The sequence below is a fragment of the Microbacterium sp. NPDC076895 genome, from assembly GCF_040687115.1.
Lineage (GTDB): Bacteria > Actinomycetota > Actinomycetes > Actinomycetales > Microbacteriaceae > Microbacterium.
Genome location: NZ_JBFBMQ010000002.1, coordinates 170,294 through 284,039, shown reverse-complemented (window position 1 = coordinate 284,039; position 113,746 = coordinate 170,294). Strand labels below are relative to the sequence as shown.

Sequence of the window (113,746 nt, the reverse complement as noted above, 5' to 3'; positions counted from 1 at the left end):
ATCGGGTGCCGCGATGAGTCCAGCCAGTCCCACCAGTGCGATCACCGGGAGCGCGGCAGGCACCCAGCGCGCAGCGCCGCCCCGGAGGATAACCGGCACCGCAATGGCGCCCACCAGCGCGCCGACCTGGTAGATCATGACGTCGATTCCCGCCGTGACCGCGCTGCGGCCGGTTGAAACGGCGATCGTTGCCAACCATGTCACCAGGATGTAGAACGTGGCCGACTGGAAGCCCATGTAGGCGGCCACGACCCAGGCGGTGCTGTCCTTCCAGATACCCCGTGCCTGTCCAGCGGCGCCCCCGCGTGTAGCTCGTTCTCGGCGGCCGCGCATCGCCACCAACCACGCAACGATGGCCACGGGGAGCAGGATGCCGCCGGTGATGACGAGCGACAGGCGCCACCCATCGGCGCCGGTCACCCCGGCGCCCCACTCCGCGACCGGAACCGCCACGCCGGATGCGACAGCGCCGGCGCCGCCGAGCAGCGCGGTATAAACAGCCATCATCGTGGGCACCCGCGAGGGAAACTCCCGCTTGATGACGGCGGGCATGAGCACATTCGCAATAGCGAGTGCGACGCCGATCACGGCGGTGCCGATCCAGAGGCTTACTGCCGGGCCCGGTACCGATCGCACCACGGTGCCCATCGTCAGCAGCGCCAGTGACCACAGCACGACTCGGCTCATCCCGAAGCGCTGACTCAGGCCGGAGGCGAACGGGGAGACCAGCGCCCACGTCGCCAGCGGGATGGATGCGAGAAGACCCAGCGCGCTCGGACCGAGCCCGGTGTCGGCACCGATCTGTTCGAGCAGCGGCCCCACCGATGTGATGGTGGGCCGCATGTTGATGGCGACCAGACACACCGCGACGACAAGGGCGACGCGGGCGTGTGGCATCGTTGCGCGCTCATCGCCCATAGAGTTCGGACTATACCTCAGGGCATAGGTATTCGCCCTGCAGTGCGGTAGTCAGCCGTTGCCGAAGCGGGCGCGCAGGTCGGCCTTGCGGACCTTCCCTGACGCCGTACGGGGCAGCTCATCGACGATGACGACGTTCTTGGGCAGCTTGTAGCGCGCAAGCTTGCCCTCGAGGTGAGTACGCACGGTCTCGGTGTCGAGGTCGACGCCGTCCTTCACCGTGATGACAGCCCAGGGAACCTCGCCCCACTGCTCGTCGGGGATGCCGATCACACCGACGCCGGTCACGCCCTCGATGCTGGAAATGTGGTTCTCGACTTCGGCCGGGTAGATGTTCTCGCCGCCCGAGATGATCATGTCTTTCAGGCGATCGGAGATGTAGAGGTAGCCGTCGCGGTCGAGGTAACCCAGGTCGCCCGAGCGAAACCACCCGTCAGACGTGAACGCCTTCGAGGTCGCCTCGGGCAGATTGAGGTAGCCGGCGAAGACGTTCGGACCTGACACTTCGATCTCCCCGACCGTGCCGCGCGGCACCATCACTCCGTTCTCGTCGGCGATGCGGATCTCTGTAAAGAAGTGGGGAAGCCCCACGCTGCCCTGTTTGGCGCGGGTCATCGTGGGGGCGAGGGATGTCGCGCCCGGCGAGGTCTCGGTCATGCCGTAGCCCTGCGAGAACGACAGCCCCCGGGTTTCGTAGGCATCGAGGATGCGGGTGGGAACCGCGGAGCCGCCGCAGGTTAGTTTGGCCAGCGACGACAGGTCCGTGCTGTCCCAGCCGGGGTGATCGGCCATCATCTGGTAGGTCGTGGGAACACCGCTGAGCATCGTCACGCGGTACTCCTGGATGAGGGCGAGGGCGCGTCCGGGGTCGAAGCCCTTCTCGAGCACCATCGTGCCGCCCTTGAGCATGATCGGCAGCGCCCCCATGCCCAGTGCTGCGACGTGGAAGAGCGGAGAGATCATCAGCGCGACATCCGTGGACACGACGTCGTAGTCCACCACGCAGTTGATCGCCGTCCAGATGAGATTGCCGTGCGTAAGAACCGCGCCCTTGGGCTTGCCCGTCGTGCCCGAGGTGTAGATGATCGCCGCAGGGTCATCATGACCGACCGCGGCATCCGTGTGGCCGAATGGAGTACCGCGGAGCAGCGGCGACAGTCCCAGGTGATCAGCTGTGCCCTCACCCGTGGGGATCACGTGGCTGATGTGCGCGGCGGCGATGCCCTCGAGTGCCTTCTCATGCAGCGCCGGGTCGACAATGAGCGCACGCGCCCGGGAATCGGTGAGCACGTGGGTAACCTCGGGTGGTGCCAATCGCGTGTTGACGGGCACGAAGATAGCGCCCAGCTGGGCGCAGGCGAACATGACCGACAGGAACTCGGGACGGTTCTCACCGAGAAACGCGACGGCGTCACCAATCCCGATACCGCGGCGCCCGAGCACAGCGGAGATCCGGTCGGTGTCGTCGGCCAACGCCCGGTATGTCGTGCTCTGGCCGTCGAAGATCAGGGCGGTCTTGTCGGGTGTCTTCTGGCGCCGGGTGGTCATCCACGCGCCAAGTCCGTGATTGTGCATCGGAGGTCTCTTCTTCGAGGGAGCGGATTCGTCGGTGAATCAATCGATGCGGAAGTGGGGCGCCGAGCCCCGCCTCCGGTTAGGCGTACAGGCGCTGCAGACTCCGCAGCACGACCGCGGGCTTGGTTCCACCCTCGATCTCGATCGTGCCGTCGACGACGAGCTGGATCCCGCCGCCGACCTCGGTGACTTCGGCAATCGTGGCGGTCAGGCGCACCCGTGAGCCGGCGGCAACGGGCGAGACGAAGCGCACTTTGTCGAGGCCGTAGTTGACCTTCGTTCCAGCGCCCTGCACGTCCAGGAGATCCACCCACATCGGGATGAACAGCGACAGCGTGAGGAAGCCGTGCGCGATCGGCGCACCGAAGGGTCCCTCCTTTGCGCGCTCGGGGTCGACGTGGATCCACTGGTGGTCGTCAGTGGCATCAGCGAACGTGTTGATGCGGTCCTGGGTGACCTCGAACCAGTCGGAGTAGCCCAGGTCGGTACCCACGAGGGTGTTCAGATCGGCGAAGGCAACGGTGGTCGTCATGGTGTCTCCTTGAGGTGGTACGGGTGGATCAGGCGGCTGCCGTCAAGCCCAGCAGCCGGGCGGCGTTGTTCTTGAGGATGCCGGGCATGACCTCCGGCTTCAGGGCGGTCTTCTCGGCATCCGCGAACCAGCGTTCGGGAGTCAGAAGCGGGAAGTCAGTGCCGAACAGGACCCGATCCTTCAGGTAGGAGTTCGCGGCACGCACGAGGCTTTCGGGGAAGTACTTCGGGCTCCAGCCCGAGAGGTCGATCCACGTGTTGTGCTTGTGGGTCGCTACCGAGAGTGCTTCGTCCTGCCACGGCACGGACGGGTGAGCCATGATGATCTGGAGCTCGGGGAAGTCGGCGGCCACGCCATCGAGCAGCATCGGGTTGGACAGGCCGAGGCGGAAGCCGCGGCCGCCCGGCATCCCCGCTCCGATCCCGGTCTGGCCGGTGTGGAAGAGGGCGACAACGCCGGCATCCTCGAGCACGGCATACAGCGGCGCGTAGACCGGGTCGCTCGGATCGAAGCCCTGCACGGTCGGGTGGAACTTGAACCCGCGCACGCCGTGGTCTTCGATGAGGCGCCGTGCCGTCTCGATCGCTGCGGGTCCCTTGCGCGGGTCGACCGAGCCGAACGGGATCAGGACGTCGTTGTTGCGCGCCGCTCCCTCGGCGATTTCAATGCTCGAGATGGGCTGATGCCCGAGGGCCGACTCCGAGTCCACGGTGAACACGACAGCTGCCATCGAGCGTTCACGGTAGTACTGCGCGATCGAGTCGAGGTCGGGTCGTGGGCCGTCGGTGCGGAAGTACTTCGAGGCCGCCTCGGCAAGGTCATCCGGAAGGGAGGAGTGCCCGTGCTCGTCGATCTCGATGTGCACATGCACATCGATGGCCCTCAGGGCCTCGACATCGATTGCCGGCTCGTAGCGGGTCGTCACCGCTGCAGCTCCTCCGGAAGCGGCGGGAAGGTCTCGCCGACGGATTGCAGCTGCCCGTCGAACAGTTCGTGAGCTTCAGCCTGAAGGGCATCGGTGCTCCATCCGCCCTCGTGGTAGGCGGTGACGACCGGCTCGGGGTGCGACCACAGCTGGATGCGGTCTCCTCCCACGCCGATCGCCTGACCGGTGATGTGGGCGGCGTCGTCGGATGCGAGGTAAGCGATGACTCCTGCGACATCCTCGGAGGTGCCGAACCCCAGGTCGTGGCGGAAGAACGCGGGCATGGTCTCACCGCGCTCGGATGCCTCGACGGCGGCGGCGAAGTAGGGGACCGTGGCAGTCATGGCCGTGGCTGCGACGGGGATGACGGCGTTGGCGGTGATCCCTGCCTTCTTGAGCTCGAGCGCCCAGGTGCGCACCATGCCGACGATGCCGGCCTTGGCAGCGGCGTAGTTGGTCTGCCCGAAGTTTCCGCGCTGGCCTGTCGGTGAGCCGATGCAGATGATGCGGCCTGGCTTGCCGGCCTCGCGCAGGTGCGTGGCGACCTCACGGACACATGTGAAGGTGCCCCGCAGGTGGACACCGATGACGGTGTCGAAGTCGTCGTCGGTCATCTTCCAGAGCGTCTTGTCGCGCAGCACTCCAGCGTTGGTGACGAGGATGTCGACACCGCCGAAGGTCTCGAGCGCGGCGGCCAGCAGCTTCTGTGCAGTCTCGGTCGGTCCAACGGGAGCGACCACCGCGGTGGCACGGCCGCCCTCGGCTTCGATCGTGGCTACGGCGTCGGCGGCAGTCTGGTCGTCGACGTCATTGACGACCACTGCCGCACCCTGTCGAGCGAGTTCCTGAGCGTAGGCGAGGCCCAGACCTCGACCCGATCCGGTGACGATGGCGACTTTGCCCTGCAGCGACATGGCGCTCCCTTGCTTCTCGAGGCACTCTCGGCCCTGGCCGACAGCGCCTAGTCAATCCGATTTCATTGCAATAGTCAACGATTGATCTTTGCCAGCGTGCGGTGCTGTCTCACTCGCGTGTCAGGCGGCGGCCGATGATCTCTTTCATGATCTCGGTCGTGCCGCCATAGATGGTGGCGACGCGAGAGTCGAGGTAGTCGTGGGCGACCGGGTACTCCCTCGTGTACCCGTACCCGCCGTGCAACTGCAGAGCTCGGTCGATGACCTTCTGGTGCAGCTCGGTCACCCACCACTTCGCCATCGCCGCGGTCACTTCGTCGAGCTGGCCGTGCGCGGCATCCAGGATGCAGCGGTCGACGAACACTTGCGCTACTTCGATCTGGGTCGCAAGCTCCGCCAGGTAGAAGCGGTTCGCCTGAAAGTCCGCGATCCGCTGACCGAACGCGGTGCGCTGTTTCGCGTAGGCGAGGGCCTGGTCGAAGGTCGCGCGCATCCTCGCCATCGAGGTCACGGCGATGTGCAAGCGCTCGATCGGCAGATTGTGGCGCAGCTGCATCCACCCGTCGCCGGGCGCTCCGAGAATGTTCGCGGCGGGTACTCGAACCTCAGCGAACGACAGCTCGGCAGTGTCTTGTGCGCTCAGCCCGATCTTCTTCAGGGGGCCGCTGCGAGTGAAGCCGGGCATGCCGTCCTCCACAATGAGAAGGCTGAAGCCCGCGCGGCCGGCGTCGGGGTCCGTGCGTGCAACCACGATCACGAAATCTGCCAGCAGTCCGTTGGAGATGAAGGTCTTGGACCCGGTCAGGACGAAATCGTCTCCGTCGCGCCGCGCGGTCGTCGAGATGGATGCGAGATCCGACCCCGTCCCCGGCTCGGTCATCGCGATAGCACCGATCTTCTCACCCGCGACCAGAGGGCTCAGCCAGCGGTCCTGCTGCTGCTCTGAGCCGAACGCAATGAGGTAGGGCGCGATGAGGTCGTTGATTCCGCACAACGACATCGAGACCGCTGTCGCGCCGGCAGCGGCGAGCTCCTCGATCATGATCGCGTTGTAGCGGAAATCGTCGACGTCCCCGCCTCCGTTGCTAGCCGGGGCCGAGATTCCGAGCAGTCCGGTCTCGCCAGCCTTCGCGAAGAGGGTCCGATCGACGCGTCCGGCTTCTGTCCAGGCATCCAGGTGGGGCGACACCTCGCGCTGGACGAACCGGCGAACGGTGTCTCGGAAGTCGGCGTGGGACTCGTCGAAGATCGTGCGGGGTACGGCGACGCTGCTCATGGTGAGGATTGTGTACACCCGGACGAATCGTTGTCAAGTTCAACGATTGTTTTCGGCAGCGAATTGCTACAATCGCCGGGTGTCCACAGCAAACGAACAGGCACGGGCGACAGAGTCGCCCGTCCGCTCGGAGCGTCTGTGGCGCACCCCAGTCGGAGACGACCTCGCGTTCCTGCTCGCGCGCGCGAACGCGGTCTCGGTCTCGCGAGTCAACGCGGCGCTGCAGTCGCTCGATCTGCGTGTTCGCGCGTATTCGGTGTTGGCCATCGCGGCGGACGACGCCCGTCCGTCCCAGCGCGAACTGTCGGAGTTTCTGCGGCTTGACCCGAGCCAGATCGTCGCGCTGATCGATGAGCTCCAGTCCCGAGGGCTCGTCGAGCGGGAGCCCGACCCCAACGACCGGCGAGCCAACGTGGTAGTCGCGACCCCGGCTGGCCGTGACCTGCTCGCTCAGGCGCAGGAGATCGCCCGCGATGTCGAGAGCGAGATGTTCGGAGCCCTGGACGGCTCCGAACGCGAAGCCCTCGCACACGCGCTTCGCGTGATGGCCGGAGCGGTCGAAGTCGCCCCCGACCGCTGAGAATCGCTCGCTAGGCGAACGCCCAGCCGGTGTAGGCCTCCGCGAGGTAGGTCTGTCCCGCTTCGGACTCGACGACCGAACGCAGTTCGCCGATCTGGCGCCGGCGATCGAAGTCGGATGCCTCGGGAGTCAGGTGCAGCATGCTCGTCATCCACCATGAGAAGTGCTGCGCCTTCCAGATGCGCTGCAGGGCCGTCTCGGCGTAGGAATCCAGCAGTCGCTCGTCCCCCTCGTTCAGCAGCGCGCCGAGCGCGCGGTCGAGCAATACGACGTCGGCCACGGCGAGGTTCATACCCTTGGCGCCCGTCGGGGGAACCGTGTGGGCGGCATCCCCGACGAGGGCGGCGCGTCCGCGGCGCAATTCATACGCAACAAAACTGCGGAACCTCAGCACGTCGCGCTGGAAGATCGGCCCCTCTTGCAGTGTCGTGCCGGGAACGCACGACTGCAGAGTCTCCCAGATCTCGGCCTCGCTCATGACGGTGGGGTCGGTTTCGGGATCACACTGGAAGTACATCCGCTGCACGGTGGCGCTGCGCTGGCTGATGAGAGCGAAGCCGTTGGGGGAGTTGCTGTAGATCAGCTCCTCGGAGCTGGGCGGCGCTTCGCACAGGATGCCGAACCAGGCGAAGGGGTACTCGCGGAAGTACCCACCTGTCGACGATCCCGTGACGGCGGCGCGGACCAGGCTGCGGGAACCATCGCCGCCCACGATGAAGTCGGCCTCGATTTCGAGCGGCGAGCCGTCGGAGTTCGTCGCAAACACTCGGGGCCGATCGGTCTCAATGTCTTCGACGCGGTCGACAGTGACACCGAACCGCAGGTCCTGCCCCGCTGCCAGGCGCACAGCGATCATGTCGATGAGGGCCTCATGCTGCGGGAAGAGCCAGACGCTGCGGCCCGTGAGTGCGGGGAAGTCGATGCGGTGACCCTCGCCCTGGAAGCGCAGCTCGATGCCGTCGTGGCGCTGACCTTCCGTCTTCACGCGCGGTGAAGCGCCGGTCTCGTCGAGCAGCTGCACGGTGGGGTACTCAAGGATGCCAGCGCGGATCGTCTTCTCGATCTCTTCGCGCGAGCGCTGATCGAGCACGATCGACTCGATGCCTCGCGCGGCGAGGAGGTGCGACAGCAGCAGGCCAGCGGGGCCGGCGCCGACAATGGCTACCTGAGTGCGGACGGTTGACATGGCGTCTCCTTCGACGGATGCGGGTCTTCGCCGAGTCTGCATCAGACCGCCGGGTGCGGCCCCGAGATTCCCATTGAACGGGATTTCCTGGGGTCAGAGCCGCTGCCGCCGAAGATCGCTCTCAATACCCGCGACGGCGCTGCGCAGCGCGGCAACCGCGGGCGCCGGATCAGCATCCCGCGGAAGCACGACAGACAACGCGGCCACGACCTCACCTTCGTGACGAAGCGGCACCGCCACACCCGTGGAGACAGACTGAATCGAGCCGGGAGCGATAGCGACGCCGTCGCGCCGGATCCCCGCGATGACGCGCTCCAGTGTCCGCGGGTCGGTGATGGTTTCGCGCGAGACGGCGCGCAACGGACTGCCCAGGACGCTCGCGCGAACCGCTGCCGGCGCGTAGGCGAGCAGCACAAGGCCCGACGATGAGGCGTGCAGCGGAAGCCTGCCGGCGATGCGGGTGATATTGGCTCCGGCATCCGGATGCGAAAGGCGTTCGATGAAGAGCGCCTCATCCTTCTCGCGCACGGCTAACTGCGTGTGCTCGCGGATGGTGGCCTGCACCGTCTCCATGTGAGGAAGAGCCGCTGTGCGCAGGCGCAGCGCCGAGGATCCGCGCAGGGCGAGTTCCCACAGGCGCATGCCGAGGCGCACCTGGGCGTCTTCGTCGCGATCGAGCAGACCTGCCGAGACCAGATCATCGACGATGCGGTGGGCGCTGGAGGACGGCAGCCCGGATCGCCGCCCGATCTCGGATGCCGACTGCACAGCGCGTTCGGAGGTGAACGTCTCCAGAACACGCACGATGCGCTCGGTCATCGAGTCACCGGTGGGCGAATTCGCCATGTCGACAGCTTGGCACGCGCCGCTCAGCCGTGCAGCGGCCGAGGCATCCCTGCGAATCTGCATAGCCCTCTCTCGGCCCACAGACGGAGTGGCGTGACTACGCTCAAGGTATGAGCCGCGCAGCGATGTACAACGAAGTCGGGGGGCCTGAGGTCCTGTTCGTCACGGAGACAGAGGAGCCCTCCCCGGGCGCACGGAAGGTGCTGGTCGCCGTCGAAGCTGCCGGGCTGAACCCCTACGATGCCAAGGCTCGCGGCGGGTTCATTCCGTCGGATGCTCCGTTCCCGCGACGCATCGGTGGAGACTTCGCCGGCACTGTCATCGCGGTCGGTGAGGGGGCTGCCTACCCGGATGGCACGCCGGTCGCTGTCGGGGATGCCGTCATGGGTCGCGCTGCGGGTGCGATCGCCGAGCAGGTGATCGCGAATGCCGCAGAGATCGCACGGCGGCCCGAGGGGCTCGCGGTCGAGGTGGCGGGTGGCCTGCATGTTGCCGGTCTCACGGCGGTTTCGTGTCTGGCTACGGTGCCGGTCGGCGAGGACGATGTCGTGCTGGTGGGCGGCGCGAGCGGCGCTGTCGGGCTCGTGGCGTCGCAGCTTGCGATCGCCCGCGGCGCGCGGGTGATCGGTTCGGCATCCGTGGCCAACCACGACTTCTTGCGGTCGCTCGGTGTCGAGCCGGTTGAGTACGGCACGGGTCTCGCCGACCGAGTGCGTGACCTCGGCGAGATCACCGCGGTCATGGACTGCCACGGCCGCGATGCGCTCGATGCCGGTGTTGCCCTCGGCGTTGCCGCTGACCGGATGGTCGCGATCGCCGCCTATGCGGCCCTCGACGAGCTCGGCGCGCATAACGTCGAGCGGGCAGCCCGCACCCCCGAGAACCTCCGCGCTCTCGGCGAGGACATCGCGGCCGGCAAGATCGTCTTCCCGGTTGTGGCCACGTACCCGCTGGACGACGTGGTGGAGGCGTTCCAGGCGCTCGAGTCCTCACACGAGCCGGGCAAGATCGTCATCCTTCCCTGACGACGAACGGGGTGGCTACGCGCGCCAGACCGTCTTCAGGTTCATGAACTCACGGATGCCGGCAGCGGCAAGCTCTCGCCCGACGCCAGAGTTCTTGATGCCCCCGAACGGCAGCTCCGTGTGCGAAACGGTCATGCCGTTAATGAACACGGCACCGGCTTCGATGCGGTCGACGAACCACTCGATCTCGTCGTCGTCGGTGCTCCACAGCGAGGAGGACAGCCCGAACGTCGTCGCGTTGGCGATCTCGACGGCCTCCTCACGGGAGTCGACGCGAAACACCGTGGCTACAGGGCCGAAGGCCTCCTCCTGGAACAGGCGCATATCCCGCGTGATACCGGCGAGGACCGTCGGCGGGTAGAACCAGCCCGGTCGGTCGGGGACCGAGCCGCCGGTCAACGCCTCGGCGCCGTGCGAGAGGGCATCATCGACGAGCTCGGCGAGTTCGTCCCGGCCGCTCTCGGTCGCAACGGGGCCCACGTCGGTGCCCTCGTCGAGGGGGTCGCCGACGCGCAGCGCTGCGGTCTTCTCCACGAACCGTGCCACGAAATCGTCGTAGACGTCGGTGTGGACGATGAACCGCTTGGCAGCGATGCAGGACTGCCCGTTGTTCTGGTTTCGGGCGGTGACAGCGACGGATGCCGCAGCATCGAGGTCCGCCGTCGGCATCACGACGAACGGATCCGAGCCACCGAGCTCGAGCACGACGTGCTTGACCTCGCTGCCCGCGATGGAAGCGAGCGAGCGACCGGCGGGCTCCGAACCGGTCAGGGTCGCGGCCACGACCCGCGAGTCGCGGAGGACCCGCTCGACTCCGGATGCCGGGATGAGCAGCGTGTGGAAGGAGCCGACCGGGAATCCGGCGCGCTCGAAGAGAGTGTCAAGGTAGAGCGCGGAACGCGGAACGTTAGAGGCGTGCTTCAGTAGCCCCGTGTTGCCGGCCATGAGCGCCGGGGCGGCAAAGCGCATGACCTGCCACAGCGGGTAATTCCAGGGCATGACCGCAAGCACGACGCCCAGCGGTGCCCAGCGGGTCCCGGCGGCCGAGGCCTTCACCGACGAGGGGTCGGCAAGCTCCTCTGTGGCCAGGAAGTCCTCGGCGTTGTCGGCGTAGAACCGGCATCCGCGAGCGCACTTGAGCACCTCGGCTCGCGACTGGGCGAGGGGACGCCCCATCTCGATCGTGATGGTGCGCGCCATCTCGTCGACGTCGGCTTCCAGCAGCTCGGCAGCCTTGCGCATCCATCCGGCGCGCTCGGCGAACGTCGTATCGCGCAGCGCGACGAACGCCGACTGTGCGGCGGCAATGCGGCGCTCGACCTCGGCCTCATCGTGAGGCTCGAAGGTTTCGATGACTTCGCCGGTCGCAGGATTTGTCACTGCAATGGCCATGAGCTGCCTCTTCCTCGAGATAGGGGACTCCGCGAGCCTATCCGGCGCTTCGGTGTCGCGACAATGTGCCCCGTGGGGCCGAGCGGTCAGAAGACGATGGTGTGGTTTCCGTGACGGATGACGCGATCTTGCGCGTGCCAGAGCACGGCGCGCGAAAGCACTGCACGTTCCACGTCAGCGCCACGTCGTTCGAGGTCTGCAGCAGTGTCGGCGTGCGTGACCCGCACGATGTCTTGCTCGATGATCGGCCCCTCGTCGAGGTCGGTGGTGACGTAGTGCGAGGTCGCTCCGATGAGCTTCACGCCGCGGGTCTTCGCCTGGCGGTAGGGCTGGGCGCCGACGAACGCTGGAAGGAACGAGTGGTGAATGTTGATCACGGGCACCCGCACGCTCTCGAGGAACTCGCCGCTCAGGATCTGCATGTAGCGGGCGAGAACCACGAAGTCGGCATCCGCGTCAGCCAGCACCTCGAGGATGCGGGCTTCACTGGCGCTCTTGTCGGACCCGGCGACCGAAGGCACGTGCACGAAGGGGATGCCGAAACCGGTGACATCAGCCTCGGCATCCGTGTGGTTCGAGATGACGACCGGGATCTCCACCGGCAGTTCGCCGCGACGATGACGCCACAGGAGGTCGAGCAGACAGTGGTCCTGCTTCGAGGCGAGGATCGCCATCCGCTTCGGAACCGACTGGTCGGTGATCGCCCACTGCAGATCGAACCCGTCGCCCAGGGTCGTGGCAAGGTCGTTTTCGATCGCGGGCAGTGCCTCGCGCAGGCCTGGCCGGTGAAAGACGACGCGCTGGAAGTAGGCGCCGCCGGCAGGGTTGTCGGAGTACTGATCGAACTGCACGATGTTCGCGCCCTGCCGCGTGATCAGAGCCGAGACCGCCGCGACGATGCCGGGGGAGTCCGTGCCGTGGACGATGAGGCACGCGTGATCGAGGGGAAGCTGGGCTGTGGGCATGGACCGATTCTCTCGTGTGCTGCGCTCGTCCTCACTCCCTGCAGCGCCGATCTGTGCCATCTGCCTGCGTGTGTTGGCCGATCGTGCGTGATTCAGCGCACGCCCTTCATCAGCTTCAGGACCGGCTTCACGGCCAGCAGCAGCGCGACGCCCAGGACTATCGCGGCGATACCGAGGCTCGAGAAGTACGGCACCTCGTTGCGTGGGTCGTAGAACTGCGCGAGCCAGCCCGCTATCGCGGTTCCCAGAGCGACCGACAGGAAGAACAGGGCCACCATCTGCGTGCGGAAGGCACTGGGAGCGAGTTTGGTCGTGATCGACAATCCGATCGGCGAGAGCAGGAGTTCGGCGACGGTGAACACGAACAGGATGCCGATGATCGCGAGGAGCGGTGTCGTGTTCTCGCCGCCTCCCGCCCAGGGCAGGAACAGCAGGAACGCGGCGCCCATGATGATGGCCGCGAGCCCGAACTTCACGGGCGTCGACGGCTGGCGTGTGCCGAGCTTGGTCCACAGAGCTGCGAAAACTCCCGAGAGGATGATGATGAAGATCGGGTTGATCGACTGCACCCACGGCACCGGCATCTCCCAGCCGAACAGGTCGCGGTTCAAGCGCTTGTCGGAGTAGACCGTCATGACCGTGAACTGCTGTTGGTACAGCGACCAGAAACCGACGCTCACGATGAACAACGGGATGAACGCGACCACCCGTGAACGTTCGACCGCTGTCACCTTGCGGGAGCTCAAGATCACGACGAAGTAGGCGATCGCCGCCGCGAGGGAGACGAGGATGACGACATCGGCAAGGTTGTCTGCCCGGATCACGCGCGCGAACGTCAGGATCGCGATGACGATGACTGCGCCCACGGCAACGCCGATCATGAGGGCGTAGCGATTGCGAGGCAGCGGGTTGTGCACGACGGATGCCTCGGCCGGGATCCGCTTGCGACCGAGGGTGTACTGGATCAGACCGATCGCCATCCCCACAGCCGCCAGGCCGAAGCCCCAGTGGAAACCGGCAGTCGACTGGAGCAGGCCCGTCAGGATCGGGCCGAGGAAGGCGCCGAGGTTGATGCCCAGGTAGAAGAGCGAGAAGCCGGCATCCCGGCGCGGGTCGTCCGTCGTGTAGAGCGTGCCTACGACCGAGGTCGCGTTGGCCTTGAGGCCTCCCGATCCGACGGCGACCAGCACCAGGCCGACGCCAACGCCGAGCAGTCCCGGCAGCAGCGCGAGGGCGATGTGGCCGAGCATAATGACCACGGCGCTGTAGAACAGCACGCGCTCCGAGCCGAGTATCCGGTCGGCGATCCACGCGCCGAGGATCGTCGAGAGGTAGACGGCGCCGCCGTACGCGCCGACGATCCCGGTCGCGACCCCCTCGTCGATCCCGAGTCCACCCTGCGCGGCCGAGTAGTAGAGGTAGATCAGCAGGATCCCCTGCATGCCGTAGAAGCTGAAGCGCTCCCACATCTCGACACCGAAGATCGTGGCGAGGGCCCGGGGCTGGCCGAAGAAGCGGGTGTCGGTGGGCGTCGTGGCCTCGGGCGTCGGTGCCGTCATGGGCCTCAGGCTAGCGCCTGCTCCGGGCACAGGTCAGCCTCGGTTGCGCCGCGCCGCGGGTGCGTTATGGTTTCGCCCTCATGACGGCGCGACCGAACCGATCACGCGCCGATCGTGTCGCGAAGCCCCGAGTGGACGGCATCCAGCCACGCCCCGACGTTGCGCCGTGCCTCTGGCGTATCGGGGTAGCGGCACCGCAGGTGCAGACCGGTGTCGTTAGCGATGAACCAGATCATGACACCGTCGGTGCGCACGACCGCAGAGACGTACTGGATGTCGCGGAGCCTGCCCGGCGCGATCGGGAGTCGCCCGGTGTCTAGCCACGAGACCGCGAACATCCCGGGGGTTGCCGGCATGCCGCCGTACGGACCGAGAATCGGGCCGAGTGGATGCGAGCCGAGGCCGATCGCTTCCTTCACGGCGTGGGCGCACGCCTGCGGCGAAGGATCGGATGACTCGATCACCGCGTTCGTGATGAACCAGCCGACCGAATCGTGCCACTGCGGGTCGTGCCGGCTATGGACCGGGAACACAGCTCGCAGCGGTTGGTCGCCCATCGCCAGGCTCACGCGTGTCATGACGGACACCGCGATGGCGATCGCTCTGACCCCCGCGGCTGCAGCGCGTTCACAGAAGGCCTCGAACTCGGCGCCGTCGAACACGTCGCGCACATCGACGATCTCGGATCGCGCAGCGGCGACATCGCCCAGGGTCAGGGGGAACAGCGGCATCTGACCGCCCTCGGCGTCGAGGATCTCGGCCCAGCGCGTTGTGATGCCTCCCGGTGCCGGCGGTCGAGCTGCAAGCTCCGCGGAGTGGTCGGCGAATGCTCGCGCTGCCGGCAACGCAGCACCCGGTGCCCGGTCCTCCCGCTCGTCGTCGACGACCTCGGCGAGGTCCCGGGCGAGCACGAGCAGAGACCACATGTCGACGTGAGCGTGGTCGGAGGCGATCACGATCGTCGGATCGGCTCCGCCACCGGGTTCGATCAGGCACAGCCGATGGGAGGGGGTGGCAAAGGGGCGGCATCCGTCGTCGAGCACCTCGCGCAGCACCTCGCGCGTCAGCCGCTCGGGAGGCGCCGGATGCGTCACCCATCGCCCGACGCCCAGTCGTGCCGGTCGCACCTGCACGGCTCCGTCCTCGTCGCGGTCGAACACGGTGCTCAGGGTGCCGTGCCGGTCGACGACAGCGGCCCACGCGTCAGCGATCTCGTCGGGCGCCGCCGGTGTGCGCAGGCGAAACGAGATTGCCATCCACGATCCGGGTCGATCACCCTCGCCGACGTGCCGACCCTGGTCGAACGACAGGGTCAACGGCTCCGCGTCCGGCAGGGCCTCGGCGGGAAACATGAGGCTGCGGACTCGGCCTGGGGGCAGCGTCATTCGGGCGACATTCGTCAAGCGCATCGCGCGTAGTCTAGGCGGCAACCGTTTCGCACAGAGGACGCCCGGGAGGGCACGTGAGCACGCTGCGGATTCGAGGCGCCACACTCGACTTCGATGTGACCGGTGATGACGGTCCCCTGGTCGTCCAGCTGCACGGGCTGATGTCCAGCCGCAGCCGCGACAGCCACCTCGGACTCGACCTCGGCCGGGCGCTTCGGGGTCACCGCATCCTGCGGCTCGACGCGCGCGGTCACGGCGGTTCGACGGGCACAGCAGACCCAGCCGACTACCGGTGGGACAACCTTGCCGACGACCTTCTGGCGGTGCTGGATGCCGTCGCTCCCGGTGAAGCGGTCCATGGCGTGGGCCCGTCGATGGGGACCGGCACGATGCTCCACGCTGCCCTGAAGGATCCGGTGCGCTTCGCGAGCCTGACCCTCATGGTTCCCCCCACCGCGTGGGGCACACGCCGGGCTCAGGCCGAGGTGTACCGCACGAACGCTGATCTCATCGAGCGGCATGGTGTCGAGGCCTTCGTGAAGCTCGGCTCCACCACGCCCGTTCCGCCGGCCCTCGCGGATGCCCCCGAGTCGCTCCCCGCAGTCGATGAGTCGCTCCTGCCGACGGTGCTCCGGGGAGCCGCGACAGCTGACCTGCCGCCGAAAGACGAGCTCACCCGCATCGACGTGCCGACGCTGATCCTGGCGTGGACCGGAGACCCGACCCATCCGCTTCGCACGGCGAGCCGCCTCAACGAGCTCATGCCGAACAGCCGCCTCATCGTGGCCCGCACGCCCTACGGGGTCATGGCCTGGCCGGGACTGTTCGCAGAACACGTCATCACGGCGGGTGTCGAACTCACCCCGACCGGCTCGATCCCCGTTGTGCCCACATCGAGGGCCTCGTGAGCGACGCCGCATCGCCCCAGCTCAGCATCCGCGAGCTCGACACGGTCGCCCAGGTGTTCGAGGCGTCGGCCGTGCTCTCGGAAGTGTGGGGCGGCGATCGCACCGGAATGCCGCCGAACCTGTTGCGTGCCCTCGCTCACTCGGGCAACTACGCGGTGGGGCTCTTCGAGGGTGAGCGCATGGTGGGGGCATCCGTCGCCTTCTTCGCCGAACCCGCTGCCCGGTCGATGCACTCGCACATCACCGGCATCCTGCCGAGCGCCCAGGATCGGGGTTTCGGGCGGATGCTGAAGCAGCATCAGCGGGAGTGGGGGCTGCGCCGGGGTATCGGGCACGTGACGTGGACCTTCGATCCGCTCGTGTCGCGAAACGCCCACTTCAATCTCACCGTGCTCGGTGCGCGCGTGACCGAGTACCTCGTGGACCACTACGGCGCGATGGATGACGGGGTGAACCGCGGCGACGAGTCGGACCGTCTGATGGTGTCGTGGGCTCTGGCGGCTCCGCCGGTTCCCACGCCGGCGGATGCCGAGGTTCGGGCATCCGTGGCCATTCCCCGCGACATCGAGGCGCTGCGGCGCCGCGAACCCGAAGCTGCAGCCGTCGAGCGGCGACGTGTGCGCGATGCCCTGATGACGCATCTGGCCGCGGGACGACGCATCGGCGGCTTCGACGAGCGCCGCGGGTACCTCATCGTTGGCGGTGACTGACCTGTACTCGCCAGGGAAGTGCGGGCGGAGGATCTGATCATGTCTGCTGGCCCGCACCGCGCCGTCACACGGCTCTTGCGCGAACTCGAGGTGGCGAGCGTCGACCTCGAGGCTCGAACCGCCGCGGCGACCGACCGGTCTGGACTCATTCGGCGGACAGTTCCGGATGCCGTGGTCCACGCTCGCTCGACGCGGGATGTCAGCCTAGCCCTGCGCATCGCTTCTGAGGAGGGCTGCGCAGTCGTGCCGCGCGGCGCAGGCACGGGACTTGCCGGCGGCTCGGTGGCCTCAGCCGGCGAGATCGTCATCGACGTCTCGGGTATGCGAGCGATTCTCGAGCTCGACCCGAGAGAGCACCTCGCTGTCGTGCAGCCGGGAGTTCTCAACCACGAGATCGACGAAGCGGCTGCGTCCCACGGTCTGTTCTACGCTCCCGACCCGGGGAGCACCATGATCTGCTCGATTGGTGGCAACATCGCCACCAATGCGGGTGGCATGCGGTGCGCAAAGTACGGCGTCACCCGCGAGTCTGTGCTGGCGCTGGAGGTCGTGCTCGCCGACGGCTCGGTCGTGCGCACCGGGCATCGCACTCTCAAGGGAGTGGCCGGATATGACCTCACAGCACTGATCATCGGCAGTGAGGGAACGCTCGGCATCGTCACCGAAGCGACAGTGCGTCTGCGCCCCCGTCCACCGAAAGTGGCAACCATCGCCGCATGGTGCGCCGGGGCGGCGGAGGCAGCGACCGCGGTGGGTGCCATTGTCGCCGCCGGCGTGCAGCCGTCGATGCTCGAGCTCATGGACGCGTCCACGGTGCGCGCTGTCGATGCACTTCTCGGGACCGACTACGCGGCACATCCGGGTGCGTTGTTGCTCATTCAAACCGACGGATTCGGGGCGGATGCCGAAGCCGATGAGATCCAGCGCGTCATCGCCGACATCGCCACGTCTGTGCTGCGGGCGAGCGACCCCGATGAGGCGGCACTTCTCGTGCGGGCACGTCGCGAGGCGATACCTGCCGTCGAGCGTCGTGGCCGGGTTGCGATCTGCGACATCGGCGTACCGCGGACTCGGCTTGCCGAAGCTGTCGCAGGAGTCGAGCAGATCGCGGCTGCACGCGGCGTAGAGATCTTCACCATCGCTCACGCCGGAGATGGCAACATGCACCCCATGGTTCTGCTTCCTGATGGCGCAACCCTTCTCGAGGGTGCACCGCATGCTGCACTCGATGACATGTTCCGCCTCGCGCACCGCCTTGGTGGCACGCTCACGGGTGAGCACGGTGTTGGGCTGGTCAAGCGTGAGTGGCTCACCGACGAAGTCGGCGAGCCCGTGCGCGAGGTATTCGCTGCGATCAAGTCGGCCCTCGACCCGCGAGGCATCCTGAACCCGGGCAAGGCGATCTGACGCAGCCCCGAGAAACCACAGCAGCCCGAGACGTGACAGCAGCCCGAGACGTGACAGCAGCCCGAGACCTGACAGAGGAGAAACGCATGCCGATCGCACAGCCAGCCCCGAAGGTCGCGCTCGAGGGGATCGAGCTGCGCGTGCTCCACCTGCCGCTCGTGTCGCCGTTCACGACATCCTTCGGCACCGAGACGGTGCGCGAGGTCATTGTCGTCCGGGCGCTGACATCCGACGGAGACGGCTGGGGTGAGATCGTCACGCAGGAGTCGCCGCTGTACTCCAGTGAGTACACGCAGGGGGCGTGGGACGTCGCGCTGCGCTTTCTGATTCCCGCGCTGTTGGACCGGCACACGCTCGGCCCCGAAGACGTCGCCCCCGTCCTCGAGCCGTTCGTCGGGCACCGGATGTCGAAAGCGGGGCTCGAACTCGCGATCCTCGACGCGTCGTTGCGATCGGCGGGTATCTCACTCGGCGCCCACCTGGGGGCCATACGGGACAGGGTGCCTTCGGGCGTGAGCGTCGGCATCCAGCGAGATCCTTCCGCTCTGGTCGACTCCGTTCGGGGATACCTCGACGAGGGCTACGTGCGCATCAAGATCAAGATCAAGCCTGGTCGCGACATCGCCGACACAGCGGCAGTCCGGGACGCCTTCGGTAACATCCCGCTGCAGGTCGACGCGAACTCCGCCTACACGCTCGCCGATGCCGACACCCTCGCCGAACTCGACAGGTTCGACCTGCTCCTGATCGAGCAGCCCCTGCAGGAGGACGACCTCGTCGACCATGCGAGCCTTGCCCAGCGCCTGCGAACCCCCGTGTGCCTGGACGAATCGATCGTGTCGTCGAAGGCCGCCGCCGATGCGCTCGCCCTCGGCTCGGCATCCGTCATCAACATCAAGGCGGGACGCGTAGGCGGCTACCTCGAGGCCGTCAGTATCCACGACCTGTGCCGGACGGCCGCCGTTCCGGTCTGGTGCGGTGGGATGCTCGAGACGGGCATAGGTCGCGCCGCGAACGCTGCGCTTGCCGCCCTCCCCGGATTCACGCTGCCGGGCGATGTCTCGGCATCCTCCCGGTTCTACGACCGCGACATCGTCACCGAGCCCGCCGTCCTTGAGGACGGCCATGTGCGAGTGCCCACCGGCCCCGGGCTCGGCGTCGAGATCGACCCTGTCGCGCTGGAGGACATGACAGTGGCCCGCGAGGTGCTCCGCCGGTGACCGGCCAGGCCGCCACCACGCAGCGCCGGCGCCTTATCGGTGCCGGGATGCTGGGTGCTGCGCTGGTCCTGGGGCTGGCCGCGTGTGCGTCGGCAGCCCCCAGCGAGGACCTTCCTGACGGGGTGAGCGTGCGGCTCGTGCAGCAGCGGTCGGATGTCGCGCTGCATCAGGCCCAGGTCGAGATCACCAACGGCACCGACTCGACACTGAGCGTCGAGGCCCTCTCTGTAAGTGACCCGCGTTTTGAGTCGGATGCCGACCGCGTGCTGCAACGCACGAGCGTCATCGCCCCCGGCAGTACCGTCGGCATTCGTATCCAGCTTCCCGGTCCGGCCTGCGATGTTCCCGACGAGGCGGCGTCAACGGTGGAGTTCTCGTGGCACGCAGGAGACCGAAGCGGGGTCGCGCGGGCAGACCTTCCCGACGCGCTCGATTTCCTGCCGGCAATGCACGAACGCGAGTGTGTCGCCGACGCGCTCGGCGACGCAGCCGCTGTCTCGTTCACGAGCTTCGAGGCGGGTGCGGGCGGAGGTGTCGGCATCCTCACCCTCGGGGCCCTGCCGACCGGCGCGGGCGGTGCCACCATCGACGCGATACGACCGACAAACCTCCTCGGCTTCGGCGCTGCGGGCACAGGAGCGGATGCTGCGCTGCCGCTCCGGGTTGAGCTCGCTGCTGGCGACACCGTCCCACGCGACGTGGAGATCGCGCTCGAACCGTTCCGCTGCGACGCCCACGCCGTGCAGGAGGACAAGCGCGGCACGATCTTCACGGTGGATGTCACAGTCGGGGGCGAGGCCGGCCAGATCGAGCTGGCGGCGTCGCCCGACATGCGCGCCGAGATCCTGAACGCCGTGGCGGCATACTGCGGGTTCGGGTCCTAGGTTTCGCACGGTGTCGCCGCGTGGCTCTAGCGTTGGGCTCATGCGCTCTCTCGGTGTCGTGTTCGAACCCGCCTTTCCGCCTGAACGCCTTCGGGAGGTAGCCCAGTCGGTGGAGGACGCGGGAGTAGCCGAACTCTGGCTGTGGGAGGACTGCTTCCGAGAGTCCGGTATAGCTTCGGCCGCCGTGGCGCTCGCGGCAACGACCGAGCTCACCGTCGGCATCGGGGTGCTGCCCATGCCGCTTCGCAACGTCGCCCTCACGGCCATGGAGCTCGCCACCCTCTCGCGGCTGTTTCCCGGGCGCATTATCGGCGGCGTCGGACACGGGGTGCAGAGCTGGATGGCGCAGGTCGGCGCGCGGCGCGCATCGCCTCTCACCCTGATGGCGGAGTATCTCCCGACGCTGCGGGCCCTGCTTGCCGGGGAGCGCGTCACGATCGACGGGCGCTATGTGCGGCTCGACGATGTGGCCCTGGACTGGCCGCCGGCGATCGCCGTTCCGGTTCTTGCTGCAGCCGAAGGGCCCAAGACCCTCGACAGTTCCGGCGCTCTCGCGGATGGCACCGTCATCCCCTCGGGCTGGAGTCCGAGTCGGGTGCGCGAGGCGGTCATCCGGGTGCGGACGGCGGCGGCCGAGCACGCCGACGAACATTGCGTCGTGGTGTACCTCCTCACCCGCTTCACCGAGGATTCTGTGGCGTCCGATGAGCCGGCAGAGCGCAATCGTGTCGTCGGCGACGTTTCGGTCGTAGCCGACACGGTCGAGGCGTTCTTCGCCGCGGGTGCCACCACCGTGGTGCTCCAGCCTTCTGCCGATGACGACGATCTCATCGGGTTCTCGCAGCGCTCCGGTGACGTCGCCCGGATGCTGGGCATCGCGCGGTCTAGCACTGGCTTCGGATCCCCGTGATCACGACACTTGCGGGGCGCTGACCGGGTCGGCACACTCAGAGGTGGGAGTCGATGAACGCCGCTCTCGGCGTTGGCGCGCTCCCGGGGAGGAAAATCAATGAAGACCCGAATCGTCGCTGCCGCGCTCATGCTGAGCGTCGGAGCCATCGCCCTCACCGGGTGCGTGAACCCGGTCGAGCAGCTCATCAACAGCACTGTCGAGGACGCCATCGAAGGCGCCACCGGCGTCGATGTGGATGCCGGCAACGGTGCGAGCGTGCCGGAGGGGTTCCCCTCCGACATCCCGCTTCCCTCCGGATCGCCGCTTGTTGCGCTCGCGGTCGACGGTGGTTACACGGTCACCTACACCCTGCCGAGCGTCGCCGACGGGGAGGGCGTCATTGAGCAACTGAAGTCTCAGTACACGACAGACTCAGAGTCCGACTTCGGCGGGATGAAGATCTGGTCGTTCACCGGCTCGGACTACACCGTGGGTGTCACTCTGCTCGAGCAGGAAGACGGCACGGCGCAGCTGCTCTACGTCGTCGCGCCGATCACGCAGTAGCAGCGGGGTCGCGTACCGCACGCGGCCTGTGAGTCGCGGCGGATAGAATCGTCGGATGTCGCGGCATCCGCGATACCCTCGCGCGCAGCGCATCCCCGACCCAGGAGTTCCTCCGTGGCCGAGCAGTCCCGCCTCGACAAAGTGATCGCCCTCGCCCGCCACCGCGGGTTCGTCTTCCAAGCCGGCGAGATCTACGGGGGCTCCCGCTCCGCATGGGACTACGGCCCCCTCGGCACCGAGCTCAAAGAGAACATCCGTCGCCAGTGGTGGCAGACCTTCGTCCGCGGTCGCGGCGACATGGTGGGCCTGGATTCCTCGATCATCCTGCCCAAGCGTGTGTGGGAGGCATCCGGTCACGTCGCGACCTTCACCGACCCGCTCGTTGAGTGCCTGCAGTGCCACAAACGCTTCCGGGCCGACAACCTCATCGAGGACTTCGAGGCGCGCAAGGGTCGCGCCGCCGAGAACGGTCTCGCCGACGTGCCGTGCCCTAACTGCGGCACGAAGGGCCAGTACACCGAACCCCGCGCGTTCTCGGGTCTCGTCAAGACCTACCTCGGGGTCGTCGACGACGAGTCGGGTCTGTATTACCTCCGCCCCGAAACGGCGCAGGGCATCTTCGTGAACTTCACGAACGTGCTCACCGCGAGCCGCAAGAAGCCGCCGTTCGGGATCGGCCAGGTCGGCAAGGCGTTCCGCAACGAGATCACGCCCGGAAACTTCATCTTCCGTACCCGCGAGTTCGAGCAGATGGAGATCGAGTACTTCACGCCCCCGGCCGAGGCACCCGAGTGGTTCGATCACTGGGTCGAGGCGTGCTGGAACTGGTTCACCGACCTCGGTATCGACCCTGACAACATGCGGCGCTTCGATGTTCCCGAAGAAGACCGTGCGCACTATTCGGCCGGCACGATCGATGTCGAGTACCGCTTCGGCTTCCCCGGCAAGGAGTGGGGTGAGCTCATGGGGGTCGCCAACCGCACCGACTACGACCTGAAGAGCCATGCCGAGGCATCCGGGCAGAGCCTGACGTACTTCGACCAGGCCTCGGGCGAGAAGTACACCCCCTATGTCATTGAGCCCTCGTTCGGGCTGACGCGCGCCATGATGGCGTTCCTCGTCGACGCGTACCGCGAAGAAGAAGTGCCCAACGCCAAGGGGGGCACCGATACACGCACCGTCCTGAAGCTCGACCCGCGCCTCGCACCGGTCAAGGTCGCCGTGCTGCCGCTGTCGCGCAACGAGGCACTTTCGCCGCTCGCGCGCGGGCTCGCTGATCGCCTGCGCGGGCACTGGGCAGTCGACTTCGACGACGCCGGTGCGATCGGCCGCCGCTATCGTCGTCAGGACGAGATCGGCACGCCGCTGTGCGTCACCGTCGACTTCGATTCCCTCGACGACAACGCCGTGACTGTGCGTGACCGCGACACGATGGCGCAAGAGCGTGTGGCGCTCGAGAACGTCGAGGCTTACCTCGGCGAGCGTCTCGTCGGCGCCTGAGCCGAAACGTTGACAGCGAGTCCGAAGCGATGACAGCGCTTCGGACGTGTGCGACAGCGCCGTTCCTGCCGTGACAGCGGTATGACAGGGGTCTGAACGCACAGTGGATGCAGCCACAGAAAGGCATCCACAATGACAGACACCAGAATCGCCGTCGAAGCGCACGGCCTCGTCAAGTCGTTCGGCACGAACCGCGCTGTCGACGGCGTTGACCTCACCGTCGAAGCCGGCACCGTGTATGGCGTCCTCGGACCCAATGGTGCGGGAAAGACGACAACCATCAGCATGCTCGCAACCCTGTTGCGCCCGGATGCGGGAACTGCCCGCGTGTTCGGTCACGACGTGGTCCGCGAGTCCCAGATCGTCCGTCAGCTCATCGGGCTCACGGGCCAGTTCGCGTCGGTCGACGAGAAGCTCTCGGCTACCGAGAACCTCATGATCTTCTCCCGGCTGCTCGGCCTTTCGCGAGCCGACGCTCGGCGCCGCACGGGTGAAACTCCTCGAGGAGTTTCACCTGACGGATGCCGCCACCCGGCCCCTCGCGAAGTTCTCAGGCGGCATGCGACGCCGCCTTGATCTCGCCGCGTCCCTCATTGCGCAACCGCCGCTCATCTTCCTCGACGAACCGACGACGGGCCTCGACCCCCGCACGCGCGGGCAAATGTGGGACACGATCCGCCGACTCGTCGCTACGGGATCCACGGTGCTGCTGACGACGCAGTACCTGGACGAGGCCGACCAGCTGGCCGATCGCATCGCGGTCATCGACCGCGGGACCGTGGTGGCCGAAGGTACGGCGCTCGAGCTGAAGGCATCGGTCGGTCAGGCCTCGCTGCTGTTGCGGCTGCGCAGCGGCTCCTCCGTCGAGACGGCGCGCGGCATCATCGGCCGAGTTCTGGGTATCGAGGCGATCGTCTCGCCCGAAGCCGGCCGGCTCACCGTGCCGATGAGCGACCCCGACCGCGTCACCGACCTCCTTGTCGCGTTCCGCGACGAGGGAGTCCACCTTGCGGAGATGAGCGTGCAGCAACCCACCCTCGACGAGGTCTTCCTCACCCTCACCGGCAAGGGCATCCCGGACGACGACCTTGCCGCACACGAACACGCCGATACCGACAGTGCACCGGAAGGAGTCCGCGCATGAGCACCGCCACTTCACTCGTCGGAACAGGTGGGAGGCCGCTGATCAACCACGCGAGCCTCCGGCAGACGCTTGCCAACACGCTCACGATGGCCGGCCGCGGCTTGCTCAAGATCCGCCGGACGCCCGAGCAGCTCATCGATGTCACGGTGCAGCCGATCCTCTTCACCCTGATGTTCACGTACATCTTCGGCGGCGCGATCGCCGGCGACGTGCAAAGCTACCTGCCGATCATCATCCCCGGCATCCTCGTGCAGACGGTCATCACGACCTCGGTCGTGACCGGCGTGCAGCTGCGCGAAGACATGGACAAGGGAGTGTTCGACAGGTTCCGATCCCTCCCGATCGCGCGCATCGCGCCGCTGTCGGGCGCGCTCTTGGCCGATACCGTCCGCTACGCGATCGCGACGACGCTCACTTTTGCGATGGGGTACCTCATGGGGTTCCGTCCGGTGAGTCTTGGCGCCGTGATCGGCGCCGGTCTTCTCGTGATCATCTGCTCGTGGGCGCTGAGCTGGATCTTCGCGTTCTTCGGCGTCATCGCCCGGTCGGCGGGGTCGGTGCAGGGGATCTCGTTCCTGATCCTGTTCCCGCTGACCTTCCTCTCCAACGCCTTCGTCCCCGCCGACACGATGCCGGACTGGCTGCAGTGGTTCGTCAACATCAACCCGGTGTCGCACCTGGTTACAGCGGTCCGCGAGATGGTCAATGAGGGGGTCGTCAGCACCGAGGTCTGGGTCGCGCTCCTCGGAGCTGCCGTCGTCGTCGCCGTCTTCGCGCCCCTGACGGTCAGGGCGTACATGCGGAAGGCCTGAGCCGGCTCAGCCCAGAAGGGCGCGCAACGCCTCGGCGTCGAGCGGAGCATCGGTCTCCGTTTCGGCGCCGAGGCGTTCGTGCAGCCCGCGGACAGCGGGCTCGCTGAGGTCGAGCCGCCCCCGAAGACGGATGCTGAGCGCGAGTGCGCGGCGCGCGTCGGTCTCGCGGCCCGCAGCCTCCAGCCAGAGGGCTGCGGTGCGCGCCCCCCACGCCATGACCGGCTGATCGGCGGTCTCGATCGCCTGCGCGAAGCCTTCGGCAATCGCGACCCGTGCGTCGTCGAGGCGACCGTCCTGCACGAGCGCCTCGGTGCGCAGGTAGTGAGCGAGCGCCTGGAACTGGGTCGGGACGGAGTCGAGCCCGCTCGGAATACGAGCGAGGCTCTCGAGTGCCGCCTCCGGGTGCACCGAGGCGACCTCGATCGCCGCGGTAGCGAGCTCGACGTGGAGCATCGCGGGGGCTGAGGACTTTACCGTCGCGGCCGCTCGCATCGCCGTCACGCGTGCGCGGGCCTCGTCGAGGCGTCCCATACGAACGAGGACGAAGACCGCCTGCCCTCCCTGCTGCGCGAGATCGGCGACGGAAACGAGTCCCTCCAGGGTACGGCGGCAGTCATCGAGCATGACGAGCGCCTCCTCGAGCTCCCCGTGAGCCGTGAGCCAGTCGGCGCGAACGAGGCTGGCGAACGCCACGCCCCACTGATCTCCGAGCTTCTGGAAGGTCTCCAACGACTGAAGGCTCGCCGCCCCCTGTGCATCCAGATCCGCATCGTTCTGGGCGGCGACAGAGACCAGCAGGCAGATCATCGCCTGAGACCACAGCGGTAGCTGAGCCAGTTCCGACGCCTCGGGAAGACGGATGCTCCGCGACCACGGCTGGTTCGTCATCCGTCTCTGCCAGATCTCCCCAGCGCGCGAGAGGAGCGGCGGAAGCACCGCTGCGAGCTCGGACTCGGGGTAGCGCGTAGCTGCTGCGGCGATGCTTTGCGCCTCATCCTCATCGAATTGCGGTACTGCGTCGCCGACGGTGCCGACCATCATGCCGGCGATGACGGCAAGCCCGCGAACGACGACCGCCGCTTCGCTCCCCAGCGGCACAGCTCGATGTCGCAGCGCTGCGGGTGCGAGATCGTCGAGGCGCTCGCGGAGCATCCATACCCACAAGCACCCGCGGGTGAGAGCTAGCCCGGTCGTCAGATCCTCGGTGGCTGCGCACGCGCGCAGCGCCACGGCGAGATTCTCTTCGTTCGCATCGAACCATGCCAAGCCCTCGCGCACGCGGGGACCGCGGAGCAGTGCGTCTTGGGAGTTCGCGCGATCGGCCATGACGCGGGCCTGAATCTCGCGGATCCGCGGCTCATCCCCAGACTCCCGCAACCGCTCGGCTCCGTACTCGCGAACCGTTTCGAGCATCTGAAACCGCCCCGCCGAGCGGTGCGCGAGCGAGCGCTCGACGAGGTTTTCGAAGACCGCGCGATCAAGTCCGAGAGCGTCGGCGACGTGTCCGGCATCAGCTGCCCCGATCCCGTCGGGGAAGACAGCCATCGCCTGCAGTGCGGAGCGTTCCTCGACAGTAAGGGTCTCCCAACTCCAATCGATCAGCGCGCGCAGGGTACGGTGCCGCGAGTCTGCCGTTCGCGGGCCGCCGGTCAGCAGCGCAAAACGGTCGGCAAGGCCCGCGTCAATCTCAGCCAGCGTGAGCGTGCGTGCCTTGGCCGCGGCCAGTTCCAGTGCGAGCGGAAGTCCGTCCAGGCGCTCGGCGATGCGGACAGCGACGGCTCGCTCCTCGTCGGTCACCGGTGTTGCGCGCGCTGCCCGCACGCGGCGGGCGAACAGTTCGTCGGCATCCTCGCGGGGGAGGGGGCCGATCGGAACGAAGGCTTCGCCGCTGACCCCCAGCGGTTCGCGGCTCGTCGCCAGCAGTCGAAGTTTCGGCAGGGCCAGCAGCAGATCAAGTGCGACGGATGCCGCCTCGTCGACAACATGCTCACAGTTGTCGAGCAGCACGAGCACGGCTCGTCCCGCGAGAGCCTCGAAGACGCGCGCTCGTGCCGAGACTGCTCCCGAGGAAGCTGTCGCCTCGGCCACGCGCACGGTGCGGCCCACGGCGCCCGACACCGCGCTCCACAGGTCACCGGATGCGACGGGGGCGAGCGCGACGACGATCGCATCGGGCGCTCGGCGTGCCGTCTCCAGTGCGAGGGTCGTCTTGCCGGCTCCGCCGGGTCCAATGAGAGTCACGAGACGCTCGGTCTGGAGCTGCTCGTGGATCAGCGCGAGTTCGTCGGTGCGGCCGACGAGCGCCGTTGGGGCAGCGGGCACTCCTGCCGGGTCTGGCGCGCTGGTGCTCTCCGCGGCCGATCCGGCCGAGGGTTCGGCCGCCAGTCGGCGGGCGTGGATGGCGTCGGCGTGCAGGTCGGCGCTGACCCACTCGAATCCTTCTCCGGGCGTCCAGGGTTCCCCGACCCACAGGCCCAGCGCTTCGCGGGCCAGTGCAGCGGCTTCCGTTTCGGGGGCCTGTCGGGCGCGCAGCACGAGGTCCTGGAATCGGGTGATGTCCACGTCCTCGCGATCAACCTGCAGGCGGTATCCGCCCGGCGCGGCAACGAGGGCGCCAGCGGGAAGCTCGCGACGCAACCGCGAAGCCAGCGACTGGAGGGCTGCCCGCGGGTCCTCCGGCGGGTCGTGCGGCCACAGATCATCGGCGAGCGTGCGGTAGCTGACGACAGTGCCGGCGTCCAGGGCAAGGCGGAACAGCAGGGCCTCTTGGCCGCGCCCGCGCACGGCAGCAGGCCCGTCATCCGTGTCGACGACAAATCCGCCGAAGAACCGCAGCTGCACCCTCACACCCTATGGCGCAGGCGTTCTCTCGCGGGGTCAGCCCTTGGCCGCGGCCTTCATCGCCTTCTTGTGCTCGCGCACCTTTGCAAGGGACTCGGGGCTCGTGATGTCGGCCACGCTGCGGAACGAACCCGCCTCGCCGTAGGGGGCTGACGCCTCGCGCCAGCCGTCACCAACAAACCCGTACTGCTTTCCCAGAAGAGCGAGGAAGATCTTCGCCTTCTGCTCGCCGAACCCCGGCAGCTTCTTTAGGCGTCCCAGGACCTCCGCGCCGTCCGGGTCGCCCTTCGTCCAGATCGCCGCGGCGTCGTCATCCCACTCGGTCGCGACCGCCTCGCACAGCGCCTGGACCCGGCCCGCCATGGATCCCGGGAATCGGTGCACGGCCGGGGTTTCGCGGAACACCTCGACAAGGGCCTCCGGGTCGTAAGCAGCCAGCGCGGATGCCGACAACTCCCCGATTCGCTCCGTGATCTTTTTCGGACCGGTGAAGGCGGTCTCCATCGCGATCTGCTGATCCAGCAGCATCCCGATCAGCAGTGCGAGCGGGTCGTCCGACAGCAGGCGGTCGGCAGCGTCATCGCCGGTGATGTGCAACTCCATGGCACCAGTGTTCCACGGGTGCTCGCGGTTGACGCGGGCGAATACGGGAGGATGGAGGAATGGCCGAGTCCGCGTTCGAGAAGCTGGTCGAGCACGCCAGGTCCGAGCATGTCGTCGTTGTCGGAGCAGGGATCGCCGGACTGGTCGCCGCGCTCGAGTGCGCGAAGGTCGGGCTCCGCGTGACCGTGGTGGAGGCGTCCGAGCGACTTGGTGGTGCGATCGCGCGCGCCGAGCTCGCAGGCGTCCCGGTCGACCTAGGCGCCACGGGATGGGCTACCCGGAACGGTGCCGTCGATGCGCTCGTCACGGAACTGGGCCTTGCCGACGCGGTGGTCGAGCCGGCCAACGCGGATGTCTGGGTCGCAGTCTCGGGCGCTGTGTCGCCGTACCCGGCGGAAACCGTTGCCGGCGTTCCCGCGAACCCCTGGGATCCGGCAGTGCGTCGGATCATCGGCTGGGCCGGCACCTGGCGGGCGTATCTCGACCGACTGCGGCCTCCGCTGACGATCGGGCAGGAACGCAATTTCGGCACTCTCGTTCGCCGCCGCATGGGCACGCAGATTCTGGGCCGACTCGTCGCGCCGCTGACGCGCGGCCGGTACGGGCTCGCTCCCGATGCGGTGGATGTCAGTGCCATCGCCCCGGGGCTGAGTTCGGCGCTGACGCGAACCGGCTCGCTCGCTGCAGCGGCTGGTGAGCTGCTGACGGTCGCCCAGGATCACCCCTCGGAGCCGCCCATTCGTAGCCTGGAAGGCGGACCGACGAGACTGGTTGATGCCCTCGTTGCGAGGCTCGGCGACTACGGGGTGTCTGTGAAGACCGAGATGCGCGTATCCCGCCTCAGTGCCCAGGGTGAGTTCTGGACCGTGACGGCCGAGACCGCCGAGGGTCCGCAGGAGCTGACCGCGGATGCCGTCATCGTCGCGACGGAAGCTGCCGCCGCCGCCAGCCTCGTGCCCTTCTCCGTTCCCGATCTGCTGACGCGTGAGCTCGTGCAGGATGTCGTCACACTCGTCGCTCCGGCGCCCGCGCCTGAGCGCCCGCGCACCACCGTCTTCACCGTGAACCCGACCAGGGACCCTGTCACCGCATCGGACGAGACGGCACGGTGGTCAAATGCCGATCCCGGGGTGCGCGTGGCACGCCTCACCTACGGTCACCTCGACAGCGCGGCGCCGACCGCTGCGCTCAGCGATGATGACACTGTCATTGCGGCAGCGCGTCATGCCGAGGTGTTGCTGGGGATTCCGGCGGATGCCGTGATCGGCGCGCGCCGAGACCGATGGGTGCAGCCGCCGAGCGCGGTGATGCTCGGTCGTGACGAGGCGGCCGGGGCGCTGCGCGCGCGTGTCCGGAAAGTGCGCGGTCTCGGGCTCGTGGGGGCGTGGGTGGCGGGTCCAGGCCTCGCGCGCGTCATCGCGCACGCGCGCGAGGAGGCTGAGAGGCTCCGTGTCAACCTCCTGTGGGGGACGCATGCCGATGGCGTTACGCTGGGTGAAGACCACCCGCTCGACAAGCGTGAGGAGACCCCATGAGGGGCAAAGCAGGACTCGTCGTCGGACTCGCCGTGGGCTACGTGCTCGGGTCGCGTGCCGGTCGACAGAGATACGAGCAGATCAAGTCCCAGGCGCTGAAGGTGTGGAACCTGGAGCCGGTGCAGAAGCAGGTGGGCAAGGCCAAGGACTTCGCGAAGTCCAGCGCGATGGCACTGCCGAGCACCCTGTGGGATTCGGCTGTGAAGGTGACAAAGGCCGCGACCTCGAAGGGCACGGCGGGCGAACGTCTCGACGCTGCCGTGAAGGCGGGCAAGGAGTCGGTGGACGCTGTCAGCAGTGCCGCCGACACCTCAGCCGAGGCTGTCAAACAGGCTGCCGATGAGGCGATCGACGACATCGCCAAGGCCGCCGGCAAGGAATGACATGACGGCGCCTCGAGAATTCCGCGATCGGGCGAACGACTCCCTTCTGACGCTCCTCGGCGAGGTTCCGGAGCTGATCCGGAACCTGATCGTCGCCGAGGTCGACGCCGCGAAATCCTGGGCTCGCCAGGCGGGCAAGGATGCCGGAATCGGCGTGGTTCTGTTCCTCGTCGCGCTGTTCGTCCTGTTCTGGTCGCTTCCCGTGTTCGGCACTTTTCTCATCGCCGGACTTTCGTCGTGGTGGCCCGTGTGGTTGTCGGCGCTGGTCGTCTTCGCGGCCCTGCTTGTCGTGACTATCGTTTTCGCGCTGCTGGGCGTGCTCAGATTCCGCAAGCTCACCCGCAGGCGTAATCCTGCCCAGGCCGTCGCCCAAGACATCAAGGAGATCCGCGATGAGCTCTGAGACCGGTGTCCCCCGCACTGCAGTAGACCTGTCTCTCACCGACCCGGTCGAGAAGGCTCGCGCGGAGCTCAAGGCAGCGCTCGCTGCCATTGAAGACAAGACCAACGTGCCGCGACAGGTCTCGAAGGCGACGGACAGCGCCGTGGCCAAGCTGCGTCGCTTCTCGCGCGAGCACCCCGTGGCAACCGTCACCATCGCGGTTGTGAAGGCGGCGGCTGTGGGCGCTCTGGTGTGGTGGGGCGTCAACTCCTACGTCAACAAGTAGCCCCGCAGCAAGCACGAGGTGACCATCTCGTGACCTTCTACCCGCGACACGACGCGAGTCAGGGGGTTATGCTCGGACAACAGGCAGCGCAATGATGCGGAAGCTGCCGACGACGTGGATATTCCCGCACCGTGACCCCCGGTGCCATGTCGTTCGGCTGCTCGAACGTCGGGCGGTCGATTCCGCATCGATGAGTCGATCATGAACCGAGTAGCGTCAGATACCGCCGCCAAGCCACTGGCCGGGTGGCGCGTTCTGGTCCCCCGAGGCGGCCCGTGGGGAGACTCCGTGGCCGCGACCCTGCGCCGTCAGGGCGCCGTTCCCGTCATCGCCCCGTTGATCAACTTCGCGCCCACGACCGATCACACAGAACTCGAGTCCGCTCTGACCGCGCTGGCGGCGGGAGACTTCGACTGGGTAACGCTCACGAGCGCGACCACCGTCGATGTCCTCTATGCCTACCGCGCCGTGATCCCGCCGCAGACGAAGGTCGCCGCCGTCGGCGAAACGACCGCGGCCGCGCTCCAAGCTGTCGGATATCGCGTGGATCTCGTGCCGGACCTCGACAACTCCGCAGCGGGCTTGGCCGAGCAGCTGATCGGCCTCGAGCCGGAGTCGCGCGACATCCTGACCCTGCGTAGCGAGACGGCCGAGCCCGTTCTGACCGGGATGCTCACGGAAGCCGGCCACCGCGTGCGCAGCGTGGTCGCCTACCGCACGGTCGGGGTTCCGGTGACCGAGCGCATCGCGAACGACGTGCGCAGCGGTCGGATCAACGCCATTCTGGTCACGAGCGGTTCGGTGGCCGAGCAGGTCCGTGAGCAGTTCCCGCAGATTCCGCCCTCGACCGTGCTGGCGGCGATCGGTCCGCGAACGGCAACTGATGCACAGGCGGCGGGCCTGACTGTCGATGGTGTTGCCGATCGCCAGACCGTCGACGCTCTCATCGAGGTCGTTGCGCGCTTTCCGCTGCTTTACGCCACTGACGAAGCTGCGCCCTGACCGGAGCTGCGCTGGATAAGCGCAGTCGATCGGATGCCGAGGCCGAGATGTTCGGCTTCGTGCAGCTGATCGAGAGTGTCGACGTCCCTGCGTGCGCTCCAGACCGTGGGCTGCCCTGAGCCGGTGTCGATCTCGCGGGCAAGGTCGACGAACCCTGCTGCGCAGTGGCGCGCGAAGGAGTTCTCCCCGAACGCCGGAATGAGCTCCCCGGCGATCGTTCGAGCGATGAGGGTCGTGCCGGTCCCCTCGGCGTCCGGCAGTGCCGCCATCTCGTGCCGTCCCGCCGCCGCGAGAACCGCCTCAAGGTCCGCGGCGCGAAGCGCGGGAAGATCGCCGAGCATCGCCGCTCGCGGCGCCTCAGCATCCGTCGCCGCAAGCCCCGCCCGCACCGCGTCGTTCAAGCCGGTTCCAGGGTCGGTGACGACGAGGCAGGCATCCGAGATCTCACGCGCGATCTCGGCATCCGCGGTCACGACCACCACCTGCGCGACGGCCGGGCACGCCTGCGCTGCGGCTATCGTGTCGAGCCCGATCGCGCGCGCCAGTGCCGCCCGATCGATACCCTGCACGACGAGGCGACTCTTTCCCGCGCCGCCGCGCACCGGGATGACCAGGGTCCAGCCGCTCACGGATCCAGACGTTCGCGCAGGCGGGGGAGGATGTCGCGGCTGTAGCGCTCCATGAATTCCGCCTGGTCGTGCCCGGGGTCATGGAACACGAGGTGACGGAAGCCGCGCTCGGCGACCTCGACGATGCGGTCGACGTGCTCGTCGGGGTCGGACGAGACGATGAACCGTTTCGCGACGCGCTCGATCGGCAGTTCCGCGGCCCGTCGCTGCATCTCGATGGGATCGTGGATGCCGACCTTCTCGTCGGGGCTGAGCGCGAGCGGTGCCCAGAATCGGGTGCGCTCGAGGGCCTCTGCGGGATCGGGGTGGTACGAGACCTTCACCTCGATGAGCGTGTCGATGTCATCGCGCGTGCGTCCCGACTTCTCCAGTCCCTCATCGAGAGCCGGAAGGAGCGTGTCGGTATACAGCGCCGGATCCTTGCCGCTGGTCGTGATGAACCCGTCGGCGACCCGACCTGCGAGGCGCGTGGCGGCGGGCCCGGCGGCACCGATGTAGACCGGGACGGGAGTGTCGGGACGGTCATAGATCGTCGCATCCCGCACCTGCCAGAACTCGCCGTCGAAGCTGACGCGCTCGCCGGTCCACAGCTTGTCCAGGAGCGTCAGCGCCTCCTTGAGGCGACGGAAACGTTCGGGCGGCTCGGGCCACGGGATGCCAAGAGTCACCTCGTTGAGGGATTCGCCGGTGCCGACCCCCAGGATGATGCGTCCCGGATACATCACGCCGAGGGTCGCGAAAGCCTGCGCGACGACGCCCGGGTGGTAGCGGAAGGTGGGGGTGAGCACCGACGTGCCGAGGAGGATCCGGGACGTTCGCGCGCCGACGGCGCCGAGCCACGGGATAGCGGCCGGCGCATGCCCGCCCTCGTGCATCCAGGGCTGCAGGTGGTCGGAGACGAACACCGAGTCGAACCCGGCGTGCTCGGCATCCACCGCGAAATCGGCGAGCTCGTTCGGTCCGAACTGCTCGGCGGATGCCTTGTATCCCAGGCGCAGGGGGATCGTCATGGCGTGGTGCTCCTCTCGGTAGCGGGTTCAGTCAGAAATTCGGTGCCGTCGGCCCCGCGGAGCTGGTCGCGGAACTGCGTCACGGTGCCCGGCCACAGCAGCGTGAGGCGCCCGGACCGTTCGTCGACGTACCAGTTGCGGCATCCTCCGGACACCCAGGCGGTCTCGCGCGAGCGTCGCACGATCATGCGGGTGTACTCCTGCTCGACGGTCGGATCGGGGCGCAAAGTGGCAGTTGGCGGGGTCGCGGCGATCGTCCGCGCGGCGTACGCTGCCTGCTCCTCCAGCATGAGGATCGACGAGTTGTGGCCGAGGGACGCGTTTGGCCCATTGAGGATGAACAGGTTCGGGAATCCGCTCACGACCGTCGACAGCGCCGACGACATCCCGCTTGCCCAGTGTTCGTCCAGGGAGATGCCATCTTCACCCGTGACCAGCTCGGCGTAGGGCTGGCGTGTCGCGCTGAACCCGGTCGCAAGAACGACGGCATCCACGGTATAGCGCCGCCCGCTCGCGGCGACGAGGGTACCGCCATCCGCCCGCGCCAGCGCCGAGGGCTCGAGCGTGACGGCATCCGAGGCCACGGCAGGGTAGAAGTCGTCGGAGAGCAGCACCCGCTTGCAGCCGAATGCGTAATCGGGGGTGAGCAACTCGCGAAGCGTCGGGTCGGATACCTGCGCGTGCAGATGCGCCTGGGCCTGGTCGGATGCCGCGGCCGCTGCAGCGGCGTCACCTGCCCGCGAGGCATGGCGGGCCTCACCCTCGAGGAAGAGCTCGTCGCGCAGGGCCGCGAGCAGCTCGGGCTGGGCCGCGAACCGCTCGCGTTCGGCATCCGTGTACGTCCTGCCGCCTCGGGGGAGGACCCAGGCCGCGGAACGCTGGAACAGCGTCACCGCGGCGCCGCGGCGCACGAGCTCCGGGACGAGCTGGACGCCGCTCGCGCCCGTTCCGACGACAGCGACGCGTTTGCCCTCGAGGTCGAGTTCGGGATCCCAGCGCGCGGAGTGCACGACCGGTCCGGGAAAGGCTGCCAGGCCGTGCACTTCCGGCAAGGACGGTTCCGTGAGCCGACCGCACGCGAGGAGGAGCATCCGTGCCCGGATGGGTCCGACCGTCGTGCCGAGGTTCCAGCCGTCGTCGTCCCAGTGGGCCTCGAGCAGGGCCGTGTTGAACAGGATGCGGCGCTCGATCCCGGTCGTGGCGGCGACGCGTCGGAGATAGGCCTGGATCTCACCTCCCGGAGCGAACTCTCGCGACCAGTGGGGCCACGGGTGACGCGCCAGAGCGTAGAGGTGGGCTGGCACATCGCACGCGACGCCCGGGTAGGTGTTCTCACGCCAGGTGCCGCCGACGTCCCCGGCCCGCTCGAGGATCACGACGTCGGTGACCCCGGCGGCCTCGAGTTCCATCGCCGCGGCCAGGCCCGCAAAGCCCGCGCCGACGATGACGACCTCGTGCTCAAGGGTCATTGCCGCTCCCGCGTTCGGTCGCCGGCGGTGCCATGCGCGCGCTGTGCCGCGCGGGCATCCCGGTAGTCGGTCGTGCGCTGCCGGAGGGGCCGCAGCAGGTGCCGGGCGATACGGTCAGCCTCAGACAGCGGAAGTTCGCGACCGTGCTCCACCCCGGTGCGGGGGAGGACCCGACCATCGAGGAGTGTGCCGCCGAGGTCGTCGGCGCCCGAGCGCAGGAGCACCGGAATCGTGGCAGCATCCAGCCGCGGCCACGGCACCTGAACGTGCGCGATCGCCCCTGACAGCAGCAGCCGCGAGACGGCGACCATCGCGCGATGCTCATCGATCGGTGACCTGTCCGCGACCAGCGGCACGCCGTATCCGGGGAGCGGGATCGGCACGAACTCGGTGAATCCGCCAGTCTCGCGCTGCAGGTCGCGAAGAGTGCGTAGGTGCGCGATCCGGTCGGCGGCGCTTTCGACGTGGCCGTAGAACAGCACGGATGTCGATCGCAGCCCTGCGGCGTGCGCGGCGCGGATTGCGGTGAGCCACTGGTCGACAGGGAGGTCGGTGGGGGCGACCCGAGCGCGGATGCCGTCGTGCAGCACCTTGACGCCCGTGCCCGGCACGGTATCGACTCCCGCGGCCTTGAGCGCACGGTAGGCATCGTCGATCGAGATTCCGCTGCGAGTCGCGAAGTCCCAGACATCCTGCGGGCGGAAGGCGTGCAGGTGCAGCGTGGGCGCGGCATCCTTCACCGTGCGAGCAAGCTCGAGGTACGCATCCGCCTCGATCGGGATGATGCCCTGCGCGCACAGCTCGCTCGCGCCGAGGTCAGCGGCATCCCGAGCGATCTCGGCCACATCGGCCAGCGTGAACGTGTCGCGGTCCGGGTCGCCGGCGGACACGCTCGGCCGCAGCCCGGACGTTGTCAGATTGCGGTTGACGACGACGCTGATCGCCTCGCCGATCGTGTACCGGCGCACATCGTCTGCAGCGCGTGTCACGGCGTCGAGGTCTGCGCCGGTCGCCGTCAGCAGTCGTTCCCAGTCCTCGTCGGCGACGGATGCTGGGTCTGTCGCGGCATCCGTCACGAGGGTTTCAACCGAGCTGCCGCGGGAGCGTCGCGTCGCGCTCGAAGCGGCAGGGGTGGTGCCAGCTGCGGCAAGTCCCGACACCGGGTCGGCGAGAGCGGCGACCGCAGCGTGCACTTCCGGGGCGATCCAGGTTGCGGCGTCGTTGACGTACTCGGGGTGCGCGGTGAGGCGTTCGCGCAGTTCGAACCCGAGCTCGGCGGTGCGCGCCGCCAGATCGTCGAGGTGGGGCCACGGACGCTCCGGATTGACATGGTCGGCGGTCACCGGCGAGACCCCGCCCCAGTCGTCAGCGCCGGCGCGCACGAGAAGAGCGAACTCGGTCGGGTCGCTGAGGTTCGGCGGAACCTGGATGCGGGCGTTCGCGCCCATCGTCAGGCGCGCGGCTGCCACGGCGGCGACGTATTCCTCGAGCTCGGCATCCGCCGCGTCGCGCATCGCGGTCCCGGGCTTCGCGCGGAAGTTCTGCACGATGATCTCTTGCAGATGTCCGTGGCGACGGTGCGCATCCCGCAGAGCCAGCAGGGATTCGGCCCGGTCGGCGATCGTCTCTCCGATTCCCACGAGGATGCCGGTCGTGAACGGGATGCGATGGATGCCGGCATCCTCGATCACCCGAAGCCGGATGGCGGGATCCTTGTCGGGAGAGCCGTAGTGCACCTGTCCCGGCGTCTCGAACAGCTCGCGCGACGTGGTCTCAAGCATCATGCCCATCGAGGGCCCTGCCGGACGCAGACGCTCGAGCTCGTCGGCGCTCATCACGCCGGGATTCAGGTGTGCGAGCATCCCGGTCTCGGCGGTGATGAGACGGGCGACGTGCGCGACGTAGTCGAGCGTCGACGCGAAACCGTGCTCGTCGAGCCAACGGCGAGCCTCGGGCCACCGTTCCTCGGGGCGGTCGCCGAGCGTGAGCAGAGCCTCCTTGCACCCCTGGCGCTGGCCTGCGCGGGCGACGGCGAGCACCTGCTCGGGGCTCATGAACACCGGCTTTCCCGCGCGCTGCAGCTGTCCGGGGGTATCGACGAACACGCAGTAGTGGCAGCGGTCCCGGCAGAGGGTCGTGACCGGGACGAACACCTTGCGGGAGTACGTGAAGATTCCCGGGCGACCCGCCTCTCTCAGGCCGTGATCCCGCAGGTCGCTCGCAACATCGAGGACGGCATCCAACTCCGGCCCTCGCGCGCTGAGCACCGCGATCAGATCGTCGCGGCCGAGGTCGCCGCCCGCTTTGGCTCGTGAGAGGGCATCGTCGAGGCTCACGGCAGCGGGGCGAGTCAGTGTTCGGTTGAGCGTGCCCACCACCCCAGTGTTGCACCGTCCTCGAGGTACTCGGCCGCGTCGCGATGGCGTTCTCGCGTCCGGTGGATTGTGCGCGTGCGGACGCGCGGATGGTTTCCGTGGAACGATCGTCTTTCGGACGCCGTTTTGAGAGGGCGTGCCTACGTGAACCCTTCAGGCGCTCCTTGGGAAGTCAGGGCGGCGACGGAGTGACGCCGGTCACGGGCATGGTCCCTACGGCCTCCTGTGGCGTTCTGAGCGCCTCTAGAGCCTTCCAGGCATACGTGAGCGTCGTCTTGGATCGCCCCCCAGTAGCCGCCGGACGCTGCTTCGCGCCCCGGCGATCGCGGCAAAGGTCGGGTGAATCCTGCTCATTACTGAGCAGCCTCTTGCGTAGTCGGGCGTTGGTGGTGACGGACAGCACAGCGTGTTGTGGTGGTCGGCAATCCGGTTGTGCAGGAATCGCGGCGCGTTGAGATCGTTCCGAATACCCCGTAGTCATGCGGGGCCTGGGGTTCTCCAGGAGGGTAAGTGTCGAACCTGTCGTGTGCCGTTTGCGTCCTGTCGGCGGGCTACAGTTCCGATTTGTTCATCGGGAGGCATCGCTCTTTCCTAAAGAGGAGCCAGTCGGGAAGATGGTTCCATGGACATAAGCCGAGTCGACCCGCGTGACGCAGCGTACGAGATGGAAGATCCGGTCTATCGTGTCTACTTCAGTGAGCTCGGTGCCACTGATGAGTGGCAACTTGAGGGTGCATCGTCGGTAATCGAGGTCATCGACTGGGCGCGGGCCGATGGACGAGAGTTCACGGCTTACGTGGAGACCGGCTGGCCATCTGGGATGGGATTGTTGCGTGTCTTCAGCTGGGCGGGGTAGCGCAGACGCACCCCGCCCAGCCTCGGTTTAGGGCACCCAGAGGAAGCTCGAGGCTGCGCTCGGGGGCGCAGCTAGCGGCAGGAGGGGCGGCGCAGTGTTCGCCGAAGCTGAAGCTCTGAAGTAGGCGGCCCGAGAAATATGCGTACCGCTGTTCAGTGCCGGGACATACCAGGTTGTCGTCGGTCCCCAATTGACGGTACTGGTGACTTGCACGTACTGCGTGTACAAGGACTGCGCTACGATCCCCATGGTGGCAACGTCGTTGTAGGCGGTCTTTCCAAGGTACATCTGCACCTGCACTGGAATCGTGCCGGATGGACCCTTACACCGAACGCGTGACTTAGCGATGACACTGGCCGAGCCGTTCGACCAATGCGGGTTGTCGACCGTCAACAGGCACGTATAGCTTGAAGCAGCGGCCGCCGCCACGCCCCCTTCAGACCTGGACGTGGAGGTCGCCGGGACGGCGAAGACTACCTCCGAGGTGGATGATCCAGGGCTCATCAGCGCTGTTTCAGCCGGGGCTTCCGGTCCGGGCGGGACTTGTTCTGCACCTGCCGGTGATGCGATGGCGACAGTGAGAAGCGCCGCAGCAAAACCAGCGGCAATCAGTGATACTCGACGTCGACCAATTCTTCGTTCCGTATCAATCTCCTTTCTGAGACAGCAGTCACGCTAGTGACTCGCTGTAGTGCTGTCTGTAGGTAGAAAGGGGGACAAGGGATTCGGGGCGGCGGGAGACCTGGAAAACGGCACCGGGGTCGAGATCAACTCGCGCCACCACGGCAGCCCGGAGCACTACGAGGCTCTGGCCGGGACCCTCGTGGTAGAGGAGATGAGGGTTACAGGCAAGAACGTGTGGATGCGCTCGCTCCTCGTGAGTTGAGTCCCGCATAGTGTGTAGCGCGTGGTGGCTGGCCGAGCTTGTCGCTATGACGTAGACGCGGTCACCGTGTGATCCTTCGAGGAAACTCTCACATCCCTCTCGAACGGAGTCATCACGATGATCGCACCTCTTATTGTCTTATTGTCGACCGTGCGAGCGTGCTCGCTGAAGCCCTGACCGACGCATCGCCGGATCTGATGCGCTCGCTGCTGCAGACCATGATCGACGCGCTGCTGTCCGCCGACGTGGACGCCGTCGTCGGCGCCGAATGGGGCAAGCCCAGCGCCGACCGTGTCGCGCAACGCAACGGTTATCGGCACCGTGACCTGGACACCCGGGTCGGTACGATCGACGTCCAGATCCCGGAGTGGTTGCTCGCGCGCCGCAAGCGCGCCGAAACGGCGATGATCACCGTCGTCGCGGACTGCTACCTCGCAGGCGTGAGCACGCGGGGGATGGACAAGCTCGTGAAGACGCTCGGGATCCACGCGCCTAAGCGCAGACCCGAAGGGTCGGACTCTGGAAAGAGCGATCGCACGGAGCGAGCGGTGGAGCCGACCTATGATCGGATGCCGACAAGGGACCAGGAATCAGTGGAGGCTCGCTGAGGAGCTCAAGCTCCCGGTTCGGCGCGCGGGACGCCGCAGTCGTTGTCGACGGTGCAGTTGACGCGGAGAGTGCACGTGCTGTCGATCGCGCCAGAGCGTCTGCCGTTGGAGGGAGGGTGCAGAGGGATCGTTGCGGGCTTGTAAGCAAACTCCCCGTAAGGGCGGGAACGGCGCTGGCAGACTAGCTTCATGGTGACGCTGCTGCTCGACTCCTCCCAGCTGGAGGTGACGTTGTCGGGGTCGGAACGTCTGCTTGCATTCCGTCGGCAGAATGTAGACATCCCGCGCAGCACGATCGCAAAAGTCCAACTCACCGACGACGTCTGGACCTGGCTTCGCGGGGTGCCGAGTCCCGGAACGCATGTGCGCGGAGTCATCGCGATGGGCACGTGGAAGTCGGCGAGCAGCGAGGACTTCGTCGTCGTGCGAGGTCGACGTCCCGGCGTCGTGATCGACCTCGAGGGGCACCCGGACTATCAGCGCATCGTTCTCACGACGCGCCACGGGCTAGCGCTCGTTCAAGCGCTGCGGCTCGACGTCGACGGCCCTGCCGAAGACGTCGCCGACCTCGTCAGCTGACGTCGCGGCGCCAGTTCAGCGCGTAGCCGAGCACGAGCAGCACGGCGGCATAGGCGAGAAGGACGGCGCCGCCCGCCCACCATTCGAGTCCGCTCGTGCTGGTGCCCGCGCCCGCCATCTGGAAGATGCTTGCCCCGACCAGGGCATCGCTCGCTGCGCCCGGCAGGTAGTTGGTGACGGTATCGAGTCCTGACACGAACGCTCCCGCCGCGCGGGCGATGGGCTCGAGGAACTGGGTGAACACGAGCACCCCCACGACGGCAGCCACTTGGTTGCGCACAAGCGCGCCGACGCCGATCCCGACGATCACCCAGATCGTGAGAGCGAGTACGACCCGCGCGATCAGCGCCCAGGTTGAGCCCACACCGAGGTCGGTTTCGACCCCGAACGCTGCGAGGAGGCCAGCGGCCGGCCCGACGGATGACAGCGCGCCGACGATCCCGAAGCCCGCGCCCACGACGATGCCCGCGACGATCTTCGCCCACAGCACGGTTCCCCGGCGCGGTGTCGTGAGGAACGTCGCCGTGAGGGTCTTGTGCCGGAACTCCGAGGTGACCATGAGGGTTCCGAGGATGAGAGGGATGACGTATCCGACACTTGCCGCCAGTGAATACAACACCGGTGCGACTCCCTCGGTCGGAACCGGTGCGCCCTCGCCAGGAAGCATCCCGCTGCCGACTGCACCGATCGCGAACGCGAGCGCCGCCGCGGTGAAGGCGATGTAGACAACGAGCACGAGGCCCAGCACCCACCACAGAGATGTCGAGAAGAACTTCGTGAACTCCGACCGGGTGACGGTGGCGACGGTCATCGGTTCGCCCCTTCCTCGTCGGCTCTCGCTTCAGGGTCCATGTCAGGCTCCACCGGATCTGTCGCGCCTTCGGGCTCGTCCGTCCCGTCAGCTACCGAGGCGATATCGGCGTCAGAGTCAGTCACGGTTTCTGCCGCCGGCTCTTCGTCAGCGTCGTCAGCGTCCGGGGGTGTCACACGTCGCGGATCATCCGTCAGCAGGAGAGGAGGCCTCGTTCCGTTGACGTACTCGAGGAAGATTTCCTCGAGAGCCGGCCCCCGGTCGGTCAGTGCCGAGAGGGCGACGCCGGCAGAGGCAGCGATCGCTCCCACGTGAGCAGCGTCGAGGCCCTGCACCTGGATGCCGGTGCGCAGGTGCTCGAGCGGAACCGCGGAATCCTCTAGCGCTGCGACAAGCGCGCCGCGGTCGGGTGCGTCGACGAGGGTGACAGGAACCTCCTGGTAGGCGAGGTCCGCAAGCGACCCCTCGAAGACGAGGCGGCCGCCCGAGATGATGAGCGCGGCATCCACCGTCTGCTGCACCTCGGCGAGCAGGTGAGACGACACCAGGATGGTCCGCCCCTCGCCAGACAGGGTGCGCAGGAACGACCGCATCCAGCGGATGCCTTCGGGATCGAGGCCGTTGGTGGGCTCGTCGAGCACGAGCACGCCCGGGTCGCCGAGCAGCGCGAACGCCACCCCGAGCCGTTGACGCATTCCGAGCGAATACCCACCGACTTTGCGTCCCGCAGCGTGCGTGAGTCCGACAAGCTCCAGCACCTCATCGACGCGCGAGCGCGGGATGCCGGCAGCCTGCGCGTACACGGCCAGATGGGCTGCACCCGTGCGGCCGGGATGGAAGCCGGTGGCCTCGAGGACCGCGCCGACAGTGTGCAGCGGATGGGCGAGTTCGTCGTAGCGGCGACCACCGATGGTCGCCGAGCCCGATGTGGGACGGATGAGTCCCAGCAGCATCCGCAGCGTCGTGGTCTTGCCGGCCCCGTTGGGTCCGAGAAACGCCGTGATGCGTCCGGGCTGGATGCTGCACGTGAGATCGGCGACCGCCGAGATCGTCCCGAAGCGCTTGGTGAGCCCCGCGAACTCCAGAACCTGTCCGTCGGGCATGAAGAGCCCCTCCCTGGGTGTGGATTGCGCACCAGTTTGGCTGACGGAGCGGTCCCGGATGCGGCACCACGCCCGAGGCGGGTCGAAGACCCCCCTTCGTGGCGGCCTGTCGCTACCGTGGAACGGTGGAGACGACGGCACCGACGGTTGAGATCGAGCAGCGCGGCGAGATCGGCATCCTCACCCTGCAACGCCCCCGCGCGCTCAACGCCCTCGACCTCGAGATGGTCGAGGCTCTCGCTGCGGCCCTCGATCGGTGGGAGCAGGACGACAGTATTCGGGCTGTTGTTCTGCGCGGCGCCGGCGATCGCGGGTTCTGCGCCGGGGGCGATGTTCGTGGGCTGTACGACACACTCATCGGCGATCACCCCGAACAGGTCGAAGCCTTCTTCCGCGCCGAGTACGCCCTCAATGCCCGGATCGCGGAGTATCGGCATCCGATCGTCGCGTTCGCCGACGGGATCACGATGGGCGGCGGCATTGGCCTTGCTGGCCACGTATCTCACCGTCTGGTCACCGAGCGATCAATGCTCGCGATGCCCGAGACACGGATCGGCTTCACGCCGGATGTCGGCGGGTCCTGGCTGCTCGGCCGTGCCCCCGGGCGAGTCGGCGAGTACCTGGCGCTGACGGGCAACACCGTCGGGCCCGCCGATGCCATCGAGGCGGGTCTGGCCGATCACCACGTGCCAAGCGGCAGGCTCGAAGCTCTGCTGTCTGACCTGGTGTCCGGAGCCGATCTCGACGGTGCGATTCAGGCGGTCGCGACAGAACCGGCTCCCGGAACCGTGACCCGGCAGCGGGAGTGGATCGACGTCGCGTTCGCCCAGCCCACCGTCGCCGAGATCGTCTCGGCACTGCAGGGGCGGCCCGAGGATGCAGCGCGCGAGACTGCCGCGCACCTGGAGGCGCTCCCGCCCACGGCGCTCGCGGTCACGCTCGAGGCCGTCAGACGCGCGCGGAAGCTCCCCGACCTGCGGGCCGCTCTCACCCAGGAGTATGGGCTCGTTCTCTGGTTCGGGATGACACAGCCGGATCTCGTGGAGGGGATTCGCGCGCAACTCGTCGACAAAGACCGCTCACCGCGCTGGAGCCCCGCCCCCGGTGAGGAGCTTCCCGCAGGCCTTCTCGATCAGGCCTTCTCGTTCCAGCCGCCGACGCCCCTGTGGAGTTGAGGTAGCCCCGCGAGGCGTCCCGTGTCTGTCAGTCGATGAGTCCGAACAGCTGCAGCGGGTGGGTGAGGCGCCACCACGGGGACGGTTGCTCGATCTCGGCCGAGACGGCAGCTTCGACGGTGGTCGAGTTCACGGGGCCTGTGAGGGTGAACGTCCCCGCGGGAGATCCGGCTTCCCACTCGTCGATGACGAGGGCGGATGACGAACTCGACGCCGCGCCGTTCCACAGGATGACGGCGGCGTCCGCGGTGGTGCGGATCTCCGGGGTCGATCCCCACGTGGTCTGCACGGTCCCGACTACCGTTCCTGCGGGGATGACGTAGGGGGTCGTGAGCTCAGCCTCGAGCTGGGCCAGCAACGCCCGGGCGGCACTGTCACGCAGCTCGTCGCTGGGTTGGGCGAGGACGGTGGCATACGCGCGGACCGTGTGGTCGCCAACGGTGATGTTCTTTGCGGTGGCCAGGTCGTCGACCTCGCGGCCGTTCACGAAGAGGGACCCCGTCTTGATACCGACGACGCCGGGATCTGCGAGCAGATCGTTCGTGTTCGTGACGACCCCGGCGCCGGGAAGATCGACCGACGGGGTCGCCACGATCTCGGCGATCACGGGGTTCTCGAGCGCCTTGCGACCGAGCGCGATGACGCCCGCAGGCGTGCCGACGTTATCGGAGTCGATGCCGGTCGGTTCGACGACCGTGATGCCGCTGATGCCGTGTGTGCGCAGCCAGTCGGCAGCGGCGCTCTCGAAGACCTCGTCCGTGGGCCAGAACTGGTCGGCCAGTCTGGACGCGTAGTTGTTCGCGGAGCCGATCAGCAGTCCCTGCAGCATCTGGTACTCGCTGAGAGAGCCGCCCACGGGAACGTCCAGGGCCGACTCGCCGCGCCCGCGATAGTTCCAGTAGGTCGACCGATCACGGGAGCTGAAGGCGTACTCCGGGCCGGTCTCACCGGGCGCGAGGGGCTGTCGGTCGAGCACCATGAGTGCGGTCACGAGCTTTGTGATGCTCGCCAGCGGTGCGTCATCCGTCGTTGAGACCAGGGTTGCGTCGGCGGCCGTCGACTCGAACCCGTCTACGGCAACCGCAGCCGATCCGTCTGCCGGCCACGCCGGGGCGGCGGCGGATGCCGTGAGAGGTGCCACATCGACGGGCTGCGCAGTCGGCATGACAGCGGTCAGCGGCCAGAGCAGCGTGACCGCGGCGTATGCCGCGATGACGGCGAGAACGACAAGGGTCGGGCCCATGACGGTTCCGCGCAGCAGTGACCGACGCGGCATCCCGTCGAGGAGATCGCCGGTGTCCGAGCGTTCCGGTGCCGGCCGTGACACGGGGGCTCCCGTGGGCCGGGCCCACTGCAGGGCAGCGGTGTCGGCGCGCTCAACGGCGGCGCCCGCGGCCGCACTCGACGCCGGGTCGGCGTCGGTCGGGTCGGGGGCGGCCGGCGCCTCCGTGTCAGTCATCCCGCCCAGATTATCCGTACCTGACGCGTATACTCGGCACCACGAACCACGGGAGTCCGGTGTGCCGGGCTGAGAGGAAGCGAATCCACGCTTCGACCGTCGAACCTGATCTGGGTCATGCCAGCGCAGGAAGGAGAACAATGTCTGTTTCGTCGTCCACCCCCACCACCGTCACGAACCGGTTCCGGTGGCGGATCGTCGATATCGTCGTCGCCAGCGTCATCGGTGTCGCATCCGGTCTGATCTTCCTGGCCTGGAACGTCGGCTACGTCGGGCCGAGTACGCTGCTCGAGCCGCTGCTGCCGGGCCTCCAGGGTCTGCTGGACGGACCCTGGCTCTTCGCCGGGGTTCTGGGTGCTCTCGTCATCCGCAAGCCGGGTGCCGCGATCTACACCGAGCTGCTCGCTGCCGTCGTCTCGGCACTGGTCGGCAACCAGTGGGGCGGGTTCCTGACGCTCGAGGCCGGCTTTGTGCAGGGGCTCGGCGCCGAGATCATCTTCCTGATCTTCGCCTACCGCGTCTGGACGCTGCCGGTGGCCATCCTCGCCGGCGCTGGCGCAGCCCTGGCCGGTGGAATCAACAATCTGATCCTCTGGTACGCGGGGGCAGACGTGACTTTCACGATCGTCTACCTCATCAGCACCGTGATCTCTGGGGCGGTGATTGCTGGCCTTCTCTCGTGGCTGCTGGTGCGAGCGCTGGCCGCCACGGGAGCGCTTGATGCCTTCCCGGCCGGGCGCGAGGTCCGGCAGCGCGTCTGACGTGACGGCACAGTCTTCCCAGATCCCTTCCGCTCCGCGCCATCCCGTCGCCATCGGCATCGACGGGTGGGGGTGGCGGCACGGGAGCCGGCGGGCGTGGGCCCTGCGTGAGATCGACCTGCGGATCGAGCCGGGCGAGCGCGTACTGCTGCTCGGGGCGTCGGGGTCTGGCAAGTCGACGCTCGTCCGGGCGATCGCTGGCGTGCTCGGCGCGGACGAGGGCGAGAGTGAAGGCTCCATTCGCCTCGACGCTGTTCCGCCAAGCGCGGCGCGCGGCAGGGCTGGCCTCGTGCTTCAGGACCCCGACTCTCAGGTCGTTCTTGCGCGCGTGGGCGACGAGGTCGCCTTCGGATGCGAGAACCTCGGCGTCCCCCGCGACGAGATCTGGTCGCGGGTGCACGAGGCTCTCGAGCTGGTGGGACTCGACGTTCCGCTCGATCGCTCGACGAGCGCCCTCTCGGGCGGGCAGAAGCAGCGGCTGGCGCTGGCAGCCATCGTCGCGATGCGGCCAGGGCTCATCATCCTGGACGAACCGACGGCCAATCTCGACCCCGACGGGGTCGTGCAGGTGCGGGATGCCGTGGCCCGGGTTGTCGACCGGACGGGAGCAACCCTCGTTGTCGTCGAGCACCGGGTAGCGGCCTGGGAGGCGCTCATCGATCGCGTCGTGGTCCTCGAGGCGGGCGGCGTCGTCGCCGATGGGTCGCCCGAGGCGGTGCTGCGTGATCGGGGCGACGAACTCGCCCGGTCCGGTGTGTGGGTCCCGGGGCATCGACCGGCGCGGCCGCCTCGGGCTACCCGCTCTCGGGGATCCGTCCTCGTATCGACGGATGACCTCGTGGTTGCGCGCGTGCCGGGGCGTCCGATCGCCGAGATCCCTCACCTGGAGGTGACGGAGGGGGTGGCGACGGCGATCACGGGGCCCAACGGCGCCGGAAAGTCCACACTCGGGCTGACCCTCGCCGGGCTGATCCCGCCCGCCTCGGGGACGGTCGTGCCGTCTTCCGCGCTCGCGGACGGTCAGCGGGGGCATCCTCACGAGTGGCCCTCGCGCGCCCTGCTGACGCGCCTCGGCATGGTGTTCCAAGACCCCGAGCATCAGTTGCTCGCACGCACGGTTCGCGGCGAACTCGAGGTCGGACCCCGCGCCCTCGGGCTTGCCGAGTCCGAGGTCACGGCGCGGGTCGATGAACTGCTGCACCGGCTGCGGCTGGACCGCCTCGCCGAGGCGAATCCCTACACACTCTCGGGCGGTGAGAAACGCAGGCTCACGGTCGCCGCGGCGCTCGCGACCCGGCCTCGTGTGCTCGTTCTCGACGAACCCACGTTCGGCCAGGATGCCCGCACCTGGGCCGAGCTCGTCGCGCTCCTTGCGCGGGTGCGTGACGAGGGCTCGGCGGTCGTGACGATCACACACGATCTCGAGGTCGCCGATGCCCTGGATGCCGACCGCTTCGTGCTGGGTGGGGCGTCGTGATCGACATCCACATCGTCGCACCTTCGCGGGTGGCGGGACTGAACCCGGTGGCCAAGCTCCTCGCGATCGTCGTGCTCACGATTCCGCTCGTGCTGACCCTGGATGCAGTGTCGGCGGGGGTGGCGCTCGTGATCGAACTCGCCCTGTTCCCCTTCGCTGGCCTCGGCTGGCGGCAGTTCTGGCGGCGCACGTGGATCGTCTGGCTGCTCGCGCCGTTGACCGGTGTGACGATCGCCCTGTACGGCCAGGCGAGCGGCCACATCTACGCGGAGTGGTTCGTCGTGCGTATCAGCGAGGGGTCGCTCGCTCTGGCGCTTGCGACGATGCTTCGGGTGCTCGCGATAGCACTGCCGTCGGTTGTTCTCTTTGCCACCGTTGATCCGACCGACCTGGCCGATGGGCTCGCGCAGGTGCTCCGTCTTCCGGCCCGATTCGTCCTCGGCGGGCTCGCTGGGCTGCGCATGGTCGGCCTGTTCGTCGATGACTGGCGTGCGTTGGAACTCGCCCGCCGATCGCGCGGTGTCGCCGACCGTGGCCGCATCCGTCGCTTCCTCGGGATGGCCTTTGCCCTGCTCGTGCTCTCCATTCGACGGGGGACGAAGCTCGCTGTGGCCATGGAGGCCCGCGGCTTCGGCGCACCCGGTCCGCGGACGTGGGCGCGAGAGTCCCGGTTCGGGCTGGCTGAATGGTTGCTGGTGCTGCTCGGTGCCGCGATCGCCGCGGTAGCCGTCACCGCCGCCGTCCTGGCCGGCTCCTGGAACTTCATCCTCGGCCCGTCCTGAGCCGGCGGTCGCCTCGGTTGTAGCCTGGGGCGCGACATCGAAGGAGAGCCAGATGAAGGTCAATGGTGCGGCAGCTCTCGTCACCGGCGGAGCGAGCGGTCTGGGGTTGGCGACCGCCGAGCGGCTCGCTGCGGGCGGTGCGCTGGTGACGATTGTCGATCTACCCGGGTCGCCCGGCGCCGAGGTTGCTGAAAGGTTCGGTGGCACTTTCGCTCCGGCCGACGTGACGGATGCCGAAGCAGTGCAGGCGGCGGTGGCGGTGGCGTCGGCATCCGGTCCGCTGCGCGTCGTGGTCAACTGCGCTGGAATCGCACCCCCGGCCAAGGTGCTCGACCGTGACGGGGAGCCGTCGTCGATCGCCGCGTTCGAGCGGATCGTGCGCATCAACCTCGTCGGCACATACACCGTCGTCGCACACGCTGCGGCAGCGATCGCGAGGACGGACCCGGATGCCGAGTCCGGCGACCGTGGCGTGATCATCAACACCGCCAGCGTCGCCGCCTTCGACGGGCAGATCGGGCAACCGGGGTATGCCGCCAGTAAGGGTGGCGTGCACGCCATGACGCTGCCGATCGCGCGAGAACTTGCCCGTCACGCCATCCGTGTCGCAACGATCGCTCCCGGAATCATGGAGACACCGATGCTCGCAGGTCTGCCTCAGGCGGCGCAGGACTCGCTCGGTCAGCAGGTGCCGTATCCGGCGCGACTGGGCCGGCCGGCCGAGTATGCGGCGCTGGTCATGAGCATCGTTGAGAACGGCTACCTCAACGGTGAGACGATCCGCCTCGACGGGGCGATTCGCATGGCGCCGCGGTAACCGCGCCGTCTGCATCGGGTCTCACCGGCGCCGTTCGCGACGTCGAGAGTAGGCAGCAGCGCTGCGGCTGGAGAGCGCAAGGAGAATCAGCACATCGAGACCGACCGCGAGGAGCGAGGTCCGTAGCGTGATCTCCTCTTCTCGCAGGAACCAGGTCGTGAACGCCGTCGATATCGAGATGACCGCGAAGACCATGACGATCAGTCGCGCCCAGTTGCGGCCCCACCACAGCGAGAGTACGACGCTCACCTGAACCGCAAGGCTCACACCCATGAGGGCGATCACGATCCAGAGGGCGAACTGTTCCTCCTCGGCGGTGAGCACATCGCCGCCGACGGCGAGGTCGGCGCTATCCATCACGTCGGGCCACTCCGCCCACAGTCCGATGATCAGAGCGATGCCGGCAAGCACGCGCAGCAGCAGCAGAAGCGTTCCCGTCGTGATCGTGGCGGGTCGACGCATCCGGGGATCTCGGGTGAGCGGGGCGAACAATGTGGTCGGCGGTTCGAAGGCTGCCCGCTTGCGGGGCAGCCCCTGCGGGGCCTCCGTCGTCGCCGCAGATACCAAGACACCCGCGCTGCTATCAGAAGCCGGGAGGGACCCATCCGTGGTGTCGTGGCCTGTTTCGATGGCGGCGGCCTCGGCTACCGCCAGGGGGCGCAGATCCAGGATCGGCAGGTCGCCGTCGGTGCGGATCGAGTCGCCGCCGCCGTTACGAGCGTGATAGCTCGTCGAGAAGTCCTCGATGATCTCGACACGGATCGTCGGGTCCGCGGCGAGGAGCGAACTGACGATGTGGTCGCGCTCGACATCCGTGTCGGCGTCAATGCGGTGGGTGACCTGGAGCGTGAACAGTGACAAGCCCACGGAACTGTCGAAGGTGCCCGCCGCGAGCCACTCGACGCGGCGACCGCCGGGGAGCGGCCAGTCGTCAGGGCACCGCCAGAACCGCACGTGGTGACGCTGCGCGGGATTGCCGTCGACCTCTTGCTGGTAGGCGAAGTCTTGCATCCGGCCGAAGAGGAACAGTGGACTCACGGGCGCCCGGTGGTAGCTGCGCCGGGTGAGCGTCGAGGTCACGATCCGAAGCGATGAGCGCAGGGTCACGGGATCGGCGAGAGTCCAGCCCGCGTGCTCCATCGCCTCGTGCAGCGCAGCCTCCTCGCCCATGAAGGCAAGGTTGACGGGATCGCCGAGCAACCCGTCGCTCGTGCGGGTGCGTCCGATGAAATAGCCGGGTACGTAGATCGTCGTGAGAATGCGGTGGATGCGCGGCAGGACGAGGTAAGCAAGCAGCGCCCAGAAGGCGATCGCGACGAGGATCCCCCACCACCCGACACGGAAGGACTCGGTGAAGCTCAGGTACGCGAGCCACAGCGCCGAGATGCCGGCGAACACGAAGAAGAACCAGTCGAGCGCGACTCCGATGGAGTAGCTGCGCCGCCGTTCTCCGCTCACGCCGCCACCCTACCGCCGCTGGCCCTGCGGATCGCTGCTTCGCCGCCGGCAGATATGAGTGGGACGCAGTGTCACAGATAGTGAAACGCGGGCTCGCGCGCGATGGTGGCGAGAGTAGAGTGGCGGGAGGTTTCAATGGGGAACGCCGTGTGCCGCACCCTCACCGCTGAAGGAGGCCGAGATGAGCGATTCCATCCTGGTCGAGGTCGCCGACGGCCTCGCCCACGTCACACTGAACCGCCCTGCACGCCTGAACGCCGTCGACTTCGAGATGGGCCGTCGATGGCGAGATGTGGCTGTCGAGCTCACGGGGGATCCCACCGTGACAGCAATTCTGCTGGATGCCGCAGGCCCCGCGTTCTGCGCGGGCGGCGACGTGGTCGCGATGGCCGAGGCCGACCCCGGTGACGGGAGCGGTGGTGAGGCAGTCACCGCCATGGCGCGGATCATCCACGAGGGAATTCTGACGTTGGTGTGCTCGTCAACCCCGATTGTGGCGTCAGTTCAGGGAGTGGTAGCCGGCGGCGGTCTCGGTCTGATGCTCTGCGCCGACTACATCGTCGCCTCCGAGGCCGCGCGTTTTGTGAGCAAGTACGCCAACATCGGCCTCACCCCCGACCTCGGGGTCTCGACCCTGCTGCCCGCGGCGATCGGGCAACGGCGGGCACTCACGCTGCTGCTGCAGGACCGCACCATCACAGCCGAAGAAGCCCTTGAGTGGGGCCTCGTGAACGAAGTGGTCCCGGCCGACCGGGTGGCCTCGCGCGCTCGAGAGGTAGCCGATTTCTGGCAGTCAGGTGCTGCAGCGGCCTTCGGTGAGGCCAAGCGGCTCGTGCGCTCCGGTGCGGGACGCGCGTTCGCTCAGAATCTCGAGGATGAGGCGCAGACGATCGGGGACCAGTTCGTCACTCACGAAGCCCGCACGCGAATCGCCGCGTTCGCTGCTGCCTCGCGCACCCCGAAGAACGACGCCGCCACACGGAAGGACCACGCGTGACCGAGAAGAAGCTTGCCGGAAAGACCGTTCTGCTCTCCGGCGGTAGTCGCGGAATCGGGCTTGCGATCGCACTGCGGTGCGCCGCTGACGGCGCGAACATCGCTCTTCTCGCGAAGACCGACACGCCGCATCCGAAGCTTGAGGGCACTGTTCACACCGCGGCAGAGGCGATCGAGGCCGCGGGTGGTCGCGCACTCCCGATCGTCGGCGACGTCCGCAATGATGACGACGTCGCGGCGGCGGTGCTCAAGACCCAGGGCGAGTTCGGTGGGATCGACGTCGTCGTCAACAACGCGAGCGTCATCGATCTGTCGGGCTCGCTCGACCTCACTGCCAAGAAGTACGACCTCATGCAGGGTGTGAACGTGCGGGGCACGTTCATGCTGTCGCGCGCGGCTGTTCCGATCCTGCGCGAGGCCGAGAACCCGCACATCCTGTCGCTGTCGCCGCCCCTGAACCTCTCGCCGCGGTGGCTCGGCGGACACACGGGATACACGTTGGCGAAGTACGGGATGACGATGGCAACCCTCGGCATCGGCGCCGAGTTCGCGAAAGACGGCATCGCGGCGAACACGCTCTGGCCGCGCACCACGATCGCGACAGCAGCCGTACAGTTCGCGCTCGGCGGCGACCAGATGATGAAGGTGAGCCGGACGCCCGAGATCTACGCGGATGCCGCGTACGAGGTGATCACGAAGCCCTCGCGGGAGTACACCGGCCAGACACTGATCGTCGAGGACGTGCTTGAGGCGGCGGGTGTCACTGACTTCTCGCGATACGCGGCGGTGCCGGGTACGCCGGATGATCAGCTCTTCCCCGACATCTTCCTCGACTGACTCGCACGGTCGGCTGCGCTCCCCGCTCAGTCGAGCTGCTTGCGCAGGAACACCTGCTCGATGCCGTCATCGCCGGGCACACGCTCGCTTTCGACATACCCTTCGCGCTCGTACAGGCGCAGATTCGCCTCCGACAGCGACCCGGTGAAGAGCTCGGCTGCCGTCGCGCCGGCATCCTTTCCCCTCTGCTCGACGGTTGCGAGCAGAGCCGTCCCGATTCCCTCGCCCTGTTGATCGGGTGCGATGGCGAGCCGCCCGATGAGCAGCAACTCCCCGTCTTGCTGCGCGCGGACGGCTCCGACGATCCGGGGCCCCCGCAGGGCGACGCAGCCGAGGTTCTCGACCAGTTCGGCGGTGATCTCCTCCAGCGTCTGGGTCAGCGGAGGCATGTGCGGGGTGCCGTAGATGAGCGCCTCCTGCACGAACGCGGCGCGCTGGAGTGTCAGGACCTCGCCGGCGTCGTCGGGAGTGATCGGGCGGATGTCGAGATCGTCGTGGGGCACGACCTCACGGTACTGGGCGGGTCTCCTCGTGGGGAGGGCTTGACAGGGCCAACAGGGCTTGACAGGGCCAACAGGGCTTGACAGGGCCAACAGGGCGTCGCAGGGCATGGAGGGCTGCGCGGCATCCGCTCGCTTACCCTGGAGTCATGGCTCGCGCGCTTCCTCCCACGTCTTCCGGCGCGCCGCAGGTGCGCCCGGCCACCGAAGGCTGGCAGCAGAAGAAGGATGCCGAGGGGCGGCCGCTGCTGCAGTTCGCGAGCCCCAAGCGCGGCAAGCCTCCCGTGCACCTGGCCGACCTGACACCGGAACAGCGCGTCGAGAAGGCCAAGGAACTGGGTCTGCCGGGCTTTCGCGCCGGCCAGCTCGAGCGGCACTACCTGACGCGCTGGACGAGTGACCCGGCAGAGATGACCGACCTACCGGCATCCGGTCGCGAGGAGCTCGTCGCGGGGCTGCTGCCGCCGCTGCTGACCGAGGTTCGCCGGCTCGACACCGACAGGGGCGACACGATCAAGTTCCTCTGGAAGCTGCATGACGGCGCCCTCGTCGAGTCAGTGCTGATGCGCTATCCCGGCCGGATCACCCTGTGCGTCTCGAGCCAGGCCGGATGTGGAATGAACTGCCCGTTCTGCGCGACCGGCCAGGCGGGCCTCACCCGCAACATGTCGGCTGCCGAGATCGTCGATCAGGTCGTGCGAGCCAATCAGGTGATCGCCCGGGGGGAGCTCGGTGGCAAGCGAAGCACCGACCAGTCCCTTGAGCGTGTTTCGAACATCGTGTTCATGGGAATGGGCGAGCCACTGGCCAACTACGCCCGCGTCATGCAGGCCGTCCGCGTCATGACCGACAAGAAGCACGGCATGGGCATGAGCGCTCGCGGCATCACAGTGTCGACAGTGGGTCTGGTGCCGGCGATCACAAAACTTGCCGCCGAAGACATCCCAGTCACCTTCGCCCTGTCGCTCCACGCCCCCGACGACGAGCTGCGCGACGAGCTCATTCCGGTCAATTCCCGCTGGAAGGTCGATGAGGCGCTGGATGCCGCTCGTGGCTACTTCGAGCGGACGGGGCGTCGGGTCTCGATCGAGTACGCCCTCATCAAAGACATGAACGACCACCCGTGGCGCGCTGACCTGCTCGCGCAGAAGCTCAACGAGCGCGGGCGCGGGTGGGTGCACGTCAACCCGATTCCCCTCAATCCGACCCCGGGCTCGATCTGGACGGCATCCGAACCGGGTGTGCAGAACGAGTTCGTGCGGCGGCTGAATGCCGCCGGCATCCCGACGACCCTGCGCGACACCCGCGGCAAAGAGATCGACGGCGCGTGCGGGCAACTGGTCGCTACCGAGGACGACGAGGCCGCGGCGTCAGCCTCGTGACCGTCTCGTAAGTCCCGTCAGGATGCCGGTCTGAAGGCGTCCACGGCCGCAGCGCGCGGGAGCGGCAGCGTCCGCGAGTCGACATCGAAGACGCGCACGCGGCGGCCGGGGGCAAACGGCTCCCATCCCGGGTCGCCGTCGCGGATCATCCGCACCCACGCGCCGTGCATCTCATCCGCGAGGCGCTGCGGCGGAGCATCCCCGGCCATCCGGATGCTGTCGGGATTGCCCACGCCGTCGAAGACGAAGCCGAGTTCGAGAGCGTGCCCGGCGCCGAGGCCGTCGACCGGGCTCTGCCAGGCGAACTCGTAGACGAAGGTCGGCGCCGTTCGGCGATCTGCCACCTGGGTCATCGGCGCTCGCAGCATCGAGTCCGTGAGCGCTTGCCCGAGCCGGTCGCCGGTGCCGGCATCCGGGAACGCGGCCCGGTAGGCGCGCACCGCGGCACGCGGGATTCTCAGGGCAAGATGGCCGAGGCTGGCCTGCCACGGCGAGATCTTCGCGAGCGCGTCAGGCGTGAACCAGAGCCGGTACTCGTCGGTGTTGGTGCCGATGAGGATAGGGGCTGAGGCCGTGGGGAGTGCCTGGCGAGGGGATTCGGGGAGGCTCTCGGGGTCGCGGGCCAGCAGGAACCCGGGTGCGCCCCGCAGCGGCGAGCTGCCGGCAGCCTGGGTCGTTCGCGCCGCCAGCAGCTCGGCCGGCGACAGCGCCGCAAACGCCTCGCGCGTCGCCGGGATCCCGAGCCGCTTGGCGAGCGCGCGGGTGACCCGGCCCGCCCGCTTCGGGTCGACGACATCCAGGGGCCCCGACTCGATGATTGCGCCGGCGATGAGGGGCGCGGTGTCGGGTCGGGAGAGGAGGGCGGCAACCAGCGCCCCGCCGGCAGACTCTCCCATGACCGTGATGCGCGAGGGGTCTCCACCGAACGCCGCGATCTCAGCGTGTGTCCAGCGAAGGGCCGCAGCGACGTCTTCGAGGCCGAGATTGCGCGGGGCATCCTCGAGCACCGAGAAACCCTCGGACCCGAGGCGGTAGTTCGCCGAGACGAACACGACGCCGCCCCGGGCAAAACTCGTTCCGTTGTAGCCGGCGATCGAACTCCCGCCGCGTTCGAACGCGCCGCCGTGGATCCAGAGCACGACAGGCAGTAACCCGGATGCGGGCTCCGTCGCGCTCGCCGGGGCCCAGACGTTGACGGTCAGGATGTCTTCGTTGGTGCCGTCGCTGGTCAGGCTCGGCAGGAGTTCTCCGATCCTGCCGCGGTAGGGCGTTTGCGGTGCCGAGGGACCGAACTGCGTCGCATCCCGCACCCCGCTCCACGCATCCGGTGCTGCCGGCAGCCGGAATCGCCGCGGGCCGAAGGGCGGGGCAGCGTACGGGATGCCGAGGAAGCGACGGATGCCGTCGGTGACGCTCCCGCGAAGTGTTCCGGTACTGATGGTCGTTTCGATTGCTTCGGTGCCCACGCCCTCAGGGTAGGCCGTTCCATCACGGGCCGGCCCCGCTGTCGCGGCGCGGCGATAGCGTGGAGCAATGGTCAACTATCGCTATCTCGGCAACAGCGGCTTCAAAGTCACAGAGATCACCTACGGCAACTGGATCACCCACGGCTCGCAGGTCGAAAACGACGCAGCCATCGCGACAGTTCACCGAGCACTGGACCTCGGCATCACGAGCTTCGACACCGCCGACGTGTACGCGAACACGGTCGCCGAGCAGGTTCTCGGCGAGGCGCTGAAGGGCCAGCGTCGGGAGTCGCTCGAGATCTTCACGAAGGTCTACTGGCCCGTCGGGCCGGGCGGCGCGAACGACTCGGGTCTATCGCGCAAGCACATCATGGACGGCATCCACGGCTCGCTGCAGCGCCTGGGCACCGACTACGTCGACCTGTACCAGGCGCACCGGTACGACTACGAGACCCCGCTGGAAGAGACGATGCAGGCCTTTGCCGACATCGTCCGCCAGGGCAAGGCTCTCTATATCGGCGTCAGCGAGTGGACGGCAGAGCAGCTGCGCGCCGGGCACGCGCTGGCCACGGATCTCGGCATCCAGCTCGTCTCGAACCAGCCCCAGTACTCGGCGCTGTGGCGCGTCATCGAGGGAAAGGTCATTCCCACCTCGGAGGAGCTCGGCATCTCGCAGATCGTCTGGTCGCCGATGGCGCAGGGTGTGCTCAGCGGCAAGTACCTGCCCGGTCAGCCGGCTCCCGCAGGTTCCCGGGCCACCGACGAAAAGAGCGGCGCCGGCTTCATCAAGCGGTTCATGACGGATGACGTGCTGAGCGCTGTGCAGAAGCTGCATCCGGTCGCCGAGCAGGCGGGGCTGACTCTGCCCCAGCTCGCTATCGCGTGGGTGCTGCAGAACCCGAATGTGTCGGCGGCCCTCGTCGGCGCCTCGCGTCCCGAGCAGCTCGATGACACCGTGAAGGCGTCGGGGATCACGTTGGATGCCGACACGATGGCAGCGATCGACGCCGCCCTCGGATCGGTCGCCGAGACCGATTCGGCACTCACCGAAGAGTCCTCGCCACTGTCCCGCCCGTGAGGGCGCGACGTCGGGTACCGTCGCGGCCCTTAGTCCTTCGGCTCAGGGGAAGGCGAGCACCTCGTCTCCCCAACCGGTGCGCAGCTCGTGATCGAGGTCGGGGACCACGCGGTCCTCGGTCTCGATCACGAGCGTTGCGCGCGTATCGGTGTCGAACGCCGGCCACTCCACGGCGCCATCAGCGTTCGGTGCCTCGCCTTTGGCGAAGGCCGTCCAGCGCTGCTGCATCCGCGCCGAGATCCGTTCGGCCTCGTGACGGCCGCCGAGTCGGAAGGTAAGGTCGTGCGCGCGGCGACCGAACGTACCCCATACGTAGGGCAGCTCGGTCGCGTGCGTCGCACCGATCCGCAGCAGATGCAGCATCGGTGTCGCGTGGTCGAACCGGTAGAACCACACCGGTGCGACGCGGGAATGCCCCTCGACGGCCCAAAGCGTCGGCATCCGGAATCCGATGTCGCGGGCGATCCCCAGCCCGACCGCGTGATGGCGAACCCCCTCGTACGCCGAGAGCACCTGAGCCATCGACGGCAGGTCGATGCCGGGGCGCTCGGTGCCGAGCTCGGCGAGCATCTGCTCGATCTGCTCCTCACGGATGGGCATGAGCGGCGACTTCATCATGCGGAACAGGGAAGCCTCGTCCTTGTTGGTGCCGATCAACAGCGGCACCGGCAGACCGCGCCCCTCGGCAAGGACCGTCGCCGGCGCCTCCGGCAGCAGCTCGCCGTCGATGACGGGACCGAAGGCGATGGTTCCCGGATGCTGCGCCGGGACCTGGGCGAACACCGTCATCCCCGCGTCGACGATCGTGTCGACCGGCAGCGCGCGCAGGTCCGCCGGTGCGGGGTTGCCCACTGCCGCCAGAAACAGCTCGGTGACGCTCGCAGCGCGCGCCGTGTCGTAGACGCTTGAGACCGGCGAGGACTCGGCGATCGCGCAGGAGAAGAGCCCCGCAGCGCTCGGGACTGCGAGCAGTGTCGTCACGAGGCCCGCGCCCGCGGACTCGCCGAAAACGGTCACCCGCTCGGGATTGCCGCCGAAGGCGGCGATGTTGCGCTGCACCCATCGCAGCGCCAGCAGCACGTCTTTGAGCGCGAGATTTCCGTCGAACTGCTGCTCCGGGCCGGACAGACTCGACAGATCGAGGAAGCCGAGCGCGCCGATCCGGTAGTTGATCGTGACCACGACGACGCCGTGTCGCGCGAGGGCTTCACCGTCGTAGACGGGCTGGCTGCTGGAGCCGAATGTATAAGCGCCGCCGTGCAGCCACACCATGACGGGCGCGGGGGTATCGGCATCTGCTCCACTCCAGACGTTCAGGAAGAGGCAGTCCTCGTCGAAGACCGGGTCGGGTCCGAGATCGATCGCCGGATTCGTCTTCTGCGGTGCGGCCGGACCGAAGCTCGTGACCGTGGCGGTGGCCTCGGCATCAAGCGGCTCGGCGGGCACGGGATCGCGCCAGCGTGCGTCGCCGGTGGGGGGCTGTGCGTAGCGGATGCCACGCCACACGCGGATGCCGCCCGCAAGCTCCTCTCCGGCAAAGCGCCCGGCGGGTGCAGCGGCAACGGGGGTCTCGTCCATGGGAGCCTTCCAGGTCGGGTGAAAGCGCGGCGTCGCGACACAGCGTAGACGGTGGCGCTATGGGACCGAGTCCCGCTGTCGTTCGTGCGCCAGCATCCTGTGCCTGACACAATCGGGTCATGCCGATCTGGCTCGCGGTACTTCTGCTCACTGCTGTGTTCGCTGTGCTTTCCGCGTGGGTCAGCAGGCGCCTCCTGGATGCCCAGATCGGATGGGTCCGGGCGCTCGTGACCTCCGCCGTGGTGTTTCTCGGGTCCCTCCCGCTGACGGTGTGGGTGTTCGAACAGGCTGACATCCTCGACGGCGATCGGGTTGTCGTCCAAAGCCCGATCGTGTTGGCCTTCGTAGCCCTCGTGCTCGGCTGGATGTTCGCTGTTGTCGTCATCGTCCTCGTCACCCTCGAGTTTCTCTGGCCGAGCCGACCCCTCGGCAACCCTGTGACCATCGTGCGCGAGGCCTTCCGTCGCCGGGATCGAGCCCGCCGGTACGCGCAGATCGTCGCGATCGCCTCGCGTCACGGCCTGGGGATGTATCGCGGGCGATCGGACGCCGCGCGCGAGGCGCTGCCGCAGGCGCTCGTGGCGGCCCTCGCCGAGGCCGGCGTCACCTTCGTCAAGCTCGGCCAGGTGCTCTCCACTCGGGAGGATGTGCTCCCGCGAGACCTCATCGAAGCACTGTCGACGCTGCAGATGGACTCGACCCCGATTCCCTGGCCCGAGGCTGAAGCGGCGATCCGCGCCGAGCTCGGGCGGCCGATCGCCGAGGTCTTCGCGGTGATCGAGCCGGAGCCGATGGCTGCGGCATCCGTCGCGCAGGTACACGCCGCGACGCTCGTGTCGGGCGAGAGTGTCGTCGTGAAGATCCAGCGACCCTCGGCGCGTGCCCAGGTCACCACGGATCTCGACATCCTCGAGCGCCTCGCACGCGATGCCGAGCGTCGCACCGCGTGGGCAGCCGACTACGGTGCCGTGGCACTGGTGACCGAGTTCTCTCGGGCGCTGACGGAGGAGCTCGACTACCGCGTCGAGGTGGCGAACGCCGAGATGCTGCGCGGTGCGATTGCAAAGACGCACGCGATGCCGCTGCGCGTTCCCCGTGTCTTTCCTGACCTGTGTACGCAGCGGATGATCGTGCAAGAGCGCATCGAGGGGGTGCCCTTCGGCAAGCTCCCCGAGGGGGCGGTGGAGCCGGCCGCCGCCCGCGCGCTCGCCGACGGCGTGCTGGATGCCGTGTTCGAGCAGATCGCGGTGCGTGGGGTGTTCCACGCTGACCTGCATCCGGGGAACCTCATCCTCTGTGAGGACGGAGAGGTGGCCCTGATCGACTTCGGTGCGGTCGGGGTACTTGAGGCCAGCATGCGACGCCTTCTCGTGCCGCTGTTGACGGCGATCGCCGCCGATGATGACCAGGCCGCGACGGATATCGTGCTGCTGCTGTGCGAACCCGACCCGGCGGGTGCCGATCAGGCAGCGCTACAGCGTGATATCGGAGCGATCGTCACTCGGGTTCGCAACGCTCCTGCCGGCGAGGATGTCTTCCGGCTTCTGCTCGACACCCTGCGCCACCATCGGCTGGCGATGCCGCCGTCGCTCCTGCTGGTGTTCCGAACTCTCGGCTCGCTCGAAGGCAGCCTGCGCCGGGTGTACCCGGGCTACGACATGGTCGGTCAGGCACTCAGCCGGGCGCCGCACTTCGCCCGCAGCATGCTGTCGCTGCGCACCGCAGCTCTCTCGGCTCAAACCCAGCTCGTTCTGGCTCTCGAACAGGTACGTCGGGCGCCCCGGCGCCTGGAGAACATCTCGCGATCCCTCGAGCAGGGCACCTTCTCGGTGCGGCTCCGCTCGTTCGAGAGCACGGGAGAGCGTCGATGGATCGAGGGAATGCTCGGCCAGGTCACGAGCACGCTCGTCGGAGTCACGTTGTTGGCGACCGGTATCGCCCTGGCGATTTCATCGGGCGGACCGCAACTGACCGAGGACGTCCCGCTGTTCCCGTTCCTCGGCAGCGTCGTCGGCCTCGGCGGTCTGCTGCTGCTTGTGCGGAGTCTTCGTGCGGCGCTGCGTCGCCGGGACGTCACCGGCTGATGCCGGTGACCAGCGCCGGGCTGCTGGCGTATCGTCCCGCCGCCACCGCGTCGGACGGCGGGGCCGTGTTCGAGGTGCTCATCGCTCACATGGGCGGGCCGTTCTGGCAACGCAAGGATGCCGGGGCATGGACGATACCCAAGGGCGAGTACGACCCGGCGGGGGAGTCGCCACTGCAGGCAGCGCGGCGTGAATTTCGCGAAGAGCTGGGGATCGATGCCCCGGACGGCCGCGTCATCGACCTCGGCTCGTTCGCCGCGTCGCGCAAGACGATTACGGTCTTCGCTGTTGACGGGGCTGCGCTAGACATCTCGCATCTCGCGTTCGGGGAGTTCGAGCTTGAGTGGCCGCCACGGTCGGGGAAGGTGGTGAGCTTTCCCGAGGTCGACCGCGTCGAGTGGATGCATCTGGCCGTCGCTGCCGAGAAGCTCACCGCGTCACAGCGGCCCGCGGTGGTCGCACTTGCTGCCGCACTCGGCACCCGCGGCGTTAGTTGACCGGGTCCTCGGGTGCGGAGTCGACGAAGACGCCGACGCGGTCGCCCTCCAAGACGAACTGCAGCGCGGCACCTTCCCCGAAGCGTTCGAGAGCCTCTGCCGGCGAACCCGCATGGATCTGTACCGACGCCGTCGGCGGGAAAGTCCCGGCGCCGCATCCGTAGTACGTCGGCCCGTTCGGGAAGCCCGACTCGTCGTCAACGTCCTCAGTTCTGAAAACGACGAGGCACTCGCTGTCGACGCCGTCGCTCGAGTTGATGGCAGTTATCAGGCTGTAGCCCGCGAACTGGAATCCCACCGGGGGTGTATCTGTGTTCCCGAACGACGGGGCAGTGGTCGATGGATCGGGCTCGAGCGCCGCAATCTGTCGCGCTCCCGAGCCCTCGGAGATCACCGGAATCGAGGCGAGGCCCCAGGTGACGGATGCGGCAAGCGTCGCTACCGCCAGCACCGAAACGAGCCAGAAGGCGCGCGCGAGCGGGGGAACCCTGGTGAGGGGCGACCAAGCCGCGCGGGCACCGACTCGCTCGCCCGGTCGTCGCTGCTGGCGGCTGTCGCACCCGCGGATTCGGGATCTTGGGTGCTGGGATCCGCGGGCGCGTCCGGCGACGGCGGGTCGGCGACGTCACCGCTGCGCTCCGGACCCTGCTGCTCAGTCCGGAGCTGCTGCTCGAGCTCGTGCAACCGGTCGTACGCCACCGGGTCGCGCAGGATGTCGGCGTCGGGGCCATACGCCCGCTCGCGAAGCGCCTGCAACTCAGCAGCGGCATCCTCGTTCATCGCTTCGTGGTCGCATGACGCCACTTTTCCGGCGGTAGTCCACGACGGACGGATCTAGGCCGGGATTGCGCCGCCGTCCCAGAAGACGCCGATCCGGTCACCCTGCAGAACGAACTGCAGAGCGCCGCTCTCAGGAAACTGCGCGCGCAGCTCCGCCGGCGCGGAGCTGTCGAGCGCTACCTCGAACGTCGCGGGAAACGCGCCCGTGCGGCATCCGTAGTAGAGGGGCCCGTTCACACCTTGGCCGTCGGCTGTCACGTTTTCCGTGTCGACGGCGAGGAGACAGTCGTCATCGCCGAAGAATGTGCCACCGGCCGACGAGTGGACGATCAGAAGCCCGTAGTACTCGTAGGCAATGGCCTGCTCCGACGTCGTGCCGAAGAATCCCTCGGGAATCGCAACGTCGTCGTTGATCTCGAGAGTGGCTACCTGCCGGCTCGCGGTTGTCTGCGAGATCACCGGAAGAGACGCGAGCCCCCAGACGATGGATGCCGTGAGCGCGACCGCCGCCGCGGTCGCTACCGCAACCATCGCGGTAGCGACCGGCGGCAGCCGCGAGGTCAGCATGCGCAAAAGCGCCCACACGCCGGACGCCGCCGCATCTTCTTCGGCCTCGGCACCTACGTCTGTGACGGAAGTATCGCCCCCCGGCGTGACGGAGCGGGCACCGACACTGTCCGCTGGCGGCTCGGATGCCCGGCTCACCGCCGCGACCGAGGGGCGCTGTGCCTCGCGCTCTGCCCGCAGTTGCGCTTCGAGTTCCGCCAAGCGCGAGCGTGCCGCGGCGTCGTCGGCGAGGTCGGCGTCGGGGCCGTAGGCCCGGGCGCGGAGCCGACTGAGTTCGGCGGCCGATGCGTCGTCCACCGCCTCATCGTCGCACGGTCAGCTCCGAAGGCCCGGTGTGACCAACACCCTTGTCAGTGCCCCGCACGAAGATCAGACTTGCACCGCCGCGTTGGTGGGCGGTGATCAGTGACCCCGACGGAAACGTCATCGGTCTCTACGAACAGACGCCGAGTGACTAACGCACACGCGGAGCGCGCGCTTTTGTATACCTAGAGCCGCCCTCAATGCCCGTATTGATACATTCAGTGCTTTTGTGTATACATGAAGGGCGGCGAAGGGAGGACGGATGCGAGCGAGTGATCGGGCATACCGGACGCTCCTGGGCGAGATCCAGGACGGGCAGCTCCCCGCCGGCGCTGTGCTCGGGGAGGTCGAGCAGGCAGCGCGTCTCGGTGTGAGCCGTACCCCGCTGCGTGAGGCGCTCGCGCGCCTGGCCGCCGACGGTCTGGTCGTTCAGCAGTCACCCCGGGTCACCGTGGTGTCGGATGTCGATGCCGACGACATCCGCGCGCTCTTCGAGTTCCGGCGGGCTCTCGAAGAAGCTGCTGCGCGCCTCGCGGCGACCCGGGCCGACCCGGCCGAGTTCGCGGAACTCGCCGCGGAGTTCGACAGGACGTCGCTGCGCGGTGAGGGCCGCGAGCACTACTACGACCTGATCGCGCGGTTCGATGCCGCCCTCGACGATGCCGTCGACAACGTCTACCTGAGTTCGGCGCTTCGCACGATCCGCACTCACCTCGTGCGCGTGCGTCGCCTTGCCCGCGAGAATCCCCAGCGACTGTCGGCCTCGGTCGGAGAGCACGCGCTGATCGCCCATGCGATAGCCGCGCAGGATGCCGACCTCGCTGCGCACGCCACACATGTGCACCTGCACAACGCTTTGACCAGCATCCTCGCCTCCCTGGCCGAGGCCCGCACCGAACCCGGAGCAGCATGACCATCACGCACCACGTCCGTGTCCACCGAAGCGACGAGAACCTTGCTCGCGAGGGGCAGCTCGCCTGGCACATTGCCGAGGTCGCCGCAGACCCGATAGCGGTCGAGTCCGAGGTCATCGACATGATCATCAACCGTGTCATCGACAATGCGTCAGTCGCTGCAGCATCCCTCACCCGGCGGCCGGTGAGCGCTGCCCGGCAGCAGGCGCTCGACCACGCCGTCTCGGTCAGCGGTGTCGGAGCGACAGTCTTCGGCTGCGCAAACGAGCGGCGGACGAGCCCCGAATGGGCGGCGTGGGCGAACGGTGTCGCGGTGCGCGAGCTTGACTACCACGACACGTTCCTGGCCGCCGAGTACTCCCACCCGGGAGACAACATCCCGCCGATCCTCGCTGTGGCCCAGCACGTCGGCGCCGACGGCGCAGCATTGGTGCGAGGGATCGCCACCGGTTACGAGATCCAGATGGATCTCGTAAGGGCGATCTCCCTCCACAAGCACAAGATCGACCACGTCGCCCACCTCGGCCCCTCCGCTGCCGCGGGTATCGGCACACTGCTCGGCTTGGATGTCGAGACGATCTATCAGGCAGTGGGGCAGGCGCTGCACACGACCACCGCGACCCGCCAATCCCGCAAGGGCGAGATCTCGACGTGGAAAGCTCACGCTCCCGCGTTCGCCGGCAAGATGGCAGTCGAAGCCGTCGACCGGGCGATGCGTGGCGAGACGAGCCCCAGCCCGATCTACGAGGGTGAAGACGGCGTGATCGCCTGGATGCTCGACGGTAAGGATGCCGCTTACGACGTGCCGCTTCCCGCGCCGGGTGAGCCCAAGCGCGCGATCCTCGACTCCTATACGAAGGAGCACTCTGCCGAGTACCAGGCGCAAGCCTGGATCGACCTAGCCCGCAAGCTCGGTACCGAGCGCCCCGAGCTGCGCGACCCCGCGAACATCGCGAGCATCGCGCTGCACACGAGCCACCACACGCACTACGTCATCGGCTCGGGCGCGAACGACCCGCAGAAGTACGACCCGCAGGCATCCCGCGAAACCCTCGACCACTCGATCCCCTACATCTTCGCGGTCGCGCTGCAAGACGGCGCGTGGCACCACGTCGACTCGTACCTCCCCGAGCGCGCAGCGCGGCCCGACACCGTGGAACTCTGGCGCAAGATCACCACGGCCGAAGACGCCGAGTGGACGCGCCGCTACCACTCCGAAGACCCCGACGAGAAGGCCTTCGGGGGGCGCGTGGAGATCGTCCTGATCGACGGAACCACCGTCGTGGACGAGATCGCCGTCGCCGACGCGCACCCGCTGGGGGCGCGACCGTTCGCTCGTGAGAACTACGTGCGTAAGTTCCGGCTCCTTGCCGAGCCGGTCCTCGCTTCCGAGGAGATCGAGCGGTTCCTCGAGCTCGCCCAGCGACTCCCGGAGCTATCAGCAGACGAGGTCGGGCAGCTGAACATCGTCGCGAAAGTGGGAATTCTCGCCGCAGCGCCCGCACCCAAGGGGCTGTTCTGATGCTGTACAGCCTGACATCGCCCAGCGAAAAGCGGCGCCTGTTCAGGGAGCGGCTCGCCTCGGGTGAGCTCCTGCGATTCCCCGGTGCTTTCAACCCGCTGTCGGCGCGGCTGATCGAGCGGAAGGGGTTCGACGGGGTCTACATCTCCGGCGCGGTGCTCGCCGCCGACCTCGGGCTTCCCGACATCGGCCTGACAACCCTCACCGAGGTCGCCGGTCGCGGGCAGCAGATCGCGCGCATGACCGAGCTTCCGGCCATCATCGACGCCGACACCGGGTTCGGTGAGCCGATGAACGTAGCCCGCACCATCCAAACGCTCGAAGACGCGGGACTGGCGGGCACCCACATCGAGGATCAGATCAACCCCAAGCGGTGCGGTCACCTCGACGGGAAAGCCGTCGTCGATGGGGACACGGCAGTCAAGCGCATCCGTGCCGCCGTCGATGCGCGCCGTGACGAGAACTTTCTCATCATGGCTCGTACCGACATCCGCGCCATCGAGGGGCTGGATGCTGCGATCGACCGCGCCAAGGCTCTCGTGGATGCCGGCGCCGACGCGATCTTCCCCGAGGCGATGCGTGATCTCGGCGAGTTCGAAAAGATGCGTGCAGCGCTGGATGTGCCGGTGCTCGCGAACATGACCGAGTTCGGCAAGAGCGAGCTGTTCTCGACCGAGCAGCTGCGCTCCGCCGGCATCAACATCGTCATCTGGCCGGTATCGCTGCTGCGGATCGCGATGGGTTCGGCGGGGCGCGCACTCGACGACCTGGATGCGAAGGGGCACCTCCGCGACAAGCTCGGTGAGATGCAGCACCGTTCAGACCTCTACGACCTGATCGACTACGAGCAGTACAACCACTTCGACACGAGCATCTTCAACTTCACGGTCGAAGCACCCATCACGAAGGAGTGAGCATGACCGACACCGACATCAAGAAGGGGCTTGCTGGCGTCGTCGTCGACTACACCGGTGTCAGCAAGGTCAACCCCGATACCAACAGCCTGCTCTATCGCGGCTATCCGGTGCAGGAACTCGCTGCCACCCAGTCGTGTGAAGCCGTCGCCCACCTGCTGTGGACGGGGGAGCTGCCCACAGACGAGCAGCTTGCGACCCTGCGCGAGACGGAGCGCGAGAACCGAGCGCTACAGCCCGACGTCAAGGCCGCGATCGACCTCATCCCGCTCGATGCTCATCCGATGGATGAGGTGCGCACCGCGGTCAGCGTCATCGGGGCCCGCGAAACGCGGGGCACCCTCAACGTCATGGATGCCGTCGGCACGCCGCAGCAGAACCTCGAGCGCAGCATCCGTCTGTTCGGGGAGCTGCCCGCGATCGTCGCCTACGGCCAGCGCCGCCGCCGCGGGCTCGAGCCGGTCGACGCGCGCGACGACCTGGACTACGCCGCGAACTTTCTGTGGCTGACGTTCGGTGAAGAAGCGGACGAGGTCGTCGTCGACGCGTTCAACCGCTCGATGATCCTGTACGCCGAGCACTCCTTCAATGCGTCGACATTCACTGCCCGCGTCATCACCTCGACCCTCAGCGACCTCTACTCCGCCGTGGTCGGCGCAATCGGCGCGCTGAAGGGACCGCTGCACGGCGGGGCCAACGAGGCAGTACTGCACATCTTCGACGAGATCGGCTCGGCCGAGAACGTGTCAGCATGGCTCGACACGGCTCTCGCCGAGAAGCGCAAGATCATGGGCTTCGGGCATCGCGTGTACAAGCGCGGTGACTCGCGGGTCCCCACGATGAAGGCGGCGCTCGACACCCTCGTTGCGCACTACGACCGCCCGGATGTCGCAGCACTCTATGACGCGCTCGAATCGGAGTTCGTCGCGCGCAAGGGCATCTACCCGAACCTCGACTACCCGTCGGGTCCGGCCTACAACCTCATCGGCTTCGACACGCTCACGTTCACGCCCCTGTTCGTCGCGGCGCGCGTTGTCGGCTGGACAGCGCACATCATGGAGCAGCAGTCCTCGAACGCCCTCATCCGGCCGCTGTCGGCCTATAACGGTGCCGACGAGCGCCACATCGAGGGCTACGTGCCCGACACCTCTGCCATCGATGTGCAAGAGCGCCCGGAGGAGGCCGCCGAGTGACCAGTGCCGTCATCGTCGACGTCGTCCGGACGCCCTCCGGTCGGGGCAAGCTCGGAGGCGCGCTGTCGGGCGTGCATCCTGTCGACCTTGCCGCAACGACGCTGACGGCGCTGCTCGAGCGGAACGGCCTGGAGTCGCGTCAGATCGATGACGTTCTGATGGGGTGTGTCAGCCAGGCCAGCGATCAGGCGACCAACATCGCGCGGCAGGCGGTGCTCGCAGCCGGCTTCGATGAGTCGGTGCCTGCCGCAACGATCGATCGGCAGTGCGGCTCGAGTCAGCAGGCCGTCCACTTCGCAGCCCAGGGCATCATCGCCGGCGCGTACGACATCGTGATCGCGGCGGGAGTCGAGTCCATGAGCCGCGTTCCGCTGGGCTCGGCGGGCGAGGGTGGGGCGGATGCCGACGGCATCCGTCGCCGCTACCCCGAGGGCTTGGTGAATCAGGGTGTTTCGGCCGAGCTGATCGCCGCGCGCTGGGGATTCGAGCGCGACGAACTGGATGCCTACGCTGCGCAGTCCCACCAGCGGGCAGCTCACGCGGCGGCAGCGGGCCGGTTCGCGGACGCGATGCTCCCGGTCGCGACGCCGGATGGGGTCGTGGACACCGACGAGACGATTCGGCCCGCCACATCAGCCGAGCAGCTTGCCAGCCTGGCGCCCGCGTTCCGCACCGACGAACTCGCGGAGCGCTTCCCTGAGCTCGACTGGCGAATCACGGCAGGCAATTCGTCACCGCTGACAGATGCCGCCTCGGCAGCGCTCATCATGAGTGAGGAACGCGCGAATGCGCTGGGCCTGACGCCCCGCGCCCGTTTCCATGCCTTCGCCGTCGTCGGTGACGACCCGATCATGATGCTGACCGCGCCGATCCCGGCAACGCGCCGCATCCTGGATCGCGCAGGGTTGTCGATCGACGACCTCGATGCCTACGAGGTGAATGAGGCTTTCGCGTCTGTGCCACTCGCGTGGCAACACGACCTCGACGCCGATCCCGACAAGCTCAACCCGTGGGGTGGTGCGATCGCGCTCGGGCACGCCGTCGGCGCATCCGGAACGCGGCTCCTCGGCACTCTCCTGGGCTATCTCGAACACACCGGCGGGCGCTACGGACTGCAGGCGATGTGTGAGGGCGGCGGGATGGCTAACGCCACCATCATCGAGCGGCTGTAGGCCACCTACAACCGGTTGGCAGGAGCGCCGGTGCATTCGACAGGATCGACGCGGGTGTGGCTGCCTCCCAGCGGCGTGAGAGGAAAACGAGCATGACGGAATCAACCTCGTTCCAGACCATCGTGGTCGAGACCCGGGGGCGCGTCGGCTGGATCCAGCTGAACCGCCCCGAGGCGCTCAACGCGCTGAACTCGACACTCGCGACCGAACTCGGGGCCGCGGTGGCAGCTTTCGATGCCGATGAGCAGATCGGATGCATCGTGCTCACCGGCTCGGAGCGTGCCTTCGCCGCGGGCGCCGACATCAAGGAGATGGCCGACAAGACGGTGCGCGACATGACCGTGGACAGCCCCTTTGTCGGGCTCGAAGCCCTTGGTCGCGCCCGCACACCGATCGTTGCGGCAGTCGCCGGCTTCGCGCTCGGTGGCGGGTGCGAGCTCGCGATGAGCTGCGACATCATCCTCGCCGCCGACACCGCAAAATTCGGTCAGCCCGAGATCACGCTCGGCGTCATTCCGGGGCTCGGCGGCACGCAGCGCCTCACCCGCGCTATCGGGTACTTCAAGGCTGCCGAGCTCGTCCTGACGGGCCGCATGATGGATGCCGTCGAGGCAGAGCGCGCGGGCCTGGTGTCCCGGGTGGTTCCGGCAGCGGACCTTGCCACCGAGGCGATGGCGGTGGCGGAGTCGATCGCGGCGAAGTCCCTGCCCGTCGCCTACGCGGCCAAAGACGCCTTGCGCGCGTCCCAGGAGAGCGGTCTGGCCGAGGGTCTTCGCTTCGAACGGCAGGCGTTCGCCGCTCTGTTCGCCCTGGACGACCAGAAGGAAGGGATGGCAGCTTTCCGTGAGAAGCGTGCCCCCCGGTTCACCGGCCGGTGACCGAAGTCGCCCTGGGCTGGCGACCATAGACTCGAAGCAAGAAGGAGGAGCGCGATGAGGATTCTCGTCCTGGTAAAAGAAGTCCCCGACACGTGGGGGGATCGAGTGCTGAACCTCGAGACGGGACTGGCTGACCGAGGTGCCAGCGAAGCTGTCATCGACGAGATCGGTGAGCGCTCTCTCGAGGTTGCGCTGTCGTACGCGGATGCCAACCCGGGCACCGAGGTCGTCGTCGTGACGATGGCGCCGGAGTCGGCATCCGGATCGGTGCGCAAGGCCCTCGCGATGGGGGCGGCATCGGCCGTGCACGTCGTCGATGACGCGCTGTTGGGCGCCGATCTGGGGCTCAGCGCCCAGGCGCTGTCGGCCGCGATCTCCCGCGCTGGCTTCGACCTCGTCATCACGGGAAACCAGTCCACGGACGGCTCTGGCGGGGTGATGGCGTCGATGATCGCGGAGCTGCTGGATGTTCCGAGCATCACGAGCATGAACTCTGTGACGATCACCGAGTCCGAGGTCTCGGGTGAGCGGTCGGTCGATGGTGGCTCGATGACGGCATCCGCTGCTCTTCCGGCGGTGATCTCGATCACCGAACGGCTTCCTGACGCGCGGTTCCCGAACTTCAAGGGCATCATGGCCGCCAAGAAGAAGCCGGTCGACACGGTGTCGCTCGCGGACCTCGGGGTCGTCGCCGATGACCCGGATGCGGCGCGCTCGATCATGATCGCGGTGGCGCAGAAGCCGCCGCGTGCGGCAGGTGTGAAGGTTGTCGACGAGGGCGACGCTGGCGTACAGCTTGCGGAGTTCCTGATCTCGAACCGGTTGGTCTAAGGGGCAGATGATGGTGGATATCGCAGCTGATGCTGTTCTTGTCGTACTCGATGTCACCCCCGGTGGCGCGCTGGCGCCGAGCGCTGCTGGCCTGTTGGGCGCTGCGGCAGGTGTCGGAACCCCGGTCGCGCTGATCGTCGGAGACAGCGCCGAGGCCTTGGCGCCCGCGGCGGCGGAGCTCGGGGCGGCGCTCGTGCTCACCGCGACGCCCGCGGGGCTCGGCGAGGCACTGGGTGTACCGGCGACGGATGCGGTTGCTGCTGCTGCCGCGCTCGTGGACCCCGATGCCGTGCTGCTGTCGCACTCGATCGAGTCGCGCGAGACGGCGGGTCGGTATGCTGCGCGGTCGCGTTCGGCGCTGTGCGTGGATGCCGTCGGTGTAACGCGCGACGACGAAGGAATCGTGGCGCACCACTCCGTTTACGGTGGTGCCTACAACGTCGAGGCTGCCGCCACATTCGGTGCTCCCGTGATCACGGTTCGCCAGGGGTCGATCGATGCGCGTGCGCAGGCTCAGCCTCTCGTCGCAGAGAACCTTGACGTTGCCGCATCCGGTCGCAAGGCGGCGACCATCGGGTCGGTCGAAGAGGTCGTCGTGACCTCCGCCCGCCCCGAGCTGCGCGGCGCGGCGAAGGTCGTCTCGGGTGGCCGTGGCCTGGGCTCGGAGGAGAAGTTCGCGCTGGTCGGTGAGCTCGCCGATGTGCTGGGCGCCGCCGTCGGCGCGTCGCGGGCCGCCGTGGACGCCGGCTACATCGCGCAATCTGCTCAGGTCGGACAGACCGGCGTGTCGGTTGCGCCGCAGTTGTATGTAGCGCTGGGCATCTCCGGCGCGATCCAGCACAAGGCTGGAATGCAGACCGCCAAGACGATTGTCGCGATCAACAAGGATGCCGACGCTCCGATTTTCGAGATCGCGGACTTCGGTGTCGTCGGGGACCTCTTCACCGTCGTGCCGCAGCTGATCGAGACGCTGCAGGCGAAGAAGGCCTGACGCGATGGCGACCTACGCGCGCACCCTGCGTCGCGGCCTTCCCCGCACGCCCGGCGGCGACCCCTGGCCGCCAGCCGGTGAGATCCCCGGTGCGCTGAGTTCGGCATCCGTACCGCCGGCCGAGGCGCCGGTTGCGGCATCCGTGTCTGCCGGCGTCGCCTCACACGAGAGCGGCAGTTCTGCGCAGGAGCTGCGGAAAGATGCGCCGCCGTCGCACGAAACTGCCGCACCCGCGGGAGTGGCGGCGGTGACGGATGCCGCCACAGTCGCGCCAGCTGCGCGGGCTGTGCGCCGGGGTTTGCCCCGCGTCCCCGGCGGCGAGCCGTGGCCGCCGGCATCCGTGGTCGCCGTCGCCGCGGCCGGCGTTCCCGCCCCCGCAACCGCGCCGTCGCCCGACAGCGGCACGTCTGTGCAGGAGCTGCGGGAAGATACGCCGCCGTCGCACGAAACTGCAGCACACGCGGGAGTTGTCGTCTCCACCCAAGCCTCCGCGCGCGCGGTGCGTCGGGGGCTGCCTCGCGTTCCGGGCGGTGAGCCGTGGCCGACACTCGAGATGGTCGCCGCGATCTCGGCATCCGGCGCCGCGGTTGGTTCGCCGCACAGCGTTGGCCCCGACGACGACGCACGGCGTGTTGCGGCAAACGAAGCGCAGACGGATGCCGCGCCGGTCGCGACCTCCGTGGTCAGCGCTCCCGCATTCGATGTGAGCGTGCCCCTTCCGTTCACGCCGACGGTCTGGGTGGGAGCGTCAGCCCGCACCCGCCCCGCGCCGCGGCCAGAACCCGCCCGCGTCGGGCCGTTCACGAAAGCCCAGTGGGCGGGCGCCGTCTTCGTGGGCGGCCTCGGACTGCTCTTCGCTGCTGGCATGGCGGTGCTCGCGGTGCGCTGGCTGCTCTCTCTCGACGGAATGCAGGACTTCCTCGCGACCTACCCCGGCGAATACCACCTGCCCGAGGGTGCGCCGGTGGGCTTCCCGGCGTGGCTCGGCTGGCAGCACTTCTTCAACGTGTTCCTGATGGTGCTGATCATCCGGTCCGGCCTCACCATCCGCACCGAGAAGCGCCCGAGCGTGTTCTGGGCGCCGCGGAACAACCCCAAGGGCAAGGTCAGCCTGACGATCTGGTTCCACCAGTCCCTCGACATCCTCTGGATCGTCAACGGCCTCATCTTCGTGGTGCTGCTGTTTGTCACGGGGCAGTGGATGCGGATCGTGCCGACGTCGTGGGAGGTCATCCCGAACGCCCTGTCGGCGGCACTGCAGTACGTGTCGCTGGATTGGCCGACCGAGAACGGCTGGGTCAACTACAACTCCCTGCAGCAGCTCGCCTACTTCACGACAGTGTTCGTTGCTGCACCGCTGGCGATCATCACCGGCGTGCGGATGAGCGGGATCTGGCCCAAGAACGCCAAGGCGTTGAACAAGGCGTATCCGGTCGAGTGGGCACGCAAGGTCCACTTCCCGGTGATGCTGTACTTCGTGGTGTTCATCGTCATCCACGTCATCCTGGTGTTCGCGACAGGGGCCCTGCGCAACCTCAACCACATGTACGCGGCGACCGACGCCGACAATTGGGTCGGCTTCTGGCTGTTCGTCCTGTCGCTGGTCGTGATCGCCGCAGCCTGGGTTGCTGCCCGCCCGCTCGTGCTGGCTCCGATCGCGCGTCTGTTCGGGACGGTCTCGAGCCGCTGACACGGTGGGTTCGCCGAGGCATCCGTGACGGGCTTCGGCGAACCCGGCAGAATGTCGGGGGTTATCCCCCCGCGATTCGACCGGCTGGCAGGGACGCGGAAAGCGGATGCCGGAACCTACCGTGGAGGCATGACGACAACCTATTCGCCACCTCGGCCGGTCGCGACGCCCGCGCGCGTGGCGGGAGCGATAGCCCAGCTCGCGGCCCTCGGTGTGATCGGGCCCGTGGTTTTCACGATTCTCATGACGCTTCTGGGGGTCGGGCTCGGTCTTCTGCCCGTGATCGGGATCGGACTCCTCTTCCTGCTCGCCTTCGTCTACGTTCTGTTCGCGCTGAGCTGGCTTGAGAACGCGCGCATCGACGGGCTCTACCGGTTCGGGCTTCCCGCCCGTCGCCCTCGGCGCAGCGCCAAGTCCGGATTCGGCGGCTTCCTCCACACCGTCTGGCTGCAGTTCATCGACCCGGGCGTGTGGCGCGCGGTAGCCAACGGTGCGATTGCGACGATCCTTGGCTGGATCGTGCTGAGCCTGGTCGGCGTCACAGCGTCCGGTGTCGCGCTTGCCTTCTCGCCCCTGTACGCGGGCACAGCGGATGCCGTGCGCCTGGGCAGCACGTGGATCGACGTGTCCACGGCGTGGGCGGTTCCGGTCGGCATCGTCGTGTCTTTGCTGGCGTTGGCAACCATCGTCGGCCTCGCCATCTTGCATGGCGTGCTCGCCCGCGCGATCATGATCCCCTCGCGGGAAGCGCTCCTGGCCGAGCAAGCCCGGCAGTCCCAGGCCCAGCGTGCCGGTGCGGTGCGTGCGGCGGACGTCGAGCGCACCCGGATCGAACGCGACCTACATGACGGTGTGCAGCCGCGGCTCGTCTCGGTAGGGATGACTCTGGGCCTCGCTCAGCAGAAGATCGACTCCGATCCCGCAGCCGCCAAGGAGCTCATCGCCGAGGCCCACACCTCTACGAAGGCAGCGATCACCGAACTGCGGCAGTTGGCGCGCGGCATCCACACCTCTGTCCTCGACGACCGTGGGCTTGACGCCGCCCTGTCAGCCCTGGCCGCGCGATCGCCGGTACCTGTCGTGCTCGACGTGCGGATCACGGAGCGCTGCGCACCGACCGCGGAAGCTGCCGCCTACTTCGTGATCGCCGAAGCGCTCACCAACGCCGCAAAACACTCGCGTGCGACCGAAGCGCGGGTACTGGTGCGCCAGCGCGAGGGTGGCGTGCTCTGGGCCCGCATCGAAGACAACGGCATCGGCGGTGCGCAGATCATTCCCGGCGGGGGACTGGACGGCATCTCGAACCGAGCGATCGGCGCCGGCGGCACCTTCTCGGTCGACAGTCCCATCGGCGGCCCGACGACAGTGGAAGTGAGCCTGCCATGCGCATCGTGATCTGCGAAGACTCGGTCCTGTTGCGGGAGGGGCTGATTCGCCTGCTCGAGGATGCCGGCCACGAGGTGGTCGCGGCCCTCGGCGACACCGACGGCCTGACCGAAGCTGTCGCCGAACTCGACCCTCAGCTGTGCATCCTGGATGTTCGCCTGCCCCCGACCCGCACCGACGAAGGCATCCGTGCTGCCGTCGGCCTGCGTGCTTCGCGGCCCGAGCTTCCCGTCCTCGTCCTGTCGCAGTACGTGGAGGAGCGCTACGCGAGTGAGCTCATCGCCGGACGCGGCGGTGCCCTCGGCTACCTGCTGAAGGACCGGGTGGCCGACGTCGCCGAGTTCCTCGAGTCCGTCGACGACATCGCGGCAGGCGGCACGGTCTTCGACCCCGAGGTCGTGGCGCAGCTGCTCGGCAGACGAGCGCGGGACGAACGGATGCGGCGACTCACCGACCGGGAAGCCACCGTGCTCGCGCTGATCGCCGAGGGCAAGTCGAACCAGGCCATCGGACGCACCCTCCACATCAGCGAGGGCAGCGTCGAAAAGCACATCACCGCGGTCTTCCAGAAGCTCGAACTCGAGCAGGACGACTCCGGCAACCGGCGGGTGCTCGCCGCCCTCGCCCACATCGCTCACGGCGGGATGCCGCCCCAGACGGGAGAACTCTCATGACCACGAACCTCACGCCCCCGCCGGCCGCGCCTTCCGCGCCGGCCGGGCCGGACGTGCCAGCGCCTGACCCCGGACCCACCTCTTCGGGGCCGCGCGGATCGTCCACTGTCGTCGCCATCCTGATCATCGTCCTCGGTGCCCTGATCGTGCTCGGCACCGTCGTCGGGGCGGTCTTCAGCACAATCCGGGCGGCCGCCGTGTCGACAGCATCATCGACGGTGGCGGTGCCAGGCGTCGACGCGCTCGCGATCGAACTGAACGCCGGGTCGCTGACCGTGGAGTATGCCGATGTCGACGAGGCGGACCTCGAGGTCACCGCGCCCTTCGGTGGGGATCGGTGGACTCTCGAGCGCAACGGTGACACCCTCACCGTTGCATCCCCCAGCTGGGAGTGGGGGATGGGATGGATCTTCGGGGGCAGCGGCCGGGCCGTGCTCACGCTGCCCGAAGACCTCGAAGGCCTGGATGCCGAGCTTCAGATGGGCGCGGGCTCGTTCCACGCCGAGGGCGAGTTCGGTGTCGTCGGCCTCACCGTCGGTGCGGGTGAGCTCGCGCTCGACGGGTCAGCCGAGGACGTGTCAGTCGACCTGTCCGCCGGGCGCGCCATCCTCAACCTCGCGGATGTCGACACCGCTGACCTGACGGTGAGTGCCGGGTCGATGGATGCCTCCTTTGACGGCACTCAGCCCAGCGACATCCGTGCCGGGGTGAGTGCCGGCTCGCTCACGCTCGTCGTTCCCGACGGGGCGTACGACGTGACCTCGGATGTCTCAGCCGGCAACTTCCGCAATCAGCTCGGGAGTGATCCGGATGCTGACAGCACGATCTCGGTCGAGGTCTCGGCGGGACAGGTGACGCTGCGCTCCGCGCGCTGATGCGCCAGCGGCGGAGGGGCGGGGCTCAGGGCCTCGCCCCTCCGCCGTGTACGCCGGATTCGTCCTGGGCAGCCAGACTCGCTGCGTATCCCGCAGCGTAGGACTCGGCCGCGCCGGTGTGGAACATGTCATGCTCGCGTGCACGGATGATCGAGCGCGCTCCGGGCAGATCGAGCGAACCGACAAGGTCGCTCCGTCCGCGGACGACGGCAACCGGCGTCCTCCCTGTCTTGCCCTTCACGAGGTCGGCAGCTGCCGCGAGTTCGTCGGCGACGCACGGCATCGTCACGACGAGCGGCCGGCCCTCGGCATCCGTACCCCCGCGAAGGTCATCGAACACCCGGATTCCCGCCGCGCCGATCGCGGTGTCGGTCTGTCCTTCGCGCCATGCGCGCCCGAGAGTGTCGCTGATGATGACGCCGACCTCGGCGCCGGTCACGTCGCGAAGCCCTGCAGCAACGGCGCGGGCCGAGGCATCCGGATCGACGGGAAGCAACAGCACCGTGCCGTCGGGCGTGTTGGACGCGTCGACGCCCGCAGCCGCCGCGATGATTCCGAGGCGATTCTCGACGATCCGGGTGGTGTGGCCGGATGCCGCGACCCGCGTCGCGACGACACGCACGGTCTCGGCGGTGATGGCATCCTCACGGTCGGCCGCGGCCACGAAGCGCCCCTCTGCCTTCGAGACGATCTTCGAGGTCACCACGACGATGTCGCCGTCGGCGAGCGAGCCATCCGCCGCGCGCGCGATCACGGCGACGAGGTCGTCACCGGTGATGATCTCGGGGATGCCCTCGAGCGCCCAGATCTGCAGCGATGTCACCGACGGTCCGTTCGAGCCGACCCGTCATGCCCCGCTGTCACCGGACGAAACGGACCTCGGTGAGTGTTTCGCCGAGGAAGGCCTCGTCGTGGGTGGCGCCGTCGAGGGCGAAGCCGTTGCGAGCGTAGAACCGATGCGCGCGCGGGTTGTCGGCGGCTACCCAGAGGTACAGGCCTTCGCCCTCATCGACCGCGGCGTCGAAGAGCTGCTGTCCGACACCGGTGCCGTGGAAGCGGTGCAGCAGGTAGATGAAATAGAGCTCGCGCTCACGCGGAGCATCGTCGTCTCGGGCAGGTCCCGACCCGACGAATCCGACGATCTCGCCGTCAACGAGCGCCGCGCTCATGCGGTACTCATCGCCCTGGGCGGCCCAGTGCGTCCACAGCTCGGCGAGTCTCTTCGGCGAGACGTTCTCGAGTGCTGCCTTGCTGATGAGGTGGTCGTAGGTCTCGTGCCAGCACGTCGCGTGGACGCGACCGAGTTCCTGTGCGTCGACATCACGCACGGGCCTGACGACGACATCCGTCTGCGTTTCGGCGTTCATGGCCAGACTCTACGCGGGCGATCACGGGGAGAGAAATCGGCGCAAAAGACGAGCGGATGCGGCGGGCCCGCGCTGTGGGAATCCCACAACCGCGTGCCCCCTCGACGCGTTCTCCCCTAGCATCGCCCCTCGTGAACGTGATGTGGCGAACGATGCTCGTGATGTGGCGAGCGCGGCGGCGAAAGCGCCGCGAGGGGCTAGCGTCGCCCACCGGCGTCGCGCGGATTCGGCTGACGACGCTGCCGACTGACATCGACATCCTGCGGCACATGAACAATGGTCGATACCTGTCGCTGTTCGATCTCGGGCGCTGGGACCTGCTGATCAGGTCGGGTTTGCTTGACGCAATGCGTGAGCAGGGCTGGTACGCCGTGGTCTCGAGCGAGACGATCTCGTTTCGCAAGTCGCTCCAGCTCTGGCAGCGCTTCGACGTCGAGTCGCGCTTTATTGGCCACGACGACAAGGCGCTGTACCTCGAGCATCGCGCGGTCGTGAACGGCGAGATCTTCGCCCGTGCGATCATCCGTTCGCGGATGCTGAAGCGGTCCGGCGGCACGGTCACCCACGACGAGTTCTTCGCCGCGGTCGGACGCCCCGACGACACCCCGGATGTCTCGTCCTGGATCCACGACTGGGCGGCGGCATCCGCCCTCCCGCCCACGAAGGCCGAGGCGCCGAGCATCTGGGCCTGAACCCGGCAGCTGCAACCTCTTGTGCGGGTCGGCCGGACGTAGGCTGATCGCATGCAGGAGACCCCCGACACGGCGCCACCCGCGCCGTCGGGCGACCTGGCGCAGCGCGCGATCGATCTCGCCGCACGCTGGGTTGCCGAAGCCGCCGAGTTCCCCGCGGATGCCTCGGCCCAGCGCCTCGCCGGAGTCCTGAAAGATCCGAACGGTCTGCCGTTCACGATCGGCTTCGTCGACGGTGTCATGCGGCCCGAGAGTCTCACCGCCGCAGCATCCACGCTCTCTCGCATCGCGCCGCTCGCACCGGAGTTTCTGCCCTGGTACCTCCGGGGTGCCGTGAAGGTTGGCGGGGCGGTGGCTCCCGTGCTCCCTTCTCCTGTCGTGCCAATCGCCCGCCGCGCCCTGCGCGAGATGGTCTCGCACCTCGTCGTCGACGCGCGCCCCGAAAAGCTCGGGCCGGCGATCGCAGCGCTGCGCGAGGGCGGCGCGAAACTGAACCTCAATCTGCTGGGTGAAGCTGTTCTCGGCGAACGCGAGGCGCTGCGCCGGCTCGAGGGCATCCACGACCTCATCCGTCGCCCCGATGTCGACTACGTCTCGGTGAAGGTCTCGGCGATCGCGAGCCACATCTCGATGTGGGCCTTCGATGAGCTTGTGGATGCCGTCGTCGAACGCCTCACGCCGCTGTACCTCACCGCCGCCGCGGGGCTGCCAGAGAACGGTGGCCGCACCTTCATCAACCTCGACATGGAGGAGTACCGCGACCTCGACCTGACGATCGCGGTGTTCACTCGCATCCTCGAGGATGAGCGGCTGCGCGACCTCGAGGCGGGGATCGTGCTGCAGGCCTATCTGCCCGATGCGCTCCCCGCCCTGCGGGAGCTCACGGCCTGGGCGCGCCAGCGCGTCGCGGGCGGCGGTGCTCGCATCAAGATCCGGCTCGTCAAGGGCGCCAACCTCGCGATGGAGCGAGTGGACGCGATCATGCACGACTGGCCCCTGGCGACCTACGACCGCAAGCTCGACACCGATGCCAACTACCTGCGCTGCCTCGACGAGGCGCTGCAGCCCAAGAACACGGATGCCGTGCGGCTCGGCGTCGCGGGACATAACGTCTTCGACATCGCATACGCGTGGCTGCTGGCCGGCGAGCGGGGTGTGCGCGAAGACATCGAGGTCGAGATGCTCCTGGGCATGGCGCAGGGGCAGGTCGCGGCAATCTCGCGCGAGGTCGGACACGTGCTCCTGTACGTGCCAGTTGTGCACCCGCAGGAGTTCGACGTTGCGATCAGTTATCTGGTGCGCCGACTCGAAGAGAACGCATCGAGTGAGAACTTCCTGTCGGCGGCGTTCGATCTGGCCGACGACCCGGCGCTGTTCGAGCGGGAGCGGGATCGCTTCATCGCATCGCTCGAGCGCTCCGCTGAGGCGGGGCTCTCGGCCGGCCCCAACCGTCGACAGAACCGGGGGGCGGAGGAATACGCTGACGGCGCTGCCGAGTCCCGCATCCTTCGCGACGCTCCTTCGCCGCAAGCCGGTGGCCTGACACAGGCCGTGCTCGGGATCGCGAGTTCCGCGGCATCCGACGATGGCATCGCCCGCTTCGGTGGTGTCGAATACGTCGAGACGGCGATCTACTCCGCGACCGAATCGGATGGCGTGGCCACGGGCGCGCCGGGGTTCCGCAACGCGCGTGACACCGACCCGGCACTCCCGGCGAACCGCGAGTGGGCGCGGCACGTCCTGGAGCGCATGGCGGTGTCGACGGCAGGGGATGCGACGATCGAGGCATCTCGGGTCACGGATGCCGATCGGCTTGAGGAGATCATCGCCGGAGTCCGCGACGCGGCATCTCGGTGGGGCGCGATGCCGGCGGCCGACCGATCGGCAGTGCTGCAGGCCGCGGCGCGGGCATTGGAAGCCCGGCGCGGCGAACTGATCGAGGTCGCTGGATCCGAGACGGGCAAGGTCTTCGCTGAGGCGGATGTCGAGGTGAGCGAGGCTGTCGACTTCGCGAACTACTACGCCGCGACCGCGCGAGAGCTCGATCGTGTCAGCGGTGCGGTGTTCGTGCCCGCGCGCCTCACGGTGATCACCCCACCATGGAACTTTCCCATCGCGATTCCCGCGGGCGGCGTGCTGGCTGCGCTCGCCGCGGGCTCGGGTGTGATCTTCAAACCGGCGCCGCAGGCGAGACGCTGCGCTGCGGTGGTGGCGGAGGCCCTCTGGTCGGCTGGCGTGCCCCGGGACGTCCTCGCCCTGGTTGACATTGACGAGGGTGGCCTCGGGCAGCAGTTGATTTCGCATCCGGATGTCGACCGCGTCATCCTGACCGGCTCGTTCGAGACCGCATCCCTGTTCCGCTCTTGGCGTCCTGATCTGCCCCTTCTCGCTGAAACGAGCGGCAAGAACGCCATGGTCATCATGCCGTCCGCGGACCTCGACCTCGCGGCATCCGATCTCATCAAGAGTGCCTTCGGGCACGCGGGGCAGAAGTGTTCCGCAGCATCGCTCGCGATACTCGTCGGCCCGGTCGGGCGCTCGGAGCGCTTCGCGCGGCAGCTCGTGGATGCCGCGACCTCGCTGCGGGTAGGACCACCGACCGATCCGCGCTCCGAGATGGGGCCGGTGGTCGAACCGCCCCGCGGCAAGCTGGAGTGGGCGCTGACGACCCTCGATGAGGGCGAGCAGTGGCTCGTCGCCCCCGAGCCGCTCGACTTCGGGCCCGAGTTTGCCGGCCGGTTCTTCCGCCCCGGCATCCGGGTCGGGGTTCAGCCGGGGTCGCGCGTGCACCTCGAGGAGTTCTTCGGACCCGTGCTCGGGATCATGCACGCGAACTCCCTTGCCCACGCGATCGAGCTGCAGAACGCCGTCGCGTACGGCCTCACCGCGGGTCTGTACACGCAGAACCCCGACGATCTCGCGCTGTGGCTCGACACCGTCGAGGCCGGCAACCTTTACGTGAACCGCGGGATCACGGGAGCGATCGTGCAACGTCAGCCGTTCGGTGGCTGGAAGCGCTCGTCGGTCGGGCCCGGCACGAAGGCTGGCGGACCGAACTACCTGATCGGCCTCGGCAGGTGGCGGGGGACGGATGCCGGTGCCCCCTCGTCGACGCTGCACCTGCGCGGCCTCGATTCGCGGATCACGACGGTCATCGAAGCTGCTCAGGCATCACTCGATTACCCCGCGTTCGAGTGGCTTCGCCGCGCCGCACTCTCGGACGCCGTCGCATGGAACGACGAATTCGGCCGCGTCACGGATGTCTCGCGGCTCGGTGTCGAGCGAAACCTCTTCCGTTATCGGCCTGTCGAGGTCGCGATCCGGGCGACGGGGGATGCGACGTGGCAAGCGCTGCTGCGCGTCATCCTCGCCGGCATCCGCACCGGATCGGCGACCACCGTCAGCGCCCCCGTCGGCCTTCCCGCGGCTGTGCGCCGCGCGCTCAGCGATCAGGACGTCAACGTCTTCGTCGAGACCGAGGACGAGTGGCTCGACCGCGTCGCCCGCCCCGAGCAGGATGTCGCGGATGCCGTTGCCGGCGAGCCCCGGCCAATCCGTCCGCCCCGCGTGCGGCTCGTGGGCGGTTCCGACGCCGTTGCGGCGCTGCACCGATCTCTCGCCGAGGCGGTCGGCGGGGATCCGGATGTCGCGATCTATGACAACGAGGTCACCACGGCGGGCCGCATCGAGCTGCTCCCGTTCCTGCACGAGCAGTCGATCACCATCACCGCCCACCGCTTCGGCAACCCCGACGCATGGTCTGCCGAGGTGATCTAGCCGCGAGAACCCCACGCGGGCGGTGCGGTTGCTTGGTCGCAACGGCGCAGATCTTGCCCGACACGCCGTTGGCGGCATTCGGATGCCGGCGTGTCGGCTACGCCGTGCGCCGTTGTGACCGCGGCATCACTCGATCGGGTAGATCCGCCGCAGGATCCAGCGCTGGCCGAGGGTCCAGGTGACCGTCACGGCGAGGTAGATCGCGGCCGCGAGCGGTACGAACGCCGCGAACACCACGCTGAGGTACGGCAGGAATCCGAGCCCGCGCTGCACACCGACGGATGCCAGTGGTGACGCATCCGGCTCTACGGGAAACGCCGGGCGGAACACGCGCCGTGTGACCTCTGCGACAGCCGCCATCAGCACGATCAGGATGCCGAACACGATCGCCGTCTCGATCCCGAACGCACCGAATGACGCGACAAGACTGGTGCCCAGCGGTACGCCGATGAGGTGCTCGGCCAGCAGGTCGTTCGGGTGACCGGCGACCGTCGTGCGCAGGAAAATGGCGTAGATCAGGCCGACGATCGGGGCCTGGATCAGGGCGGGCAGGATACCGGCGAGCGGTGAGGTGTTCTCGTCGCGGTACAGCTGCATCATCTCGCGCTGCATCCGTTCGGGGTTCTTCCGGAACCGCTTCTGGATCTCCCGCAGTCGGGGTGCGAGGCGCGCGCGCACCTGCTCGGAGCGAGCCTGCGCGATGCCGGCAGGGATGAGCGCCGCGCGCACGAGGAGGGTGATGACGACGATGGCGAGGGCGGCTGACGCGGCGCCCGCGAGAGGCGCGAGCAGGTCAGATATGCCCATGAGGGTTTGGTAAGCGGTGTCGAGAAGGAAGGCGAGTGGAGGGAAGGCGAACAGGTCCATGGCGGACTCCCGGAGGGTCGATGACGGATGCGGGTGCGTCTGGCCGCAGGGTCATCGAACGTCCGGGTGCACGCCATAACGGATGCGTGCGCGAACTCCGGAAGAGGCGAACGAACGGGTGCGGCCTAGGCCGCGAGTCCCGGGGCCCTCGGGCGGGCGTGGCCCTCGGCATCCGGGTCGCTCTGCTCCACCAGCGCGGAGGGGTCGATCTGTCCGCCGGCTCGGGCGAGGCGTTGCCGGGCTGAGCCCGGGCGCGAGATCGCATGGAGGGCGAGGACGGCGAGCGCGATGGTGGTGACGACGACAACCGCGAGCGTCACGGTGTTCGCATCGGCGAGCGTCAGCAGGCCGAGCGTCGAGAGGATGAGGGAGAGCAGCGCAGTGGGCGCGTTACGCATCCGTCGGCCTCCTCTCGCCAGTCACACGCTAACACCGGGGCCCCGGCGTATGGACGGCAGGTCGCAACGGCGCAGATCCTGTGCGACGCGCCGGGGTCGGCATCCGTGGGGCAGCGTGTCGGAGAAACCGTGCGCCGTTGCGACGGGCCGAGCCCGCATCGCGCGGCACGGGCGTGCTGGAATGGGGGCATGGTCGCGACGAACTGGGCGGGGAACCTCACGTATCGAGCCGTGGAGGTGCAGGAGCCTGCGAGCCTCGGCGAGCTTTCCGAGATCGTCACCCGGACTCCGCGGGTGCGGGCGCTCGGAGGCCGGCACTCGTTCAGCCCGATCGCCGACACGGATGGCGTGCTCGTGTCGCTCGCGAGGATGCCGCGCGAGATCGAGATCGACACGGATGCCGCCACGGCTCGCGTCTCGGCGGGCCTTCGCCACGGCGATCTGGTGCCTGCTCTGGATGCCGCCGGGTTCGCGCTCGCCAACCTCGCCTCGCTGCCGCACATCTCTGTCGCCGGCGCTGTGCAGACCGGGACGCACGGTTCGGGGGATCGGACCGGGTCGCTCGCAACCCAGGTGCTCGGCGTCGAGCTGGTGACCGCCGACGGCGAGACGCTGACGCTGCGACGCGGCGATCCTGACTTCGACGGCGTCGTCGTAGGACTGGGTGCGCTCGGCATCGTCACGCATCTGACGCTCGAGCTCGAACCGGCATACGAGATCGCGCAGACGGTCTATGACAGCGCCCGATGGGACGACGTGCTCGCCCGGTTCGACGCGGTCACAGGCGCGGGAGACAGTGTCAGCCTGTTCACCACGTGGCAGGACACCGACACGATCGACCAGATCTGGGTCAAGGCCCGACCGGGGCGAGCGAATGCCGACGCCGTGCTGTCAGCCGGCGGGCGCGAGGCGGACGGCCCGCGGCATCCGGTGCCCGGGGTCGGACCCGAGCCGTGCACGGTGCAGGGCGGAGTTCCGGGTCCGTGGCACTCGCGGCTGCCGCACTTCCGACTCGAGTTCACGCCGTCGGCCGGCGCGGAACTGCAGAGCGAGTACCTCGTCGACCGGCGCGATGTTCCCGGCGCGGTCGAGGCGCTGAGAGCGCTCGCGCCGGCGATCGCCCCGCTGCTTTACGTGTGCGAGGTGCGCACGATGGCAGCCGATGACCTGTGGCTGAGCCCCGCGTTCGGGCGTGAGACCGTCGGTCTTCATTTCACGTGGCGACCCGACTCGGCCGGTGTTGAAGCGCTGCTGCCGCGCATCGAAGACGCCCTGCCCGCGTCGGCACGGCCCCACTGGGGCAAGGTCTTCACGATGGATGCCGACCGCATCCGCAGCAGGTACCCGAGATGGGACGAGTTCGCGGTTCTCCGCTCGCGAATGGACCCCGGCGGCCGGTTCACCAACGACTACCTCTCGCGCCTCGGCCTGGCCTGACACGCACCGCAGTCCTCGCGATGTAAAGAAAACTTGACATAGTGAGCGCGGGGGTCGTACGCTCGACAATGTTAAAGATTCTATACATCAAAGCGAGGGGCCGACATGGGGTACGTCGAGAGAAACACCTGGTCACAACTGATTGCAAGCGCCGCGGGGACGGCCGTGTATCTCGCGCTCGTGCTGCCCCAGCTGGGGAGCACCCCGGTCGGTGAGATTGCCTGGCAGTGGCCCATGGTCTGGACGATCGGCGGGGCCATCGTGGTTTCGATCGTGATCAGCATCCTGTGGGGAATCGGCGCGGGAATGCGCGACCCCGACGAGGAACACCGTGCTGACCAGCGCGACCGGGAGATCGAGCACCTCGGTGACCGGGTGGGTCAGGCGTTCCTGGTCATCGGTGGGCTGGCAGCGCTCATCCTGGCGATGGTGCAGGCCGAGTGGTTCTGGATCGGCAATGCCGTCTTCTTCGGCTTCTTCCTCTCCGCTTTCATCGGCGGTATCGCCCGCATCGTCGTCTATCGGCGCGGGATGCCGTAATGGCTAAACCGACGAGAATCACCAATTCCATTCGCGCGACCCGTGAGGCTGCCGGGATGACCCAGGCCGAGGCGGCCCGACAGGTCGGTGTCACGCGGCAAACGCTCATCGCGATCGAGCAGAGCAAGTACTCCCCGTCGCTCGAGCTCGCCTTTCAGCTCGCGCGGCTGTTCGGGGTCGCGATCGACGACCTCTTCCAGTACCCAACGGATGCCCCGGACGGAGCGACAGCATGACAACGCCAGCGACCACGATGCGCGCCTGGCTCCAGCGCCGCTATGGCGGCCCCGAGGTCGTCGAACCCGCCCTGGTTCCGGTCCCCGCGCCAGGCGCTACTGACCTTCTCGTCCGCGTGCGAGCGTGCGGCATCCACGCCGGAGACGTGCGCCTGATGCGTGGCGATCCCTCGCTCGTGCGGCTGGCTTTCGGCATCCGTCGCCCTCGGGCTCGCACACGAGGGATGGATGTCGCGGGCACTGTCATCGCCGTCGGCTCGGGGTTCACGTCCTTTCGCCCTGGCGACGAGGTGGTGGCCGAGGTCGGTGTGGGCGGCGGCCTCGCCGAATACGCGATCATGCCCGCCGCTCGCGCGGTCAGCCGCCCGGCCGAAGTGTCTGCGCCCGTCGCCGCCGCGCTACCCGTATCGGGTGGCACGGCCTGGCAGGCGCTGGATGCCGCGCGCGTCGCTTCCGGCAGTCGCGTGCTCGTGCTCGGTGCGGCAGGAGGCGTGGGCACCTACGCAGTGCAGCTTGCTGCCCACCGCGGCGCCGAGGTGTGGGCGCTGGCCGGCGAGCGAGCGCTCGATCTGGTGACTGACCTCGGGGCCGGCCGCGCGTTCGACTACAGGCGGGTGCAGCCGGGCTCACCCGAGCTTCCCGCGGGATCCTTCGACGCGGTGATCGACATCGCCGGCACCGCCCCGCTCACCCAACTCCAGGGGCTGCTGCGGGACGGTGGCACCGTCGTGCTCGTCTCGGGCGCTGGGGGAAAGGTCCTCGGTCCGATGGGCCGGATGCTGAAAGCCGTCTTCGTGTCGCGGCGACGCCGCCGCATCCGTTCTCTCGCCGCCACTGCGAAACCTGAGATCCTGGCGCGGCTGCTGGAGCTGACCGGCGACGGCAGCATTCGTCCCGTGGTCCAGACGACCTACCCGTTCGACAAGGCACGCGACGCGCTCGCTCACGTGGATGCGGGACACGCCGTCGGCAAGGTGGTCGTCACTGTCGAGTGATCCGCTTCGGTCGGAGCGATCCGCTGTGGTCGGAGAGCTGCCGCGGATGCGTCCGACCGAGGCTTCAGCCTCCGACCGGGCCGGCGGGCTCTGGCGTGGGCTCGATCGCCGGCTGGTGCCAGTCCCGCGCATCGGGTTGCCCCTGCCGCATGTGGAGAGCCCGGTAGCGGCGGGGTGGCAGACCGAACTGGCGTGCGAAGGCGCGGCTGAACACGGCGGGATCGGCCAGTCCCCACCGCTCGGCAACCGTGCGGATCGGGGTGTCGCGGTATGCCGGATCGACCAGGTCGTTGCGGATCTGCTCGAGCCGGCGCTGGCGGATCAGCGCCGAGACCGTCGTTCCGTTGGCCGCGAAGACGCGCCGCACATACCGCGTCGAGACGAAGTGCGCCTGGGCCACGTCTTCGGCGCTCAGCCCGTCGTCGGCGAGGTGATCCTCAAGCCACAGTACGAACGCGTGGAACCGGGAAGTGACGGCTGCCGAACCCGGATGCCGAGAGTCGGCGATCACGGCGTGGGCGGCGGCGATGAGTGCGTCGGACACGTGAGCACCCGCGGCGAGGCTCGGCGGTACCGTGAGTCGCGACAACTCCTCGAGCAGTGCGCGTAGCAGGGGCGCCGAAGGCGTGGCCGACAGGTCGGTGGCGATCGCGTCGGCGAAATGACTGTGGCGCAGGGCGATCGATGCGGTCGGGATGCGCACGACCAGGAACTCGTGCGGGCCGTCGGCCGTGATCCGGTACCGCTGCGCTCCGGTGTAGAAGACGAACTGACCCGCCGACAGCGCCAGGGTGCGGGACTCCTGCGTGATGGTCAGGGAGCCCGCGTGCAGGTAGCCGAGAATCAGCCCGCGCCATTCGCGTGCGGTGGGCAGGGGCTCGACATCCACGGGGCCCCCCGTAATGTTGGCCACCTCGATCCGCCCGATCTGAAATCGGATGCCGAACTGCGGCAGGGCCTGCCCCTCGGGCGTGGAGACCAGGATCGCGTCGCTGGTGTCCTGTGCGCGATCGAACTTCTCTCCGTCGGGCTCGAGCCACCCGAACATGAGGGCCTCGCGGCGGCCACCGTCCGCATCCATCGCCGCGCCGCCTCTCATACTGTTCGCGCTGCAGCCTTCGATCCACGCGCGAGTCTCGCGAAGGCTACCGCGATCAGCAAGGCTGCACCATTGAAGACCTGTCCGACCCACGCGGGCGCGCCCGAGAGGGTCAGCCCGCTCACGAGGACCGCGATGAACAGCAGCCCGATGACGGTGCCCGGAACGGAGGGGCGCCCGACATGGATCACGATCGTGCCGAGAAGTACGGCCGTCAGAGCAGGGAAGAGCATCGTCATCCCGCTGTCGGAGGTTGCCGCGCCCTGCCGGGCAAGCAGCAGGATGCCGGCCACGGCCGCCGTCGTGCTGGAGGCGACGAACGAGAGCAGCTGCACGCGCCGCACATCGACTCCCAGGAGGTGTGTCGCGCGCGGGTTCGCCCCGACGGCGTAGAAGTGGCGTCCGAATGCCGTCTTGGACATCAGCCACCAGGCGGCTACCGCGATGACCGTCGCGACAACAGCGATGATCGGGACGCCACCGAGCGATCCTGACCCGATGACCGGCAGCAGCTCCGGGATGCCGTTGGTGATCTGAAGTCCGCCCGTATAGGCGAAGATCACGCCGCCGAGGAGAGTCGCGACCCCGAGCGTCGAGATGAACGGATTCACCTGGAGGTACGCGACCATCCACCCGAGGCCGGCGCCGATCCCGACGCCGAAGGCGAGCGCGGTGAGGATGCCGAGCCACAGCGGCCAGCCGTAGGTCGCGGTCGTTGCCGCCAGGAGCAAGCAGCTGGCCGACGCAACGGCGCCGACCGAGAAGTCGAAGAAGCCTGCTGCCAGGGGAAACAGCAGGGCGATCGCAACAATGAGGCCCACCGACTGATTCGCGACGAGGGTTTGTACGTTCAGGATGCTGCGAAACGCCGGTCCCGACGACGGCAGCACCGAGAACACGATGATCATGACCGCGACGAGGATGAGGAGCCCGTACTGCTCGATGGTGGTGCCGATCGAGCGCCGGGGCTTGTCGGGCGGAACCGGCAGCGTCGAGGTGGCGGGGATGGTCGAGGGGGGCATGGTGTCGGTCATGGCATTGCTCCGGGCTGGTCATCCGCCTGCTGCATTGCGGCGGTGAGGGTCTCGCGGCGCACCTGGGCACCGCTGAATCGGGTCGTCAAGCGTCCGTTGCGCAGGACGATGACGGTGTCGCACAGCTGCTCGAGCTCGTCGACATCGCTGGACACCACGATTGCCGCTGCGCCGGCGCTGACACTACGGCGGATGAGGCGGTGGATTTCGTCGCGGGCGACGGCGTCGACTCCCTGGGTTGGTTCGTCAAGCAGCAGGATGGCCGGCGCTCGCTGCATCCAGCGGGCAAGGATGACCTTCTGTTGATTGCCGCCCGAGAGGCTTGCGAGAGCCGATGCTGCGGAATCCGCGCGGACACGGAAGTCCCGCATGATGGCGGGGGCGGCGCGCCGCTGTGCGCGAGACGACAGTCCGTACCAGCGGCGGTGCGCGGGCGTGGGGATGGCTGCGAGGTTTTCCCAGATCGCGAACTCGGAGAACGCCGCTTCGCGCAGTCGATCCTCGGGCACGAGCGCGATGCCGGCAGCTACCGCATCCGCGGGGGATCGGAGAGTGCGCGGGACTCCGGCGATGTGGACGCTGCCCTGGGAGGGGAGGTCGCCGAACAGCGCTCGCAGCAGGGAGGTTCGTCCAGACCCGACGAGACCTGCGACGCCCACGATCTCGCCCCGATGGACGTCGAGGTCGATCCCGTCGAGCGGTCCGGCACTGAGCCCGCGCACCGCGAGGGCGACGGGGCTTTCGGGTGCCACGCCTGCGGGCGCGGACAGTCGGTCGGGCGCGTGCCCGGCGATCTCGGTGAGGATCCGATCTTCGTCGAACTCCTCGACGGGGCCGGATGCTGCGACCTTCCCGTCCCGCAGGATCGTGACATCGTCGGCAACCGCGAGCACCTCCCCGAGTCGGTGGGTGACGAACACGATTCCGTGGCCGGCTTCGCGCAGCCGCCGTAGCGAGGCGAGAAGCGCCTCGACTTCGGCGATCGGGAGGCTCGCGGTCGGCTCGTCCAAGATGAGGGTGAGCTCGGCCTCGTCGGAACCCCGCAGCGCCCGGGCGATCGCGACGCGGGTCCGGTCGCTGGGTCGAAGGGCACCCACCGGCATCCGTGGGTCGAAGGCGAGCCCGTGGCGGGCGAGTTCGCGGGCCGTGTCGGCGATGATCGCGCGATCGTCGATCCACAGGGGACGGGGGTAGCCTCCCGCGAGCGCGAAGTTCTCCGCGATGCTGAGTAGGTCGACAAGCCCCAGGTCCTGATGCACGAACCGCAGCCCGTGCGAGGCGGCATCCCCCGACGCGTAGTCGCGGGACGCGTACCGATGTCCGTGCACGACCAGGGTGCCGCCGGGATCGGCGGGAACGACCCCCGCGATCATCTTCAGCAGGGTCGACTTGCCCGATCCGTTGCCGCCGAGAAGTGCGTGGATTCTGCCCGGCGCGACAGTGAGCGAAACGTCACGAACCACGGTTGTCGCGTATGTCTTGGAGAGCCCGGTGACCCGGAGCACAGGCTCCGGGTCACCGCTTCCTCGCAGCAGAGCGGAGGCTGAGCTCACGACAGGCCCCAGAGCTCCGCGTAGCCGCTGCGGTAGTCCAGCGGACCGTCGTAGTTCTCACCCGCGGGTGGGAGGTTCGGCGACTCTGCATCCAACAGCGTCCAGCCGATCCCATCCTTGACCGCTTCCTGACCGCTGAAGAAGCGGTTGAGCTGGTCGGCCAACGACCACGCGGCGCGCCCATTCGAGATCGCGATGCAGGCTTGGATGCCATCCCCGTCGCGGATGTAACCGATCTCGTCCTGCGTGCACTCGCCGCCGAGGACGACGCGCCCGTCTGCAGCGTTGTTGGAGACGATCGACTGCTGGATGCCGCCGGCGAGCATGAAGCCGAGGTCGACGACGATCGCATTGGCATCCGTCGCCTGCAGCAGCCCGGTCTCGAACTTCTGGCGCATCTGTGCGATGTCCGCGGGGGTAATCGAGACGGTGTTCACGATCTCGCAGTCCGGGCACTTCTCAGCCAGCTCCTCTTCGAAGCCCTTGCTTAGGTAGTCGCCGATCGCGACGCCCTCGAAGGCGACATGGAGAACCTTCGCGTTCCCGCCGGTCTGTTCGATGATGTAGTCAGCGCGCAGGCGCCCGCTCTTCTCGAAGAAGTCGGCGACGCCGTCGATGCCCTCGCCGTATTGGACCTCGGTGTCGAACATCGCCTCGGACGCGCCCTGGCTCGGGTCGTCGCAGTCGAACGACGAAACGCCTGCGATCGCGATGCCGGCGGTCTTGGCTTCAGCGAGGGCCTGCTTGACCGGAGCGCAGTCGACGCTCAGCAGCACGATGCTGTCGGCGCCGGCCGCGACGCCCTGACGGATGCAGTTGGCCCAGCCGCTGTTGGCGTTGTTCTGTCCGTCGCATATCTCCGAGTCCCACCCGAGAGTGTCGGTGGCTGCGCTGAGCTGCTCGGCGAGGTAGGCCAGGCCGGGGACCATCTGGAAGGCCGAGACGATCCAGACGTCGTGGCCGGCCGATACCTCTGGGGACTCGGCGGGCAACGGGCCGGAGGTGCCCTCGTAGGCTGCCGCGACGGCGGCGCTGACATCGGTGGGGACCGCGCCGGCGGACTCCGTGGCCGAGGGTGTGTCGGTCGTTGTGGAACAGCCGCTCAGGATGAGGGCTGCGACGGCGGCGACGGCGGCGGATGCTGCGATCAGACCGCGCTTCTTTGCGTGGTGATGCAAGGACATAACGTGCTCCTTTGTCTTTCTCTGGTGGGTGGTGGGGTGGCTGTGTGTCACACCGGAACGTGCGAGAGATCGGGGCGGAGCTGCGTCCAGCCGAAGGCGGGCTCGACGGATGCCGCGAGGCGGATCAGAGTCGCTTCGTCGAAGGGCCCGCCGATCAGCTGTGCGCCGACGGGCAGCCCCGACGGGGACATGCCGACGGGAAGAGAGATCGCTGGCTGACCGGTGATGTTGGCGAAGGCTGTGAAGGCGATCATCCGGTTCTCTGTCTCACGCGGACCATCGAACTGCTCGTTGGCCTCGGCCAGGACCGTGCCCACCAGCGGCGGCAGGGTTGCCATGGTCGGCGTCAGCAGCACGTCGAAGTCGCGGCCCCACTGGGCGAGGATGTCGACGTTCTCGGCGTACAGGCGCGCCGCGGCGATCGCGTACTGGCCGGAGTGATGTCCGAGGGCGCGTTCCTTACGCGCGCGGATGTAAGGCTCGGCCAGGTCGGGGTTCTCGTACGGCGTCGCCCACAGCCACGCATTGATGATGACGTCGACGAATCCCATGACCGCCTCGAAGCTGTGCATCCGGGGCTGCACCGGCTCCACGTGATGGCCGAGGTGCTCCAGGGCTGCAGCGAGATCCCGCGTGGCGGCGACCGCGGCAGGGTCCACCGGCAGACCACTGGGGGTGTCGAGCACCAGTCCGACGCGCAGGCGCGGACCGTCATCATCGAGCTCGGTGACGAAGGGCCGCGCGGGTGCTGGAGCCACGTAGGGCAGGGTGTAGTCGGGAGCGCTGATCGCATCGAGGATCGCGGCGGTGTCGGCGACATGGCGGGTGATGACCCCCTCCACGATGGAGTGCTCCCACGTGGGAACTCGTGCGGGGACGCGGCCGCGGGAAGGCTTGAGCCCGACGAGCCCGGTGGCCGATGACGGCATCCGGATCGACCCGCCGCCGTCGGTGGCGTGGGCAACGGGAACGATGCCGGCCGCAACCGCCGCCGCGGCGCCGCCCGAGGAGCCCGCCGGCGAGTAGTCGAGATTCCAGGGATTGCGCGTGATGCCGAAGCGTTGGTTCTCGGTGACAGACATGGGGCCCGCCTCGGGGGAGTTCGAACGCCCGAACAGCACGAAACCTGCCTCGCGAAACCGATCCACGACCAGGTCGCTGACGGGGCGGGGCGCATCGCTGACACCGAGCGAGCCGAACGTGCCGGGCTGGCCGGCCACCCACGTGAGCTCCTTGATCGGCAGCGGCACACCGTGGAACGGGCCGACATCGTCACCAGCTCGGATAGCGGCATCCGCGGCATCCGCCGCAGCAAGCGCGTCGTCGTCGTTGCGCCAGATGAGCGCGTTGATCGCACCGTCCACCTCGTCGGCGCGCGCGATCGCCTGCTCCACGAGCTCGCGGGAGGTGAGCTCACCCGAACGGATCGCCTGCGCGAGATCGCGGGCAGATGCGTACATCGTCGTCACGGAGACTCCTTCGTTTCCTTGCGGCGCGCATCGCCGCGCGGTCCGTGAGAACGATGGTGAATGACCGGGGGCCTCCATAATTGACCATGAGGGACAGATAGTTGACTCAGCGATCCCACTTCGGTGACTTGCGGCATCCGACTTTGCCGCACCGGCGCGCTGGAAGCGTGGAGCTCACGCTCTCGGCCGATCGCGACGATCGTGCGACAATGGATGCCGGCGTGCCCGTGTCGCCGGCATCTTTCTGCTCCGTCGGGCCTCTGGACAGCGTCCGCCAGCCGCACTCTCTTGGAGAACGACGTGACGACTACGACGCCCGCAAACAATGCCCCAACGACTCGCACGGCTCAGCACCGCCGCTACCTGATGTGCCGTCCCGAGCACTTCACGGTCAGCTACACGATCAACCCGTGGATGGAGCCCGCGAAGCCCACCGACACCGCCAAGGCTGTCGCGCAGTGGCAGGTGCTCTACGACACCTATCTGCAGCTCGGGCACGAGGTCGAGCTGATCGACCCCGCCGAGGGGCTGCCCGACATGGTCTACACGGCCAACGGCGGCTTCATCATCGATGGCATTGCGTACGCGCCGAAGTTCCGCTTCGCCGAGCGTGCCGGCGAGGAGCGCCACTTCATCGAGTGGTTCCGTGCCGCAGGCTTCGAGACCGTCATCCCCGAGGAGGTCAACGAGGGCGAGGGTGACTTCCTGCTCGCGGGCAATGTCATCCTCGCGGGTACCGGGTTCCGGTCCACCGGCGACAGCCACCGCGAGGTCGGTGAGGTCTTCGGCAGAGAGGTCGTGTCGCTTACCCTCACCGATCCGCGTTTCTATCACCTCGACACCGCCATCTCGGTGCTCGATCCCGTCGTCGGTGCTGCCCAGGGCGGGCCGGATGCCGCGAACATCGCGTACCTGCCCGGCGCCTTCGATGAGGCAAGCCAGCAGGTCCTCGCCGAGCGCTTCCCCGACGCCATCCGCGTCTCGGATGCCGACGGTGCCGTGTTCGGGCTGAACTCGGCAAGCGACGGATACAACGTGTTCATTTCCCCCCGCGCTACCGGATTCGAGGCGCAGTTGCGCGAGCGCGGCTACAACCCGGTGCTCATCGACCTGTCCGAGCTCCTTCTCGGTGGCGGCGGCATCAAATGCTGCACGCTCGAGCTGCGCGCGAAGCGGGAGTCGGTATGAGCGCCGACCAGATCTCCGTCGACACGACCACGCTCGAGATCATCCGGGCAGAAGACGAGCACCTCGCCCACAACTACCATCCCCTGCCGGTCGTGATCTCCCGCGGCGAAGGGGTCTGGGTGACGGATGTCGAGGGCAAGCGCTACCTCGACCTGCTGTCGGCCTACTCGGCGCTGAACTTTGGCCACGGGCATCCGGCTCTGCTTGCCGTTGCCCGGGAGCAGCTTAACCGCCTGACGCTCACGAGCCGCGCGTACCACAACGACAAGCTCGGGACCTTCGCGGCAGCGCTCGCGAAGCTCGCCGGCAAAGACATGGTGCTTCCGATGAACACCGGCGCCGAGGCTGTCGAGACCGGCATCAAGGTCGCGCGCGCGTGGGGTTATCGGGTCAAGGGCATCCCCGCGGATGCCGCACGTGTGATCGTCGCGGGCGGGAACTTCCACGGCCGCACCATCACGATCGTCGGGTTCTCTGATGACCCCTCGGCGCGGGACGCCTTCGGGCCCTACAGTGGCGGCTTCGCGCAGGTTCCGTTCGGGGACGCCGCCGCCATCGAGGCAGCCATCGACGAGAACACTGCGGCGGTTCTTCTCGAGCCGATCCAGGGTGAAGCAGGCGTCATCGTGCCGCCGGATGGCTACCTGCGCGCGGTCCGCGAGATCTGCGATCGCCACAACGTGCTGCTGATCGCCGATGAGATCCAGGCTGGGCTTGGCCGGGTGGGCGAGACCTTCGCGTGCGACCGCGAGGGTGTCGTCCCCGACATCTATCTGCTCGGCAAGGCGCTCGGCGGCGGCATCCTGCCCCTGTCGGCTGTCGTGGCGAACGCTGACGTCCTGGGCGTCATCCGACCGGGCGAGCACGGCTCTACCTTCGGGGGCAACCCGCTTGCCGCCGCGATCGGTGAGCGCGTCGTCGAGATGCTCTCGACGGGTGAGTTCCAGGAGCGGGCGCGCGCACTCGGGGAGCACCTCGCATCGCGCCTCGCGGACCTCGTCGGGCACGGGGTCACCGCCGTTCGCGTCGCCGGTCTCTGGGCGGGCATCGACATCGATCCGCGGGTCGGTACCGGCCGTGAGGTGGCCGAGCGGCTCCTGGCCCGCGGTGTGCTCGTCAAGGACACGCACGGTCAGACGATCCGGATCGCGCCGCCTCTGGTCATCCGCGCCACCGAAATCGACTGGGCGGTCGAGCAGCTGAAGCACGTCCTCGCCGCCTGACTGGACGGACCGATCAGGCGACGTTGGCGATGATCGTGTGCCAGCCGGTCGCGCCGTCGGGTGCGGGAGGGGCCTGATCGGATGTCTGCGTTTCGCCGTTCACGTTCGTGGCGCGGCACCGGATGGTGTGTTGGCCGGCATCCGTCGCGTTCCACGGGATGCTCCACTGCACCCAGGTGTCGTCCGAGATCGCGGTAGCGAGCTCTGCCTGCTGCCACGGGCCGTCGTCGATCTTCACCTCGACACCGGCTACCCCGACGTGCTGCTGCCATGCGACACCGGCGATGACAGTCTCGCCGGCCGGCACGGTCACGCCCGACCGGGGGACGTCGATGCGCGACTGCAGCTTGATGGGGCCGAGCGCCGACCAGCCGCGCGGGGTCCAGTAACCCTCGGCCTGATCGAACCGGGTGACCTCGAGATCGACGACCCACTTGGTTGCCGAGACGTAGCCGTACAGGCCCGGCACGACCATCCGCACCGGGAATCCGTGCTCGGGTGGCAGGGGCTCGCCGTTCATGCCGATCGCGAGGATCGCGTTGCGGTCATCGGTCAGCGCTTCCAGCGGCGTCCCGGCCGTGAACCCATCGACCGAGGTCGACAGCACCATGTCGGCATCCGCCGTCGGGCGCGCCCTGGCGAGCAATTCGCGGATCGGATAGCCGAGCCACACGGCATTGCCGATGAGGTCGCCGCCCACGTTGTTGGAGACGCAGGTCAGGGTCGTCGTGCTCTCCTCTAGCGGCAGCGCGAGCAGCTCATCCCACGTCAGTTCGACTTCTTCCTCGACCATGCCGTGGATGCGCAGACTCCACGTCGCCGGATCGACCTGAGGAACGACGAGCGCCGTGTCGATGCGGTAGAAGTCGGCGTTCGAGGTGATGAGGGGCGAGATCCCCTCGATGTCGAGCTCGGCGCCCGCTGGGATCGGCGGTGCCGTTGTGGCGGGGGCCGGCAGCTTCAGCGCCTCCCGAACGGTCGTCACGGCGCGGGCGCCACCGCGGGCGAGGTTCCCGGCTACGCCCGCGATGACGCCCACAGCTGTAGCGCCGCCCATCCAGACGAGTGCCTGGCGGCGACTCGGCCGGGTGTCGGCATCCGTGTCGGCAGTGTCGTCATCGCGAACCGTGCTGCGTTGCACCAGACCGATGAGGTACCGCAGCGCCACGACCGAGATGATGCCCGCAATGACGGAGGGGAGCCATGCGATGCCGCTGGCGTCGCTGCGCGTGAGGGCCACGACAGCGCCCACGAGGCCGAACGCGCCGAGGATGGCTAGGCCCCACGGGGGCCTGCGCAGCTGCAGAACGCCGGCAAAGCTGGCCAGCAGCACAAGGACGATCCCGATGCCTGTCAGTAGCGCGATCTTGTCGTTCGTGCCGAACAGGGCGATCGCAAGATCCTTGCCCCACGGCGGGGCGGCATCGATGATCGCTCCGCCGATGACGGCGAACGGGCTCGATGCCGGAGCGAGGAGGGCCGCTGACAGTTCCCCCAGGCCCGCGCCGAGGATCGCCGCGGCGGCTCCTGCGAGAGCGGCGACGGCGGTGTCTTGCCTGTGTCGGGTGTCACCCACGTCCCCGAGGCTAACCGCGTTCGCAGGGGGTAAGGCCCGTTCGTAAGGAATCCGAAAGAAGGAAACATCCGTGCAACACGGCCGCGACTAGGCTCAACCCATGGGTGACCTGTTCGACGGATACGGCTCCACCGCATCGACGCGGAAGACCTCGTCGGGCGTCCCGCCGTTCGATGAGATGTTCGCGTCGGCGCCGGCCAAGGATGGCTCGGCCGAGTCGCGACGGGCGTACCGAGAGCTGTATCAGGCGCTCGCGCAGATGACCCAGGAGGAGTTGCGCGGCCGCACGGAGTCGCTGGCAAGCTCCTACCTCGCGCAGGGCGTCACCTTCGACTTCGCCGGCGAAGAGCGCCCGTTCCCGCTGGATGCCGTGCCCCGCGTCATCCCCTACGACGAGTGGTCGCGCGTGGAGGCGGGAGTCTCGCAGCGTGTTCGCGCCCTGGAAGCGTTCCTCGACGACGCTTACGGCCGTCAGCACTGCGTCCGCGACGGTGTGCTGCCCGCGGCGCTGATCGCGTCGTCGCAGTACTACTACCGGCAGGCGGCCGGGATCCACAGCGCCAACGGCGTCCGTATCCAGGTGTCGGGGATCGACCTGATCCGTGATGAGCACGGCGAGATGCGGGTGCTCGAAGACAACGTTCGCGTGCCATCCGGCGTGAGCTATGTCATCTCGAACCGGCGCGTCATGGCGCAGACGCTCCCCGAGCTGTTCGTCTCCATGCGGGTGCGCCCGGTCGGCGACTACCCCAACAAGTTGCTGGCGGCCCTGCGGGCCTCCGCGCCGCCCGGAATCGAAGACCCCAATGTCGTCGTCCTCACTCCCGGCGTCTACAACTCGGCGTACTTCGAGCACACACTGCTGGCCCGGCTCATGGGCGTCGAGCTCGTCGAGGGTCGGGATCTCGTCTGCATCGGCGGCAAGGTCTTCATGCGCACCACCCGCGGACCGCAGCGCGTCGACGTCATCTACCGGCGGGTCGACGACGACTTCCTTGACCCGCTGCAGTTCCGCGCCGACTCGATGCTCGGAGCTCCGGGCCTGCTGCTGGCGGCTCGCCTGGGCAACGTCACGATCGCCAACGCCGTGGGCAACGGCGTCGCCGACGACAAACTGCTCTACACCTACGTGCCCGACCTCATCCGCTACTACCTCGCGGAAGAGCCGATCCTCAAAAACGTCGACACCTGGCGCCTCGAGGACCCGAACGCTCTTGAGGAGGTTCTCGACCGGCTGGACGAGCTCGTCGTCAAGCCGGTCGACGGCTCCGGCGGCAAGGGTCTGGTGGTCGGCCCGGATGCCTCGCCTGCCGAGCTCGAGAAGCTCCGCAAGCGCCTGCTTGCCGACCCCCGCGGCTGGATCGCGCAGCCGGTCGTCATGCTCTCGACCATCCCGACTCTCGTTGAGGACGGTGTGCGGCCACGGCACGCAGACCTGCGTCCGTTCGCCGTCAACAACGGCGACGAGGTGTGGGTGCTCCCGGGCGGTCTCACCCGCGTGGCGCTTCCCGAAGGACAGCTTGTCGTCAACTCGAGCCAGGGCGGCGGATCGAAGGACACCTGGATCGTCGGAGGCGACGCGCCGACCCACGTCGAGTATGGGCAGGGTCACGGGCTTGCCGGGCTCGTCGCCGATCAGGCGTCCGTCACCGAGGCGATCCCGATCGTCTATCCCGAGCAGACCGAGCCGACGCACTCGCCGCAGGATCGTCCCCGGACGCACACCGAACAGCAGGAGCAACAGCAGCAGCAGGCTGAGGGCGGTGCGTCATGCTGAGCCGCATTGCCGAGAGCCTCTTCTGGATCGGTCGCTACATCGAGCGCTCCGACGGCACCGCCCGGATCCTGGACGTGCATCTGCAGCTGCTGCTGGAAGATCCGTGGATCGACGAAGACACTGCGTGTCGGTCGCTCTTGAGTGTCATGGGATCCGTTCCACCGGATGGACTGGAGTTCGTCGGGCGTGACGATGTCCTGCAGCGGCTCGCCGTCGACCGGATGAACCCGTCGAGCATCGCCTACTCGGTGGCATCCGCCCGCGAAAACGCACGTCGGGCGCGTGAGATCGTCTCGACCGAACTCTGGGAGTGCCTGAACACCACCAACTCCCGGATGCCGCGGCGCCTGCAGACCGACAAGGTGCACGACTTCTTCCAGTGGGCGCGCGAACGCGCAGCGCTCGCGGTGGGAATCGTCGACTCCTCGACGAGCCGTGACGAGTCGTGGCAGTTCTTCACGCTCGGCCGCAGCATCGAGCGCGCAGACATGACCGCGCGGCTGCTCGCCACGCGATCCCTGACCGAGGCATCCGGCCCGTCGTGGACGACGATTCTGCGCTCGTGCGGCGCATACGAGGCGTACCTGCGCACCTACCGGGGCATCCCGAGTGCGCGTAACGCCGCCGAGTTCCTGCTCTTGGACCGCCTCTTCCCGCGCTCGATCATCTACTCGATCCAGCAGGCGGAGGCGTGCATGTCGGCCATCGACCCGCGGGCCGACAGGGTCGGACACTCCAACAGTGTGCTGCGCGCGCTCGGACGGATTCGCAACGAGCTCGAGTACAAGCCCGTGGCCGACATCCTCAGCGACCTTCCCGAAGAGATGGAGCGCGTGCAGGTCGTCACCCGCGAGGCATCGGAGGCGATCCGCCAGCGCTTCTTCCCGACGCAGGCCGAGCCGAGCTGGATCGGAGAGATCTCATGAAGCGCCTGCGCATCGAACACCAGACGGCCTTCGCTTACCAAGGGGATGTCTCGGCGTCCTACAACGAGGCGCGGATGCTGCCAGGTTCCACCGACAGTCAGTTCGTGCTGAGCGCATCGCTCGACATCGAACCGTCGACCTCGGTCAATCAGTACGTCGACTACTTCGGCACGCGCGTGACCTCGTTCGACATCCTCTCCCCTCACGCCTCACTGACCCTCACCGCGCGGTCCCTCGTGGAGGTGCGCCCGCGTCCGATCGAGCACACCGACATCACCTGGGATCAGCTCCGCCGGGAGGCGGCTCGTTCGGTCGAGGTCGTCGAGCAGCTCGGCCAGACCTCACGCACCAAGCCTCATCCGGAGGTGGCCGAGATCGCCCGGGCGATTGCCGCGCAACACGATCAGCCCGGCCAGGCAGCCCACGCCATCGCGATGGCGATCGGGGATGCCGTCGAGTACGTCCACGGTGTGACCGGCGTGCATTCCACCGGGGCAGAGGCCTGGGAGGCGCGCAAGGGCGTCTGTCAGGACATCGCGCACATCGTGCTGGGCGCGCTCCGAGAGGTGGGCATCCCCGCGCGCTACGTTTCGGGATACTTGCACCCGAACGTGAACGCCGAAGTCGGCGTTCCGGTCGAGGGCGAGTCGCACGCCTGGGTCGAGTGGTTCGCGGGATCGTGGGAGGGCTTCGACCCGACGAACAACACCGAGATCGGAGACCGCCACGTTCTGGTTGGACGCGGCCGCGACTACAACGACGTGCCGCCGGTGCGGGGCGTCTATGCGGGACCGTTCAAGAGCGACATGTCGGTGAAGGTGACGATCACCCGCGAGGCGTGAACCCCGCGGGTGATCTGGCCCGCGTCAGTGTGCGAGAGCGGGCGCCTCGGTCGATTCGGTGTGGAAGGCGCTTGCCACCGAGAAGCGCTTCCGTCGGAACAGGAACGCCGCGATGATCGCGCCGCCCGCGAAGAACGCCGCGCTCCACCAGTACGCGACCGTGTAGCTGTGCACAGCTGCGTCAGCGAGCACGGCATCGGATGCCGGCTGGTTGGCGGCGACATAGTCGGCCAAGGCCGTCGCGGCGAGGGTGTTCAGGAGCGCGGTTCCGATGGAGCCGCCGACTTGCTGGCTGGTGTTGACCATGGCCGAGGAGACGCCGGCGTACCGGCGGTCGACCCCGAGAGTTGCGGTCTGGATCGCAGCGGGCATGATCGTTCCCATACCGAAGCCGAGGGTGAGCAGGGCTGGGAGGGCGTCGAGGTAGGCGCTGTCGACATCGAGTCGGGTGAACAGCATCATCGCGGTGGCAGCCAGCAGCATCCCCGCGGGCACGAGGATCTTCGGCCCGAGCCGCGGCAGCAGCAGGTTCGTGCTGAGCTGCGCGGCGATGACGAGCATCACGATCATCGGGAGGAAGGCGAACCCGGTCTGCATCGGGGTGTAGGCGAGCGACAGCTGGAAGTAGTAGGTCACGAAGAGGAAGACCCCGAACATTCCCGCGCCGGTGATCATGACCGACAGGAAGGATGCGCCGCGGTTGCGGTCGACGACCACGGGAAGCGGGAGCAGCGGATGCCGTGTCACGCGCTGCCAGATCACGAACGCGACCAGGAGCACGGCCGAAGCGACCAGTGACCCCCAGGTCAGCGGGGCATCCCACCCGTCCGACTCGGCGCGGGAGAAGCCGAAGACGAGGGCGAACAGTCCGGCAGATGCCAAGAGGGTGCCGGGGATGTCGAGGTGGGGGCGCGGACCCTGCCGGGATGCTGCGGGAACGAACACGAGAGCGAGGACGAAGGCGATCGCCGCGAAGAAGACGTTGATCGTGAGGTTCCACCGCCAGTCGAACTGCTCGGTAAGGAAGCCACCGAGCAGGAGGCCCACAGCACCTCCGGCGCCGGCGATCGCGCCGAAGACGCCGAACGCGCGGGATCGCTCGCGCGGAATCGTGAAGGTCGTCGTCAACACGGCAAGGGCGGTCGGTGCCAGCAGCGCCGCGAACACACCCTGCAGCGCGCGAGCGGCGACGAGCATCTCGAACGACACGGCAAGACCGCCCAGCAACGAGGCAGCCGCGAATCCGACCAGTCCGATGAGGAAGGCCAGCTTGCGGCCGATGAGGTCGGAGAGGCGGCCGCCCAGCAGCAGGAGGCTGCCGAAGGCGAGGGAGTAGGCGGTCACCACCCACTGGCGGTCACCGTCCGAGAATCCGAGGTCGGCTTGCGCGGCGGGCAGCGCGATGTTCACGACCGTCGCATCGAGCACCACCATGAGCTGGGCGATGGCCACGGTGCCGAGCGTCCACCAGCGGCGCGTGGCGGGGGTTGTCGGTGAAGAGATGTCGGGAGTCGTCACGGCGTCAGAGTATACGAAACCGAGGAGTATCGGAAATGAATAGTTTCTGAAGTAGACTGGCGGTGTTCGACAACCAGGGAGTGCGATGGATCCGCAGGCGACGCAGCCGGCAGCCGCCGGGGCACGGCTGGGACGCCCCCGGGACGCGTCTCGCGACACCGACATCCTCGAAGCGACGATCGAGGTTCTCGCCGAGCAGGGCTTCGACGGGATGACGATCGACATGGTCGCGGCGAGGGCGGGGGCGGGCAAGGCGACGGTTTACCGACGGTGGCCGTCGAAGGCCGACCTCGTGATCGACGCCGTGGCATGCATGAAGAAACGGGACCTCGACCCCGCGCAACTGCCCGACACAGGAACGCTGCGTGGTGACCTCATCGCCTTGGTGAGAGCGCCGTCGGCTGCCGATGCCGATCGGAAGATGCATGTCATGGGGGGGATCCTCTCGCTGATGTCCCGGGAGCCCGAGCTGGCGCGCACCGCCTATGCGGCGATTCTGCAACCGCGCATCACGGCGAACCGCATTCTGCTGGAGCGCGCGCGAGACCGCGGAGAGACCCGCCCCGACATCGACGTCGACCGCCTCGCTGCCCTCATGCCCGCGATGTCGTCGTTTCGTACGCTCGCGCAGCGCGAGCCGATCACACGCGAGTTTCTCATCTCGCTCATCGACGATGTGTTGCTCCCCGCGGCCGGCGTCGTCAGGGCAGCGGTGTGACGGTCTCTGACACTGCGTGACGGTCTCTGACACTGCGTGACGGTGCGTGACTCTTCGTGACGGTGCGTGTCGTGCTGAGTATTCAGGATGCTGTCGAGCCTCTAGCGTCGCGGCATGACAACTCTTACCCCGACCTCTGATGACCTTGCTACCGAGCGTGCGTCGCGCCTGGATGCTGCGGCATCCGCGTGGGGAGCACGGATCGACGCCGACCGCACCGCGTCCCATCTCACCTATCGCGTCCGCGGCACCGGCGAGGGAGCCGTTGCGACCCGCATCCGTGCTGGCGGACATGAATTCGTGATCGACGAACCTGCCGCCCTCGCCGGTGACGATGCAGCCGCCAGCCCCGTCGAGTACGCGCTCGGCGCGATCGCCGCATGTCAGGTTGTCGTATTCCGCCTTTACGCCCACGCGCTCGGCATCCCGCTGGATCACATCGAGGTGACTGCCGAAGGTGACCTCGACGCCGCGCGACTGTTCGGAAAGGACGAGACCGTGCGCCCCGGCTTCTCTGCGGTGCGCGTCGCGATCGACGTGAGCGGCACAGCCAGCGCCGCCGACTACGAGCGTCTGCGCCAGGTCGTCGACGCGCACTGTCCTGTGCTCGACCTCTTCGCCAACCCCACGCCGGTCACGACATCCGTCACCGTGCGCTGATCGACCTCCTCAGGACTCGGCCCGGTCGACCTGTTCTCGCAGGTCTTCCGGGTCGAGGTTTGCCTGGGCGAACTCGGGGGTGCGGGGGAGCTCAAGATGCAGATCCGTGCCCACGCACACCTGCACCCGGCCGTGCAGCATGACGTGATCGAGCACGTGTCCGCCGCTGCGGCGCTCATCGAGCAGCACGTGGGCGTGGTAGCCAGGAACTGACAGGCCTTCCTCGAACGCCGGCGTTCGAAATCCCACGACAGTGCCTGATACGTCGGTGAACTCCGTCACCTTCTGCTCGGCAGTCGCCTGCACGAGTGGGCGGTAGGGCTGCTGCTGGACATGAACGGCACGCACCGTCATCCGCTCATAGACGCCGTCGACCCGCACCGCGTACATGTAGTTCGCCGAGCCGAGCTTCTCGTCGATGAGCGCGGTGACCTCTGCCCGGGTGTGCCGCCCGGTGATCTCGAAACTCAGGTGTGGCTCGAAGCGCGTCACGACGGCGTACGGCACCCCTTCGCCATCGGCGGCCACCGTCGCCGTACCGTCGTCGCGGATGCGGTAGCAGGTGTCGTCGAGAAGGATGAGCTCGCCGTCGAGGCCTTCGAAGGTGCCGATTCCGAAGTCACCGCGGCGGCGAAGGCTGCCGACGGTGGTTTCGCCATCATAGACACCGTCGAGCAGCGCCGCGATGACGCTCGTCTGGTGGATCGTGTGGCGTGAGGTCATCACTGTTCGAGGCTATCGGCGGGAGGTGCCGCTGGTGTGGGTTGCGGCGCGCAGCTACCGCGCTCGCGAAGATCCGTAGACTCGCGGCGTGACCGTGAAACGGCGCATTGTGATCGCGCCCGACAGCTTCAAGGGGTCGGTATCGGCGCGGCGTGCAGCTGACGCGTTGGCGCGGGGCTGGGGCCGGGCAAGGCCCGACGATGAGGTGATCGTTCGTCCGATGGCTGACGGCGGCGAAGGGACGCTCGACGCGTTCTTGGCGGCGATCCCCGGCGCCACGCTGCGGCCGATGCGGGCGACAGGCGCTGACGGTGAGCGCCATGACAGCGCGTGGGTGCTCGTGCCTCCGGAGGGTTCGTGGGGCGGCGCTACCGCGGTCATCGAGTTGGCGTCGACCTCGGGAATCGAAGCGCTACAGGGTCGTCTGCGTCCCTGGGATGCTGACACCACGGGGGTGGGCGAGGCGATCGTCGATGCGCTGCGAGCCGGCGTATCCCGCATCATGGTCGGTCTCGGTTCGAGTGCCTCCACGGACGGCGGGGCCGGGATCCTCCGCGCCCTGGGTGCACGCATCCTTGATGCGGATGGCGAGCCGATCGCGCCGGGCCTTCGCGGCCTCAGGGATGTCGCGAGCGTCGACCTGTCAGGGCTCGCCTCCCTGCCCTCGGGCGGCGTGATGGTGCTCGCCGACGTCGATACTCCGCTGTGCGGTCCTCGGGGCGCTGCCGCTGTCTTTGGCCCTCAGAAGGGTCTGCGTGACCACGAGATCGCCGAGGCTGATGCGGCGCTCGCGGCGTGGGCTGCGAAGATGGGGACGCCGCCGGACGTGCCGGGCGCGGGAGCCGCCGGTGGAGCCGGGTTCGCTATGCACGTCTGGGGTGCGAAGATCGTGTCCGGCGCCCGCTATGTGGCCGAACTCATCGGACTGCCCAGGCTCCTTACGCCCGACACGATCGTGGTCACGGGTGAAGGCGCCTACGATCAGGCGACAACGGCCGGGAAGGTGCCGGAGGTCGTCGCCCGGCTGGCGCAACGCACCGGAGCACGTGCGGCGCTTGTCGCGGGCCGCGTCGACGGCGCTGCCGACACTCACGCATTCGCTGCGGCACTCTCGCTCACCGAAATTGCGGGGGATCCGGCTGCCGCGTTGGCCAGTCCGGAGCGCTACCTCGAGGCCGCTGGATCCGTGCTCGCGTCACGGCTTGCGGAGCCGGCCTGACCTCAGTTCGACGCGGAAGCCTTGGCTATCGGCTGTGTGATGACCGAGAGGGGGCGCGTCTCGTCAAGTCGAAGCCGGAGCCTGCCACCCCGGTGCACTCGCCCCGACCAGACGAGCCAGGTGATGGCTATGGCCGCGGCGATCAGGGACGCGAGGGTTCCCAGCTGGATGGCGGCGCGAGGCCCGAGCTCGTCCGCAACCCAGCCGACGATCGGTGCCCCCACCGGGGTGCCTCCGAGCAGAATGGCGACGTAGATCGCCAGGACGCGCCCGCGCAGGTGAGCGTCAGTCGTTGCCTGGACGTATCCGTTGGCCGTCGAGAGGATCGTGACGACGGTGAATCCGGTGAACACCAGCGTTACGGCATACAGCGCGTACGTCGGCATGACAGACGAGATCGCTGACGCCACCGCGAATCCGAGGACCCCGGCGATCACGACCCGAACCCGCGCGCGGTCGCGCCTGGCAGCAAGCAGGGCGCCCGTGAGCGACCCGATCGCGAGCACGGAATTCAGCAGGCCGAATCCGTCGGCTCCAGCGCCGAACTCGAGAGCCATCGTGGAGGCGTAGATCGGAAAGTTCATGCCGAACGCGCCCAGCAGGAACACGACGATGAAGACCACGATCAGGTCGGGTCGGGTGGCGACATAGCGAAATCCGTCGGAGAGGCGGGAACGACCGTGGGTGACAGCGCGGGGGGTGAGCTCGTGCCGGCGCATCGCGAGCAGGGCGCCGATCGTTGCGAGAAAGGTGAACGCGTTCACGATGAACATCCATCCGGTCCCGACCAGAACGATGAACAGGCCCGCCACTGCGGGTCCGATCATCCGCGCCGCGTTGAAGGATGCCGAGTTCAGCGCCACAGCGTTGCTGGTGTTCTCCTTCGTCACCAAGTCCGAGACGAAGGCCTGGCGCGCCGGATTGTCGAAGGCGGCGACAAGGCCCAGCCCCAGGGCGAACGCATACATGAGGGGGAGCGTCATGGCGCCGGTGAGGATGAGGATGCCGATCGCCGTGGCAAGCAGCAGTGAAACGCCCTGCGTCGCGAGCAGGATGTGGCGTCGCTCGAACCGGTCGGTTGCCCACCCCGTCAGGCCCACGAGCAGGAGGGGCGGCCCGAACTGGAGGGCCATCGTGACCCCGACGGCACCCGCATCACCAGGAGTCAGCTCGGTGAGGACCACCCAGTTCTGGGCTGTCGACTGCATCCAGGCGCCGACGTTCGACACGAGAGCGCCGATGAACCAGACACGGTAATTGAAGATCCCGAGGGACCGGAACATTGTGCTCACTGCGCTGCCAGCCGCTGCAGGATCTCCGCGGCCGCAGCCAGCGTCATCCGCTCTTGTTCGCTGACGTCAGCAAGCACTGTCTCGACCCATGCATCACGGCGTCGAGTCGTCTCGTCGACAACGGCTCGCCCGGCATCGGTGATCGTGATGACGACCTTGCGACCGTCGCTGTCATCTGCTGACCGCTCGACATATCCGGCATCCTGCAGACAGTTGACCGTTCGGTTTATCGACGGCGGCGAGACCCGCTCGCGCTCCGCGAGCTGGCCGAGCGTGCGCGGTCCGTGCAGGTAAAGGCCCGCGAGAACCGCGAACTGACCATCGCTCATCGAGTCGACCGAGCGCTCCGTGCGCATCCGCCTCGCAAACCGGAAGACGCCCATGCGCAACTGCGAGGCGTCGCCGGCGAGGGGATGCGAATCAGGAGGTGATGTGGGTTCGGTCACGGTTTCTTTAGCATAGCTCATTAGTCATGCTAAAGATATAAAGCTGCGCCTTCCCGGGGCCGGGGGTTCAGATTCGCTGGTGCGCAGACCACACGGTGAGGGCTGCTGCGCAGGCCCGAGCCGCTGCGTCTCGCATCACCCTCCGTCCGGCTCGCTAAGCTTCCGGCATGCCCGAGTACACCGACGTGCACGGTGTCGAGATCGTCTACGACCTCGCCACCCCTGTCACCACCCCCCGCGGCGTCATCCATCTCTTGCACGGCGTGGGCGAGCACGCCGGCCGCTATAGCGCGCTGATCGGTGCCCTGACGGATGCCGGGTTCATCGTCTACGCCGACGATCATCGCGGTCATGGCCGCACGGGCATGCGTCAGCACGGCGGCAGCGAGCGCCTCGGTCGGCTCGGCCCCGGTGGCTTGCGCGCGACGATCGACGCGGTCTGGCAGTTGAGCGAGATGGCCAGGGCGGAGCATCCGGATCTTCCCTTCATCCTGCTCGGTCACTCGTGGGGCTCGTTCCTCGCGCAGATCCTGGTGAACCGTCATGCCGCGGCGATCGACGGGCTCATCCTGAGCGGGTCAGCGCTGCGCTGGCCAGGATCGCTGAACTCGGGTGACCTGAATGCGCCGTGGCAGGGGCCGGACGCGGGCGGCATGGAATGGCTCTCGACCGATCCGGCAGTGGCCGAACAGTTCCTCGCCGATCCGCTGACGACCTCCACTCCGCTGGCAAAGCTCTTCGGTCCGCTCGACACACTCCGTCTGATCGGGAAGCCGGCTCGTCAGCTCGAGAACGATGTGCCGACCCTGATCATGGTCGGTCGCGAGGACACCGTCGGCGGCCCGCGCAGCAACCACCGGCTCGCCGATGCCTACCGCACCCGCTCGGGGTTCACCGATGTCACCACGCTCGTCTACCCGGGAGCGCGGCACGAGATCTTCAACGAGCCTCAGCAAGCCGAGGTTCGCGCCGATCTTCTGGCGTGGCTGGATGCCCGCTTCCCCGTCCGCGACTGACGGTGCGCGGCTCCTCCTAGGCTGGTGCCATGCACGCTGAGTACAAGGTCCCGGGTGGGAAGCTCGTCGTCGTCGACCTGGATGTCGAAGCTGGGCGCTTGACAAACGTGCGCCTCGCGGGCGACTTCTTCCTCGAGCCGGACGATGCCCTCGTCGCGATCAACGAGGCGGTGTCGGGTCTTCCCGCCGAAGCCGATGTCCCCACGATCGCCGCGGTAGTCCGCGCGGCGCTCCCGGAAGGCGCGCAGCTTCTCGGGTTCACGCCCGAGTCCGTGGGCACCGTCGTGCGCCGGGCCCTCGTGACGGCATCCGGGTGGAAGGACTTCTCGTGGCAGATCGTCCACGACCGCCCCGTCTCGCCGCGCATGAACCTCGCGCTCGACGAAGTGCTCACGACCCGGGTTGGAGACGGGCGACGGATGCCGACGCTGCGCCTCTGGGAATGGAACCAGTCAGCTGTCGTCATCGGGTCGTTCCAGTCGTACCGGAACGAGGTGGATCCGGAGGGCGCGCGCCGTCATGGCTATGACGTCGTGCGCCGGATCTCGGGCGGCGGTGCGATGCTCATGGGTGCCGACGCGATCATCACCTACTCGCTCTCGGTTCCCGCCTCGCTGGTGGCGGGGATGACCTTCGCCGATTCGTACGCGTTCCTCGACGACTGGGTCTTGCAGGCGCTGCGGTCCCTCGGGATCGATGCGACATACCAGCCGCTCAACGACATCGCGAGTCCGGAGGGCAAGATCGGCGGCGCCGCGCAGAAGCGCCTCGCGAACGGTGGGGTGTTGCATCACGCGACCCTCAGCTACGACGTGGACGGCAAGGTACTCACCGACGTGCTGCGCATCGGCCGCGAGAAGCTCAGCGACAAAGGCACGACATCGGCTGCCAAGCGCGTCGACCCGCTGCGACGCCAGACGGGGCTGCCGCGTGAGGCGATCATCCAGGCGTTCGCCGACACGTTCACCACGCTCTACGGCGCCGAGGTCGGGCATATCGCCGAAGAGGAATACGCCGAAGCGGAGGCTCTTGTCGCCTCTAAGTTCGCCACCGAGGCGTGGCTGCATCGGGTTCCGTGACCGTCACGATCCATCACGGCGACAATCTGTCGGTGATGCGCGGACTGCCGGATGCGTCATTCGGTCTGGTCTACCTCGACCCTCCGTTCAACACCGGTCGCGTGCGTGAGCGGGCAGTCGAATCGGCCAGCACGCCGCGCGATGCGCCCCTTCCCGGATCCGTGACCCGGCGCGGCTTCCATGGCCGCGACTACGAGCGGTTGCGGGGAGACCTGCGCGTGTACGACGACCGGTTCGACGACTACTGGGGCTTTCTCGAACCGCGGGTGCTCGAAGCGTGGCGTCTGCTTGCCGACGACGGCACCCTGTACCTCCATCTGGATTATCGGGAGGCGCACTATGCGAAGGTGCTGCTGGATGCGGTGTTCGGCCGCGACCACTTCCTCAACGAGATCATCTGGTCGTACGACTACGGAGCGAAGACACGCAAGCGCTGGCCGACCAAGCACGACACGATCCTTGTCTATGTGAAAGATCCGGCGCGCTACTGGTTCGATTCCGAGGCCGTGGATCGCGAGCCGTACATGGCCCCGGGGCTCGTGACGCCCGAGAAAGCAGCCCGCGGCAAGCTCCCCACCGACGTGTGGTGGCACACGATCGTTCCCACGACCGGACGCGAGAAGACCGGATACCCCACCCAGAAGCCCGAGGGTGTGTTGCGACGAATCGTGCAGGCATCCCTGCGCCCGGGCGGAGCCGTTCTCGACCCGTTCGCCGGATCGGGAACGACGGGCGCTGTCGCCCAGGGGCTCGGACGGGACGCGGTGCTCATCGACGCCAACCCCGAGGCGATCGCGATCATGCGAGAACGGATGCCGCTCGCGACGATCATCGAAAGCTGACCGGCCCCCACGGAGGCGACCTAGGCTGGCGCTATGCGATTCGGAATCTTCATCCCACAGGGCTGGCGTCTCGACCTCGTCGGGATCGATCCCGCGCAGCAGTGGGAAGCGATGAACGGACTGGCGCAGCGGGCCGATACCGGCCCCTGGGAGTCCCTCTGGGTCTACGACCACTTCCACACCGTGCCCGTTGCGACCCAGGAGGCGACGCACGACGCCTGGACGCTGATGTCAGCCTTCGCCGCGTCGACCACCCGCATCCGTCTCGGCCAGATGTGCACCTGCATGGGCTACCGGAACCCGGCCTACCTCGCGAAGGTTGCCGCGACAGTCGACATCATCTCGGGCGGCCGCGCCGAGATGGGAATCGGCGGCGGCTGGTACGAGCACGAATGGCGCGCCTACGGGTACGGCTTTCCAGAGGTTCGCGATCGCCTCGCGATGCTGCGGGAGGGAGTCGAGATCATGCACCAGGCCTGGACGACCGGGTCGGCAACCCTCGACGGGAAGTACTACCAGGTCGACGGCGCGATTGTGCAGCCCCAGCCGCTGCAAGCAACACAGCCGCTGCAAGCAACACAGCCGCAGCAGCCCGCCGGCATCCCCTTCTGGATCGCCGGTGGCGGCGAGAAGGTCACCCTCAAGGTCGCCGCAAAGTACGCGTCTTACACGAACTTCGCGGGCAGCATCGAGGAATTCGACCACAAGCGCTCGGTACTGCACGAGCACTGCGCGGCCCTCGGTCGTGACCCCGGCGAGATTACCCAGTCCTCGAACATCAACACCATCGTCGGCGCCACCGAAGCCGAGGCCGAGGAGCGACTCCGGGCGGTCCTGGATCGCCTTGCGCCGTTCGTCGGTGGCGAGCGTCGTGCCGGGATCGAGGCCGAGTACCGCGGATCGCTCGGGTTCGGGACTCCCGAGCAGGTGGCTGAACGGCTGCAGGAACGCGCGAGCCATGGACTCGGGTACGCCATCCACTACTTTCCCGAAGCGGCATATGACACGACCGGCATCGAGCTGTTCGAGACCCAGGTCGTGCCGGCCCTCTCGTAGGCCGGCCGGCGCCGGTCAGAGCAGGGCTCGGACGCTGGCGTAGCCGTCAGCGATCGTCTCCGGCCCGGTGATGTCGAAGACGCGGGTGCGTCCGGGTTCCTCCGACCAGCTCGCCCATCCCGGGTCGCCGGCCCGCACGAAGGATGACGCGGCGCCGTGCAAGGCATGCGCCAGAGACGGGGGCGGGCTCTCGCCGGTGAGTGCATCGACGCGATCCCTGTCGAGGACGTCGAACCAGAATGGAACGTCGATGCAATGGCAGGCCCACCCGATGCGGGTTGAGGCCCACGAGAAGCGGTACGCCCACGTCGGCGCCGCGGCACGGGCTGCCGCGATCCGAGCCACGCCGCGACGAAAGACGGTGTCGGAGACGTAGCGGCCGAGCAGGGCCGCCGTGCCGAGCCGGTGCTGCTCGGCGTTGTCGGCGAGGTAGCCGCGCCGGGTGTGGCGATCCATGCCGAGGGCACCGAGCGCTACCGCAGCAGGAACGAACCGGAGCTTGGTGCGCGCGTCATCCGTGATCATCGTGAACTCGTCATCAGTTGATCCGATGACCAGCGCCTTATCGGCGCCGACACCCGATGCGATCGATTCCGGTGTCGTGGTCAGCAGCAGATCGCCGTCGATCATCGGCCCCCACGGAAGTCCGTCGGCAAGCAGACCACGGATGCTGGACAGTCGCGCGCCGCCTCGCTCACTGACCTCTTGTTGTAGCCCGATCAGCACATCCGGATCGAGGGATGCGAATCCGTCGCGCGTGGCAGGCACCCCGGCGAGCTCGGCAAGCTGCGCCGCAACGTTCTCGGCCCGCGCGAGCGACACGTCGCCGAGCGCGGGGGAGAGTGCCCAGACCCGCTGGAAGAGGTGCTGGGCGGCCGGCATCCCGAGCAGCGTCAGCACGGCGCCGCCGCCAGCCGACTGCCCGGCGATCGTGACAGCATCCGGGTCTCCACCGAACGCCGTGATTTCGCGCTGGACCCATTCGAGTGCCGCGAGCCAGTCGCGCACACCGCGATTGCTCGGTGCGCCGTCGATGAGGCCGAATCCGTCGAAACCGAGCCGATACGACACCACGACAGTCACGACCCCGTCGCGCGCGAAGGACTCGCCGTCATACCAGGGGCTCGCCGGTGATCCCGAGACGTAGCCGCCCCCGTGGATGTAGACGAGTACCGGCAGACGCGCCGCGGTGTCGCCGGGCCGCGGGGTGAAGACGTTGACGTTCAGGGTCGAGTCTCCGGGCACTGACGGCTCGGGGATCAGGGTGACCTCGGCGACGGGACCGCGCTGTGGCGTCGCCCCGAAACTCGTCGCATCCCGGATAGCGGTCCACGGCTCGACCGGAACCGGTGCTGCGAACCTCAACTCGCCAGTGGGTGGCTGCGCGAAGGGAATGCCGAGGAAGGCGGCAGAGGGTGCCTCGGGGTTATCGCCCCACAGGCCCCTGACTGCTCCGGCGGTGGTGTCGACGACGGGTGCCTCGCGGGCCGGTCGGGATGCGGGATTGGTCACGATGCTGACGCGGGCTTCTGCTGCAGGGTGGCGAGGAGCTGGTCGACGATGCCCGCCATGTCGACGGTGGGGTCGACGAGCCACTGGAGCTGAAGACCGTCAGCGACTGCCTGGAGAATCCGGGCATAGACATCGGGGGGCATGGTGCCTGGCGGGGCCGTCAGCGCGAAGCCATCACGCACCGCCTCGCCTCGCTCGAGAAAGTAGTCGTGGGCGGGATGCTCGGGGTTCGCGGCCTCGACGGCGAGGCGGGAGAAGAGCTCGACGAGCCCTGGAACCTCTGTGTTGTGACGGATGACGCGCAGGAAGCTTTCGCGGATCACGGCGACATCGATCGCAGTGGCGTCACCGGATCTGCCATCCGGAAGACCGAACTGTTCGCCGTCGTGTTCATCACGCTTGCGCAGGACCTCAGTGAACAGCTCCTCCTTGCTGTCGAAGTAGTGCAGCAACCCCGCCTGACTGAGCCCGACAGCCTCCGCGATGCGCTTGACGCTTGCGCCGTCGTAGCCTTCCGTCGCGATCACGTCGAGGGCGCGTTCGAGGATCTCTTCGCGCTTGGCCACGCCCTTGGCGTATGAACCTCGCTGTGCCATGAGATGAGTGTGCCCAATGATGCTTGTTTTTCAAAACCTAGTGTCATATGGTTTTCGTCGGGTCCATCGTCGGACTCCGTCCTCGCCCGAAGGGTCTGTGCCATGACATCGCCGTCTGATTCCCCGCTGAGCCCCGCCGATCCTGCGCTCGTCGCAGCATCCGCGCCCATGACCGAGAACACGTTCATGGTGTCGGCATCCGGTACCGATGACCCGCCGCCGCCGGTCAAGGGCCTGCGCCGCCTGATGTGGTGGATCATCCCCGCCAACCTCGGCATCTTCATGCTCTGGGGTGCAATTCCCGGCATCCTGCTGCCGCAGCAGATCACGGTGCTCTTCGGTGAGGCGGACAAGGTTGCCAACCTCGCGATCGCCTCGACGATCGGCGCTTTCGCCGCAATGGTGGCCCAGCCGATCGCTGGTCAGATCTCGGACCGAACCCGCACGCGGTTCGGCCGCCGGGCGCCGTGGATGGTTATCGGCGCTCTCGCAGGCTCGCTCGCCCTCGTCGGGCTCGCTTTCGCGAACTCGTTCCTCGGTGTCGTCATCGCGTGGACGCTCGTGCAGATCAGCTTCAACTTCGCACAGGGGCCGCTATCAGCGGTCATGCCCGACCGGGTGCCGGTCGCTCGTCGCGGGACCTTCGCCGCGCTCACCGGCATCGGGCTCATGGTGGGTGCCCTGGGTGGCTCAATCCTCGGCGCGTTCTTCTACAACAGCGTCACCGTCGGGTACATCGCTTTCGCCGTGTTCGCCCTCGTAATGCTGATCCTGTTCGTGGTGTTCAACCCGGACTACTCCAGCCGCGACATCCGACCCGAGCCGTTCAAGCTCGGCGACTTCCTCCGCACGTTTTGGGTCAACCCGATCGCCCATCCCGACTTCTTCTGGGCGTTCACCGGCCGCCTCCTGCTTTACACGGGTTACTTCGCGGTAACCGGGTATCAGCTGTTCCTTCTAACCGACTATTTCGGGGTTGAGTCGCCCGAGACCGTCATTCCACTTCTTGGTCTCCTGAGCCTCGTGGGCATTCTGATTTCCACCGTGGTATCCGGGCCGCTTTCGGACCGAATCGGACGCCGCAAGCCTTTCGTGTTCGCTTCCGCTGCGGTCGTGAGTCTCGCCTTCCTTCTCCCGTGGTTCTGGCAGGACCTCACGGCGTGGTTCATCATGACCTTCATCGCTGGCTTTGGCTTCGGAATGTTCCAGGCCGTCGATACGGCGCTCATCAGCCAGGTGCTCCCCTCCGCGAAGTCGTTCGCGAAGGACCTGGGTGTCGTGAACATCGCCGCGACGCTGCCGCAGACTCTCGCGCCCGCGGTCGCCGGCGCAATCGTGTTGACAGTCGGATACCAAGGCCTGTTCCCCGTGG

105 protein-coding genes, 2 pseudogenes and 1 riboswitch (2 of these 108 cut by a window edge) are annotated in these 113,746 nt (G+C 67.9%); of the genes and pseudogenes, 64 read left to right on the top strand and 43 right to left on the bottom strand.

Features of this window, described 5'->3' with window-relative positions; translation table 11 throughout:
* From AB0O89_RS03065 to AB0O89_RS03040, 6 genes are all read right to left on the bottom strand, one after another.
* Positions 1-918, bottom strand: partial view of an MFS transporter gene (locus tag AB0O89_RS03065; RefSeq protein ID WP_363494035.1) — the 5' portion only. Its footprint begins 294 nt before the window's first position; the window shows 918 of its 1,212 coding nt (coding positions 1-918); it begins with the start codon at positions 916-918; its stop codon lies beyond the left edge, outside the window.
* Between the two features lie 51 nt (positions 919-969).
* Positions 970-2,493: an o-succinylbenzoate--CoA ligase gene (gene menE / locus AB0O89_RS03060; RefSeq protein ID WP_363494033.1), complete on the bottom strand. Its 1,524-nt coding sequence runs from the start codon at positions 2,491-2,493 to the stop codon at positions 970-972.
* A 79-nt stretch (positions 2,494-2,572) separates the two neighbouring features.
* The gene (locus tag AB0O89_RS03055) at positions 2,573-3,025 is read right to left on the bottom strand and encodes a MaoC family dehydratase (protein WP_363494031.1); all 453 of its coding nucleotides are present in this window, start codon (positions 3,023-3,025) and stop codon (positions 2,573-2,575) included.
* 28 nt (positions 3,026-3,053) lie between these two features.
* Complete coding sequence (locus AB0O89_RS03050) at positions 3,054-3,950, bottom strand: amidohydrolase family protein (protein ID WP_363494029.1); 897 nt, start codon at positions 3,948-3,950, stop codon at positions 3,054-3,056.
* Positions 3,947-4,864 (bottom strand): SDR family NAD(P)-dependent oxidoreductase, encoded by a 918-nt coding sequence (locus AB0O89_RS03045; protein WP_363494027.1) that lies wholly within the window; start codon positions 4,862-4,864, stop codon positions 3,947-3,949. Before AB0O89_RS03045 ends, AB0O89_RS03050 begins: the two co-directional genes overlap by 4 nt.
* Before the next feature lie 109 nt (positions 4,865-4,973).
* Entirely contained in the window at positions 4,974-6,140 is a 1,167-nt protein-coding gene (locus AB0O89_RS03040; protein ID WP_363494025.1) for an acyl-CoA dehydrogenase family protein, read from the bottom strand.
* Positions 6,141-6,219: 79 nt separating this feature from the next.
* On the opposite strand from AB0O89_RS03040, the gene AB0O89_RS03035 reads away from it, so the two are divergent.
* On the top strand, positions 6,220-6,720 hold the full coding sequence (locus AB0O89_RS03035; protein WP_363494023.1) for a MarR family transcriptional regulator: 501 nt from the start codon (positions 6,220-6,222) through the stop codon (positions 6,718-6,720).
* 10 nt (positions 6,721-6,730) lie between these two features.
* Here the strand turns inward: AB0O89_RS03035 and AB0O89_RS03030 are convergent, their stop codons facing one another.
* Together AB0O89_RS03030 and AB0O89_RS03025 are read right to left on the bottom strand one after the other, a co-directional pair.
* Positions 6,731-7,906 carry a 4-hydroxybenzoate 3-monooxygenase gene (locus AB0O89_RS03030; RefSeq protein WP_363494021.1) on the bottom strand — a complete coding sequence of 392 codons (1,176 nt, stop codon included), beginning with the start codon at positions 7,904-7,906 and terminating at the stop codon, positions 6,731-6,733.
* A 93-nt stretch (positions 7,907-7,999) separates the two neighbouring features.
* Positions 8,000-8,752 (bottom strand): IclR family transcriptional regulator, encoded by a 753-nt coding sequence (locus tag AB0O89_RS03025; protein ID WP_363494019.1) that lies wholly within the window; start codon positions 8,750-8,752, stop codon positions 8,000-8,002.
* Positions 8,753-8,862: 110 nt separating this feature from the next.
* Between AB0O89_RS03025 and AB0O89_RS03020 the strand changes: the two genes are divergently transcribed.
* Positions 8,863-9,777, top strand: a complete 915-nt coding sequence (locus AB0O89_RS03020; RefSeq protein ID WP_363494017.1) for an NADP-dependent oxidoreductase — start codon at positions 8,863-8,865, stop codon at positions 9,775-9,777.
* Positions 9,778-9,792: 15 nt separating this feature from the next.
* Here AB0O89_RS03020 and AB0O89_RS03015 read toward each other — a convergent pair whose 3' ends face one another.
* The 4 genes from AB0O89_RS03015 to AB0O89_RS03000 form a co-directional block, all read right to left on the bottom strand.
* On the bottom strand, positions 9,793-11,169 hold the full coding sequence (locus AB0O89_RS03015; RefSeq protein ID WP_363494015.1) for an NADP-dependent succinic semialdehyde dehydrogenase: 1,377 nt from the start codon (positions 11,167-11,169) through the stop codon (positions 9,793-9,795).
* A gap of 86 nt (positions 11,170-11,255) precedes the next feature.
* Entirely contained in the window at positions 11,256-12,134 is an 879-nt protein-coding gene (gene purU / locus AB0O89_RS03010) for a formyltetrahydrofolate deformylase (RefSeq protein WP_363494013.1), read from the bottom strand.
* A gap of 92 nt (positions 12,135-12,226) precedes the next feature.
* Positions 12,227-13,693 carry a peptide MFS transporter gene (locus AB0O89_RS03005; protein WP_363494011.1) on the bottom strand — a complete coding sequence of 489 codons (1,467 nt, stop codon included), beginning with the start codon at positions 13,691-13,693 and terminating at the stop codon, positions 12,227-12,229.
* 101 nt (positions 13,694-13,794) lie between these two features.
* Positions 13,795-15,102, bottom strand: a complete 1,308-nt coding sequence (locus AB0O89_RS03000) for a peptide synthetase (protein ID WP_363494009.1) — start codon at positions 15,100-15,102, stop codon at positions 13,795-13,797.
* A gap of 53 nt (positions 15,103-15,155) precedes the next feature.
* Here AB0O89_RS03000 and AB0O89_RS02995 point away from each other — a divergent pair, with 53 nt between their 5' ends.
* The 10 genes and pseudogenes from AB0O89_RS02995 (at position 15,156) to AB0O89_RS02950 (ending at position 25,122) form a co-directional block, all read left to right on the top strand.
* Positions 15,156-15,989 carry an alpha/beta fold hydrolase gene (locus AB0O89_RS02995; RefSeq protein WP_363494007.1) on the top strand — a complete coding sequence of 278 codons (834 nt, stop codon included), beginning with the start codon at positions 15,156-15,158 and terminating at the stop codon, positions 15,987-15,989.
* Positions 15,986-16,699: a GNAT family N-acetyltransferase gene (locus AB0O89_RS02990; protein WP_363494005.1), complete on the top strand. Its 714-nt coding sequence runs from the start codon at positions 15,986-15,988 to the stop codon at positions 16,697-16,699. Before AB0O89_RS02995 ends, AB0O89_RS02990 begins: the two co-directional genes overlap by 4 nt.
* A gap of 39 nt (positions 16,700-16,738) precedes the next feature.
* Complete coding sequence (locus AB0O89_RS02985) at positions 16,739-18,106, top strand: FAD-linked oxidase C-terminal domain-containing protein (RefSeq protein WP_363494003.1); 1,368 nt, start codon at positions 16,739-16,741, stop codon at positions 18,104-18,106.
* Positions 18,107-18,192: 86 nt separating this feature from the next.
* Positions 18,193-19,326 carry an o-succinylbenzoate synthase gene (menC, locus tag AB0O89_RS02980; protein WP_363494001.1) on the top strand — a complete coding sequence of 378 codons (1,134 nt, stop codon included), beginning with the start codon at positions 18,193-18,195 and terminating at the stop codon, positions 19,324-19,326.
* On the top strand, positions 19,323-20,210 hold the full coding sequence (locus AB0O89_RS02975; RefSeq protein ID WP_363493998.1) for a hypothetical protein: 888 nt from the start codon (positions 19,323-19,325) through the stop codon (positions 20,208-20,210). The genes menC and AB0O89_RS02975 overlap by 4 nt, the downstream gene beginning before the upstream one ends.
* Positions 20,211-20,250: 40 nt before the next feature.
* Positions 20,251-21,120 (top strand): LLM class flavin-dependent oxidoreductase, encoded by an 870-nt coding sequence (locus tag AB0O89_RS02970; RefSeq protein ID WP_363493996.1) that lies wholly within the window; start codon positions 20,251-20,253, stop codon positions 21,118-21,120.
* A 99-nt stretch (positions 21,121-21,219) separates the two neighbouring features.
* The gene (locus tag AB0O89_RS02965; RefSeq protein ID WP_363493994.1) at positions 21,220-21,666 is read left to right on the top strand and encodes a hypothetical protein; all 447 of its coding nucleotides are present in this window, start codon (positions 21,220-21,222) and stop codon (positions 21,664-21,666) included.
* Between the two features lie 114 nt (positions 21,667-21,780).
* Positions 21,781-23,166 (top strand): glycine--tRNA ligase, encoded by a 1,386-nt coding sequence (locus AB0O89_RS02960; RefSeq protein ID WP_363493992.1) that lies wholly within the window; start codon positions 21,781-21,783, stop codon positions 23,164-23,166.
* Between the two features lie 132 nt (positions 23,167-23,298).
* A pseudogene (locus AB0O89_RS02955) lies at positions 23,299-24,310 on the top strand (ATP-binding cassette domain-containing protein).
* Positions 24,307-25,122 carry an ABC transporter permease gene (locus AB0O89_RS02950; protein WP_363493990.1) on the top strand — a complete coding sequence of 272 codons (816 nt, stop codon included), beginning with the start codon at positions 24,307-24,309 and terminating at the stop codon, positions 25,120-25,122. The pseudogene AB0O89_RS02955 and the gene AB0O89_RS02950 overlap by 4 nt, the downstream one beginning before the upstream one ends.
* Positions 25,123-25,128: 6 nt before the next feature.
* Here the strand turns inward: AB0O89_RS02950 and AB0O89_RS02945 are convergent, their stop codons facing one another.
* Together AB0O89_RS02945 and AB0O89_RS02940 are read right to left on the bottom strand one after the other, a co-directional pair.
* Positions 25,129-27,963 carry an NB-ARC domain-containing protein gene (locus AB0O89_RS02945; protein ID WP_363493988.1) on the bottom strand — a complete coding sequence of 945 codons (2,835 nt, stop codon included), beginning with the start codon at positions 27,961-27,963 and terminating at the stop codon, positions 25,129-25,131.
* Between the two features lie 36 nt (positions 27,964-27,999).
* Entirely contained in the window at positions 28,000-28,566 is a 567-nt protein-coding gene (locus AB0O89_RS02940) for an HhH-GPD-type base excision DNA repair protein (RefSeq protein WP_363493986.1), read from the bottom strand.
* A 59-nt stretch (positions 28,567-28,625) separates the two neighbouring features.
* Between AB0O89_RS02940 and AB0O89_RS02935 the strand changes: the two genes are divergently transcribed.
* From AB0O89_RS02935 to AB0O89_RS02915, 5 genes are all read left to right on the top strand, one after another.
* The gene (locus tag AB0O89_RS02935) at positions 28,626-30,101 is read left to right on the top strand and encodes an FAD-dependent oxidoreductase (RefSeq protein WP_363493984.1); all 1,476 of its coding nucleotides are present in this window, start codon (positions 28,626-28,628) and stop codon (positions 30,099-30,101) included.
* A complete protein-coding gene (locus tag AB0O89_RS02930) occupies positions 30,098-30,484 on the top strand; it encodes a hypothetical protein (protein ID WP_341578031.1) in 387 nt (128 codons plus the stop codon). The genes AB0O89_RS02935 and AB0O89_RS02930 overlap by 4 nt, the downstream gene beginning before the upstream one ends.
* A 1-nt stretch (position 30,485) precedes the next feature.
* On the top strand, positions 30,486-30,887 hold the full coding sequence (locus AB0O89_RS02925) for a phage holin family protein (protein ID WP_341578030.1): 402 nt from the start codon (positions 30,486-30,488) through the stop codon (positions 30,885-30,887).
* Positions 30,877-31,152, top strand: a complete 276-nt coding sequence (locus AB0O89_RS02920; RefSeq protein WP_292707403.1) for a hypothetical protein — start codon at positions 30,877-30,879, stop codon at positions 31,150-31,152. The genes AB0O89_RS02925 and AB0O89_RS02920 overlap by 11 nt, the downstream gene beginning before the upstream one ends.
* A gap of 201 nt (positions 31,153-31,353) precedes the next feature.
* Positions 31,354-32,154: a uroporphyrinogen-III synthase gene (locus AB0O89_RS02915; RefSeq protein WP_363493982.1), complete on the top strand. Its 801-nt coding sequence runs from the start codon at positions 31,354-31,356 to the stop codon at positions 32,152-32,154.
* Here AB0O89_RS02915 and cofC read toward each other — a convergent pair.
* Genes cofC through cofG form a run of 4 tightly spaced genes read right to left on the bottom strand, consistent with a single transcriptional unit; the run spans position 32,127 to position 37,637 of the window.
* Positions 32,127-32,783 (bottom strand): 2-phospho-L-lactate guanylyltransferase, encoded by a 657-nt coding sequence (gene cofC / locus AB0O89_RS02910; RefSeq protein WP_341578028.1) that lies wholly within the window; start codon positions 32,781-32,783, stop codon positions 32,127-32,129. The genes AB0O89_RS02915 and cofC overlap by 28 nt on opposite strands.
* Entirely contained in the window at positions 32,780-33,793 is a 1,014-nt protein-coding gene (fgd, locus tag AB0O89_RS02905) for a glucose-6-phosphate dehydrogenase (coenzyme-F420) (RefSeq protein WP_363493979.1), read from the bottom strand. Before fgd ends, cofC begins: the two co-directional genes overlap by 4 nt.
* A complete protein-coding gene (locus AB0O89_RS02900; protein WP_363493977.1) occupies positions 33,790-35,262 on the bottom strand; it encodes an NAD(P)/FAD-dependent oxidoreductase in 1,473 nt (490 codons plus the stop codon). The genes fgd and AB0O89_RS02900 overlap by 4 nt, the downstream gene beginning before the upstream one ends.
* Positions 35,259-37,637: a 7,8-didemethyl-8-hydroxy-5-deazariboflavin synthase CofG gene (gene cofG / locus AB0O89_RS02895; RefSeq protein WP_363493975.1), complete on the bottom strand. Its 2,379-nt coding sequence runs from the start codon at positions 37,635-37,637 to the stop codon at positions 35,259-35,261. The genes AB0O89_RS02900 and cofG overlap by 4 nt, the downstream gene beginning before the upstream one ends.
* 622 nt (positions 37,638-38,259) lie before the next feature.
* On the opposite strand from cofG, the gene AB0O89_RS02890 reads away from it, so the two are divergent.
* The 4 genes and pseudogenes from AB0O89_RS02890 (at position 38,260) to AB0O89_RS02875 (ending at position 40,566) form a co-directional block, all read left to right on the top strand.
* Entirely contained in the window at positions 38,260-38,493 is a 234-nt protein-coding gene (locus AB0O89_RS02890) for a hypothetical protein (protein WP_300590740.1), read from the top strand.
* A 691-nt stretch (positions 38,494-39,184) separates the two neighbouring features.
* Positions 39,185-39,379, top strand: coding sequence for a hypothetical protein (locus AB0O89_RS02885; protein WP_300590741.1), 195 nt, complete (start codon positions 39,185-39,187; stop codon positions 39,377-39,379).
* Between the two features lie 140 nt (positions 39,380-39,519).
* Positions 39,520-39,870: pseudogene (locus AB0O89_RS02880) on the top strand (transposase); the annotation flags it as partial.
* 306 nt (positions 39,871-40,176) lie between these two features.
* Positions 40,177-40,566 (top strand): hypothetical protein, encoded by a 390-nt coding sequence (locus AB0O89_RS02875; RefSeq protein ID WP_341578747.1) that lies wholly within the window; start codon positions 40,177-40,179, stop codon positions 40,564-40,566.
* Here the strand turns inward: AB0O89_RS02875 and AB0O89_RS02870 are convergent.
* Together AB0O89_RS02870 and AB0O89_RS02865 are read right to left on the bottom strand one after the other, a co-directional pair.
* Positions 40,559-41,377: an ABC transporter permease gene (locus AB0O89_RS02870; RefSeq protein WP_341578746.1), complete on the bottom strand. Its 819-nt coding sequence runs from the start codon at positions 41,375-41,377 to the stop codon at positions 40,559-40,561. The two genes, AB0O89_RS02875 and AB0O89_RS02870, sit on opposite strands and share 8 nt — an antisense overlap.
* Positions 41,374-42,480: an ABC transporter ATP-binding protein gene (locus AB0O89_RS02865; protein WP_363493972.1), complete on the bottom strand. Its 1,107-nt coding sequence runs from the start codon at positions 42,478-42,480 to the stop codon at positions 41,374-41,376. The genes AB0O89_RS02870 and AB0O89_RS02865 overlap by 4 nt, the downstream gene beginning before the upstream one ends.
* Before the next feature lie 125 nt (positions 42,481-42,605).
* Here AB0O89_RS02865 and AB0O89_RS02860 point away from each other — a divergent pair, with 125 nt between their 5' ends.
* Positions 42,606-43,655 (top strand): enoyl-CoA hydratase/isomerase family protein, encoded by a 1,050-nt coding sequence (locus AB0O89_RS02860; RefSeq protein ID WP_363493970.1) that lies wholly within the window; start codon positions 42,606-42,608, stop codon positions 43,653-43,655.
* A 28-nt stretch (positions 43,656-43,683) separates the two neighbouring features.
* On the opposite strand, the gene AB0O89_RS02855 is transcribed toward AB0O89_RS02860, so the two are convergent.
* Positions 43,684-45,114: a D-alanyl-D-alanine carboxypeptidase gene (locus tag AB0O89_RS02855; RefSeq protein ID WP_363493968.1), complete on the bottom strand. Its 1,431-nt coding sequence runs from the start codon at positions 45,112-45,114 to the stop codon at positions 43,684-43,686.
* Between the two features lie 38 nt (positions 45,115-45,152).
* Positions 45,153-45,263, top strand: a riboswitch (TPP riboswitch).
* On the opposite strand from AB0O89_RS02855, the gene AB0O89_RS02850 reads away from it, so the two are divergent.
* From AB0O89_RS02850 to AB0O89_RS02835, 4 genes are all read left to right on the top strand, one after another.
* Positions 45,255-45,875 (top strand): ECF transporter S component, encoded by a 621-nt coding sequence (locus AB0O89_RS02850; protein WP_331791945.1) that lies wholly within the window; start codon positions 45,255-45,257, stop codon positions 45,873-45,875. It overlaps the preceding riboswitch by 9 nt.
* A gap of 1 nt (position 45,876) precedes the next feature.
* Complete coding sequence (locus AB0O89_RS02845; RefSeq protein WP_363493966.1) at positions 45,877-47,352, top strand: ATP-binding cassette domain-containing protein; 1,476 nt, start codon at positions 45,877-45,879, stop codon at positions 47,350-47,352.
* Complete coding sequence (locus tag AB0O89_RS02840) at positions 47,349-48,134, top strand: energy-coupling factor transporter transmembrane component T (protein ID WP_363493964.1); 786 nt, start codon at positions 47,349-47,351, stop codon at positions 48,132-48,134. The genes AB0O89_RS02845 and AB0O89_RS02840 overlap by 4 nt, the downstream gene beginning before the upstream one ends.
* A 52-nt stretch (positions 48,135-48,186) precedes the next feature.
* Positions 48,187-48,951 carry an SDR family NAD(P)-dependent oxidoreductase gene (locus AB0O89_RS02835; RefSeq protein ID WP_363493961.1) on the top strand — a complete coding sequence of 255 codons (765 nt, stop codon included), beginning with the start codon at positions 48,187-48,189 and terminating at the stop codon, positions 48,949-48,951.
* Between the two features lie 21 nt (positions 48,952-48,972).
* On the opposite strand, the gene AB0O89_RS02830 is transcribed toward AB0O89_RS02835, so the two are convergent.
* The gene (locus AB0O89_RS02830; RefSeq protein WP_363493959.1) at positions 48,973-50,409 is read right to left on the bottom strand and encodes an LssY C-terminal domain-containing protein; all 1,437 of its coding nucleotides are present in this window, start codon (positions 50,407-50,409) and stop codon (positions 48,973-48,975) included.
* A gap of 181 nt (positions 50,410-50,590) precedes the next feature.
* Here AB0O89_RS02830 and AB0O89_RS02825 point away from each other — a divergent pair, with 181 nt between their 5' ends.
* Both AB0O89_RS02825 and AB0O89_RS02820 read left to right on the top strand, forming a co-directional pair.
* Positions 50,591-51,406, top strand: a complete 816-nt coding sequence (locus AB0O89_RS02825; protein WP_363493957.1) for an enoyl-CoA hydratase-related protein — start codon at positions 50,591-50,593, stop codon at positions 51,404-51,406.
* The gene (locus AB0O89_RS02820) at positions 51,403-52,242 is read left to right on the top strand and encodes an NAD(P)-dependent oxidoreductase (RefSeq protein WP_363493955.1); all 840 of its coding nucleotides are present in this window, start codon (positions 51,403-51,405) and stop codon (positions 52,240-52,242) included. Before AB0O89_RS02825 ends, AB0O89_RS02820 begins: the two co-directional genes overlap by 4 nt.
* Positions 52,243-52,268: 26 nt before the next feature.
* Here AB0O89_RS02820 and AB0O89_RS02815 read toward each other — a convergent pair whose 3' ends face one another.
* Positions 52,269-52,745 (bottom strand): GNAT family N-acetyltransferase, encoded by a 477-nt coding sequence (locus AB0O89_RS02815; RefSeq protein WP_363493953.1) that lies wholly within the window; start codon positions 52,743-52,745, stop codon positions 52,269-52,271.
* Between the two features lie 146 nt (positions 52,746-52,891).
* On the opposite strand from AB0O89_RS02815, the gene rlmN reads away from it, so the two are divergent.
* Positions 52,892-54,124 carry a 23S rRNA (adenine(2503)-C(2))-methyltransferase RlmN gene (rlmN, locus tag AB0O89_RS02810; RefSeq protein ID WP_363493951.1) on the top strand — a complete coding sequence of 411 codons (1,233 nt, stop codon included), beginning with the start codon at positions 52,892-52,894 and terminating at the stop codon, positions 54,122-54,124.
* Between the two features lie 17 nt (positions 54,125-54,141).
* Here rlmN and AB0O89_RS02805 read toward each other — a convergent pair whose 3' ends face one another.
* Complete coding sequence (locus AB0O89_RS02805; RefSeq protein WP_363493949.1) at positions 54,142-55,590, bottom strand: carboxylesterase family protein; 1,449 nt, start codon at positions 55,588-55,590, stop codon at positions 54,142-54,144.
* Positions 55,591-55,657: 67 nt separating this feature from the next.
* On the opposite strand from AB0O89_RS02805, the gene AB0O89_RS02800 reads away from it, so the two are divergent.
* The gene (locus tag AB0O89_RS02800; protein WP_363493947.1) at positions 55,658-56,668 is read left to right on the top strand and encodes an aldo/keto reductase family protein; all 1,011 of its coding nucleotides are present in this window, start codon (positions 55,658-55,660) and stop codon (positions 56,666-56,668) included.
* Positions 56,669-56,710: 42 nt separating this feature from the next.
* Here AB0O89_RS02800 and AB0O89_RS02795 read toward each other — a convergent pair whose 3' ends face one another.
* Entirely contained in the window at positions 56,711-58,246 is a 1,536-nt protein-coding gene (locus AB0O89_RS02795; RefSeq protein ID WP_363493945.1) for a carboxylesterase/lipase family protein, read from the bottom strand.
* Between the two features lie 119 nt (positions 58,247-58,365).
* Between AB0O89_RS02795 and AB0O89_RS02790 the strand changes: the two genes are divergently transcribed.
* Positions 58,366-60,330 carry an AarF/UbiB family protein gene (locus tag AB0O89_RS02790; protein ID WP_363493943.1) on the top strand — a complete coding sequence of 655 codons (1,965 nt, stop codon included), beginning with the start codon at positions 58,366-58,368 and terminating at the stop codon, positions 60,328-60,330.
* Positions 60,330-60,827: an NUDIX domain-containing protein gene (locus AB0O89_RS02785; protein ID WP_363493941.1), complete on the top strand. Its 498-nt coding sequence runs from the start codon at positions 60,330-60,332 to the stop codon at positions 60,825-60,827. Before AB0O89_RS02790 ends, AB0O89_RS02785 begins: the two co-directional genes overlap by 1 nt.
* Here AB0O89_RS02785 and AB0O89_RS02780 read toward each other — a convergent pair.
* A complete protein-coding gene (locus AB0O89_RS02780; protein ID WP_363493938.1) occupies positions 60,820-61,278 on the bottom strand; it encodes a hypothetical protein in 459 nt (152 codons plus the stop codon). The two genes, AB0O89_RS02785 and AB0O89_RS02780, sit on opposite strands and share 8 nt — an antisense overlap.
* 125 nt (positions 61,279-61,403) lie before the next feature.
* Between AB0O89_RS02780 and AB0O89_RS02775 the strand changes: the two genes are divergently transcribed.
* Positions 61,404-61,625 (top strand): hypothetical protein, encoded by a 222-nt coding sequence (locus AB0O89_RS02775; protein WP_363493936.1) that lies wholly within the window; start codon positions 61,404-61,406, stop codon positions 61,623-61,625.
* Between the two features lie 36 nt (positions 61,626-61,661).
* On the opposite strand, the gene AB0O89_RS02770 is transcribed toward AB0O89_RS02775, so the two are convergent.
* Positions 61,662-62,471 (bottom strand): hypothetical protein, encoded by an 810-nt coding sequence (locus AB0O89_RS02770; RefSeq protein ID WP_363493934.1) that lies wholly within the window; start codon positions 62,469-62,471, stop codon positions 61,662-61,664.
* A gap of 268 nt (positions 62,472-62,739) precedes the next feature.
* On the opposite strand from AB0O89_RS02770, the gene AB0O89_RS02765 reads away from it, so the two are divergent.
* From AB0O89_RS02765 to AB0O89_RS02710, 12 genes are all read left to right on the top strand, one after another.
* The gene (locus tag AB0O89_RS02765) at positions 62,740-63,390 is read left to right on the top strand and encodes a GntR family transcriptional regulator (protein ID WP_292707501.1); all 651 of its coding nucleotides are present in this window, start codon (positions 62,740-62,742) and stop codon (positions 63,388-63,390) included.
* Positions 63,387-64,913, top strand: coding sequence for an MmgE/PrpD family protein (locus AB0O89_RS02760; protein ID WP_292707503.1), 1,527 nt, complete (start codon positions 63,387-63,389; stop codon positions 64,911-64,913). Before AB0O89_RS02765 ends, AB0O89_RS02760 begins: the two co-directional genes overlap by 4 nt.
* On the top strand, positions 64,913-65,827 hold the full coding sequence (prpB, locus tag AB0O89_RS02755; RefSeq protein ID WP_292707506.1) for a methylisocitrate lyase: 915 nt from the start codon (positions 64,913-64,915) through the stop codon (positions 65,825-65,827). Before AB0O89_RS02760 ends, prpB begins: the two co-directional genes overlap by 1 nt.
* Positions 65,828-65,829: 2 nt before the next feature.
* The gene (locus AB0O89_RS02750; protein ID WP_292707508.1) at positions 65,830-67,020 is read left to right on the top strand and encodes a bifunctional 2-methylcitrate synthase/citrate synthase; all 1,191 of its coding nucleotides are present in this window, start codon (positions 65,830-65,832) and stop codon (positions 67,018-67,020) included.
* Entirely contained in the window at positions 67,017-68,192 is a 1,176-nt protein-coding gene (locus tag AB0O89_RS02745; RefSeq protein ID WP_363493931.1) for a thiolase family protein, read from the top strand. The genes AB0O89_RS02750 and AB0O89_RS02745 overlap by 4 nt, the downstream gene beginning before the upstream one ends.
* A 92-nt stretch (positions 68,193-68,284) precedes the next feature.
* Positions 68,285-69,070 (top strand): enoyl-CoA hydratase-related protein, encoded by a 786-nt coding sequence (locus AB0O89_RS02740; RefSeq protein WP_292707513.1) that lies wholly within the window; start codon positions 68,285-68,287, stop codon positions 69,068-69,070.
* Between the two features lie 54 nt (positions 69,071-69,124).
* Positions 69,125-69,901: an electron transfer flavoprotein subunit beta/FixA family protein gene (locus AB0O89_RS02735; protein ID WP_292707515.1), complete on the top strand. Its 777-nt coding sequence runs from the start codon at positions 69,125-69,127 to the stop codon at positions 69,899-69,901.
* Positions 69,902-69,911: 10 nt separating this feature from the next.
* Positions 69,912-70,892 carry an electron transfer flavoprotein subunit alpha/FixB family protein gene (locus tag AB0O89_RS02730; protein WP_363493928.1) on the top strand — a complete coding sequence of 327 codons (981 nt, stop codon included), beginning with the start codon at positions 69,912-69,914 and terminating at the stop codon, positions 70,890-70,892.
* A gap of 4 nt (positions 70,893-70,896) precedes the next feature.
* A complete protein-coding gene (locus tag AB0O89_RS02725) occupies positions 70,897-72,582 on the top strand; it encodes a cytochrome b/b6 domain-containing protein (RefSeq protein ID WP_363493926.1) in 1,686 nt (561 codons plus the stop codon).
* Between the two features lie 129 nt (positions 72,583-72,711).
* On the top strand, positions 72,712-73,977 hold the full coding sequence (locus tag AB0O89_RS02720) for a histidine kinase (RefSeq protein WP_363493924.1): 1,266 nt from the start codon (positions 72,712-72,714) through the stop codon (positions 73,975-73,977).
* Positions 73,965-74,642, top strand: coding sequence for a response regulator transcription factor (locus tag AB0O89_RS02715; RefSeq protein WP_363493922.1), 678 nt, complete (start codon positions 73,965-73,967; stop codon positions 74,640-74,642). Before AB0O89_RS02720 ends, AB0O89_RS02715 begins: the two co-directional genes overlap by 13 nt.
* The gene (locus AB0O89_RS02710; RefSeq protein ID WP_363493919.1) at positions 74,639-75,517 is read left to right on the top strand and encodes a hypothetical protein; all 879 of its coding nucleotides are present in this window, start codon (positions 74,639-74,641) and stop codon (positions 75,515-75,517) included. Before AB0O89_RS02715 ends, AB0O89_RS02710 begins: the two co-directional genes overlap by 4 nt.
* A 25-nt stretch (positions 75,518-75,542) precedes the next feature.
* On the opposite strand, the gene cofE is transcribed toward AB0O89_RS02710, so the two are convergent.
* Together cofE and AB0O89_RS02700 are read right to left on the bottom strand one after the other, a co-directional pair.
* Positions 75,543-76,331, bottom strand: a complete 789-nt coding sequence (cofE, locus tag AB0O89_RS02705; protein ID WP_363494144.1) for a coenzyme F420-0:L-glutamate ligase — start codon at positions 76,329-76,331, stop codon at positions 75,543-75,545.
* Positions 76,332-76,377: 46 nt separating this feature from the next.
* Positions 76,378-76,884: a GNAT family N-acetyltransferase gene (locus tag AB0O89_RS02700; RefSeq protein ID WP_363493917.1), complete on the bottom strand. Its 507-nt coding sequence runs from the start codon at positions 76,882-76,884 to the stop codon at positions 76,378-76,380.
* A gap of 131 nt (positions 76,885-77,015) precedes the next feature.
* On the opposite strand from AB0O89_RS02700, the gene AB0O89_RS02695 reads away from it, so the two are divergent.
* Entirely contained in the window at positions 77,016-77,576 is a 561-nt protein-coding gene (locus tag AB0O89_RS02695; RefSeq protein WP_363493915.1) for an acyl-CoA thioesterase, read from the top strand.
* Positions 77,577-77,627: 51 nt separating this feature from the next.
* Entirely contained in the window at positions 77,628-81,353 is a 3,726-nt protein-coding gene (locus AB0O89_RS02690) for a bifunctional proline dehydrogenase/L-glutamate gamma-semialdehyde dehydrogenase (RefSeq protein ID WP_363493913.1), read from the top strand.
* 126 nt (positions 81,354-81,479) lie between these two features.
* Here AB0O89_RS02690 and AB0O89_RS02685 read toward each other — a convergent pair whose 3' ends face one another.
* Positions 81,480-82,220, bottom strand: a complete 741-nt coding sequence (locus AB0O89_RS02685; RefSeq protein WP_363493911.1) for a YidC/Oxa1 family membrane protein insertase — start codon at positions 82,218-82,220, stop codon at positions 81,480-81,482.
* Between the two features lie 125 nt (positions 82,221-82,345).
* Positions 82,346-82,618: a DUF6412 domain-containing protein gene (locus tag AB0O89_RS02680; RefSeq protein WP_363493909.1), complete on the bottom strand. Its 273-nt coding sequence runs from the start codon at positions 82,616-82,618 to the stop codon at positions 82,346-82,348.
* Positions 82,619-82,807: 189 nt separating this feature from the next.
* On the opposite strand from AB0O89_RS02680, the gene AB0O89_RS02675 reads away from it, so the two are divergent.
* The 4 genes from AB0O89_RS02675 to AB0O89_RS02660 all read left to right on the top strand — a co-directional run bounded on the left by AB0O89_RS02675 (position 82,808) and on the right by AB0O89_RS02660 (position 85,826).
* Positions 82,808-84,055 (top strand): FAD-binding protein, encoded by a 1,248-nt coding sequence (locus AB0O89_RS02675; protein WP_363493907.1) that lies wholly within the window; start codon positions 82,808-82,810, stop codon positions 84,053-84,055.
* Positions 84,056-84,160: 105 nt separating this feature from the next.
* Positions 84,161-84,595: a hypothetical protein gene (locus AB0O89_RS02670; RefSeq protein ID WP_363493905.1), complete on the top strand. Its 435-nt coding sequence runs from the start codon at positions 84,161-84,163 to the stop codon at positions 84,593-84,595.
* Positions 84,595-84,831: a helix-turn-helix transcriptional regulator gene (locus AB0O89_RS02665; RefSeq protein WP_363493903.1), complete on the top strand. Its 237-nt coding sequence runs from the start codon at positions 84,595-84,597 to the stop codon at positions 84,829-84,831. Before AB0O89_RS02670 ends, AB0O89_RS02665 begins: the two co-directional genes overlap by 1 nt.
* Positions 84,828-85,826, top strand: a complete 999-nt coding sequence (locus tag AB0O89_RS02660) for an NAD(P)-dependent alcohol dehydrogenase (RefSeq protein ID WP_363493901.1) — start codon at positions 84,828-84,830, stop codon at positions 85,824-85,826. The genes AB0O89_RS02665 and AB0O89_RS02660 overlap by 4 nt, the downstream gene beginning before the upstream one ends.
* A 64-nt stretch (positions 85,827-85,890) precedes the next feature.
* Here the strand turns inward: AB0O89_RS02660 and AB0O89_RS02655 are convergent, their stop codons facing one another.
* The 5 genes from AB0O89_RS02655 to AB0O89_RS02635 are packed head-to-tail and all read right to left on the bottom strand — an operon-like array spanning position 85,891 to position 92,156.
* The gene (locus tag AB0O89_RS02655) at positions 85,891-86,907 is read right to left on the bottom strand and encodes a helix-turn-helix domain-containing protein (protein WP_363493899.1); all 1,017 of its coding nucleotides are present in this window, start codon (positions 86,905-86,907) and stop codon (positions 85,891-85,893) included.
* A gap of 14 nt (positions 86,908-86,921) precedes the next feature.
* Positions 86,922-87,959 (bottom strand): ABC transporter permease, encoded by a 1,038-nt coding sequence (locus AB0O89_RS02650; protein ID WP_363493897.1) that lies wholly within the window; start codon positions 87,957-87,959, stop codon positions 86,922-86,924.
* The gene (locus tag AB0O89_RS02645; RefSeq protein WP_363493895.1) at positions 87,956-89,512 is read right to left on the bottom strand and encodes a sugar ABC transporter ATP-binding protein; all 1,557 of its coding nucleotides are present in this window, start codon (positions 89,510-89,512) and stop codon (positions 87,956-87,958) included. The genes AB0O89_RS02650 and AB0O89_RS02645 overlap by 4 nt, the downstream gene beginning before the upstream one ends.
* Positions 89,509-90,696, bottom strand: a complete 1,188-nt coding sequence (locus AB0O89_RS02640; protein WP_363493893.1) for a substrate-binding domain-containing protein — start codon at positions 90,694-90,696, stop codon at positions 89,509-89,511. The genes AB0O89_RS02645 and AB0O89_RS02640 overlap by 4 nt, the downstream gene beginning before the upstream one ends.
* 47 nt (positions 90,697-90,743) lie before the next feature.
* A complete protein-coding gene (locus AB0O89_RS02635; RefSeq protein WP_363494142.1) occupies positions 90,744-92,156 on the bottom strand; it encodes an amidase in 1,413 nt (470 codons plus the stop codon).
* A 309-nt stretch (positions 92,157-92,465) separates the two neighbouring features.
* Between AB0O89_RS02635 and ddaH the strand changes: the two genes are divergently transcribed.
* On the top strand, positions 92,466-93,353 hold the full coding sequence (gene ddaH, locus AB0O89_RS02630) for a dimethylargininase (RefSeq protein ID WP_363493891.1): 888 nt from the start codon (positions 92,466-92,468) through the stop codon (positions 93,351-93,353).
* On the top strand, positions 93,350-94,576 hold the full coding sequence (rocD, locus tag AB0O89_RS02625; protein WP_363493889.1) for an ornithine--oxo-acid transaminase: 1,227 nt from the start codon (positions 93,350-93,352) through the stop codon (positions 94,574-94,576). The genes ddaH and rocD overlap by 4 nt, the downstream gene beginning before the upstream one ends.
* Positions 94,577-94,589: 13 nt before the next feature.
* On the opposite strand, the gene AB0O89_RS02620 is transcribed toward rocD, so the two are convergent.
* The gene (locus AB0O89_RS02620) at positions 94,590-96,152 is read right to left on the bottom strand and encodes a molybdopterin-dependent oxidoreductase (RefSeq protein WP_363493887.1); all 1,563 of its coding nucleotides are present in this window, start codon (positions 96,150-96,152) and stop codon (positions 94,590-94,592) included.
* A 100-nt stretch (positions 96,153-96,252) separates the two neighbouring features.
* Here AB0O89_RS02620 and AB0O89_RS02615 point away from each other — a divergent pair, with 100 nt between their 5' ends.
* Genes AB0O89_RS02615 through AB0O89_RS02605 form a run of 3 tightly spaced genes read left to right on the top strand, consistent with a single transcriptional unit; the run spans position 96,253 to position 99,697 of the window.
* Positions 96,253-97,929, top strand: coding sequence for a circularly permuted type 2 ATP-grasp protein (locus AB0O89_RS02615; RefSeq protein ID WP_363493885.1), 1,677 nt, complete (start codon positions 96,253-96,255; stop codon positions 97,927-97,929).
* Positions 97,923-98,855, top strand: a complete 933-nt coding sequence (locus tag AB0O89_RS02610) for an alpha-E domain-containing protein (protein WP_292707575.1) — start codon at positions 97,923-97,925, stop codon at positions 98,853-98,855. Before AB0O89_RS02615 ends, AB0O89_RS02610 begins: the two co-directional genes overlap by 7 nt.
* The gene (locus AB0O89_RS02605) at positions 98,852-99,697 is read left to right on the top strand and encodes a transglutaminase family protein (RefSeq protein WP_292707577.1); all 846 of its coding nucleotides are present in this window, start codon (positions 98,852-98,854) and stop codon (positions 99,695-99,697) included. Before AB0O89_RS02610 ends, AB0O89_RS02605 begins: the two co-directional genes overlap by 4 nt.
* A gap of 24 nt (positions 99,698-99,721) precedes the next feature.
* Here the strand turns inward: AB0O89_RS02605 and AB0O89_RS02600 are convergent, their stop codons facing one another.
* The gene (locus AB0O89_RS02600; protein WP_363493882.1) at positions 99,722-101,215 is read right to left on the bottom strand and encodes an MFS transporter; all 1,494 of its coding nucleotides are present in this window, start codon (positions 101,213-101,215) and stop codon (positions 99,722-99,724) included.
* A gap of 85 nt (positions 101,216-101,300) precedes the next feature.
* Here AB0O89_RS02600 and AB0O89_RS02595 point away from each other — a divergent pair, with 85 nt between their 5' ends.
* Together AB0O89_RS02595 and AB0O89_RS02590 are read left to right on the top strand one after the other, a co-directional pair.
* A complete protein-coding gene (locus tag AB0O89_RS02595) occupies positions 101,301-101,933 on the top strand; it encodes a TetR/AcrR family transcriptional regulator (protein WP_363493880.1) in 633 nt (210 codons plus the stop codon).
* 114 nt (positions 101,934-102,047) lie between these two features.
* Positions 102,048-102,593: an OsmC family protein gene (locus tag AB0O89_RS02590; RefSeq protein ID WP_363493878.1), complete on the top strand. Its 546-nt coding sequence runs from the start codon at positions 102,048-102,050 to the stop codon at positions 102,591-102,593.
* A gap of 9 nt (positions 102,594-102,602) precedes the next feature.
* Here the strand turns inward: AB0O89_RS02590 and budA are convergent, their stop codons facing one another.
* Positions 102,603-103,316 (bottom strand): acetolactate decarboxylase, encoded by a 714-nt coding sequence (gene budA / locus AB0O89_RS02585; protein ID WP_292707826.1) that lies wholly within the window; start codon positions 103,314-103,316, stop codon positions 102,603-102,605.
* Positions 103,317-103,404: 88 nt separating this feature from the next.
* Between budA and AB0O89_RS02580 the strand changes: the two genes are divergently transcribed.
* Complete coding sequence (locus AB0O89_RS02580; RefSeq protein WP_363493876.1) at positions 103,405-104,535, top strand: glycerate kinase; 1,131 nt, start codon at positions 103,405-103,407, stop codon at positions 104,533-104,535.
* Positions 104,536-104,537: 2 nt separating this feature from the next.
* On the opposite strand, the gene AB0O89_RS02575 is transcribed toward AB0O89_RS02580, so the two are convergent.
* Positions 104,538-105,818, bottom strand: a complete 1,281-nt coding sequence (locus tag AB0O89_RS02575; RefSeq protein WP_292800503.1) for an MFS transporter — start codon at positions 105,816-105,818, stop codon at positions 104,538-104,540.
* 5 nt (positions 105,819-105,823) lie between these two features.
* Positions 105,824-106,294 (bottom strand): MarR family transcriptional regulator, encoded by a 471-nt coding sequence (locus AB0O89_RS02570; protein ID WP_300594006.1) that lies wholly within the window; start codon positions 106,292-106,294, stop codon positions 105,824-105,826.
* 146 nt (positions 106,295-106,440) lie between these two features.
* On the opposite strand from AB0O89_RS02570, the gene AB0O89_RS02565 reads away from it, so the two are divergent.
* The 4 genes from AB0O89_RS02565 to AB0O89_RS02550 are packed head-to-tail and all read left to right on the top strand — an operon-like array spanning position 106,441 to position 110,266.
* Positions 106,441-107,289, top strand: a complete 849-nt coding sequence (locus tag AB0O89_RS02565; protein ID WP_363493873.1) for an alpha/beta fold hydrolase — start codon at positions 106,441-106,443, stop codon at positions 107,287-107,289.
* Between the two features lie 29 nt (positions 107,290-107,318).
* A complete protein-coding gene (locus tag AB0O89_RS02560; RefSeq protein WP_363493871.1) occupies positions 107,319-108,368 on the top strand; it encodes a lipoate--protein ligase family protein in 1,050 nt (349 codons plus the stop codon).
* A 35-nt stretch (positions 108,369-108,403) separates the two neighbouring features.
* Positions 108,404-109,210: a site-specific DNA-methyltransferase gene (locus AB0O89_RS02555; protein ID WP_363494139.1), complete on the top strand. Its 807-nt coding sequence runs from the start codon at positions 108,404-108,406 to the stop codon at positions 109,208-109,210.
* A gap of 33 nt (positions 109,211-109,243) precedes the next feature.
* On the top strand, positions 109,244-110,266 hold the full coding sequence (locus AB0O89_RS02550) for an LLM class F420-dependent oxidoreductase (RefSeq protein ID WP_363493869.1): 1,023 nt from the start codon (positions 109,244-109,246) through the stop codon (positions 110,264-110,266).
* Positions 110,267-110,281: 15 nt separating this feature from the next.
* On the opposite strand, the gene AB0O89_RS02545 is transcribed toward AB0O89_RS02550, so the two are convergent.
* Positions 110,282-111,778 (bottom strand): carboxylesterase family protein, encoded by a 1,497-nt coding sequence (locus AB0O89_RS02545; RefSeq protein ID WP_331791905.1) that lies wholly within the window; start codon positions 111,776-111,778, stop codon positions 110,282-110,284.
* Positions 111,775-112,374 (bottom strand): TetR/AcrR family transcriptional regulator, encoded by a 600-nt coding sequence (locus AB0O89_RS02540; protein ID WP_331791904.1) that lies wholly within the window; start codon positions 112,372-112,374, stop codon positions 111,775-111,777. Before AB0O89_RS02540 ends, AB0O89_RS02545 begins: the two co-directional genes overlap by 4 nt.
* A gap of 102 nt (positions 112,375-112,476) precedes the next feature.
* Between AB0O89_RS02540 and AB0O89_RS02535 the strand changes: the two genes are divergently transcribed.
* On the top strand, positions 112,477-113,746 hold the 5' portion of the coding sequence (locus AB0O89_RS02535) for an MFS transporter (RefSeq protein ID WP_363493866.1). The gene runs 59 nt beyond the window's last position; only the first 1,270 of its 1,329 coding nucleotides appear in the window; the start codon lies at positions 112,477-112,479; its stop codon lies beyond the right edge, outside the window.

Bases quoted from the DNA above. Each gene is read 5' to 3' on its own strand.
- AB0O89_RS02575 (WP_292800503.1), bottom strand. From the start codon at position 105,818: ATGTTCCGGTCCCTCGGGATCTTCAATTACCGTGTCTGGTTCATCGGC.
- AB0O89_RS02870 (WP_341578746.1), bottom strand. From the start codon at position 41,377: ATGACCGTCGCCACCGTCACCCGGTCGGAGTTCACGAAGTTCTTCTCG.
- AB0O89_RS02655 (WP_363493899.1), bottom strand. From the start codon at position 86,907: ATGGATGCGGACGGTGGCCGCCGCGAGGCCCTCATGTTCGGGTGGCTC.
- AB0O89_RS03020 (WP_363494017.1), top strand. From the start codon at position 8,863: ATGAGCCGCGCAGCGATGTACAACGAAGTCGGGGGGCCTGAGGTCCTG.
- AB0O89_RS02765 (WP_292707501.1), top strand. From the start codon at position 62,740: ATGCGAGCGAGTGATCGGGCATACCGGACGCTCCTGGGCGAGATCCAG.
- AB0O89_RS02615 (WP_363493885.1), top strand. From the start codon at position 96,253: ATGGGTGACCTGTTCGACGGATACGGCTCCACCGCATCGACGCGGAAG.
- AB0O89_RS02735 (WP_292707515.1), top strand. From the start codon at position 69,125: ATGAGGATTCTCGTCCTGGTAAAAGAAGTCCCCGACACGTGGGGGGAT.
- AB0O89_RS02555 (WP_363494139.1), top strand. From the start codon at position 108,404: ATGCGCGGACTGCCGGATGCGTCATTCGGTCTGGTCTACCTCGACCCT.
- AB0O89_RS02660 (WP_363493901.1), top strand. From the start codon at position 84,828: ATGACAACGCCAGCGACCACGATGCGCGCCTGGCTCCAGCGCCGCTAT.
- AB0O89_RS02605 (WP_292707577.1), top strand. From the start codon at position 98,852: ATGAAGCGCCTGCGCATCGAACACCAGACGGCCTTCGCTTACCAAGGG.
- AB0O89_RS02930 (WP_341578031.1), top strand. From the start codon at position 30,098: ATGAGGGGCAAAGCAGGACTCGTCGTCGGACTCGCCGTGGGCTACGTG.
- AB0O89_RS02795 (WP_363493945.1), bottom strand. From the start codon at position 58,246: ATGGACGAGACCCCCGTTGCCGCTGCACCCGCCGGGCGCTTTGCCGGA.
- AB0O89_RS02635 (WP_363494142.1), bottom strand. From the start codon at position 92,156: ATGTACGCATCTGCCCGCGATCTCGCGCAGGCGATCCGTTCGGGTGAG.
- AB0O89_RS02900 (WP_363493977.1), bottom strand. From the start codon at position 35,262: ATGACCCTTGAGCACGAGGTCGTCATCGTCGGCGCGGGCTTTGCGGGC.
- AB0O89_RS02985 (WP_363494003.1), top strand. From the start codon at position 16,739: ATGTCTGCTGGCCCGCACCGCGCCGTCACACGGCTCTTGCGCGAACTC.
- AB0O89_RS02740 (WP_292707513.1), top strand. From the start codon at position 68,285: ATGACGGAATCAACCTCGTTCCAGACCATCGTGGTCGAGACCCGGGGG.
- AB0O89_RS02965 (WP_363493994.1), top strand. From the start codon at position 21,220: ATGAAGACCCGAATCGTCGCTGCCGCGCTCATGCTGAGCGTCGGAGCC.
- menE (WP_363494033.1), bottom strand. From the start codon at position 2,493: ATGCACAATCACGGACTTGGCGCGTGGATGACCACCCGGCGCCAGAAG.
- AB0O89_RS02560 (WP_363493871.1), top strand. From the start codon at position 107,319: ATGCACGCTGAGTACAAGGTCCCGGGTGGGAAGCTCGTCGTCGTCGAC.
- AB0O89_RS02970 (WP_363493996.1), top strand. From the start codon at position 20,251: ATGCGCTCTCTCGGTGTCGTGTTCGAACCCGCCTTTCCGCCTGAACGC.
- AB0O89_RS03055 (WP_363494031.1), bottom strand. From the start codon at position 3,025: ATGACGACCACCGTTGCCTTCGCCGATCTGAACACCCTCGTGGGTACC.
- AB0O89_RS02540 (WP_331791904.1), bottom strand. From the start codon at position 112,374: ATGGCACAGCGAGGTTCATACGCCAAGGGCGTGGCCAAGCGCGAAGAG.
- AB0O89_RS02570 (WP_300594006.1), bottom strand. From the start codon at position 106,294: ATGAGCTATGCTAAAGAAACCGTGACCGAACCCACATCACCTCCTGAT.
- AB0O89_RS03045 (WP_363494027.1), bottom strand. From the start codon at position 4,864: ATGTCGCTGCAGGGCAAAGTCGCCATCGTCACCGGATCGGGTCGAGGT.
- AB0O89_RS02685 (WP_363493911.1), bottom strand. From the start codon at position 82,220: ATGGACCTGTTCGCCTTCCCTCCACTCGCCTTCCTTCTCGACACCGCT.
- AB0O89_RS02710 (WP_363493919.1), top strand. From the start codon at position 74,639: ATGACCACGAACCTCACGCCCCCGCCGGCCGCGCCTTCCGCGCCGGCC.
- AB0O89_RS02935 (WP_363493984.1), top strand. From the start codon at position 28,626: ATGGCCGAGTCCGCGTTCGAGAAGCTGGTCGAGCACGCCAGGTCCGAG.
- AB0O89_RS03015 (WP_363494015.1), bottom strand. From the start codon at position 11,169: ATGGCCATTGCAGTGACAAATCCTGCGACCGGCGAAGTCATCGAAACC.
- AB0O89_RS02595 (WP_363493880.1), top strand. From the start codon at position 101,301: ATGGATCCGCAGGCGACGCAGCCGGCAGCCGCCGGGGCACGGCTGGGA.
- AB0O89_RS02650 (WP_363493897.1), bottom strand. From the start codon at position 87,959: ATGACCGACACCATGCCCCCCTCGACCATCCCCGCCACCTCGACGCTG.
- AB0O89_RS02925 (WP_341578030.1), top strand. From the start codon at position 30,486: ATGACGGCGCCTCGAGAATTCCGCGATCGGGCGAACGACTCCCTTCTG.
- AB0O89_RS02835 (WP_363493961.1), top strand. From the start codon at position 48,187: ATGAAGGTCAATGGTGCGGCAGCTCTCGTCACCGGCGGAGCGAGCGGT.
- AB0O89_RS02750 (WP_292707508.1), top strand. From the start codon at position 65,830: ATGACCGACACCGACATCAAGAAGGGGCTTGCTGGCGTCGTCGTCGAC.
- AB0O89_RS02700 (WP_363493917.1), bottom strand. From the start codon at position 76,884: ATGAACGCCGAAACGCAGACGGATGTCGTCGTCAGGCCCGTGCGTGAT.
- AB0O89_RS02640 (WP_363493893.1), bottom strand. From the start codon at position 90,696: ATGTCCTTGCATCACCACGCAAAGAAGCGCGGTCTGATCGCAGCATCC.
- AB0O89_RS02920 (WP_292707403.1), top strand. From the start codon at position 30,877: ATGAGCTCTGAGACCGGTGTCCCCCGCACTGCAGTAGACCTGTCTCTC.
- AB0O89_RS02680 (WP_363493909.1), bottom strand. From the start codon at position 82,618: ATGCGTAACGCGCCCACTGCGCTGCTCTCCCTCATCCTCTCGACGCTC.
- AB0O89_RS03005 (WP_363494011.1), bottom strand. From the start codon at position 13,693: ATGACGGCACCGACGCCCGAGGCCACGACGCCCACCGACACCCGCTTC.
- fgd (WP_363493979.1), bottom strand. From the start codon at position 33,793: ATGACGATCCCCCTGCGCCTGGGATACAAGGCATCCGCCGAGCAGTTC.
- AB0O89_RS02590 (WP_363493878.1), top strand. From the start codon at position 102,048: ATGACAACTCTTACCCCGACCTCTGATGACCTTGCTACCGAGCGTGCG.
- AB0O89_RS02715 (WP_363493922.1), top strand. From the start codon at position 73,965: ATGCGCATCGTGATCTGCGAAGACTCGGTCCTGTTGCGGGAGGGGCTG.
- AB0O89_RS03025 (WP_363494019.1), bottom strand. From the start codon at position 8,752: ATGGCGAATTCGCCCACCGGTGACTCGATGACCGAGCGCATCGTGCGT.
- AB0O89_RS02875 (WP_341578747.1), top strand. From the start codon at position 40,177: ATGGTGACGCTGCTGCTCGACTCCTCCCAGCTGGAGGTGACGTTGTCG.
- AB0O89_RS02825 (WP_363493957.1), top strand. From the start codon at position 50,591: ATGAGCGATTCCATCCTGGTCGAGGTCGCCGACGGCCTCGCCCACGTC.
- AB0O89_RS02800 (WP_363493947.1), top strand. From the start codon at position 55,658: ATGGTCAACTATCGCTATCTCGGCAACAGCGGCTTCAAAGTCACAGAG.
- purU (WP_363494013.1), bottom strand. From the start codon at position 12,134: ATGCCCACAGCCCAGCTTCCCCTCGATCACGCGTGCCTCATCGTCCAC.
- AB0O89_RS02950 (WP_363493990.1), top strand. From the start codon at position 24,307: ATGAGCACCGCCACTTCACTCGTCGGAACAGGTGGGAGGCCGCTGATC.
- AB0O89_RS03000 (WP_363494009.1), bottom strand. From the start codon at position 15,102: ATGCGCTTGACGAATGTCGCCCGAATGACGCTGCCCCCAGGCCGAGTC.
- rlmN (WP_363493951.1), top strand. From the start codon at position 52,892: ATGGCTCGCGCGCTTCCTCCCACGTCTTCCGGCGCGCCGCAGGTGCGC.
- AB0O89_RS02610 (WP_292707575.1), top strand. From the start codon at position 97,923: ATGCTGAGCCGCATTGCCGAGAGCCTCTTCTGGATCGGTCGCTACATC.
- AB0O89_RS02565 (WP_363493873.1), top strand. From the start codon at position 106,441: ATGCCCGAGTACACCGACGTGCACGGTGTCGAGATCGTCTACGACCTC.
- AB0O89_RS02730 (WP_363493928.1), top strand. From the start codon at position 69,912: ATGGTGGATATCGCAGCTGATGCTGTTCTTGTCGTACTCGATGTCACC.
- budA (WP_292707826.1), bottom strand. From the start codon at position 103,316: ATGACCTCACGCCACACGATCCACCAGACGAGCGTCATCGCGGCGCTG.
- menC (WP_363494001.1), top strand. From the start codon at position 18,193: ATGCCGATCGCACAGCCAGCCCCGAAGGTCGCGCTCGAGGGGATCGAG.
- AB0O89_RS02915 (WP_363493982.1), top strand. From the start codon at position 31,354: ATGAACCGAGTAGCGTCAGATACCGCCGCCAAGCCACTGGCCGGGTGG.
- AB0O89_RS02890 (WP_300590740.1), top strand. From the start codon at position 38,260: ATGGACATAAGCCGAGTCGACCCGCGTGACGCAGCGTACGAGATGGAA.
- AB0O89_RS02690 (WP_363493913.1), top strand. From the start codon at position 77,628: ATGCAGGAGACCCCCGACACGGCGCCACCCGCGCCGTCGGGCGACCTG.
- AB0O89_RS03040 (WP_363494025.1), bottom strand. From the start codon at position 6,140: ATGAGCAGCGTCGCCGTACCCCGCACGATCTTCGACGAGTCCCACGCC.
- AB0O89_RS02855 (WP_363493968.1), bottom strand. From the start codon at position 45,114: ATGACTGACACGGAGGCGCCGGCCGCCCCCGACCCGACCGACGCCGAC.
- AB0O89_RS02725 (WP_363493926.1), top strand. From the start codon at position 70,897: ATGGCGACCTACGCGCGCACCCTGCGTCGCGGCCTTCCCCGCACGCCC.
- AB0O89_RS02785 (WP_363493941.1), top strand. From the start codon at position 60,330: ATGCCGGTGACCAGCGCCGGGCTGCTGGCGTATCGTCCCGCCGCCACC.
- AB0O89_RS02940 (WP_363493986.1), bottom strand. From the start codon at position 28,566: ATGGAGTTGCACATCACCGGCGATGACGCTGCCGACCGCCTGCTGTCG.
- AB0O89_RS02665 (WP_363493903.1), top strand. From the start codon at position 84,595: ATGGCTAAACCGACGAGAATCACCAATTCCATTCGCGCGACCCGTGAG.
- AB0O89_RS02670 (WP_363493905.1), top strand. From the start codon at position 84,161: ATGGGGTACGTCGAGAGAAACACCTGGTCACAACTGATTGCAAGCGCC.
- AB0O89_RS02850 (WP_331791945.1), top strand. From the start codon at position 45,255: ATGTCTGTTTCGTCGTCCACCCCCACCACCGTCACGAACCGGTTCCGG.
- AB0O89_RS02720 (WP_363493924.1), top strand. From the start codon at position 72,712: ATGACGACAACCTATTCGCCACCTCGGCCGGTCGCGACGCCCGCGCGC.
- rocD (WP_363493889.1), top strand. From the start codon at position 93,350: ATGAGCGCCGACCAGATCTCCGTCGACACGACCACGCTCGAGATCATC.
- AB0O89_RS02675 (WP_363493907.1), top strand. From the start codon at position 82,808: ATGGTCGCGACGAACTGGGCGGGGAACCTCACGTATCGAGCCGTGGAG.
- AB0O89_RS02865 (WP_363493972.1), bottom strand. From the start codon at position 42,480: ATGCCCGACGGACAGGTTCTGGAGTTCGCGGGGCTCACCAAGCGCTTC.
- AB0O89_RS02760 (WP_292707503.1), top strand. From the start codon at position 63,387: ATGACCATCACGCACCACGTCCGTGTCCACCGAAGCGACGAGAACCTT.
- prpB (WP_292707506.1), top strand. From the start codon at position 64,913: ATGCTGTACAGCCTGACATCGCCCAGCGAAAAGCGGCGCCTGTTCAGG.
- AB0O89_RS02790 (WP_363493943.1), top strand. From the start codon at position 58,366: ATGCCGATCTGGCTCGCGGTACTTCTGCTCACTGCTGTGTTCGCTGTG.
- AB0O89_RS03030 (WP_363494021.1), bottom strand. From the start codon at position 7,906: ATGTCAACCGTCCGCACTCAGGTAGCCATTGTCGGCGCCGGCCCCGCT.
- AB0O89_RS02550 (WP_363493869.1), top strand. From the start codon at position 109,244: ATGCGATTCGGAATCTTCATCCCACAGGGCTGGCGTCTCGACCTCGTC.